This window comes from Methylobacterium sp. DB0501, from assembly GCF_011043735.1.
Classification (GTDB): domain Bacteria; phylum Pseudomonadota; class Alphaproteobacteria; order Rhizobiales; family Beijerinckiaceae; genus Methylobacterium; species Methylobacterium alsaeris.
Window position 1 is genome coordinate 114641 of sequence record NZ_JAAKGV010000005.1, and the last position, 115343, is coordinate 229983.

A 115343-nucleotide genomic window follows, 5' to 3' on the forward strand; every position below is an offset into this window, starting at 1 on the left:
AGGAGCACCACGCCGCTGTCGCGCAGGTAGGGGCTCGCCCCCGCCACCTCCGCGAGCCAGCCGCTGACGAGCGGCGCGTTGAGCACCGTGTGCGGCGCGAGGGTGCGGGCCGTCGAGGTGTTGCGGATCGACAGCGCCAGCTTCAGCGAGGGGGCCTCCGGCGCGGTGCGGTCGGCGAGGGTGCGGATCGAGGTCTGCGCGCCGTAGGCGTGCGGCGCGGGCCCGAGCGCCACGACGCGGCCGGCCCGCCGGTGCTCCTCGGTCGCGGCCTCGCCGATCCGGCGCCACTGCCAGGGATGGACCGGAAGCAGGACGAACTCCTCGGCCCGCCCGCCGAGCCGGGAGCGGAAGGCCGACAGCGTGGCCGGATCGAGGCTCTGCCCCAGGAGCCCGCCATCCTGCCGGCCGGGGGCCGCCAGGGAGCCCGCGGCCGCGATCGAGCCGTGGGCGGCGATCCAGACCGGGCGCAGGGCCCGCCCGAATTCCGGCCCGTAGGCGCGGTTGTCCTCCGGCGTGAAGCCGATGCGGGACTTGAAGCAGGGGTGGTAGCGATGCCCGTCCGGCAGCGCACCCTCCAGCTCATTGTAGCTCAGGCCGGACAGGCGCGTGGCGGCGCCGTGGGCGAGGGCCGCGGCGTGGTTGGCTTGCGTGCGCGCCAGCTCCTCCGCGAAGCGTCCGTGATCCGCCGTCGTGCCCGGCAGGTCGGGGAGGAGGTCGGCGAGGAGGCGGGAGGCGTCGTCGACCGGCTCGCCGTCGGCCGTCAGGCTGCCCGGGTCGATCAGGATGCGCTCGTACCCGACCATGCGCCGGGCCCGGGCACGGTAGGTCGTCCGGCCGCTCGACGGGGTGATCGCGACGGAGAGGTCCGCCCCGGGGCCGGCGAGGTCGACGAGGTGATCCGCCAGCAGGCCCTCGTGCAGGAGGGCGCCGAGGAGTTGCCCGGCGACGCGGGCTCCGGCCTCCCGCCAAGCCCGCGTGTCCGCCCCGGCCCGGGCGGCCTGCAGCGGGTTGGGAATCGCGACGTAGTCGGGGCGCTCGCCGCGTCCGGCGAGGCAGCTCGCGAGGTTGGCCTTGGCCGGCAGGGTCGGGGCCGCGAGGAGCCGCGCCACGAGGGCGGCGGTCCGCGAATCCTCGTCGGAGGCCGCGAGGGTATCGGCGACGACCCGCCAGAGCGGCGCCTCGGGACGCTCGGCCGCCCGTGCGAGGGTCGCGACGACGTGCGCGACCTGGTTGACGACGAGGTAGTAGAGCAGGCGCTGCCAGGCCTCCTCGGCGCCGTAGAGCACCGCCGCGTCGAGGGCGAGGGCCGGGGCGAGGGAGGCGAGGCGGTCGCGGTCGATGCTCACGCCCTCGAGGTCGCGCACCACGAGGCGGGCCGGCACGCCCCCGGAGAGGACGAGGAGGCTGTTCTGGGCATGGGCCTCGAGGCCGATCCCGGCGCGGGCGAACAGGCGCAGCGGCGGCAGGATCGCCGCCGCCGCGTAGGCGCGCAGCCACTCCTCCGCGCCCGCCGGGTCCTCGAGCGCCGCCCCCATCGCCGCCAGGATCGGCCGACCGTCCTGCGGCGAGGGTTCGAGCAGGCCCGCGACCACGCAGGCCGGGGCGGACGGTCCCTCGCGCACGAGCACGCCCGTCACCGCGTCGAGCTCGGCGTGATCGAGGCAGAGGGCGCCGGGCTCGCCGAGCACGTCGAGGCCGCACCCCGCCACCACCTCCCGCAGGGCGGCCAGCGCCCTCGCGGCGGCGACGCTGCGGGCGAGGTGCTCGCGGCTGTTCGTTCGGGCGAAGTTGGTGATCCGGGCCGCGATCGGCAGCTTGAGGAAGAGGTTCTCCCGGGCCGAAAAAACCGTGCGGACCGAGGAGGTCGGCGTCACGGGCTCGCCAGACGGCGGGGTGATCAGGAGCCGACCCTGCGCCACGAGGGCGGCGGCGGCCGGATCGGCCTCGAGCCGCGCGGCCTGCCAGGGATGGCTCGGGATCAGGATGCGACCCGCGACCCGCTCGGCGGGCAGGCCCGACAGGCGGGTGAGCGCCGCGGCGGTCCGGGGTCCGTCCTCCGGCATGCGCCACAGGCTCGCCACGAGATCGGGATCGACGACCAGCCAGCGCAGGCGGAACGCCGCCCCGCGCTCGGGCGCGTAGAGCGCCGCATCGTCCTCCGAGAAGCCGTCGACGCTCTTGGCGAGGGGGTGGAACGGGTGGCCGTGCCAGAGCCGCTTCTCCAGCCCCGCGGGCGTCGGGTCGAAGGGCCGGGCGGCGCAGGCGCGGGCATGGTCGCGGGAGCGGTGCAGGCCGTCGAGGAGGCGCCGCTTCATCGCCTCGCGCAGAGGCGTCGCCTCCGGCGCGGCGGCGTCGATCATCCGCCGGGCCAGCTCGGCGGGATCGTCGAGATCGACGATGCGGCCGTCGGCCCGGCGCAGGCGCAACGAGGCGCCCCAGGCGTGGAACCCGCCCGGCGAGGCGCGCCGACAGGGCGCCAGCAGGGTCTCAGGCCCGAGCGGGATCGCGCAGGTCTCGCCTTCGACGGGGACGAGGTCCGTCGCGCGCTCGCGCAGCCAGGTGTTGAGCAGCCGCTCCACGGCGAGGCCGGCCTGGACGGCATCGACGGCCTCGGGGACGGGCCGGGCGAGGGGGGAGGGCATCATGGGGCGCGGCTCCGGGTGCGGACGGGATCGGGTGCGAGGGAGGCGGTCTGGACGCGGGGAAGCAGGGACGGCGCGAGGGCGAGCGCGCCGGCGAGCGACAGGCCCGCCGCCACGAAGAGGGGGCCGGACGGACCGAGGGGGGCGAGGGCGAGGCCCGCCGCGACGGGGCCGAGGAGCTGGCCTACGGTCAGCCCGGCCCGGGCCCGGGCGAGGGCGGCGGCGCGGCTCCGACCCGCGCCTTCCGCCGCCGCGAACAGGGCCGGCGCCTGACCGGCATAGACCGCGCCCTGCACGAGGCGCAGGGCGACGATCCCGGCGAGCCCGAGGCCGAGTGGCACGAGGGCGTAGCCGAGGCCGCAGCCGACGAGCGACAGGCCGAGGGCGAGGACGGGCCGAACGCCGTCCAGGCCGCGGGCCCAGAGGGGCAGGACCAGCAGGGCCGCGACCCAGCTCAGGCTGTGCAGGAGGCCGATCAGGCCGGGCGTGTAGAGCGCCGCGTCGTGCGCGCTCGCCCAGGTCGGGAAGAACGCCACGAACGCGAAGGCGCCGGCGCTGCCGCAGGTCCCGGCGAGGAGCGGGGCCAGGGTCCGGGCGCCTGCCGAGGATCCTGCCTTCTCGGGTCCGGCCGTTGCGGGTCCGGCCGCGGCCTCCGGCTCGCTCGCCAGCGCCCTGGCGGCGTGGGCGGCCGCGAGGGCAAGGGCGAGGATCAGCCCGGCGCAGGCGAGCATCAGCCCGCCGATCCACCCCCGCTCGAAGGCCAGCCCCCCGGCGAGGGGACCGATCAGGCATCCGGCGGAGACCGCCTGCTGCATCAGCGAGAAGTCGCGCCCCGCACTCCGCCCCGCCGCCCGGAAGGCGAGGGCCAGCACGACGCCCCCGCCCGCGAGCCCCTGGACGAGGCGCCCGGCGAGAAGGAGCACCGGGTCGGCGGCCAGGGCGATCAGCCCGCAGCTCGCCGCGGACAGGAGGCCGGTCCAGACGACGAGCGCCGACAGGGACAGGCGCCGCGCCAGGGCGGGCCAGGCCGGGGTCATCGCCAGGGTCGTGACGGCAGGGGCCGCGAGCACCGCGGCGGTCCAGAAGGCGGGCGAGGCGCCGATCCGATCGACGTCCATCCGGGCGATCTGGAGGCCCAGGACCGGGAGCAGGGCGAGCGGCGCCGCGGTCACGGCGACCTGGAGCAGCACCAGGGCGGCGAGCCCGGCGGGGCCGACGGGCGGTCTCACGGGCGACCTCACGGGCGACCTCACGGGCGGTCTCACGGGAGCCGTCCGGCGTAGAGCGGGTTCGGGGCACGCCCGAGCCGGCTCGGCATCGAGGTCGAGAGCGTGGGCGCCGCCAGAAGCGGGGTCAGCACTTCCTTGAAGGGCGCCGTCTCGCGCTCAAGGATGCAGTCGGCCACGAGCGCCTTGCGCCCGGACGGCGCGTCGGCCTCGTCGAGCGTGCGCTCGACGGCGGCGACGAGGAGCCGCCGGGCCTGCGCCAGGGTGAAGCCGGTCCCGGCCGCCGCGAACGCCTCCGCCACCGCCCGCAGGGCGACGTCGATCGCGAGGGTCTGGGCGTAGGCGACGAGGTCGTCGGGCCGGCGCAGCAGCAGCGTGTTCCGGAGCGGATCGGTGACCAGGTAGGCGGGGACGGGCAGGCCGATCCCGGCGAGCCAGTCGGGCGCGGTGCGTACCGTGTCGTGATCGCGCAGGATCAGGCGGTGGGGCCGCCCGCCCGCGAACGCCACGAGGGCGTTCTGGCCGTGCAGCTCCGGCACGAAGCCGAGGCAGGCGCAGCGCAGGACGGTCCCGAGCACGAGCCCGGCGAGGTCCGAGAACAGGGCGGCGAGGTCCGGCGCGTCCCCGGCGACCGCCCGAACCGCTGTCGGCACGCCGCCCTGCGGCGCGACCGCCAGGCTCGCGAGCGGCACCGCGGGACCGCCCGGCGGCAGACGCCGCAAGGCGCAGCCGAGCAGGCCGGGGCGCTCGGCATAGAGGTCGCCATCGGCCTCCGCGAAGTGCCAGAATCCGGTCTCGTCGGCGATCTCGACCGACCGGCCGAGGACCGGATCGCGGGCGAGGGCCGCGGCGAGGAGGGCGGCCCCGTGCAGGCCGTTGTGGAGCGATTGCGGCGGCAGGAGGCGGCGGACCCCGAGCGTGCGCACGTCGAGGGGCAGCTTGAGGTGGAGGCCTGGGCGCGACGGCAGCGCCACCGTGCGCAGCGACGAGGTCGCCGCGACGAGGGGGCCGCGGAAGTCCAGGATCGCGAGCCGCCCGTCGCCGAGCTCCGGGGCGAAGCGCCCGGGCAGGACGTGCTCGGCCTGCCAGGGGTGGAGCGGAACGGCGACGTGTGACGCGCCGAGGCCGCGGGCTTCCATCTCGCGGGCGAGCAGGGCCTGCTGCGGGGGGTCGAGGAGGGCGGCGGCGGGTCCCGATTGTCCGGCGCCCGGCGAGCCGGCGAGCCGGTCGCGGGCGAGCGCGCACCAGGACAGGGCGAAGTACCGCCCGGCCTCGGCGCCGTAGGCGAGGCTCTGCGCGCGGTCGAGGCCGTGGCGCGCGCGGGCCAGCGGGTGGAACGGCCGGTCGCGCCAGGCCGCGAGCCGCTCCCAGGCGAGGGGCGCGGCGAACGGATCGTCCGCGAGGGCCTGCGTCGCCAGGGCATCGGTCGCCGCTTCCCGGTCGGGCAGGTCGTCGACGAGGCGCGCCATCTCGTCGAGGGTACGGCGACGCACGGCGGGCGCCAGCTCGGGCAGCGCGTCGAGCGCCATGGCGAGAAGCCCCGGCGCGTCGAGGTCGCGCCCATCGCGGGCGGCCTCGTAGCGGGCGGCCCCCGCGAGCCGCACGCCGTCCCGCCAGCCGTCCGGCCGCACGCGGGCGCGCAGATGGCCCGGCCCGAGCGCGAGGGCGTAGTCGCGCGTCCCGTCGCCGTCCGGGGGCCCGAGGACGCCCCGGCTGCGGAAGCCCGCGACGTCCTCGATCCAGAGCGAGTCGAACAGCTCGGCCAGCACCTCCCGGGCGAGGTCCGGGGCAAGATCCGGGGCAAGATTCGGGGCGTGCGGCGCGGCGGCGGTCGGTCCGGGCATCGGGCGCGCCCTCAGAAGAGCGGCAGCACGGTGCCGGCGCCCGCGGCCTCGGCGTGGCGCAGGACCGCGCGGGCGCAGGCGATGTCGTCGATCGCCATGCCCATCGGGTTGAGCAGGATGATCTCCTCGTCGCTCTCCCGCCCGGGCCGGCGCCCGACCACGATCTCGCCGAGCTCGGCGTGCAGCCGGTCACGGGAGAACTCGCCGGCTTCGACGAGCAGGTTGATGATCTTCTTCTCCCGGTTGCACTGGTCCCAGTCGTCCACGACGACCTTGTCGGCCTTCAGGAAGACCTCGCGCTCGACGTCCATGATCGAGACGTTGGCGAGCAGCGTGCCGGGGCTGAGCCAGCGGTAGGGCAGGTAGGGCGTGTCGGTGACGGTGCAGGTGACGACGACCGGGCAGTCGCGGACCGCCGCCTCGGCGCTCGGCGCGACGACGGTGCGCAGGCGCGGGAATCGGTCGCGCAGCGCGCCTGAGAGATCCTCGGCCGCCTCCCGGCGCAGGTCGAAGAGGCGCACCCGCTCCAGGCTGGGGAACTGCTCGGCGAGCGTCTGGGCCTGCCGGGCGGCGATCGGGCCGCAGCCGATCAGCGCGGCCTCCGCGAAGCCTCGCCGCGCGAGGTGGCGCACGGCCAGCCCGGTGACGGCGGCGGTGCGCATGGCGCTGATCAGGGCCGCTTCCATGACGGCGACCGGATGGTTGGTCTCGGGATCGTTGAGCACGATCACCGCGCTGGCGCGCTCGAGGCCCCGCGCCGACGGGTTGTCGTGCTTCGAGCCGATCCACTTGAGACCGGCCACCGGCTGCTCGCCGCCGATCCAGGCCGGCATCGCGATGATGCGGTCGGCGATGTGGGGCGCACGCGGGCTGCGCAGGTAGGGTTTCAGCGGCTGGACGAAATCGCGGGCCGCGTGGAGGCGAAAACCCTCCTCGATCGCCGCCATGTAGAGGTCGGAGCGGTCGCCCCCGATCCCGATGATGTCGGAGCGCGAGAGGTAGCGCAGGCTGGCAGAGGCCATCGCGGTGGTCCTTTCGTTGGTCGTGGGGAGAGGGGCGCGCCGCGCGGGGGTCAGGCGGCGGAGCGGGTCGCGAGGCGGCGGTAGGAGGCCTCGAAGGACTTGGTCAGGCGCCGCTCCGGTGCCGGCCAGTTCGGGTCGTAGACCGTGTCGAGGTAGCGCTCGCCCCGATCGGGCAGCAGCGTCACGATCCGCGCGCCGCGGCCGAGATGCGGGATCAGCTTCTGGATCGCCGCCACGACGGTGCCGGAGGAGCCGCCCGCCAGGATGCCCTGGCGCTCCACCAGACGGCGGCAGCCGAGGGTGGATTCCCAGTCGGTCGCGTGGATCACCGCGTCGACCTCGGGCAGCGAGAGCTGCTCGGGCACGCGGCTCGCGCCGATGCCCGGGATGTCGCGCCGCCCGCCCGGCCCGCCGAAGATGACCGATCCGTCGAGGTCGACGGCGACGACCTCGATCCGCGGCCAGCGCTCGCGCAGGCGGCGCGCCATGCCCATCAGGGTGCCGCAGGTCGAGACGGCGGCGACGAGGTGGGTCGGCTCCGCCGGCATCTCGCGCACGATCTCGGCGCCGATGCCGTGGTAATGGGCCCGCCAGTTGTCGGGATTGGCGTATTGGTTGAGCCAGACGGCGCCCGGGATGGTCCGCGACAGTTCCGCCACCCGCCGCACCCGGGTGTGCAGGTAGCCGCCGCCCTCGTCCTTCTCCCGCACCATGTCGACCCGGCCCCCGAAGGCCTCGATCAGGCGGCAATTGGTCGGCGCGATGTTCGGGTCGACGACGGCCGTGAACGGGATGCCGACGCGCTGGGCGATCATCGCGAGCGCGATGGCGAGGTTGCCCGACGAACTCTCGACGAGGTGGCTCCGCGCCGTCACCCGGCCGGCGGCCAGCGCCTGCGAGACCATGTAGTGGGCGGTGCGGTCCTTCACGCTGCCGCCGACGTTCAGCATCTCGAGCTTGGCGAAGACCGGGACGACCTCCGGCGGGAACAACCTGTCGAGAGCGACGAGCGGCGTGTCTCCGACACGGATCTCAAGCGCCGGCTTCATGGACAACTCCCCGTCTGGCGTTTGTTCGATATCGGGCATGACTTCGGCAGACGAAACCGGGTTTTTGCCCGTCCTCGTGAGAAGTCGCCCCGATGTGCGGCGTACATAGCCACGAAGATGCGTCATTCAAGAGATTTTTCAACGATCATTACAATCAATTCTTATTCTAGATTGCTATGATCGCGAGACGACGTCCGGATCGGAATTCGACAAATTCGATGGAGCGGGATTTCCCGATGCCCGCCAGGCGATTGCGATGCCCGGCCGGCGCTTGCCGGCACCGGGCCGATCCGCCCGCATCTCCGGATCGGTCACAATGCCGCAGGGGGAGAAGTGACGACACGTCCAACCACAGCAGCAACCATAAGACAGGCGCCCTGATGGAGGTCGCAGTTTAGAGGTATTATATTTTAAATATTGTGCTCGAACGGCCACAATCATGCGGATAACCGCGTCGATCGATCACGAAATCGTTGCGCGCCACGCGGAGATACCGAATAGCAAACTGCGCCGACGGCACGCCGGCGCTCGAACTACCATTTGCTGGATCATCATCGCATGCGGCACGCCCGACGCCCCCGTCCCCGGAACCGCCGCCTCGGAGCCGGCCTCGGTCTGGCCACGCTGGCGCTGCCGTGCCTCGTGCAGGGCGCGCTCGCCGAAGGCGACATCCGCCTCGACGAGATCACGGTGGCGGGCAGTGGCGGCGCCAAGCGCGCCGACCGGCCCGCCCCGCCGACCGGCGTGGTCGGGCCGCCGCCCCCGGCCTATGCGGGCGGCGACGTCGGCTCCGGGTCGCGCCTCGGGCTCCTCGGCAACCGCAACGTCTTCGACCAGCCCTTCAGCGCGACGAGCTACACGGAGAAGCTGATCCGCGACCAGCAGGCGCGCAGCGTCCAGGACGTGGTCAACAACGACCCGTCGATCCGCACCAACGTGCCGGCCTTCTCGGGCATTCTCGGCTTCTTCATCCGCGGCTTCCCGGTCTTCGCCCAGGACATGGCGTTCAACGGCCTGTTCGGCGTCGCCGATGCGTTCAACCCGGCGATCGAGCCGATCGAGCGCGTCGAGGTTCTGCGGGGTCCCTCGACGCTCCTCTCCGGCGTGCCGCCCTTCGGCAATATCGGCGGCAGCATCAACCTGATCCCGAAGCGGGCGGGAGACGATCCGCTCACCCGCGTCACGCTCGGCTACGGGTCCACCGCCCAGGTGTACAAGGCCGTCGACGTCAGCCGCCGGTTCGGCGACGCGAAGGAGTGGGGCCTGCGCTTCAACGGCGCCTTCAACAACGGCCACACACCGATCGACAACCAGAGCCTGCACTTCGGCGTCGCCGCGCTCGCCCTCGACTATCGCGGCGAGCGCCTGCGGGCGAGCCTCGATCTCGGCTATCAGGAGCTCGACTTCACGTCGCCGCTGCGCAACCGCAACGTGGCCGCGGGCGTGCGGATTCCCCGCGCGCCCGACCTGACCCTCAACCAGCAGCAGCCCTGGGAGTACCGCGACAGCGCCAACCAGCAGCTCGCCACCCGGGTCGAGTACGACCTGACCCCGGACCTGACGCTCTACGGCGCCTACGGCGTGTCGAACTTCCGCCAGGAATACTTCGGCGGCGTCCTGACGATCTTCAACGCGCGGGGCGACTACCGCGACCCGATCAGCTACCTGCCGTTCCACATCGTCAACCAGACGGCCGAGGCGGGCCTGCGCGGCACGGTCGAGACCGGGCCGGTCAAGCACAGCTTCGGGCTCGCCGCGGTCGGGTTCTGGCAGGACCTCGCCCAGCCCCCGGCCCAGACCGTCGGGCCGACGATCATCTCGAACCTCTACGATCCGACCTACGTCGCGCCGCGCTCCACCTTCGGTCTCTCGAACGCGACCCCGCGCACGTCGAGCCGGATCAACCGCAGCATCGCCGTCGCCGATACGCTGTCGATCCTCGACGACCGGGTGCTTCTCACCCTGGGTGGCCGCTGGCAGAGCCTCGACGTCAACTCCTACAATCCGGCCACCGGGTACCGGACCGGCTCGAGCGAGAGCGGTGCCTTCTCGCCGGGCGTCGGCCTCGTGGTGAAGCCCTGGGAGAAGCTGTCGCTCTATGCCAACTACATCGAGGGCCTGACCTCGCCGGCCGCGCCGGTCAACGCGGTCAATGCCTCCGCGGCCTTCCCGGCCTTCGTCTCGCGGCAGACCGAAATCGGCGCGAAGTACGATTTCGGGACCGTCGGCGTCGGCTTCGCCGCCTTCGAGATCGAGCAGCCCTTCGGCTTCCTCGATTCGCGCAGCCTGGTCTTCTCCGTCGACGGCCGCCAGCGCAACAGCGGCGTCGAGCTGACGGTGTTCGGCGAGCCGATGCCCGGGGTGCGGCTCCTCGGCGGCGTCACCCTGCTCGACGGGGTGCAGGTGCGCTCGCAGGATCCGCGCAATGTCGGCCGGACCGCGGTCGGCGTGCCGGATGTGCAGCTCAACCTCTACGGTGAATACGACCTGCCCGCGAGCCTCGTCCCCGGACTGACCCTCACCGGGCGGGTCATCTACACCTCGGCGCAGTACTACGACCTCGCCAACAGCCAGAAGATCCCCGACTGGGCGACGCTCGACCTCGGCCTGCGCTATAACACCGTGTTCCAGGATCGGCCGCTGACCCTGCGGGCGAACGTCGTCAACGTGACGGGCCACAACTACTGGGCTTCGACGGGCCGCGGCATTCTCAGCCAAGGGACCCCGCGAACGTTTCTGCTCTCCGCCTCTATGGATTTTTAGAATCCGGATAGATGCAATAAGTTCAGGGCTATCATACGATTTCCGACCGGTCGCATCGTGAGGGACGGGATCGTGCTCTGCGAGGTCGAGGTCTTGCCGCTCACCTCACCGAAGCAACGATCGGCCACGGCGGTGCGCGCCGCGGCCGATCGGGATTTCCAGCATTGGTTGTCCAAGGCCACACAGCGTTTCGAATTGGCGCAGGAGGCCGTCGATCGGGAATACGGCAAGGACGCCACGTTCGATCCGCACCGGACCACCGAACAATCCCCGGGGGCCCCGGCCGCAGTTGCCACGGTCTGACGATCCGCCTGCAGCACCTCGAGCCCCGCGAGTCTCGCGCTCGCTCATCCGGACCCATCCCATGGCGGACCTCCCGCGTTCCGCAGAACAGGGGAGTGTGCCATTCCCGCTTGGCTCAGGTGGGACATTCGAACTGCACGCCTACAAACATGATTCGCATAAGTAATATTATGGAACATAAACCTCGTTTTCCAGCGGTTCAGCGCGGCAGCTCGATCGTGACGCCGAGATCGATGCCGTCCAGCCGCGACTGAGCCCGATCGGTCGTGAATGCGGGGGCAGCGAGCTGACCCGCTACGGCCAGGCAGGCGCGATCGCCAAGCGACAGGTCAGTCGCCCGGGTGAGCGTCCGAAGGCCCGCGCAGCGTGCTGACGCAGGCCGTCGACCGGACCGTCTGCGCTACCAGCAACGCGGATTATTACGAGTTCGTCGGCAGAGCGCCTTGCACGGCGAACGACGCCCTCACCATCAGATACAACATCTATACCTCTCCGAATTACTTCGATACCCGCGCCCCGGGCACCGACGTCTCCAGGATCATGAAATATGCCATTCCCGAAGGCACCTTCGGCCTGTTCCCGAGCGGTCTGACGTTGTCGTCGGAGGTCGGGCATTATTTTCTTGGAATGTCGAACGCATCGTTCGGCCGGTTCAACCTGTCCAACTACACCTATGGAAATATCGGCATCTCATACACGGTAAAGTCTGTCACACTGGACTTGCGCTACCACGACGCTGACGAAGACGTAGTGCGGCACGATCACCGCGCAGCCGCGCGGCATCGCCAACGGGACGTTCCAGTCCGACTGGTGCGGTGCGGCCGTCATCGCGACCTTGTCCTTCGACGTGACGTCCAAGGATCCCGGGATCTTCGCCAGGGACGACGCGGCCGTTCCCGCGGTCCCGGCCCGGACGGGCGACGCCGAGAAGGCGGCGGCCCGGTAGCGTCACCTGCGGAGCGTCGCGAAGACCGGGCCGACGGGAAAGGACGGCAAGTGCCGGGGGATCACGCTGCGGGCGGGCGCCCGGGACCGACGATTCGCGCGAGCCGCGACAGGCTGCGGTCCGGCCGGACGCAGACCGACCAATCGGCGAAGGCGGACGACGTTCCCGGAGGCCCCGCACCGTCACGCGGATCGTCGGAGGGGTTGATGGCACAGAAGGCGGCGTCGAGGGCGAGCGCCAGCGTCCAGGCCCGCCCGGGATCCCCCGCGAGGATCCCGGCCCGAAGGGCGGGGCTCCCGATCCGGGCGCTGAGGGCGGCCTCGTCCTCGAACGGCATGAGGGTCACGACCGGGGCGAAGCCGTGCCCGCGCACGAGGGCCATGTCGTCCCGACAGAGATCGAGGACGAGCGGCCCCATCCCGGGGGCCCGGGTGGGGGTTGCCGGCCGGCCTTCCCCAAAGACCAGTTCCGCACCGGCCGCGAGGTCGGCGCGCAGGGCCGTCTCCAGCCCGGCGGCGTGGGCCGCGGAATGCGCCGGGCCGATCTGCGTGCCCGGATCCAGCGGGTCGCCGGCGCGCATCGCGGCGGCGGCGTCACGAAGGGCCTCGCGCAGGGCGCTCCGCATCTCGGCATGGACGTGGAGGCGGGTCTGGCTCGCGAAGGTCGAGCGCAGCCAGGTCCCGTGCCCGTGCAGGATCGCGGCGGCGGCCCGGTCGACGTCGGCGCCCGGCAGCACGATCGTGGCGGTCTTGGCCGCCCCGAGGCCGGCGCCCAGGTCGAGATCGAAGTCGAGATCGAGATCGTTCCGGGTCTCGCAGGGCTCGGACTGCAGGCCGGGATGGGCCCGCAGCAGGCGGGCGGTCTCGCGATCGCCGCGCAGCACGGTCAGCGTCCCCCGCGGCAGGCCCGCCCGGACGAAGAGCTCCGCGACGGCCGCGCTCGTCCGGGCGGCGCCCGGATCGGCGGCGTAGAGGACCGCATTGCCGCAGGCCAGGGCGGCCGCCTGCTCGCACAGGCCGAGGATCGCCGCGCTCCAATGCCCCGTCGCGGCGATGAGGCCGAGCGGCTCCCGGGTCCGGCGGCCGAGCCGCCCCTGCCCGAGCTCCACCTGGGTCGCCGCATTCCCCTCGGCAAGCCCGGCGGCGGAATCGAGCAGGCGGATCGCCCGCGGCAGGTCGATGCCCGCGATCTGGCGGACCGGGCGGCCCGTCTCGCGGGCCTCCAGGCGGGCGAGGTCCGGCCCTTCGGCCCGCAGGAGCTCGGCGCAAGCGGACAGGATCGGGGCGCGGCTCGGCCCACCCACCGACCGCCAGGCGCGAAAGCCGGCCCGGGCCGCGTCGACGGCCCCGCGGATCTCCGCCTCCCGGGCGGGAAGGAAGCGGGAGATTTCCTCGCCGGTGGCCGGGCTAAGATGCCGGATGGCCTCCGGCGCGGCGCCGGGCGCCGCCACGCGGATCGGCCGCACCCCGCCAGCCCCCGCTTCGCCAAGCCCGGGAGAGGCGCCGGCGTCCGGCCCCGCGAGCAGGCCGTCGATGAAGGCGTGCACGACCGCGCGGGCGGCCGCACCGCCGGCCCCGGCTTGCCCCGGCGTGGCGTTCGCCACGTGGGAGCGCAACCAGAGGCCGTCGATCATCGCGGCGATCATCGTGGCATCGAGTGCGACGCAATCGGCGGGCACCAGGCCCCGCAGGCCGTGGCGCAGGTTGGTGATCATCCGCCGCTGGTAGATCGCCTGGACGCGCTGGTAGCGCGGCGAATGGGCCATCTGGCCCCAGAAGGCGAGCCAGACGGCGCTCGTGCGCCGGTCGAACTCCTCGTCGGCCAGGGCGGCGTCGCAGACCGCAAAGAGCCGTTCCCGCCCAGTCCGGGACGCCGCCAGCCTGCGGGCGGTCGCCCCGGCGAGGCGGGCCGCCATGAAGCGCAGGGTGGCCTCGAGCAGCCCGTCCTTGTCGCCGAAATAGTGGGCGAACAGCCCGGCCGAAACGTTCGCGCGCCGGGCGATCTCGCTGAGCGAGGCGGCCTTGAAGCCCACCTCCGCGAGGGTCTCGATCGTCGCCTCGACGAGATGGCGGCGGCGCGCCGCCTCGAAGGTCTGCATCGGGCTGGTCTGGATGGGGTTCGGCCGGGTCATCGCCGTCCTTGTGCCGGAAAGTCCGGCCCGCTCGCGTCGCCGAGCCTCCGGAGGGAGATTGAACAGTCGTTCAATTCGATGCGCCGCGCAATGGCAGCCCCGAATCGGATCGCTCTACCGACCACCTGATACTCCTATCCCGTGAGAGTATTCATTTGCTGCTCCGCACAAAAATCCGGCATAAATGCTTGCATTGCGCCATCGATGACAGAAAAAAGTGCGTGACATCGCGGGTTGCGTTGGATTGAATGACCATTCAACGGGCCTGCCGCAACGGGATGGCGGGGCTCCGCGACAGGGGGTTGTCATGCGCCGTTTCGCAACCGGAGCCCTCCTCGGCACGGCACTGGGGATCTCGTCCTTCGTCACCGCGGCCGCGGCGGATCCCGCCTCCTGCAAGACCGTGCGGTTCGCCGATGTGGGCTGGACCGACATCACCGCCACCACGGCGCTCGCCTCCCGCGTCCTGGCCGGCCTCGGCTACGCCCCCAAGACCCAGACCCTGTCGGTCCCGGTCACCTACGCCTCGCTCAGGGCGAAAACCATCGACGTCTTCCTCGGCAACTGGATGCCCACCATGGCGGCCGACCGGAAGCCCTACCTCGAGTCCCATGCCATCGAGGTCCTCGGCCCGAACCTGACCGGGGCGAAATACACCCTCGCGGTACCGGACTATCTCTACGACGCCGGCCTCAAGAGCTTCGCCGACATCGCCAAGTTCCGTCGCCAGCTCAAGGGCAAGATCTACGGCATCGAGCCCGGCAACGACGGCAACCGGACGATCCTGACGATCATCAAGGACAACACCTACGGCCTCGGCACCTTCGACCTCGTCGAGTCGAGCGAGCAGGGCATGCTCGCCCAGGTGGACCGGGCGATCCGGCGCAAGGAGCCGATCCTGTTCCTCGGCTGGGAGCCCCATCCGATGAACACCAAGTTCGCGATCCGCCACCTCTCCGGGGGCGACGACACGTTCGGACCGAATTACGGCGGAGCCGAGGTCTTCACCAACCTGCGCGCCGGCTACGGTGCCGAATGTCCGAACCTCGGCCGGTTCTTCAAGAACCTGACCTTCGACCTGAAGACCGAGAACGCGGTGATGGGGTCGATCCTGTTCGACGGGCTCGATCCCGATAAGGCCGCCGACCAGTGGCTGAAGGCCGATCCGGAGGCCTGGACGCGCTGGCTGTCCGGCGTCGAGACCCTCGACGGAAAGCCCGGCCTGCCCGCCGTACGGGAGGCCCTCGGCGTCGAATAAGGCTTTCGACTTGTAACGCCTTCGACTTGGTCGCCGGCCATGCGCCGGCTTTCCTCCCCTTTCGTTACGCGGCGGATCGGCGCTCATGTACGACTGGATCGTCTCCCATAAGATCTCCCTCGGCATCTGGCTCAAGGACGGCGTCGACTTCCTGAACAGCCATGGGCAGGGCTTTTTCGACCTGATCTCCACGGTGCTCGGCGCGATGGTGCAGGGCCTGACCGACGGGCTGCTGGCGGTGCCGCCGCTCGCCCTGATCGGCCTGTTCTCGGCGGCGGCCTATCTCCTCCACCGCTCGGTGGGCCTGTCGGTGTTCATCGTCGCCTCCCTGCTGCTCGTGGTGAACCTCGGCTACTGGGAGGCCACGATGGAAACGCTGTCGCTGGTGATCTGGTCGACGGCGACCTGCGTGCTGATCGGCGTGCCGGTGGGGATCGTGGCGGCGCACCGGCCGCTCTTCTACGCGGCGATCCGCCCGTTCCTCGACCTGATGCAGACGATCCCGACCTTCGTCTACCTGATCCCGACCCTGGTGCTGTTCGGGCTCGGGACCGTGCCGGGCATCATCTCCACGGTGATCTTCGCCCTGCCGGCGCCGATCCGGCTGACGCAGCTCGGCATCGCCTCGGTTCCCCCGAGCCTGCGGGAGGCCGCCCTCGCCTACGGGGCGACGCGCTGGCAGATGCTGGTCAAGGTCGAGCTTCCGAGCGCGATGCCGACCATCCTGGCCGGCATCACCCAGTGCATCATGCTGAGCCTGTCGATGGTGGTGATCGCCGCGCTGGTCGGCGCCGACGGCCTCGGCAAGCCGGTCGTGCGCGCCCTCAACACCGTCAACATCGCCATGGGCTTCGAAGCGGGGCTCGCGATCGTGGTGCTGGCGATCATCCTCGATCGCGTGTGCAAGCGGCCCGCGCCGCGCAACGGGAGGAGCTCTCCATGAAGACCGGATCATGGAGGACCGGATCATGAGCATCGCCGACGCGACGTCCTTCGCCGCCGCAACCCCCGTCCTTGCGCAGGCCGGCGCCGCGCCGAACGCCGTCGAATTGCGCGACGTCGACATCGCGTTCGGGCGCAACGTCAAGGCCGCCCTGGCCCTGTCCGACCAGGGCGCCACCCGGGACGAGATCCGCCGCCGGACCGATACCCTGATGGGCACGTTCAAGGTCGATCTCGACGTCAAGCGGGGCGAGATCTGCGTGCTGATGGGCCTGTCCGGCTCGGGCAAGTCGACGATCCTGCGGGCGATCAACGGGCTCAACCGCGTGGCGCGCGGCCACGTCCTGGTCCAGCACCGCGGCGCGGCGGTGGACCTGACCCGATGCCGCGCTTCCGTGCTGCGGGACGTGCGGCTGAACACCGTCTCGATGGTGTTCCAACAATTCGGGCTGCTGCCCTGGCGCAGCGTGCGCGACAATGTCGGCTTCGGCCTCGAACTGCGCGGCATACCGGCCGCCGAGCGGCGGCGGGTCGTGGACGAGAAGCTCGAGATGGTCGGGCTGGCGAGTTGGGCGGACAAGGCGGTCCAGGAGCTCTCCGGCGGCATGCAGCAACGGGTCGGCCTCGCCCGCGCCTTCGCGACGGAGGCCGACATCCTGCTGATGGACGAGCCGTTCTCGGCTCTCGATCCGCTGATCCGCGACAAGCTGCAGGACGACCTCCTGGAGCTACAGCGCCGGCTCAACCGGACGATCGTGTTCGTCAGCCACGACCTCGGCGAGGCGCTCAAGCTCGGCAACCGCATCGCCATCATGGAGGGCGGCCACGTCGTCCAGTTCGGCACCCCGGCCGACATCGTGCTGAGGCCGGCCAACGCCTACGTGGCCGAATTCGTCAAGCACATGAACCCGCTCGAGGTGCTCGACAGCGGCACGGTGATGACGCCGGCCGCGGACCTGCGGCGGGAGGGCGACACGGTCCTCCTCGACCGCGGCGGCACCGTGCGCCTGCGCCTCGGCGCCGACGGGTGCCCGGTCATGGCGCAGGTCGGGAACCGTCAGGAGCCGCTGTCGCGCGTCGACCGGGCGGGGAGCTGCGGCGATGCCGGGGGGATCGTCGTCGCCCCGATGGCGCTGCCGCTGCGGGCGACGATCGACCTGCGCCTGCGCTCGCCCTACCCGATCGTGTTCGTGGACGAGCTCGGCCGCCTCGCCGGCCTGTGCGACCACGCCGAGATCTACCGCGGCCTCCTCCAGAACACCTGATCGCCAACCCCTCGTCGCCCCGTCCGCCCCCGCCCCGCGAGGATGCCGCCATGCCGCCGCCAGACATGCTCACGCCGGAGACCCGCCGCCCCTTCATCGACGGGCGCCCCGCCGCCGAGGCCGGGCGCCGCACCTTCCGGTCGATCAACCCGGCGACCGGGGAGGTCCTGGCCGAGGTCGAGCATTCCACCCGCGAGGACCTGGAGGCGGCGGTCGCGGCCGCCGCGCGGGGCCAGGCGGTGTGGGCCGCCTTGCCCGCCCGCGAGCGCGGCCGGGTGATGATGCGCGCCGTCGCGCTCCTGCGCGAGCGCAACGAGGCGCTCGCCCGCCTCGAAAGCCTCGACACCGGCAAGCCGATCGCCGAGACCCGGTCGGTCGACATCGCCACCGGCGCCGACGTGCTCGAATATTACGCAGGCCTCGCGGCCGCCATCGAGGGACGGCAGATCCCGCTGCGGGAGACCGCCTTCGCCTATACGCGCCGGGAGCCCCTCGGGATCGTCGCGGGGATCGGCGCCTGGAACTACCCGATCCAGATCGCACTCTGGAAATCCGCCCCCGCCCTCGCGGCGGGCAACGCCATGCTGTTCAAGCCGAGCGAGGTGACGCCGCTCAGCGCGCTGGCCCTCGCCGGGATCTACGCGGAGGCCGGGCTGCCCGACGGCGTCTTCAGCGTCCTGCCGGGGCTCGGCGGCGAGATCGGAGCCTGGCTCACCGGGCATCCGGCGGTGGCGAAGGTCTCGTTCACCGGCGGCACCGAGACCGGCGCCAAGGTGATGGCGGCGGCCGCCGGCTCGACCCTCAAGGAGGTGACGCTGGAACTCGGCGGCAAGTCGCCGCTCCTCGTCCTCGACGATGCCGACCTGGAGCGCGCCGCCGACATCGCGGTAGCGGCGAACTTCTTCAGCGCGGGGCAGGTCTGCACCAACGGGACGCGGGTCTTCGTCCCCCGCCCCCTGATGGCGGCGTTCGAGAGCTTGGTCCTGGCGCGGGTCGCCCGCATCCGGCTCGGCGACCCGCTCGACGAGACCACCAATTTCGGCCCGCTGGCGAGCCACGCCCACCGGGACAAGGTCCTGTCCTTCATCCGCTCCGGGGTGGAGCAAGGCGCCCGCCTCCTCGCCGGCGGCGAGGCGGTCGGCGGCCGTTTCGCGGCGGGGGCCTACGTCGCCCCGACGGTGTTCAGCGGGTGCCGCGACGACATGACGATCGTGCGCGAAGAAATCTTCGGCCCGGTGATGACCCTGCTGGCCTACGAGGACGAGGGCGAGGCCCTCGCGCGGGCCAACGCCACCCGCTACGGCCTCGCCGCGGGCGTTGTCACCCGCGACCTCGCCCGCGCCCACCGGATCGTCCACCGCCTCGAGGCCGGCATCTGCTGGATCAACACCTGGGGGGAATCGCCCCCCGAGATGCCGGTGGGCGGGTTCAAGCAATCGGGGCTCGGCCGGGAGAACGGCGTCGAGGCCCTCGACCGCTACACCCGCACCAAGTCGATCCAGGTCGAGCTGGGCGATTTTGCGCCGCTGTTCTGATCCTGGACGCCGCAGCCCGGACCCCGACATCGAGACGGATTCGAGACACCATGCCCGAGACGCGCGTCAGCGAGTACGACTTCATCATCGTCGGAGCGGGATCGGCCGGCAACGTGCTGGCGACGCGGCTCACCGAGGATCCCGAGACGAGCGTGCTGCTGCTGGAGGCCGGCGGGCCCGATCACCGGCTCGACTTCCGTACCCAGATGCCGGCAGCCCTCGCCTATCCGCTCCAGGGCCGGCGCTACAACTGGGGCTATCTCACCGATCCCGAGCCGCACATGAACGGGCGCCGGATGGAATGCGGGCGCGGCAAGGGGCTCGGCGGCTCCTCGCTCATCAACGGCATGTGCTACATCCGGGGCAACGCCCTCGACTACGACGGCTGGGCGCAGATGCCGGGCCTGGCCGGGTGGTCGTACCAGGATTGCCTGCCCTACTTCCGCAAGGCAGAGAGCCGCGACAGCGGCCCGGATCCGTATCACGGTGGCGACGGCCCCTTGAGCGTCACCACGGCGAAGCCCGGCCACAACGTCCTGTTCGAGGCGATGATCGAGGCCGGGGTGCAGGCGGGCTATCCCCGCACCCCCGACCTGAACGGCTACCGGCAGGAGGGCTTCGGCCCGATGGACCGGACCGTGACCCCGTCGGGACGCCGCTCCAGCACCGCCCGCGGCTATCTCGACCAGGCGCGGGGACGGCAAAACCTCACCATCGTCACCCACGCCCTGACCGAGCGGGTTCTGTTCGAGGGCAAGCGAGCCACGGGCGTCGCCTACCGGCGCCGGGGGAGCGGATTGGAGACGGCGCGGGCGCGCCGCGAGGTGCTGGTCTGCTCCGGGGCGATCGCCTCGCCGCAACTCCTGCAACGCTCCGGCATCGGCCCGGCCGATCTCCTGCGCGGCCTCGACATCCCGGTCGTGCAGGATCTTCCGGGCGTCGGCGAGAATCTCCAGGATCACCTGGAGATCTACGTCCAGTACGAATGCCTGAAGCCGGTCTCGCTGGCCCCGGCCCTGAAACTCCGCAACCAGCCTCTGATCGGGGCGCAATGGCTGTTCGCCGGCACCGGGATCGGAGCCAGCAACCAGTTCGAGGCGGGGGGCTTCATCCGGTCGAGTGAGGAGTTCGGCTGGCCGAACCTGCAATATCACTTCCTGCCGCTGGCCATCGATTACAACGGCAGCAACGCAATCGAGACGCACGGCTTCCAGGCCCATGTCGGCTCGATGCGCTCGCCGAGCCGCGGGCGGGTGCGGCTCGTCTCCCGTGATCCCGCCGACCATCCCAGCATCCTGTTCAACTACATGTCGACGGAGCAGGACCGGCGCGAATTCCGGGACGCGGTCCGCATCACCCGCGAGATCATGGCGCAGCCGGCGCTCGATCCCTATCGCGGCCGCGAGATCAGCCCGGGGCCGGGCGTGCGCAGCGACGCCGAGATCGACGCCTTCGTGCGCGCCCGCGGCGAGACCGCCTATCATCCCTCGGGCTCGTGCCGGATGGGCATGGATGCCATGGCGGTGGTGGATGCGGAGGGGCGGGTCCACGGCCTCGACGGATTGCGGGTCGTGGACGCCTCGATCATGCCGCTGATCGTGACCGGCAACCTCAATGCGCCGACCATCATGATCGCCGAGACGATCGCCGACCGGATCCGGGGCCGGGCGCGGCTGCCGCGCAGCGACGCGCCCTACCATGTGGCCGGCGATGCGCCGGTCCGCCGCCTGCCCGCCCGGGCCGCCTGACGGCCCGCATCGTCGCTCCGAGTTACGCAAAGTCCGTACCGACGATGCGTGTCATCGCACCGTAACAGCTTGATCCTATGGGGTCGTCATTCGAGATGTCGACAGGCGACATGCCTGGCGTGACCCGATTCTTGACGATCTCATCGCGCTGACGAACAGCGATAATCTGCCCATGCGCCCTACGATCCGGGCCGTCCGTCCAACCCAAGCGACCAGGAAGTCTCCCATGATACGCTCGCCCCGCTGGCTCCTCGGCCTCGCCTTCCTCGGACTGATCGGTCAGGCGGACGGGGCCGAGCTGACGCACTGGCCCCGGGAGGCCGCCGGCCGGCTCGACGCGATGATCGCCGCGAACGCCAACTCGGGCGCCTACGCGGTCTTCGACATGGACAACACCAGCTACCGCTACGACCTGACCGAGGCGCTTCTGCCGTTCCTCGAGATGAAGGGCGTGCTGACGCGCGAGACCCTCGACCCTTCGCTCAAGCTGATCCCGTTCAAGGACAAGGACGGTCAGCGGGAGAGCCTGAACAGCTACTACAACCGGCTGTGCGAGATCGACGACCTCGTCTGCTATCCCTGGATCGCCCAGTCGTTCTCCGGCCTCACCCTGGCGCAGCTCAAGGGCTACATCGACGAGCTGATGAGCTACGGCAAGCCGATCCCGACGACCTATTACGACGGCGACACCCTCAAGACCACCGAGATCAACCCGCCCAAAATCTATCGCGGCATCCAGGAACTCTTCGCCAAGTTGCGGGAGAACGGGATCGAGGTCTACATCATGACGGCGGCGCACGAGGAGCTGGTGCGCATGGTCGCCTCCGATCCGCGCTACGGCTACAACGTCAAGCCGGAGAACGTGATCGGCGTGACGACGCTCCTCAAGGACCGTGCCACCGGCGCGCTGACGACGGCCCGCAAGCAGATCGCCGAGGGTCATTACGACCCGAAGGCCAACCTGCCGCTCGAGATCACGCCCTATCTGTGGACGCCGGCGACCTGGTTCGCCGGCAAGTACGCGGCGATCCTCACCTACATCGCCCCGTGGAAGAAGGCCGTCCTGGTCGCGGGCGACACGCCGAAGAGCGACGGATACATGCTTCTCCACGGGGTCGATCCGTCGAGGGGCGGCCTGCGCCTGTGGGTCGACCGGAAGACCAAGTACCGCACCGAGATCGACGCGATGCAGAAGGCCGCCGCGGCGGCCCAGGCCAGCAACGGGCTGCCTGCGACGGCGGACAAGAACTGGATCGTGGTCAAGCCGGACGACATCCAGTAGCGCCGGCTGAACCGCGGCGCGTTGTCTCGAAGGCTGAGTGGGTCGGGTCAGGCGGCGGCGGTCCCGGTCGGATCTGCTCCTTGGCGCTGGCCCGACTTTGCCCCGACCACCACGGGTGAGGCATCGTCGCCGCAGCCCACCTGGAACGGTCAGGCGGATGCTGCCCGGGCATCCCGCTTTCGCAACCGGCGCCAGCCGACGACGATGCCGGACACGGACGTCACGAGGCCGAGCGCCGCGAGTGCCCAGACGGCGACATCCCAGGCCGGCCGGCGGCGGATCAGGAAGCCGTAATCCCAGCTGTGCAGGCCGTTGAACAGCCAGCGGTAGAGGCGGGCGCTGCGATCCGTGCGGTTCAGGACCTCCCCGGTTGCCGGATCGACGTGGAACCAGGTTCCGTCCGCGTCGGAGAAGACGGCCCGCAGGACCGGGAGCAGCACCGTCCGGTGATGCCCGTACCAGTAGGCGTCTTCCCGGGTGAGGAGCGTGATCCGGGCCGGTCCGGCCTCCGGCATCAGCTGGCCGATCGCGCCGGCCAAGCGCTGTCGGCTCAAGCCTTCCGCCTCGCAGCAGGTCACCGTCCTCCCGTCGCGGCAGGCCGCCTGGGCGAGCGGCAGCCCGCCCACGTGGCGGAAGCGAATCTCCACGGCGTCCGGGCAGACGCCGCCGCGAAGCTCCGACACGCCGAGGTCGAGGCGCGGCGCGGTGACGCCCGCATAGCGCTCCAGCGTCGCCTGGCTCGGCGCCGGCGAAGCGAACCAGCGATTGGGGTTCACCGACAGCCAGCCGCTCACGATGAAGGTGAGGAGCGTGACGCCACCGACCGTGCCGGCCAAGTGATGCCACGCCATCCAGCCGCGATAGGGCGTCGGGCGCCCGTCCCGGTAGCGCCGCCTCACGCGCACGCGCAGCAGGCCGATCCAGAAGCCGCTGACGGCCGCCGCGATGGAGACGCCCGACACCCACAGCACCACGTCGCGCCACAGCCCGGCCTGCGCCCGCAGGGGCGTCAGGTAGATCCAGTGCGGGATCGCTCCGACCCAGTTCCAGAACCGCTCGCGGCCGGTCGTGTCGAGGGCGATCTCGCCCGTCCGCGCGGAGACGTAGAGCCGTGTGCCCTCGGCATCGCCGAGGGCGACGAGGTGGAACGGCCGGAGCGGATCGTAGCGCGCCGTGACGCTCCACTGATCGCGCGCGACCGTGCCGAGATCGACCGGGCGAACCGCCCGCGGGTCGTGGCCGGCGACGGCTCGCGCCGTCCCGGCCTCGACCGTCGGGATCGCACCCCCATCGACCGCCGAGAGGGTCCGGCGGGATCCATTCCATCCGGTGATCCGGTAGACGGGGAGCCGGTCGAGCATCGCGAGGCGCAGGTCCTGCGGGAAGCGGGCTTCGCCGGCCGCGGCGAGCGCCTCGGCCGGGGACAGCCGGATGCGCGCCCAGTCGAGCGACGGCAGGGCGGGGCGGCGCTCGGCCTCCTCCAGGGTCGGGAACCCGACATACATCATCACGAGACCCGAAACGAACCAGGTCGCGAACAGCAGGCAGGTCACGATCCCGAGCCAGCGGTGGCCCAGGTAGAGCCACCGCTTCAGACGCTTGACGGTCACGTGCCGGATCTCACCAGGCCACCGTATAGGCGACCTCGACGGACAACGGACGCCCGAGCTGCCACTTGTTGCCGACCCCGTTCACCGCGTCGCCGCTGATCGCATAGACCTTGTCGAACAGGTTGTAGACGCGCATCGAGAGCCGGGAATCCGCGGTGACCTGATGGTCGAGGGCGAGGTTGACGAGGTTGTAGGCCGGTCGCCGGGCCGTGTTGCCGAAATCGCTGTAGGTCGTGCCGACGTTCTGCAAACCGATCCGGGCGGTCCAGTCGCGGAAGAGATCCCAGGTCAGCCAGAGGTTGGCGACGCGCTCGGGCACGTCGATCGGCTGGTTGCCCGCATAGGAGACCGTGGATCCGTTCACGGCCTGGTCGAACCGGTCGTACTGGGCGTGAAGCAGGGCGATGTTGCCGTCGATCCGCCAGCCCGGCGCGATCCGCCAGCCGAGGGCGAATTCGATGCCCTGCGAGGATTGCTGGCCGACCTGGGTCGCGACGTTCGGCTGACCGGGCACGGCCGAGACCAGGTTGTCCTTGACGATCCGGTATCCGGCGAGCGTCCACTCGATCCCGCCATCGAAGGCGAGTCCCTTGGCTCCGACTTCGACTTGCTGCCCGGTGGAGAGCTTGAAGCCGGCCAACGACTGGTTGAGGGTGATCAGGCTGTTCACCGGATCGGTGGCGGTGCTGTACTGGGCGTACAAAGCCGTGTCCGGGGTCGGATTGTAGACCAGGCCGAACCGGTAGCCGAGCGAACGGTAGGTGCGCTCGAACGGCACGCCGGAGCGCAGATCCTCGCGCTGGAGCGTCGGCAGGTCGAAGCGGACCCCCGTCAGGAAGGACAGACGATCGGTGAGCACCAGACGGTCCTCGGCGAAGACCGAGGCCTGCCGGGTCGACGTCTGGTAAGCCGGACTGGCGCGCCCGTCGGCCGGGAAATAGCCGGGATCGTACCTGACGAGGGGGACGCTGGACGTCTGCTCGTCGAAGGTGAAGTTGTTGGTGTGACGGAACCCGATGTGGTTGACGTCGAACCCGGCGACGAACTGGTTCGGCAATCCGAGCAGGTGACTTCTGAACGTGGCGTCCAGCCGGTTACCGATCTGCTCCTGGCTATGGTAGATCTCGGTGAAGGCCGAGCGATCGACGAGGCCGGTGCCGCGATTGAAGGCGTATTGCTCGACGTCGAGCCAGTGCCGGCTGGAGGTCAGCCGGTAGGCGGTGTTGCGCACCGTGATGTCGGCGGAGGGCGACCACTCGGTCTTCAGCTGCGTCCAGTTATCGGCCCAGGTGATCTTGGCGTCGCGGACATTGTAGTTGTTGAACCGGATCCGATCGAGGATGCGGCCCTCGACCAGCGGCGTGCCCCAGTAGCGCATCGGCTCCTGGTAGCCCAGATCGTGCGACAGCGTGACGGCGAGATCGGGGCTCGGCTGGAACAGCAGGGCTGCCGACACGGCGAGATTGCGAAAATCCCCGTCCGGACGGACCCAGCCGTCGGACCGGTTGCCGCTGACGTTGAGGCGGTAGGCGAAGGTGTTGCCGAACTCCGCCTGTCCGATCGGGCCGCCGGAATCGAAGGCGAGCCGCGCGGTCGCGTCGGTGCCGATGACGGCACGGGCGGCGTTGATCGGGACGAAGCTCGGCTTCTTCGGCACGATGTTGATCACGCCGCCGATGGCGCCATCGCCGTAGAGCACCGAGGACGGACCACGCAGCACCTCGATGCGCTCGACGTTCCAGGTATCGAACGGGAACGTGACCGTGTTGGCCCCGACGTAGAAGCGGGTACCGTCATAGAGTTGCTGGATCGAGTTCGGGCCCGCGAAGCCGCGGCTCGCGAAGGCGCCGTTGCCGTTGCCCGGTGCGGCGATCGTGGAGATGCCGGTCGCATCCTGCGTCACGGCTTCGGCGACCGTGTTCTGCCCGCGCAGGCGGGCGGTCTCGCCGGAGACGATGTCCACGCTGGCGGGCGTCTCGAGCGGCGTCAGGCCGAGCCGGCTCGCGGCCCGGTCGGGCGTGCGCAGATTCAGTCCGACCGGTGCGGCGCGAGTCAGGCCGACCCCGCCCTCCCCTGCGATCTCGATCTGATCGAGGGCCACGATATCCTGTGCGGCAGCGGTGCCGGCCAATCCGGTGCCGGAAAGGAGCGTCAGGGCGAGCGTACCGGACGGCACGACACGGGCGATGACCCGACGGTGGGTCTGGGAGGGAATGAAGGGCATCGGTCTCGCTTCGGCAGCCCCCGAAGCCTTCCGCTCTGGCGACATGGTCGTCCGACGGCCCGAGCGCGCGGACGGTCGAGGTCGGGCGTGACGATCCTCGAGCGGCGCGTGATCGTGTCGTAGAGCGGGACATGCGGAGCGAAGGTCGCGGGCGCGCTTGCAGTGGCACGTCACCGCGAACGAGGCCTCGGACCGTCCTCCCCCGGGAAGACGGCCTCCAGACACCCGTCAGAACACCCCGTCCGACGCGTTTCGCGTGTGACCACGGCTGACGGCAGGTCTCCTGGCTCGCGGGTCACTGCCACTCGTCGTCTTCCCAGGCGCGAGCCCAGTGACATGATGACGAGGAGGCTCGCCGCTTACAGTTGCGGGGGCAGCCGCGGCATTGGCCAGGGAGGAACCCCAACCTCACCGCGTTCCCATTTTGATTCCCGAGGGAAACCGTCACGGACCGTGATAGCCGAGCGGGCGGCGCGATCAATACGACGTTTCAGTCGGCCGGAAAGTGTGTCATGGAAACCACACCTACCGGACGCGGACGAATTGCAGATCGAAATGTCTGCCCTGCATGCCACTTGCATCTCGTCGTGAAAGAGGCGTCGAACCACAAGATTTGACGATCGATCTGCTCATTCCCCCAAATGACGCGCCGAGAGCGCTGTCATGGCGAGGAAAGACGGTGGCGGACACTGACCCGGGAGCCAGGAGACCTGCCGTCAGCCTGTGGGGCGATGGTTCGAGGCTCGTTCGCGGTGACGGGCCGCTGCCGTCTCCCAAGGCTGGAAGCCCGTTGCTCGTCCCATTCGCCCCACCCTCCGGCGCGTGCTCGCCCTCGCCCGGCAGCGCCGAGGAGGGCGAGCCCGTGTTCGGCTGGCGCCGACGCCTCCTGGATGCTGTCGACGGCCTCGCCCGGCATGCACCCTTGGCCGAGCATGAGGCCGTGCACGAAGGGAGACCCCATCCTGACGGACCGTCCGCTGCGTACCACCGACAAGGTGCGGTACGCCCACACGGATTGGCACGGACATGTCGATGCGGCAACGCGCAGGCACGAGCAGCCAAGCTTTTGCTCGGTATGGGTCCGGGCGACGCCGGTCGCACCGGCGCTCCTCGGCGCCGGGCGACCGCGTGGGGATCAGCGCCGCGGCAGGGTGTGCAGCGCCTTGAGGAACACGTCGACGTCCTCGCGGGTGTTGTAGAAGGCGAGCGAGGCCCGGATCGACTGGTCGATTCCGAAGCGGCGCAGGGCCGGCAAGGCGCAGTGGTGACCGGAACGCACCGCGATGCCGTGCCGGTCGAGGTGGTGGGCGACCGTCTCGTTCTCGTACCCGTCGATCACGAACGACATCACGCTCGCCTTCTCGCGCGCCGTCCCGATCAGCCGCAGCCCCTTCACCTCGGCCAGCCCCTCCTGCGCATAGTCCAAGAGGTCGTGCTCGTAGGCCGCGATGCCGGGAAGCCCGACGCCCTCCAGGTAGTCGAGGGCGGCCCCGAGACCCACCGCGCCGGCGATGTCCGGGGTGCCGGCCTCGAATTTCTCCGGCGCACCCTTGTAGACGGTCCGGGTGAAGGTGACGTCCTCGATCATGTGGCCGCCGCCCTGCCAGGGCGGCATCGCATCGAGCAGGTGGCTCTTGCCATAGAGCGCGCCGATGCCGGTCGGCCCGAACACCTTGTGGCCGGAAAAGACCAGGAAGTCGGCGTCGAGCGCCTGCACGTCGATGGGAATGTGCGGGGTCGATTGCGCGGCATCGACCAGCACCGGCACGCCGTAGGCGTGGGCGAGGGCGATGATCTCCCGAATCGGGTTCACCGTGCCGAGCGCGTTGGCGACGTGGGTCACCGAGACGATCTTCGTGCGGCCCGACAGCAGGGCGGCGTATTGCTCGAAGATGATCTCGCCCCGGTCGTTGACCGGGATCACCCGGAGCGTCGCGCCGGTCGCCTGCGCCAGCAATTGCCAGGGCACGATGTTGGCGTGGTGCTCGATCGTCGAGACGACGATCTCGTCGCCCGGACCGATATTCGCCCGGCCGTAGGAATTGGCGACGAGGTTGATGCCCTCGGTCGTGCCGCGCAGGAAGACGATGTCGTCCTTGCTCGGCGCGTTGAGGAAGCGGCGGGTCTTCTCGCGGCCGCCCTCGAACAGGTCGGTCGCGCGCGCGGCGAGCGTGTGGGCGGCCCGGTGGATGTTCGAGTTGTGGCGGCCGTAGAACTCAGCTGTCGCGTCGATGACGCTCTGAGGCTTGTGGGTGGTGGCGGCGTTGTCGAGCCAGACCAGCCGGTGGCCGTTCACGCTCTGGTGCAGGGCCGGGAAGTCCCGGCGCACGCGCTCGACGTCGAACGGCGCCGCGGCCGGGTTCGATCCGAGGGCGAGCGCCCGCGGGGCCGGACCGTCATGGCGCGCCGGCGCGACCCGCGGCCGGGCCGCCTGCCGGCCGCCGGGCGCCGGTTTGGGCGCGAGGAAGTAGTAATCGGCTTCGGCCGAGGGCACGGGAGGCACGACGTCCCCGCCGGCCCGCGCCGGATCGGCTGGGACCAGCCCCGGCGCCACCGCCTGCGCGAAGGCGTGGGCGCGCGGGTGGTCGGCGGCGATCTGCCGGTAGAGGCCGGCGCCGCCGGGCAGGCCGGCCGCGACCTCCTCTAAGCTCGGCACGGCGTATTCGGGCAGGCTCTTTGGGCGCAGCGGGTCGCTCAGCGGATGCACCGGCGCGATGGCGCCGAGATCGAGGACGTTCGCGCTTCCCGGCGCCGGGTCGGCGCCGTGCGGCTTGGCGGCGGCCGGGCCGCTCACACCCGGCAGGCCGACGGGCGGCGCCCCGAAGGAGCGCGCGCCGAGGGCGGAGAGGCCGGGCTCGGCCCCCGAGGGGGTGGCCCCGGCCGGAGCCGGGGGGAGCGCGTCGAGCGCCTGCGGGACCGGGGGACCCGCCGGCAGCGTCGGCGCGAAGGGGGCGCTCGCGGCCTGGCCCTGCCCGTAGATCTCGCGGGCGAGGCGCCCGACGAGATCCGCGTGGGCGAGCTCGGCCGGCGTCCCGAGGGGGAAGCCGGACGGCGCCTCAGGCGTAGTCATGGTAGTTGCCGAGCAGCACGTTATCGAGACGGGCGATCGCATCCTCGACCAGCACCGCGGCCGAGAAGTAGCGGGTCACGAGGTGCGAGGCGATCGAGTGGTCGTTGGTGCCCATGTAGCGCACCGACAAGCCGGGCTCGATCTCGCCGGTCACGCCCGACTTGTGCAGGCCGACCACGCCCTGCTCGCCCTCGCCGACGCGCAGGAGCAGGATCGAGGTGGTCTGGGCCCCGGTCACCGGATCGATGTCGATCGGCAGCTTGTCGCTGGGGACCAGCGGCACGCCGCGCCAGGTGATGAACGGCGCGCCGAACAGGTGCACCACCACCGGCGGCACGCCGCGACGGGTCGCCTCCCGGCCGAAGGCCGCGATGGCGCGGGGATGGGCGACGAAGAAGGCGGGCTTCTTCCACACCAGGGTCAGCAGCTCGTCGAGGTCGTCCGGGGTCGGCGGACCGCCGCGGGTCGGGATGCGCTGGCGCGGCGCCACCTCGTCGAGCAGGCCGAACTGCGAGTTGTTCAAAAGCTCCCACTCCTCGCGCTCCTTCACGGCATCGACCGTGAGGCGGATCTGCTCGCGCAGCTGGTCGATCTCGTTGGAGTAGAGGTCGGTGACGCGGGTATGGGTGTTGAGGATCGTCTGGATCGTCGAGAGGTGGTACTCGCGCGGATCGATCTCGTAATCGACGAAGGTGGTCGGCAGGCGCGGTTCGCCGGCATGGACCGCGAGCAGCTCGATGCCCTGCTCGCCGTAGGAGTTGGTGTGGCTCTTCAGCCGGTCGCGCTCCTCGCGGTGCTGGGCGATGCGCGAGGCGAGGGACTCGTCCTCGATCGCGGCCCGGTCGAGGGTCAGCAGCGTCACCGCCGACAGCGCCTTGACGGCCGGGGCGGGACCCGCCTCGCCGACGAGGGCGCCGTCCCCGAAATGGTCGCCGCGGGTGGCGAGCCCCTGGCGCAGGCGGCCCTTGTAGGGGCCCGACAGGGTCAGCTCAACGGTGCCGCCGGCGACCACGACGAGGCTGCGGCCGGTCGAGCCCTCCTCGGCGATGACCTCGCCGGCCTGGTGCCGGCTCTGCGTGAACTTGGCCGCCAGCGCCGCCAGTTCGGCATCGCCCAGCCGGCTGAACAGCGGCACGGCGCGCAAGGACCCGGCCTTGACCGTGCGGCTCTCGCCCTCGGTCGCGATGTCGATGCGGCCGGGCTTGGCCAGCACGACCGCGCGGCGGTTGACCCGGTAGACGCCGCCCGGGACGTCGACGAAGGGCAGGAGCCGCAGCAGGAAGCGCGGCGTGTTGGCCGCGTTCTGGACCGAGGTGACGGTCGCGGTGGCGAGATTGCGTGCGGCTGAGGCGCTGACGCTCAAACCCGGTCCGCTCATCGAGGTTCGTCTCCGTGTAGCCGGTGCGGGCCGGTCTCGGCCCGGTCATGACACGCATGACGCCAGGCACGACATCCCATCCGCTCGGGACGGCAAGTCGTGACCGATGATCGTGAGCCGACCATCTTGCTTGTTCTGGCGTCTCGATAGGCGCGGGAGCGGCAGCCATTTTGGAATACTGGCCGCCCTGCTATCCGCTTACGCAGCGATACCGGTATTTCATCGAGGGGGTCAATAGAATTTTGTTTCTAAAATCACCCCGATCGATGTAGAATATTTTTCCAAACAGGCAAAAAATAAAAACAAATCTAAATATTGCCGCCTTGAGAGATGAAATTTCTGCCGAACCGTGCCCCCGCGGGGGTCCGGCGATGAACCCTCGCCGAAACGGGTTTCCCGGCCATCAGATCCCGTCGCCGAAGAACTGGTCCATGGTCAGGGCCGGCTCCTCGTTGCGCGGAATGCGCGAGACCACCCGGGCCGGCACGCCCGCCACGGTGGTGTGGGGTGGCACCTCGTGCAGCACCACCGCGGCGGCGGCGACCTTGGCGCCCTCGCCGACCCGGATGTTGCCGAGCACCTTGGCGCCGACGCTGAGCAGTACCCCGCGCTCGATCTTGGGGTGCCGGTCGCCGCTCTCCTTGCCGTTGCCGCCGAGGGTCACCGATTGCAGGATCGACACGTCGTCGGCGACCACCGTGGTCTCGCCGATGACGACCCCGGTGGCGTGGTCGATGAACACGCCCGACCCGATCCGCGCCGCCGGGTGAATATCGCAGCCGAACACCTCCGAGATCCGACTCTGGACGTGGAGAGCCAGCGTCATCCGGCCCTGGTGCCAGAGCCAGTGCGCGACCCGGTAGCCTTCGAGGGCGGCGAATCCCTTGTAGAACAGGAACGGATCGAGGTAGCGCCGGCAGGTCGGGTCGCGCTCGCGGATCGCAATCAGGTCGCGCACCGCATGAGCGCTGGCAGGCGGATCGGCCTCGAAGGCAGCGAGGCACAGGTCACGCATCGCCAGCCGCGCGAGGTCGCCGTCGCCGAGCCGGTGGGCGAGGCGGTAGGCCAGCGCCTGGGCGAGACCCCGCTGGTCGAGGATCGTCGCCTGGATGATCCCGGCATAGAGCGGCTCCTCGATCAGGGCCGCCTCCGCCTCGGCGCGCAGTTCAGCCCAGACGTCCGCCTCCGCCGTGCAGTGGCTCGTCGTGCGCAGGGGAGGCCGGCGCAATGCGGAGGCGCTCGCCCGGAGGGCGAGCGGCAGGGCCGGATCCATGCCGAGGGAATCTCCGTGATGGACGAGTCACTGAACGCGCCGGAAGAGGTCCGGCAGGTAGCGCTGCAGGATCTCGTGGCCGTCGAACGCGACATCGATGGTCGGCGTGCGACCGTCCTGGCCGTGGATGCCGACGACCCGTCCCTTGGCGTTGCGCCAGATTCCCAACGCATCCGCGAGGTCGAGCCGATCGAACACCACCTCGTCGCCGCGGGTCATCGTCGCTGAAGCCATGACATGATCCTCCGATGGGACTCGCGAAGATGTCTCCCATGCGCCGCGGACCTTCGGGTGGGAAGAACCTCCCTCGTTTCCGGCCATGCCGGAGAAGGCCATGTTCACGAACAGCGCAGACAAGAGCATTATCTTCGATAAGCTATTGATTTCAATAGATAATCCACGAAACAGCCGCGTACCGCAAGCCTCGTTCCGCGCTTTTCCCCTCCGCTGCGGCAGGGGCTGCGCCGCAGGAGATCCGGTGCCGCCGCCCTCCTGGACATCGAGCCCGGCCACGCCTGCCCCCCCCGGAGCTGTGCCGCCGACCCCGGGAGGACGCTGGCGCAGGGGAAGGCCGGGGAGAGCGGCATGCTGACCTCCGGAGAAAGGCCTTCCGACTTGCGCGTCACGACCGGAGCACAGGAGGACGAATTTCTCATATGCGACGGCCCTGCGGGCCGGACGACGCCATCCGTGTTTCACAACGCGCAGCGTGCCTAAAATTTGGCCTTATCAGCTCCGTTTTGTCTGTACATATTACGCAGGTGAGCCGGGAGGATCGCCGACCATGAAGCCGATCTACATCGACTACCTCAACCGGCTCGACGTAGAGGAACTGGCGATGACGGACGCCGAGATCCTCTCCGCCATCGAGACCAGCCTCGCGACGCAGGGGCGCGGCGAGGCCGTGATCGAGCCGCGCGTCCATCTCGAGCCGCGGGTCGCCCACGGACATTTCAACGTGCTGCGCGGCGCCCTCAAGGCACCGATCGACAGCGCCGGCGTGAAGGTGGTCGGCGACTTCGTCGACAACTACAAGCTCGGCCTCCCCTCGGAACTCGCGACGCTGCTCCTCCTCGATCCGCGCACCGGGATTCCGAAAGCCTTCCTCGACGCCAGCGGCATCACCGACATGCGCACCGGCGCCGTCACGGCGATCGGCGCCAAGTATCTCGCCCGCAAGGACTCCAAGGTCCTCGGTCACATCGGTGCGCGCGGCACCGCGTACTGGAACGTGCGCCTTCTCGATCATCTCTTCGACTTCGACGAGATCCGGGTGCATTCCCGCCGCCCCGAGAGCCGCGAGGCCTTCGCCGAGCGCCTGGGCCGCGACCTCGGCAAGCGGGTGGTGGCGACCGAGGACTGGCAGGCTTGCGTCGAGGGGGCCGACATCGTCGTCGAGGCCTCACGGCTCTCCGCGCCGGAGCCGATGCTGCGGACGGAGTGGATCGCGAAGGGCGCCTTCGTGGTGCCCTACGGCACGATGAGCGCGATCGAGCTGAACCTCACCGACATCATGGACAAGCTGGTGGTCGACGACTGGGGACAGTGCAAGGGAGGCAAGTTCGGCAGCCTGCGGGCCCATGTCGAGGCCGGCAAGCTCTCCGAGACCACGCTGCACGCCGAACTCGGCCAGATCGTCGCCGGGCTGAAACCGGGCCGCGAGAGCCCGGAGGAGACGAACCTCCTCTGGCACCGGGGGCTGTCGCTGTCGGACATCGCGCTCGGGCACGCGATGCTGGAGAAGGCCCGCGCCCTGCAGATCGGACAGCGGCTGCGCTATGCGTGAGGGCACCGACCGCTCCGCCGCCCCGCCCCTCCCCCCGATCGGCGGCTGAACGATGCTGCGCTGGGTGCCGACCCATCTTCCGGAGATCGGCGAGGCCACGCTCCAGCACCTCGTCCTGGTCGTCGTCTCGGTCTCGATCGCCTTCGCGATCTCCCTCGTGCTCGGCATCTGGAGCGCGCGACGCCCCCGCCTCTACGCGGTGGTGATGATGATCTCGGGAACGCTGTTCGTGATCCCGAGCATCGCACTCTTCGCCCTCCTCATTCCCCTCCTCGGGCTGGGCGCGAAGCCGGCGATCGTCGGCCTCGTCTCCTATTGCCTGCTCGCGCTCATCCGCAACGTGGCGCTCGGCATCCGCTCGGTGCCGCCCGCGGTGCTCGATGCGGCGATCGGCATGGGCTACGGCCCTGTAGCCCGGCTCTGGCGCATCGAGCTGCCGCTGGCGCTGCCGCTGATCGTCTCGGGCGTGCGGATCGCGACCGTCACGATCATCGGCATCGCCACGGTGGCCGCCTACATCAATGCCGGCGGCCTCGGCACGATCATCTTCGCGGGCATCGACCAGCGCTTCCCGGAAAAGATCCTGACCGGGGCCCTGCTCGCCTCGGCGATGTCGGTCGCGGCCGATCTCGGGCTCAGCCGCCTCGAGAGCCGGTTGCGCGCCGGATGGAGGGCCTGAGATGGCGCTGATCACCGGCACCTTCGCGTGGATGGCGGCGAACTGGCAGACGATGGCGGAACTGCTCGAGCAGCACCTCGTGATGAGCGCCTGGGCGCTCGGCATCAGCCTGGCGATCGGCCTGCCGCTGGCCGTCGCGGTGCTGCCCAGCGCGCGCACCGCCGGCCTCGTGATCGCGCTGGTCAACGTGCTGCGGACCTTTCCGAGCCTCGCGATCCTGGCCTTCGCGCTGCCGCTGCTCGGGATCGGCCTCCTGCCTTCGGTCGTGGCCCTGGTCGTCCTGGCGCTGCCCCCGATCCTGCTCAACGCCTATGTGGGCTTGCGCGAGGTCGATCCCGATCTCGTCGACGCCGCCACCGGCCTCGGCATGACCGGAGGCCAGGTGCTGCGCAAGGTGCAGCTGCCGCTCGCCGCGCCGGCGATTTTCGGCGGCATCCGCAACGCCGCCGTGCAGATCGTCGCCGGGGCGGCGCTGGCGTCGTTCATCGGCGGCGGCAGCCTCGGCGACCTCATCACCGCGGGCATCGCCATCATGGACGTCCAGCGGCTGCTCGCCGGCGCCATCCCGATCGCCCTCCTGGCGCTGGCGGTCGAGTTCGGCCTCGGCTTCGTCGAGCGGCGCCTGTTCGGCACACGGCTGGAGGACGCCCGGTGATCCGCCTGGAAGCCATCACCAAGCTTTACGCGGGCGCGCCGCGGCCCGCCGTCGACCGCCTCGACATCGAGATGGCGGAGGGGACCACCACGGCCCTGATCGGCCCGTCCGGCTGCGGGAAGACGACGACGCTGCGGATGATCAACCGCATGATCGAGCCGAGCGACGGGCGCATCTTCATCGACGGCACGGACGTGACCGGGCTGGACCCCGTCATCCTGCGCCGGCGCATCGGCTACGTGATCCAGCAGATCGGGCTCTTTCCGCACCAGAGCGTCGCGGAGAACATCGCGACGGTGCCGCGGCTGCTCGGCTGGCCGGCGTCGCGGATCGCCGCCCGGGTCGAGGAGCTTCTCGCCCTCGTCGGGCTCGATCCGGCGCGCTTCCGGGACGCCATGCCCCACCGGCTCTCCGGCGGGCAGCGCCAGCGCGTCGGTGTCGCGCGGGCGCTCGCCGCCGATCCGCCGGTCATGCTGATGGACGAGCCCTTCGGCGCCATCGACCCGATCGCCCGGGAGAAGCTGCAGGACGAGTTCAAGGAGATCCTGCGGCGCGTGAGCAAGACCATCGTCATGGTCACGCACGATCTCGACGAGGCGATGAAGATGGGCGACCGCGTCGCGCTCCTGCGCGACGGGCGGCTCGTCCAGTACGGCTCGCCCGACGAGATCCTGTCCGAGCCGGCCGACGCCTTCGTGGAAGCCTTCGTCGGGCCGGATCGCGCCCTGAAGCGGTTGAGCCTGCGCCGGGTGGACGACCTTCTCGCGCCCGGCGAGGTGATCGGCGCCCCCGGCATCGCCTCGGGTGCGACCCAGCGCGAGGCGCTCGCCCGCCTGATCGACGGCGGCAGCGAGGTGCTGAACGTCCGCGACGCGGAGGGCCGGACGATCGGCCATGTCGGCCGCGAGGCCCTTCTTGCCCGTCCGGAGACGCGCCGGTGACCCTCGTCGCCAATGCCCGCATGTACGCGGTCACGCCCGACGCGGCGGCGGCCTGGCGCGACCTCTTCGGCTGGGTCGCGCGGGCGAGCGGCGTGGCTCTGGACGTGATCGACCATCCGCCCTCGCGCCCCATCGCGGAGCTCTGGGCGCAGGGCGGCCTCGGCAGCGTCTTCATGTGCGGGCGGCCCTGGCTGCGCGCCGATCCGCGCCCGATCCCGATCGCCTGCCCGGTCCCGTCGCCCGACCGCTACGGCGGGCGGCCGGTCTACAGGACGGACTTCGTGGTGCGCGCCGGGAGTCCGTTCACGGGCCTCGAGGAGACGTTCGGCCACCGCATCGGCTACACGCTCGAGGAGTCGCATTCCGGCTTCAACGCGCCGCGCCACCATCTGCTCGCCTTCCGCGGGGCCGGACGCCGGACACTCTACGCGGAGTCCGTCGGCCCGCTGCATACCCCGCGCGGCGTCGTCGCCGCCGTGCTCGACGGGCGCATCGACGTCGGCCCGCTCGATTCCTACGCCTTCGACCTGATGCGGACTCGGCCGGGGGACGCGGCCCACGGCCTGCGCCGCGTCGCGACGACGGAGGCGGCCCCGATCCCCCTGCTGGTCTCCTCGCCCGATTGCCCGATGGAGGCGGTCGCCGCGATGCGGCGCGGCTTCCTCGCGGCTTCCACGGACCCGGACCTCGCGCCGCTCCGCGCCCGCCTGCTGCTGAAGGGCTTCGCTCCCGTCGAGGAGGCCGCCTATGAGCGGCTGGCGGTCTGGGACGACGAGGCCCTGTCGGCCGGGTACGACCGGCCACAATGAGCGCGACATCGCTCCCCCGCCCCGGTCCCTCCCCCGAGCGGAGGACCGTGCCGATGCCCGACCAGGAGGCGGACCGCCCGTGACCACCCCCCTCGCCGCGCCTCCCTCCGTGACCCTGACCGGCGCGCCCGTCTCGATCGAGGAGATCGGCGCGATCACCCGGGGCGGCGCGACGATCGCCGTGGCAGAAAGCCTGCGGCAGCGGCTGCTCGCGGCACGCGCGATCGTCGAGCGCTATGCGCGCGAGGACCTGCCGGCCTACGGGCTGACCACCGGGCTCGGCGCCGGCGTCGACACGCGCCTGCCGGCCGAGGACCTCGTCGCCTTCCAGCACCGGGTGCCGCTGGCCCGCGCGGTCGGGGTCGGAGCGCCGCTGCCGCGCGAGAGCGTGCGCGCCCTGATGGCGGCGCGGCTCGCCAGCATGTCCGCCGGCGGCTCCGGCGTGTCTCCCGCCGTGTTCGACGCGCTGGTGGCGGCGCTCAACGCCGGCTTCCATCCGGTGGTGCCGGCTCTCGGCTCGATCGGAGCCGCGGACCTCGCGCCGCTCGCCCATGTGGGGCGCGCGCTCCTCGGCGAGGGCGAAGCCGAACTCGACGGCGAGATCCTGCCGGCGCGGGAGGCGCTGGCGCGCGCCGGGCTCGCGCCCGTCGCCCTGCAGCCGAAGGACGGCCACGCGATCGTGGTTGCCAACAGCCTGTCGACCGGGCAGGGCTGCCTCGGCGTGCTCGATATCGAGCGGCTGCTGGGTTGGTCGCTGCTGGCGGCGGCCCTGAACATCGAGGCCTTTCGCGCCAATGTCGGCACCTTCGATCCGCGGACGGCGGCGGCGCGCCCGGCCTTCGGCCAGCAGCGGATCGCCGCGCGCATGCAGGCGCTGATGGCCGGCAGCGGGCTCTTGGCGAAGGGCGCCGCGCGGCGCCTCCAGGATCCGCTGAGCTACCGCTGCGTGCCGCAGGTCATGGGCGCCGTGCAGCACGCCCTCGACGAGGCCCGGCAGGCGACCGAGATCGAGCTCGCCTCCTCGGGCGACAACCCCGTGGTCCTGGTCGACGACGACCTCATCCTGTCGAACGGCAACTTCGACGCCACCGCCTTCTCGCTGTCCTGGGAGCGCCTCGGCCAGGCGCTCGCCCATGGCGCCGCGGCGACGGCGCAGCGGACGATGAAGCTCATGTCGCCAGGCCTCTCGGACCTGCCGCGCTTCCTCACGCCCCGCGGCCAGAGCCGTACCGGATTCGCCACCGTCCAGAAGACCGTCTCGGCGCTGGAGGCCGAGATCCGCCATCTCGCGCTTCCCGTCTCGCTGTCGCCGCTGCCCGTGGCGGACGGGATCGAGGACCACGCCGCGATGGCGCCGGCCGTGCTCGCCAAGACCGGTGCCATCGTCGAGCGGCTGCGCTGGCTCGTCGCGATCGAGCTGGTGGCCGCAGCCCAGGCCGTCGAGCTGCGCGGCCCGGTCGACCCGCTCGGCGTCGGTCCGACGGCGGCCTACCGGTTCGTCCGCGGCCTCGCCGGCGCCCTCGACGAGGACCGGTCGCTCGGCGGCGACTTCATGCGCGTCGCCGCCGCGATGGCGGTCCGGGACGCGCCCGCCGGGCCGCGAGAGCATACCGGCACGCATCCGATGCCGTGACGCGGAACATGACGCAGAATCAGGGGAGACCGATCAAGATGTCGCCGTTCAAGCCATTCCTGTCGGTGGCGCTCGTCGTCGCCGGCACCGCTCCCGCCTGGGCGGCCGAGCCGATCAAGGTCGGAAGCAAGAACTTCACCGAGCAATACATCGTGGCCGAGATGTACGCTGCGGTTCTCAAGAATGCCGGCCTTCCCGTCGAGAAGAAGCTCAATCTCGGCGGGACCCTCATCGCCCATCAGGCGCTCACGAGCGGGCAGATCGACGTCTATCCGGAATATACGGGAACGGCCCTGAACTCGGTGGTCAAGGGGCCGATGTCGAACGACGCCGATGAGGTCTACCGAACGGTCAAGGCGTTCTACGAGAAGGAATTCAAGGTCACCTGGCTCAAGCCGAGCGGCATCAACAACGGCTACGTCATGATCGTCCGCAAGGGCACGGCCGACAAGTACGGGCTCAAGACCCTGTCCGATCTCGCCAAGGTCTCGAAGGAGCTGGTCATCGGCGCCGGGCCCGAATTCCCCGACCGTGCCGACGGCCTGCCCGGGCTGAAGCGCGTCTACGGGGCGGAGTTCAAGGCCTTCAAGCAGTTCGCCAAGCTGGGGCTGCGCTACGACGCGCTCGCCCAGGAGGGGGTCGACGTCGTCAACGGCGCCGCGACGGATTCCCAGCTCGCGTCCCCGAAGCTGGTGCCGCTCCGGGACGACAAGGGCCTGTTCCCGCCCTACTACCTGGCGCCGGTGGCCCGGACGGCGATGCTGGACGCGACCCCGAAGGCCGCCGCGCTGCTCGAAGCCGTCGGCGCGAAGCTCGACAACGCCGTGATGCGCGACCTCAACGCCAAGGTCGAGAACGATCGCGAGGAGCCTGCGGCGGTGGCCGCCGCCTATCTGAAGAAGGTCGGCCTTCTCCCCTGATGCCGCTCCGTCGCCGGGCACGACCTGCGGCGGGCGGACCGTATCGGTGGCGCGGATGGACAGGGGAGTCCACGATCTCCCCGTGCCAAACCCGCCCGGCACCGGAGGTCGTCTTCAGCGGCCTCCGGCAGCATACCAACGGCCTAGGATGCCGATGCGTCAGGCCGTTCATTCATCGCGAATTTCCGACACCAAGCCGGAGGCTTGGCGGAGTTTCGAGAACGCAACCAAAGGTCGTTTCCAACGACCGTCGGTCTTAGACCATCTGCGGCCCGAGGATCGCCGCCGCCTCGCGCAGGACGGGCAGGAAGCTCTCCAGCATCCGCTCTACCGCGACCCGGTCGACATTCGCCCCGGCATTCAGGGCACAGACGATCCGGCCGTCGTAGCGCCGCACCGGCACCGCGAGGGAGCGGTACCCCACCTCGGCCTCCTGGTCGACGAGCGAGTAGCCCCGCTCGCGGTCGCGGTGGATGGCGCCCCGCAGCGCCGTGCGGTCGACCAGGGTCTGCGGCGTCAGCGGCTCGGGCCGGATGCGCTCCAGGAACGCGGCGAGGTCCGCCTCGTCGAGACCGCCGAGGAGGACCCGCCCCATCGAGCTGCAATAGGCCGGGATCCGGTAGCCGACATCGACGCCGACGCCGAGCCGGCGGGTCGGCCCCGCGCGGGCGATGAACACGATGTCGTCCCCGTCCAGGATCGCCGCCGAGCAGGCCTCGTTGAGCTGCGCGGCGACCCGCTCCACGGCCTGCTGCAATGTGGCCGACAGGCTGTTGGAGGCCAGATAGGCCGTCGCGAGGGACAGGACCTTGGGCGTGAGCTGAAAGAGCCGGCCGTCCGACCGTACGTAGCCGAGGCGGTCGAGAGTGTAGAGCGCCCGCCGGACCGTGGCCCGCGGCAGGTCCACCTCCCGGGCAACGTCGGCCAAGGTCATCAAGGGCCGCTCCGCGCCGAAGGCCGCGATCACGCGCAACCCTCGCGCCAGGGCCTCGGAGAAGTCCGGGCCGTGCTCGTCGACGAGGCGCTGGTCTGTCTCGGAACGTCTGACGCGCGGCATGGAACGGTCTCTGGTGCAGCCCCCCGGAGCGATGAGCCGCCTTGCTGTGCGTGGCCACGCCCAGTCTGGCAAGGGCCGCGTCCGCCCGCCTTCCGCCGGCACGGCAATAGGCAGGGTCTGCCCACCGATCGTGCTTGCAGCTCCTCCAGACTGGCTTACAATCGAACATATGTTCGTTCAACGAACAAGCCTACCGGCCCGGGCTCGAGCGGGCGAATGCTCGAAAGGCTGCCGCCATGATGAGCCGTGAGCAGAACGACCACATCACCCGCAGCGGACCGGGAACGCCGCTCGGCACCCTGATGCGCCGCTACTGGCAGCCTGCCGCCCTCATGGACGAGTTGCAGGGCGAGCGGCCGGTGGTGCCGGTGCGGCTGCTCGGCGAGAACTTCGTGCTGTTCCGTGACGAAGCGGGGCGCTACGGACTCCTCGACCGCGACTGCCCGCATCGCGGCGCCGACCTCGCCTTCGGCCGGCTGGAGGACGGGGGCCTGCGCTGCGCCTTCCACGGCTGGCTGTTCGACGTCGAAGGGCGCTGCCTCGAGACGCCCGCCGAGCCGGCGGGCAGCAAGCTCTGCCAGAACGTCCGGCAGCGCGCCTATCCGGTGGTCGAGCGCAGCGGCATCCTGTTCGCGTATCTCGGCGAGGGCGAGCCGCCGGCCTTTCCCGAGCTCGACTGCTTCCTGGCTCCCGACGCCTACACCTTCGCGTTCAAGGGACTGTTCGAGTGCAACTGGCTCCAGGCGCTCGAGGTCGGGATCGACCCGGCGCACGCCTCGTTCCTGCACCGGTTCTTCGAGGACGAGGACACCGCCGCGTCCTACGGCAAGCAGTTCCGCGCCGCCTCGGCCGGCAGCGACCTGCCGATGACGAAGATCCTGCGCGAGTACGACCGGCCGATCATCAACGTCGAGCGCACCGAATACGGCATGCGGCTGATCGCTCTGCGCGAGATCGACGACGCGCGCACTCATGTGCGCGTGACGAACCAGGTCTTTCCGCACGCCTTCGTCATCCCGATGTCGGCGGACATGACCATCACGCAGTGGCACGTGCCCGTCGACGACGAGCATTGCTACTGGTACGCGATCTTCACGAGCTACGCGGCGCCCGTCGACAAGCAGCGGATGCGCGACCAGCGCCTGGAACTGTATGAACTGCCGGACTACCGCTCGCGGAAGAACCGGACGAACGATTACGGGTTCGATCCGCACGAGCAGGCCCACACGACCTATACGGGGATGGGGCTCGACATCAACGTCCACGACCAATGGGCCGTCGAATCGATGGGGCCGATCCAGGACCGGACGCGCGAGCATCTCGGGCAGTCGGACAAGGCCATCATCCTCTACCGCCGGATCCTGCGCGAGCAGATCGAGAAGGCCGCGACCGGCGACGCCCCGCTGATGGTGCTCGACGCGCGGCACGCGAAAAGCATCCAGGGACCCGCGACGATGGACGGGATCGGCCCGTCGAAGGGATGGGAGACCTACTGGATGGAAGTCGACGTGCGCCGCCGCCGCGGGGCCCCGTGGATGCCCGCCCTCCCCTCCGATGCCGCACCGGTACCGGTGGTCTCCCCCGACGCCGCGCGCCGCGACGCGGCCGAATAGGGCGGCGTATCGATCTCTTGCCGAGGATCTCTTGCCGAGGATCCCCTGCCGAGCCGGAGGACGACGGCCGTGCCATTCGTACAGGACCATGGATTGTGGAGTGCCGCGCAGGCCGACGCGGCCCGCGAGGTGCGCGAGCGCTGCGACCCGGACCGGATCGACACCGTGCGCCTGTCCTTCCCGGACCAGCACGGGATCCTGCGGGGCAAGACCCTCGTCGCGGCCGAGGCGCTCAAGGCGCTCGATGGCGGCTGCACGATCACCACGACGATGCTGGCCAAGGACACCTCGCACCGCACCGTGTTTCCGGTCTTCAGCGCCGGCGGCGGCTTCGGGATGCGGGAGATGGAGGGGGCCGCCGACGTCATCATGGTGCCCGACCCGACGACGTTCCGGACGCTGCCCTGGGCGCCGCGGACGGGATGGCTGCTCTGCGACCTCCATTTCCGGGACGGCCGCCCCGTGCCCTTCGCCACAAGGGGCCTCTACCGCTCCGTGCTGGACAGACTGGCCGAGCGATCGCTCGACTACGTCGCGGGGCTCGAGGTCGAGTTCCACGTCTTCAAGCTCGACGATCCCCGCATGGCGCCGACGGATGCCGGGCAGCCCGGGACGCCGCCGGACGTCAGCCTGATCTCGCACGGTTACCAGTACCTGACCGAACAGCGCTACGACCAGGTCGAGCCGGTGCTGGAGATCCTGCGCAAGGACATCCTCGCCCTCGGCCTGCCGCTACGCTCGATCGAGGTCGAGTACGGGCCGAGCCAGTGCGAGTTCACCTTCCAGCCCACGACCGGCGCGGTGCCCGCCGACCTGATGGTGCTGTTTCGCAGCGCGGTGAAGCAGATCTGCCGCCGCCACGGCTACCACGCCACCTTCATGTGCCGGCCCCGCATCCCGAACGTGGTCTCGTCGGGCTGGCACCTGCACCAGTCGCTGCGCGACGCGCGGACCGGGGCGAACGCCTTCGCCCCGACCGAGGGGTCCGGGCCGCTCTCGGCCTTCGGGATGGGGTTCCTGGGCGGGCTTCTCACCCATGCGCGGGCCTCGAGCGTCTTCACGACGCCGACCATCAACGGCTACAAGCGTTACCGCTCCTACTCGCTGGCGCCCGACCGCGCGATCTGGGGATGCGACAACCGCGGGGTGATGATCCGGGTGCTCGGCGGCCCGGGCGATCCGGCGACGCGGCTGGAGAACCGGGTCGGCGAGCCGGCGGCGAACCCCTACCTCTACATGGCGGCGCAGATCCTCGCCGGGCTCGACGGCGCCGACCGGGGCCTCGATCCCGGGCCGAGCGCCGACACGCCCTACGAGGCCGAGGCGCCGCTGCTGCCGAAATCGCTGCGGGAGGCGGTCTTCGCCCTGCACGAGGATCCGTTCTTTCGCAATGCGCTCGGCGAGTCGTTCGTCGACTACTACACGCACATCAAGAACGCGGAGATCGAGCGCTTCCAGGCGGAGGTCACCGAATGGGAGCAGCGCGAGTATTTCGAGATCTTCTGATCGAGCCGGGCGGGGAGCCATAAGAGATGAAGCCTGATCGCAATTTACGGTTCGCTTTTTTCCTCGCCCTGGCCTGCGCCGGATGGTCCGCCCCCGGCCGGGCGCTCGATCAGCCGATCCGCATCGGGGTCCTGAGCGACATGAGCGGACCGTTCTCGGATCAGGTCGGCGCCGGCTCCGTCGCCGCCGCGCGCCTCGCGCTCGAGGATTTCGCGCGCGAGAGCGGCGGCCTGAAGGTCGAGCTCCTCTCCGCCGACCACCAGAACAAGCCCGATATCGGCCTCGGCATCGCCCGGCGCTGGCTCGACCAGGAGAACGTCGCGGCGATCGTCGACCTGCCGAATTCCGGCGTCGCCCTCGCGGTCGCCAACCTGATGCGCGACCGCAACCGGGTCGCGCTGGCGTCGAGCGCGATGACCTCCGACCTGACGGGGAAGTTCTGCGCGCCGACCACCGTGCAATGGGTGTCGGACACCTGGGCGCAGGGCTCGGCCACCGCGCGGGCGCTGGCCGAGCGCGGTGCGAGGCAATGGTACTTCCTCACCGTCGACTACGCCCTCGGCCACGCCCTGGAGCGCGATGCCACCCGGGCCCTCGTCGAGGCGGGGGGACGGTCCACCGGCGGGTCGCGGCTTCCCCTCGGCACCGGCGACTTCTCCTCGGCGCTGCTCATGGCGCAGGGCTCGGGCGCACAGGTCCTGGCGCTCGCCAATACCGGCGCCGACATGATCAATGCGATCAAGCAGGCCGGCGAGTTCGGGCTGACGCCCAAGATGAAGGTCGCCGCCTTGTTCATCCAGCTGTCCGACACCCATTCCCTGGGCCTCGCGACGGCGCAGGGCCTGCAACTCGTCTCCGCGTTCTACTGGGACCGCGACGAGCGCACGCGCGCCTTCGGCGAACGCTTCGCCGCCCTGATGAACGGCCGGCGCCCGACGGAGGACCATGCGGGGGTATACTCGGCGACGCTCGCCTATCTCCGCGCCGTGCGCGCCGCCGACACGGTCGAGGGCGACCGGGTCGTCGCGGCGATGCGCAAGGCCCCGATCGAGGATTCCCTCTTCGGCACGGTGACGATCCGGCCGGACGGACGCGCCGTGCACGACATGTACCTCTACGAGGTGAAGGCGCCCTCCGAGAGCAAGAAGCCGTATGATTACTACAAGCACGTGGCCACCATCGCCGGCGACCAGGCCTTTCGCCCGCTGAAGGACGGCGGGTGCCAGATGAAAGATTGAGCGGACCGGCGTCGACGGGCGACCCGGGGCCCTGTCTCCTCGTCAACAGCACCCGAGGCGGCGGTAAGAGTCGGCCACGGCCGCCTCGAAGCCCGGCATCGCCCGCCACAGGCCCGCGCGCCCGGGCATCGCCGCCCGGCAGGCCTCGCGCAGCGCCCGATGCGCCGCGTCGAGGTCGATGCCGAGCACCACCCCGTCCCGCACGACCGTGCGCCCGGCGACGATCAGCTCCCGGACGTGGCGTTTCGTGGCGCGGGCGAAGAGCAGGTCGAGGGGATCGACCTCCGCCAGCGCATCCTCGTCGAGCGCCGCGCGGTCGAGGACCAGGAGGTCGGCGGGGGCCCCCATGGCGATCCGCCCGCCCTCCGGCGCGCCGACCGCGACGCGGCCGGTCTCGAGCGCCATCGCCAGGGCTTGGCGCGGGGAGATTTCGGCGTCGAAGCCCCAGCCGCCATGCAGCGACCACAGCAGGCGCAGTTCCCGCAAGGCGTCGTCGTCCTCGTCGAAGGCCTGCCCGTCGATGCCGAGCGCGACCCGGCAGCCGTGGCGTACCATCTCGGCCACCGGCGCGATGCCCGAGCGTAGGGCGAGGTTGGACGAGGTGTTGACGGCAACGACGCAGCCGGCCTCGGCGATCATCTCGAGTTCGTCCGGCCGCGCATGGACGCAATGGGCGAGGGTCAGCCGCGGCGAGAGCAGCCCGATCTCGCGCCAGCGCCGCACGAGGCCGTCCGGATAGGTCCGGTCGGCCCAGTCGCGCTGGTACTTGGTCTCGAAGAGATGCGTCGTCACCCGGCGCCCGGTGCGGGCGGAGGCCTCGGCGACCGCCTCCCATAATGCGTCCGAGCCCCATTGGGGGCCGTTCGGGGCGTATTGCACGTCGACCATCGGCCCGCCGACCGCCTCCGCGACGGCGTCGACGCGGGCGAGCTGCTCGGCGAGGGGCGGCATGGGGGAGAGGAAGCGCGCCTCGATCTCGGCCCGCGCCTCGGGGTCGAGGGCGTCGAGCACCGGGCCGTGGTCGCCGTAGACCAGGGGATTGCGGTCGCGCAGGCCGATGCCGAGGGCGATGCGCACCCCCACGTCGCGGGCGGCGCGGGCCATCGCCGCCGCCTCGGTGGTATAGTCGGTCAGCCCCATCGGCCGGACGTGATGGATCATCACCGCGCCCTGGCCGCCGAGCGCCGCCCGCGCCAAGGGGGCGAGCGTCGCCAGGTAGGGATCGACCGGCGCGAGGAGCGCGAGGCGGTGCAGCCAGGTCTCCAGCGGCTTGTTGAAGCCGCCGACCGAACTCGGCCGCAGCGGCCTGGCATGGTCGTGGGCATTGGCGAGCGCCGGCAGCACCACGACATCCTCGGTCGCCGCCGCGGATCCGAGCGCGGCGATCCGCCCGTCCCCGATCGTCAGAGCGAGGTCCCGGAACGCGCCCTGCGCGTCGAAACCGTGTCGGGCCGCGAGAATGCGCACGGGCTTCGATCTCCTCAGCTCTTCGGAGCCGCCAGGATACGCTCGGCCCGCGGCGGCAGGAAAGCGCGGCTGAACACCTCCTCGACCGCGGGCACCCGCGTCAGGCCATAGGCCTCGCCGATCTGGCCGATGGCCGTGCGCATCCGCTCGTCGGAGACGTCGCCGGCGCCGAGCCGCTCGGTCTCGGGCGTGACCATGTGCGTCCGGTAGGTGTAGCGGATCCGCTGCGCCTCGCGGTCGGCGTCGAGGGTCGGCTCGACGCGGTTCATCACCCGCCCACCCTCGGCGGGATCCGCCGTCAGTTCCAGCATGGCGCGGTTGATCGCCCGCACGAGGCCCACTACCGCCTTCGGGTTCTCCCTGAGGAGCTTCTGCGAGACCATGACGCCGTTCGAATAGGCCGCGATGCCGTGGTCGGAAAACAGCGTGAAGCGGTAATCCCGGTCGGGGTCCTGCCGCATCCCGACGAGGTTCATGTAGGAGGTGACGGTGAACACGAAGCCGCCATCGGCCTGGTCCCGCACCAGCATCATCTCCTGGACCGAGGGCGAGACGTTCACGACCTCGACCTTGCCGGCATCGATGCCGTTGAGCTTGGCGAAGATCGGGAACAGCCGGTGGGTCGCCGAGCCGGCGGGCGAGGTCAGCCGCTTGCCTTCCAGATCCTTCAGTGAGCCGGCCGCACCCGCCTTCTGGACGATCGCGAAGGGCGCCTTGTTGTAGATCATATAGACCAAGACCGGCGCCTCGCCGGGCTTGACCGCTGCCTGCTGGATGATCGCATTCATGTCGCCGAATCCGGCATCGTAGGCGCCGCCCATGATGCGGGTGACGGTCGCGGCCGAGCCCTCGCCCTGGTCGATGGTCACGTCCAGCCCCTCGGCGGCGAAGTAACCCTTGTCCCGGGCCTGGAAATACCAGGAATGGATGCCCTGAACCTTCCAGTCGAGGGTGAAGCGGATCTTCGTCGGCGGGGTCTTCGTCGCAGTCTCGGCCAGGGCGGGGCCTATCCCGAGCGCGGCAAGACAGGCCGCCGCGGCGGCCTTGAGGAAGAGGCGGCGCATTGTCGGTCTCCTGATGGAACGGGATCAGCCGGCGGCGAGGTCGGACCGGCGCGTCGCCCAGCCCGTCACGCGATATTCGATGAGCGAGAACACGAGGTAGAGGGCAACGCCGAGGCCCGCGAGGACGAACAATCCGGCGAAGACGAGCGGCACGTTGAAGCTCGACGAGGCGATCATCATCATGTTGCCGATGCCGCGATTCGACGCCACCGTCTCGGCGACGACCGATCCGACGAAGGCGAGCGTGATCGCGACCTTCAGGGCGGCGAAGAAGTAGGGCATCGCCCGCGGCAGGCTGACGGTCCAGAGGATGTCCCAGCGCGACGCCTTCAGCGTGCGCATCACGTCCTCCAGCTCGGGCTCGACGGTGGCGATCCCGGTCGCGACGTTCACGACGATCGGGAAGATGCAGATGATCATCGCCGTCAGGATCGCCGGCACGGTGCCGGCGCCGTACCAGAGCACGAAGATCGGCACGACCGCGACCTTCGGGATCGACGAGAAGCCGACGAGCAGCGGATAGGCCGTCCGGAAGGCGAGCCGGGACGAGCCGATCAGGATGCCGAGGAGAAGCCCGATCACGACGCCGAGGCCGAAGCCGACGAGGGTCGTATAAAGGGTCTGCCAAGTGTGCGGCCAGATCGCCGGCCAGTACTTCACCAGGGCGGCGACGATCTGGCTCGGGCGCGGCAGCAGGATGTCCGAGATGCCGAAGACGAGGCAGGCCAGCTCCCACACGGCGAACACGCCGGCGATCAGCGCCACGGGGGCGGCGTTGTCGCGCAAGGTTTCCTTCAGGTGGTCCACGGCGCTCTCCCTCAACGGTGACCGGACACGATGCCGGTGCCGCCCCGGGCGCCGACGATCAGGGCGCGCAGGCGCTGGTTGAGGGCGACGAAGTCCGGCGCGAAGGTCATCTCGATCGTGCGCGGGCGCGCCAGCGCGACGGGGGAATCGTCGAGGATGCGGCCGGGCCGGGCGCTCATCACGCAGATGCGGTTGGCGAGGTAGGCGGCCTCCTTGAGGTCGTGGGTGACCAGCAGCACGGTCAGGCGCTTCGACAGCCAGAGGTCCTGCATGATCGCCCACAGCTCTTCGCGGGTGAACTGGTCGAGCGCCCCGAACGGCTCGTCGAGGAGGAGCAGGTCGGGGTCGTGGATGAGCGCCCGGCACAGGTTGGCGCGCTGCATCATCCCGCCCGAGAGCTGCCAGGGATACTTGTCGCCGAAGCCGCCGAGCCCGACCTGGGCCAGCAATGCCTCGACCCGGTCGCGGAACTCGCCCCGGCGCTTCGCCCGAAACTGCTGCCGGAACGGCGGGACGATCTTGAGCGGCAGCATGACGTTGTCGCGCACGGTCAGCCAGGGCAGCAAGGTCGGGTTCTGGTAGGCCATGCCGATGCGGATCGGGGTGGCGCCGATCTCGCGGCCGGCGACGAAGACGTGGCCGCTCGTCGGCGCCAGCAGTTCGCCGACCATCTTGAGGATCGTCGACTTGCCGCAGCCCGAGGGGCCGACGAGCGCGACGAAATCGCCCTCCGCGATCTTGAGCGAGGTCGGGGCCAGCGCCTGCACCGCCTTGTCGCCGCGCCCGTAGGTGATGGCGGCGTCCTCGAAGGCGATGAAGGCCGGGCGGCCCGGATGGTCGGGTGCTGGCCCGGCGACGATCGGGTGGGGAGCGGAATGCGCGTTCATCTCAGGCCCCTCCCCTGCGCAAGGCAGGCTGCCAGCGTGCTGTCCTGGTTGCGCGGTTGCGCCGGTGGCATCCGCTGGATCGCCGTGACCTGGCGGCCCCAGCCGCTCGTCTCAGGCACGAGCCGGCGGTCGCGCTGCACGAAGCGCCCGCGCACGAGCGTGTGAACGGGCACGCCGGTGACGGTGACGCCCTCGAACGGCGTGATCCTGCCGCGCGAATGCAGGGCCTCGGCCCGGATGGTCTCGCTGCGGTCCATGTCGACGACGGCGATGTCGGCCTCCGCCCCCGCCTCGAGGCGGCCCTTGGCGGGCCAGAGGCCGAAGGCGCGGGCCGGATTCTCGGCCGAGATGCGCACGTAATGCTCCAGGCTCATGCGTCCTTTCGCGACCTCGTTCAGCATCAGGGGCATTTGCGTCTCGACGCCCGGGAAGCCGCAATCCGCCTCCCAGATCACGGCCTTGCGCTTCTCCTCCGGTGTGTGCGGCGCGTGGTCGGTGGCGATCATGTCGATCACCCCGGACAGCAGGGCGGCGCGGATCGCCTCGGCATCGGCGGCCTCGCGCACCGGCGGGTTGACCCGGATCACCGAGCCGAGGCGCTCGTAGTCGCCCGTGTCGAGGAGGAGGTAGCAGGGGCAGGTCTCGCCGGTGATGTCGACGCCCCGCGCCTTGGCCTCGGCCAGCGGCCGCAGTTCGGCGGCCGACGAGATATGCAGCACGTGGACCCGCGCGCCGGTCCAGCCGGCGAGTTCGGCTGCCCGCGCCACCGCCTCGACGGCGACGATCGCCGGGCGTGCCGCCACATGGGCGAGCGGATCGTTGCGGCCGGCGGCCACCAGGCGCGCCTGGCGCCAAGCCATGATCGAGGCGGTCTCGGCATGGAGCGAGATGCGCAGGCCCGACGGCGCGATGATCTCGAAGCCCTCCAGCATCGCCCCCGTCGAGGGTGACGGCAGGTTGCCGAAGGTGTTGCCCATGAAGCACTTGAAGGCGTTGACGCCGCCCTCGATCAGGCCCGGCAGCTCGTCGATGTTGTCCTCGGCCAGCAGCCCGTAGAGCCCGTAATCGACGTGGGATTTCTCCGCCGCCGCCTGCTTCCGGCGCAGCTCCGTCACCGAGCGGGTCGGCGGGTGGGTGTTGGGCATCTCGAAGACGGTGGTGGTGCCGCCCATCGCCGCCGCCGCGCTGCCAGTGCGCCAGTCTTCCTTGTGGGTGTAGCCGGGCTCGCGGAAATGGACGTGGACGTCGATCGCCCCGGGCAGGAGATACCGGCCGGAGACGTCCACGGCCTCGCGGGCCGCCGGCAGCGTGCCGGGCGCACCGACCGCGGCGATCAGCCCGTCCCTGATCGCGACGTCGGCGCGAAAGCGGGTGGTGCCGGTCACCACCGTGCCGCCGGCCAACACGAGGTCGGCGACGATTCCGGATTCGGACATGCGAGTTTCGGTCATGACGGTGCTCACAGCATCGCCCAGCCGCCGTCGACCGGCAGGTCGATTCCGGTGATCTGGCGGGAGACTTCGGAGGCGAGGAACAGGCAGGCATTCGCCACGTCCGCATCGGTCGAGACGCGCCTGAGCGCGTAATCGGCGGCGTGGCGGGCGACGGCCTCGTCCTCGCTGATCGTCAGGCGCCGCGCCATCTCGGGCACGACCTTCTGGCGGAAGCGCGGCCCGTCGACCATGCCGGGCGCGACGCAATTGACGTTGATGCCGTAGGGCCCGGCTTCGAGGGCGAAGCTCTTGGTGATGCCGCGCAGGCCCCATTTCGAGGCGGAATAGGCCATGCGGCCGGCCCGTCCGCGCATGCCGAAGGTGCCGCCGACATTGACGATCCGCCCCTCGCCCTGGTCGATCATGGTCGGCAGGCAGGCCCGCATGGTGTTGAAGCAGCCGCGCATGTTGAGATCGACGATCTCGTCGAACTCGGCCTCGGTCGTCTCCCAGCCGGTCTTGCCGATCGGCCCCGAGCCGCCGGCGACGTTGACCAGGATGTCGATGCGCCCGAAGGCGTCGCGCGTCGCAGCAATCGCGCGGTCGCAGGCGGTGCCGTCGGTGATGTCGCAGTCGAGCACGAGCGCCTTTGTGCCCCCGGTACGCACCTCCGCCGCCACCGGCTCGATCGCCGCCACGTCGCGGCCGAGAAGCGCCAGCCGGCAGCCCTCGGCCGCGAAGGCGCGGGTGACCGCCGCGCCCATTCCCTTGGCGGGGCCGGTGATGACCGCGACCCGGCCGCTCAGGTTCAGATCCATGTCCGTCGTCCTTGATTGTCGTCGGCCATTCGCTCAGCCGAGCGTGGTGACCCGCTCTGCCAATGGCGGCAGGAAGGCGCGGCTGAAGACCTCCTCGGGCGCCGGCATCCGCGGCAGGCTCTCCGCCTCGGCGACGATCGCGATCGATCTGGCGAAGCGCGCATCGTCGACGTCGCCGATGCCGATCCGGCGGCCCTCCGGGTGGCTCATCTCGGCCTTCAGCGTCGCGATGAGCCGGTCCTTCTCGACGCCCCGGTCGATCAGGGGCTCGCGCCGGGCCACCGCCTCGACCGCCGCGTCGGGGTCCTTCAGCGTTTCCGTGATGCCGCGGTTGAAGGCACGCAGCAGGCGGCGCAACGCCTCCGGCTTCCCGGCGACGAGGCGGCGCGAGGCGATCACGGCATTGGAATACAGATCCATGCCGGCATCGGCGTAATCGATGAAGCGCAGGCTCCTGTCCGGATCGAGACCGATCAGCTTCGCCGAGAAGCGGATGGTGTTGACGAAGCCGAACACGCCGTCGACCTGGCCGCGCTGGAGCATCTGCTCGCGCAGGGCCGGCTGCATGTTGACCACGGTGACGCCGGCGGGGTCGATGCCCGCCATCCTGGCGAAGGCGGGAAACAGCTTCAGGGCGCTGTCGTTGGCCGGCCCGCCGACGGTGCGTCCCTTGAGATCCTGCGGGGTTCGGATCGGACCGTCGGCCCGGACCGCGATGGTGAAGGGCGGACGGTTGTAGAGCGCCGCGACGGCGAGCGGGCCGACCGTGCCGGGAGATGCGCGGCCGACCAGCGAGACCAGGGCGTTGATGTCCCCGAAGCCGAGATCGTAGGAACCCGACCCCACCGCGCCGACCGCGGCGCCGGATCCGTTGCCCTGGTCCATCACCAGGTCGATCCCCTCCTCGCGCAGGAAGCCGCGATCCTCCGCCAGGAAGAAGAAGCCCTGCGGGCCCTGGTAGCGCCAGTTCAGCACCATCCGGAGCCTGACCGGCGTCTGCGCGAGTGCCGGGCGGGGCAGACAGGCGGCGAGGCAGGCGGTGCCCGCGGCCACTCCGAAACGGCGCCGGCTCAACGGTGACGACATCGCGGGATCCTCGAGGGCGGGATCGCTCTCCCGCGCCGCCGAGTAGAACCGGCTTGACCGATGCCGTCTTGTGCTGACTTCTGTGCGGGCCTGTTCGAAAAATGCAGCGGTCGGCGATGAGGCATCTGCGGGTTCTGCGCTACCTCGACGAGGTCGCCCGGACGGGCTCGATCCGGAAGGCGGCCGAGCGGCTCAACATCACCGCCTCGGCGCTCAACCGGCGGATCCAGGACCTCGAGGCCGAGCTCGGCACCCCGATCTTCGAGCGCCTGCCCCGCGGCGTGCGCCTCAACGCGGCCGGCGAATTGCTGATCCGGCACGCCCGCGGCCAGATCGCCGAGATGGGGCGGGTCCGCTCGCAGATCGAGGACCTGTCGGGCTTTCGCCGTGGCACGGTGTCGATAGCCTGCAGCCACGCCCTGGCGCACGATTTCCTGCCGACCGAGGTCGCGGCCTACCGGCGCGCCTTCCCGCTGGTGGAGTTCGACGTGCGGGTGATGAGCCACGCCCAGGCCCTGCGCGCCCTCGACGATTACGCGGTCGACCTGGCGTTGATCTTCCGGACGACGGCCACGACGGGATTGCGCATCCTCGCCTCCGCCGAGCAGCGGCTGATGGCGCTCATGCGGGCGGGCCATCCGCTCGCGGGCACGGGCAGCCTGCGCTTACGCGACTGCACGGCCTATCCCCTCGCCCTGCCCGACCGCAGCTATGGCGGCCGCGAGTTGCTGGAGCGCGCCGTGGCGCACGGCTCGGTCCGCCTCGCGCCGGTCGTCGAGTCGAACTCGTTCGAGTTCCTGCGCGCTTACGTCCGCCTCGACGACGCGATCACGTTCCAGATCGAGATCGGGGCGCCCGCGAGCCTGTGCGCCCGCGACGGCCTGGTCGCCCGGCCGGTCGATGCCCGCGACGTGCCGCCCGCCCGCGTCGCCATGGGGCAATTGCCCGGGCGCGCCCTCTCGGTGGCGGCGGCGAAATTCGCCGAGCAGCTCTCGGCCCGGCTCGAGTCCGGATCGGCGGCCCTCGACGCGCCGTCGGCGCCGGGCGATGCTGCCGCCTCCCGCCCGCCAATCCCGGATCCCCAGCCATGACGCATCGCCTGACCGCCTCGCCCGAGACCTGCCGCTGGGGCTACCTTGATGCGACCGTCCCGCCGGTCCTCACGGTTCGCAGCGGCGAGCGCGTCACGATCGAGACGGTCTCGGGCGGCCCCGACGCCCTGCCGCCCGAGGGGTTCCACGTGCCGCCGGAGCTGCGGGTGATCCATGCCGCCGAGGCCGGCCTCCCGTTCGGCCCCCACATCCTGACCGGTCCGGTGGCGATCGAGGGCGCGCAGGCGGGCGACGTGCTGGAGGTGCGCATCCTCGACGTCGCGTTGCGCCAGGACTGGGGCTTCAACCGCCATCGGCCGCTCGCCGGCACCCTGCCGGACGACTTTCCGGACTTCCATCACATGAACATCCCCCTCGACGGGGAGCGCCGGACCGCCCGGATGCCCTGGGGACTCGAGATCCCGCTGGCGCCGTTCTTCGGCGTGATGGCGGTGGCCCCGCCGCCGGAATGGGGCCGCTGCACCTCGATCATCCCGCGCGCCTTCGGCGGCAACCTCGACAACAAGGAACTCGTCGCCGGCACCACGCTCTTCCTGCCGGTCTTCGCGGAGGGCGCCTTGTTCTCCTGCGGCGACGGCCACGGGGCGCAGGGCGACGGCGAGGTCAACGTCACGGCGATCGAGACCGCGCTGTCCGGCACCTTCGAGTTCGTGCTGCGGACGGACCTGCGGCTCACCTACCCCCGGGCCGAGACGCCCACCCACGTGATCACGATGGGGCTCGACCCCGACCTCGACCGCTGCGCCGAGCGGGCCTTGCGCGAGATGATCGACCTCGTGGTCGCCCGCACCGGCATCACCCGCGACGAGGCCTACGCCCTGTGCAGCATCGCCGCCGACCTGCGGGTGACGCAGACGGTCAACCAGCACAAGGGCGTGCACTGCATGCTGCGCAAGGAGTACCTGGTCCGCTGAGGCACTGCGGTCGTCGATCGGGCTGCTTCGATGTGAATCGGCACCCGCCGCGCCGTTCCGGCGCGGCGCACGCAGAGCCCGAGATCCGGACGCACGGGCGGCGCCGAGCGAGGCGGAACGCCGTTCGCCTCGTTCCGCATCACCGCGACCGCGATCCCGAGCCCGCCTCAGCCGCCCAAGGAGAGCGTGGCTCTCACGCCCGAGCCCGGTCGGTGAGCCAGGCCCAGGTGTCCTCGAGCGCCAGGGCAAAGCGCGCGACGACCTCGTCGACCTCGTCCTCGGTGATGATCATCGGCGGGCAGAAGGCGATCGTGTCCTGGATCGCCCGGACGATCAGGCCGTGCTCCTGGGCGCGCTCGAACAGGTGGAAGGCGACCCGGCCGGGCGGGTCGAACTTGCGCTTCGTCGCCTTGTCGGCGACGAGTTCGACCGCCGCGATCAGCCCGACGCCGCGGACCTCGCCGACGAGCGGGTGGTCGGCGAAGGGCGCGAGCCGCTCCTGGAGCCGGGAGCCGGAGCGGGCGGCGTTGGCGACGAGGCCGCGCTCCTCGATGATCGCCAGGTTCTCGAGCGCCACCGCGGTCGCCACCGGGTGGCCGCTGCCGGTGAAGCCGTGGCCGAAATTGCCCAGAGCCTCGGTGTGGTCGGCGAGCCCCTGGTAGAGCGCGTCGCTGAATAGAACCGCGGCGAGGGGCTGGTAGGACGACGTGATCTGCTTCGAGACCACCAGGAGGTCGGGGCGGATGCCGTAATGCTCGCAGGCGAACAGCGTGCCGAGCCGCCCGAAGCCGTTGATGACCTCGTCGGCGACCACCAGCACGTCGTGCCGCCGGCACACCGCCTGCACCTTCTCCCAGTAGGTGCGGGGCGGCGGCAGCACGCCGCCGGCGCCCATCAGCGGCTCGCCGATGAAGGCCGCCACCGTCTCCGGCCCCTCCTCGAGGATCACCGCCTCGAGTTCCGCCGCCAGCCGGTCGGCAAAGGCCTCCTCCGTCTCGCCGGGCAGCGCGTTGCGGTAATGGTGCGGGCAGGTCACATGGCGCACGAAGGGCAGCGGCAGGTCGAAGCCGCGCTGGTTGGTCGGCAGTCCCGTCAGGCTCGCCGCCGCGATGGTGATGCCGTGATAGCCGCCCTGGCGGGCGATGAACTTCTTCTTCTCCGGCCGTCCGCGCCCGTTGTTGAAGTACCAGACGAGCTTCACCACCGTATCGTTGGCCTCCGACCCCGAATTTGTGAAGAACACGTGGTCGAGGCCGGCCGGCGACATCTGGACGAGCTTCTCGGCGAGGAGGATCGCCGGCTCGTTCGCCTTGTGGGTGAAGGTGTGGTAATACGGCAGCCGGCTCATCTGGCGAGCCGCGGCCTCCACCAGTCGGGGCTCGCCGAACCCGACCCCGACGCTCCACAGCCCCGCCATCGCCTCGATATAGCCGCGGCCCTGGTCGTCGTAGACGTGGATGCCCTCGCCGCGCTCGATGATCATCGGCCCGACCTGCTCGTGCCGGCGGGCATTGGTGTAGGGGTGGAAGTGATAGGCGACATCGCGCGCCTGAAGGGAGTTCGGCAGCAGGGTCATCGGGATCACCTTGTCCGAGGAGCGTGGGGGGCGGCCGTCAGCCCGCCGCGTAGACGGTGCGGGCCTGCTCGGGCGTGATGAACCCGTCGAGGAGGTCGTCGCGGACGCGGGTCCTGTCGCGGGCCTCCGGCGGCCCCCAGCCGCCGCCGGCCGGGGAGCTGATGCGGATGCGGTCGCCGGGGGCGATCGGCACGTTGGCGAACTTGCTCGGCGAGACCTTGCCGAAAGCCTGCGCCACGGTGAGCCACTCCCCGCTCCCCGCCCGCATCATCAGGAGTTCCGCCTTCGCGCCTTCGTGCCCGCCATGGAGGCCCCAGGGACTGACCTTCTGGCGGTCGCTCATGTAGCTGAACGTCATCGGCGTGCCGGTGCTGCGCACCGTCTTCGAGAGGGCGAGGCCGCCGCGGAAGGTGCCCGGCCCGCCTGAGCCGTCGACGAGGCGAAACTCCTCGACGTGCCAGGGGAAGCGGTACTCGAACACCTCGACCGGGATGTGCGGGCAATTGCCGTTGATGCCGCCGACCGCGTCGTTGCCGTCGGCGAAGCTGCGTCCGCCCCAGCCGACCGGGGTGAGATCGTAGCAGCAGAAGAACTCGCCGGTCGCCGGGTCGGTGCCGCCGAACAGGAAATTGCTGTGCGTCGCCCCGTCGGTCGCCGCCGAGCGCTCCTTGAGGCCGGGCGCCAGGGCGCCCATCACGCAATTGGCGATCCGGCAATGGGTCTCGGTGTTGCCGCCGACCGAGGGGCCGGGGAAGTTCACGTTCACCACCGTGCCGGGCGGAGCGAGCACCCGGATCGGCCGGAAGCAGCCGGAATTCTTCGGGATCGTCGCATCGGTGAGCTGGAGGACCGCGTTGTAGGCCGCCCCGTAGGCGACCCCGAGGGTGCCGTTGATCGGCCCCCTCGCCTGGGGCGAGGAGCCGTGATAATCGACCACGAGGTCGGAGCCCGCCACCGTCACCTCGGCCCGGATGGTGAAGGCCCGATCCTCGATGCCGTCATCCTCCATGCAATCCTCGAAGACGTAGCGGCCGTCCGGGATTTTTTGGATCTCCGCCCGCATCCGGCGCTCGGAATAGTCCATCAGCGCCGCGACGTGCTCGCGGAAGGCCGCGACCCCGTGCTTGCGCACAAGATCGGCCATGCGCCGCTCGCCGAGATCGGTGGCGGCGATGAGGGCGCGGAAGTCGCCGTAATTGTAGCGCGGGGTGCGGACATTCGCGAGCATCAGGCGCCAGACGTCGTCGACGTCGCGGCCGGCCCGCTTGATCTTCACCGGCGGCACCCGCAATCCCTCGTGGAAGACTTCTGTCGCCTCGCCGGCGAAGCCCGCCGGCGCCATGCCGCCGACCTCGCAGACATGGCCGATCGCGACCGAGAACCCGATCAGGCTGCCCTCGACGAAGACCGGCTTGAAGAAGGTGTGCTCCGGCGTGTGCAGGCCGCCCCGGTAGGGGTCGTTGTGGACGAGGACGTCGCCCTCCTCCAGCTCTGACAGGGCGATCTCCTGAACGCAGGAGCGCAGCAGCAGCGGCATGCCGCCGATCATCGAGGGGCAGAAATCGCCGGTGGCGACCAGCTCGCCGGTCGGCAGGGCAAGGCCGCACGTGAAGTCGAGGGACTCCGAAAAAATCGTCGAGTAGGAGGTGCGCATCAGCGTCACCCCCATGTCGCGGCAGATCGAGACCAGGATGCCGCCGACGATGTTGAGCGAGACCATGTCCATGGCGGTGGGCTCCCCGGGCTTCAGGCGGTGATCAGCAGGTTGCCGGTGCGGTCGACCCTCAGGCTCTTGCCGGGATCGAGCACCGTGACCGAGGCCGCCTCCTCGACGAGGGCCGGCCCGGTGAGCGCGTGGCCGGCCCGCAGGTCGTCGCGGGCGTAGACCGGGGTGTCGATGAAGCCGTCGCCGAACCAGACCGGGCGCCGCCCGCGCGGCACGGCCGGGCCGTCGGCCTCCGGGATCGCCGGGAAATCGAGGTCGCCGGTGCGGGCAGTGCCGGTGACCAGGAAGTTGACCATCTCCATCGGGTCGTCGAGGCGGAAGCCGAACCGGGCCTCGTGCTGGGCGTGGAAGGTCGCGAGCAGCGCAGCGATCTCGTCCTCGGTGAAGGATTCGGCCTCGGTCGGGATCTCCAGCTCGTAGTTCTGGCCGAGATAGCGCATCTCGACGCTGCGCCGGATCGCAACCGCGTGGTGCCCTTGCGCCGCGAGTTCGGCGCGGCACTCGGCGACGAGGTCGCCCATCGCCGCAGCGGCGCGGGCGCGGTCGAAGGCCCGGGAGGTGAGTTGCACCGTACGGGCGCGGTCGACCCGCGCATCCGCCATGGTGAAGCCGAAGGCGGAGAACTGGCCCGGGAAGTTCGGCACCAGGCCGCGGGGAATCGCGGCCTCGCTCATCAGGTCGCCGATATGGGGCGGGCCGGCGCCGCCGAAGGCGACGAGGACGAAGTCGCGCGGGTCGAGGCCCTGCTCGGTCAGCACCGTGTGCAAAGCTCCCACCATGTTGTTGTTGGCGATCCGCACGATGGCGAGCGCCGCCTGCTCGACCGAGAGGCCGAGGGCCTGCCCGATCGGGCTGATCGCCGCGCGGGCGGCCTGCGCGTCGAGCGCCATGGCGCCGCCGAGGAAGTTGCCGGCGCCGATGCGGCCGAGCACCACGTTGGCATCGGTGACGGTCGGCCGGGTGCCGCCGCTTCCGTAGCAGGCCGGGCCGGGATCGGCCCCGGCGCTCTCGGGGCCGACCACCAGCATGCCGCCGGCATCGATCCGGGCGATCGAGCCGCCGCCGGCCCCGATGGTGCGGATGTCGATCATCGGGACCTGGATCGGCCGGCCCCAGGAGATCTCGAAATCGGTGGTGAACTTCTCCTGGCCGTCCACCACCGTCGAGACGTCGGTCGAGGTGCCGCCCATGTCGAGGGTGACGAGGTTCGGCAGGCCGAGATGCGCGGCGACCCGCTTGGCGGCGATGACCCCGCCGGTGGGGCCGGAGACGGCGATCTGGACCGGCTGCGCGACCGCGGCGTCCAGGCTCATCTCGCCGCCATTCGAGCGCATCACCACGATGCCGGCCGCGACGCCCTGCTCGTCGAGCTGCCGGCGCATCGCCCCGAGCTGGCGGCCGACCACCGGCTTGATGAAGGCGTCGCAGATCGTGGTCGAGGCGCGGAAATGCTCCTTCCACTTCGGCAGCACCTCGTAGGAGATCGAGACCGGCAGGCCGGGCAGGCGCTCGGCGAAGATCGCCTTGATCCGCCGCTCGTGCCCGGGCGCGAGATAGGAGTGGAGCAGCACCACCGCGACCGCCTCGACCGCGCCCTCGGCCTTCAGCCGGTCGGCGAGCTCGATCACCGCCGCCTCGTCGAGGGGCTGGAGCACCGCCCCGTCGGCGCCGACCCGCTCGTCGACCTCGTGGGCATCGCGCCGCATCACGAACGGCTTCGGCTTGACCCAGGCGAGGTCGTAATGGTGGCGCCGGTTGCCGCGGCCGATGAACGGCACGTCGCGAAAGCCGCGGGTCGTCACGTAGGCGACCCGGGCGCCCTTGCCTTCGAGCAGGGCGTTCGTCGCCACCGTGGTGCCGAGCCGGATCGCCCGGATCGCCGGGATGTCGCCGAAGGCGCGCAAGCCCGTCATGATGCCCTGGATCGGGTCCTGGGGCGTCGAGAGGTTCTTCCACGCCCGGAGCGCCCGGCCGGATTCGTCGTAGGCGACGAAATCCGTGAAGGTGCCGCCGATGTCGATGCCGAGCCGATAGGCCATGGGGCGTCCTCCCTTCGTCAGGCGTGGATCGAGGAATAGTCGACCGGGGTGGCGTGCCAGCCTTGGGCACGCTTCTCCCAGAAGGCGTCGTGCAGGCGCCGGAAGACCGGGCCGGGCCGGTCGTTGCCCATGATCCGCCCGTCGATGCGCGAGGCCGGCATGATCCCGCCTGCGGTCGTCACTAGCAGGATCTCGTCGGCGTCGCGCAGCTCCGCCACGGTCACCGGCCGGACCGCGACGGCGAGGTCCATCTCGCGGGCGAGTTCGATCACCGATTGGCGGGTCAGCCCTTCGAGCACGCCGGCATCCGGGGTCGCGAGCCGTCCGTCGGCGACGACGAACAGGTTGAAGCCCGGGCCCTCCGTCACGTGGCCGTCCTCGTCGAGGAGGACGCAGAAATCGGCGCCGCGGTCATGGGCCTCGAACTGGCCGCGGGTCAGGTCGGCCCAGTGGAAGTTCTTCGCCCGCGGATCGACCGAGCGGGCCGGGATGCGCAGGGTCTCGGCCACCACCAGATGGGCGCCGCGCGCCATCACGTCGGGCCGCACCAGGGAGATCCACGGCAGGGCGAAGGCCGCGAGGTAGTTGCGGGCATGGGCCGGGTGGTAGGGCTGCCCGGCGGGCGGGCGCCCGCGCAGGCAATCCATCGCCACGTAGGCGTCGCGCAGGCCCGCGAGCGCGACGCAGCGGTGCAGCACCCGCGCGATCGCCGCGTCGTCTTCCGGGGGGTTGAGCCGGAAGGTCTCCATCGAGGCGCGGAAGCGCCGGAGATGGTCGCCGAGCCGGAAGAAGGCGCCGTCGCGCACCCCGACCACGTCGTAGGTGACGTCGGAGCGGCGGTAGCCCCAGTCGGTGATCGGGATCGCGGCTTGAGCGATCGGCATGAAGCGGCCGTCGATGTAGGCGGCGCCGGCCGTCCAGGGAATCGGGGTCTCCGTGGAAGGCATCTCGGTCACGGGCATCCTCCGGGCTGTCACGACGCCGCCTTGGGCCGGGGGCTGATTCGCGCCGGGGCGGCGAAGCCGAACCGGCGCGAGGGCAGGACGAGTTCGCGCCCGCGGCTGAGGCCGTTCGGGCGGAAGATCAGGATCAGCGCCATGACGAGGCCGAGCCCGATCTCCTGGCTGCCGGCGGGCAGCGCCAGGGCGGTCCCGCCGAGGGTGATCCCGCGTTCGAGGAGGCGCAGCACCTCGACGACGGCCGTCACCGCGACGACCCCGGTGACGGCGCCGGTGAGGCTCGCCTGGCCGCCGACCACCAGCATGGCGATCGTGATGAAGGACAGGCTGAGGTAGAACGGATCGACCGTCAGGATGCCGAGGAACTGGGCGTAGAGCCCGCCGCCCATGCCGGTGATCGCGGCGCTGAGCACGAAGGCGATCAGGCGCATCCGCACCACCTTCACGGCGCAGGCGCGCGCCGCGACCTCGTCGTCGCGGGAGGCCCGCAGCATCAGGCCGACGCGCGAGACCTGGAACCCGTAGGCCGCCAGGATCGCCAGGCCCGAAAAGCCGTAGGCGGTCCAGGGGCCGACCACCGTCGGGATGCCGACGATCGAGCTGACCCCGGCGGTCACCGAATCCCAGTTGGCGTAGACGCTGTTGACGATGATGAGGAAGGCGAAGGTGGCGATCGAGGCCGCCGTCCCCGACAGCCGCATGATCGCCAGCCCGAGCCCGAAGGCGACGAGGGCCGGCAGCAGAACCGCGCCCAGGATCGCGACCCAGAACGGCAGCTGGTTCTCCTGGAGCACTACCGGCAGGCCCTGGAGCATGATCTGCTTGAACGACGGCTCGGCGGTGGCCCAGGCCGCCGCATAGGCGCCGATGCACATGAAGCCGACCTGGCCGAAGGAGATGATGCCGGAATTGCCGATGAAGACGAACAGCCCGACCACGACGACGACCCGGATGAACATCTCGGTCAGCGTCACCTGCACGGAATCGCCGCCGAGGAGACCGAGGACGGCGATCAGCCCGAGGAGCAGGATCAGCAGCAGGGGCGTCTGATGGCGGGCGAGGAGGCGCATCGCAGTCCCCATCAGACGCGCTCGATCGTGCTGCGGGCCGGCACGAGCCCGCTCGGGCGCACCAGCAGGACCAGGATCACGAAGGCGAAGGCGTCGCGGAAGGCGCGCAGGTCCGGCGGCAGGTAGGCCTGGAGCATCGTGACGATGAGCCCGATGGTGAAGCCGCCGACCACCGCCCCGACGAGGCTGCCCATGCCGCCGACCACCACCGCCACGAAGGCGAACAGCGCCAGCGGCACGCCCATTGTGTGGCTGAGCGAGCCGGATTGCGTCGTGGTGAGGAGCGAGACCACCCCGGCGAGGATGCCGCTGATCGCGAAGGCGAGGCCGATCACGAGGTTGCCGCGCACGCCGAGATACTGCGCCATGCGGAAATCCTCGGCGGCCGCCCGCATCTGGATGCCGTACGGCGTCTTCTTGAGGAACAGCGTCAGGCCGCCCATCAGCACGAGGGTCACCACCAGGGTGACGAGCTGGAGCATCGGCACCCGGAGCTCGCCGATCAGGATCTGGCTGTTGGCGCCGCTCCACAGGTCCACGGCCTTCGGCCGCGCGCCGTAGGCCATCAGCACGCCGTTCTGGATGATGTAGCTCACCGCGAAGGAGGCGATCATCAGGGTCGGCGAGGAGGCGCGGCGCAGGGGCCGGAACACCAGGGCGTCGGTGAGGAGCGCCGCCACGATCACGATGAGGCAGATCGTCGGGATCATCACCGGCCAGGGCCAGCCGCCGATGAGGAGGCGGGCGGTCACGTCGGCCGAGGGCACGATCAGCGCGTAGGCGCCCACCGTGATGAAATCGCCGTGGGCGAAGTTGATGAGCCGCAGGATGCCGAAGAGAAGCCCGATGCCGAGCGCCACCAGGGCGTAGATGCTGCCCAGGCTCACCGCATCGACGAGGTTCTGCAGGAACGGGATCACGCGCTCGCCTCCGCCGGTTGGGCCGCCCGCTCGCCGAAGCCGAAATAGGCTTGCCGGATCGCCTCGCCGTCCTTGAGGTCGGCCGCCCGGCCCTCGAGCTGGATGCGCCCGCCCCGCAGGACCGAGATGCGGTCGGCGTGCTTGAGGATGCGGGTCGAGCTCTGCTCGTTGATGAGCAGGGTCAGGGAGGCCTGGCGGCGCAGATCGAGCAGGATCTCGTAGATCTGGTCGATGATCTTTGGAGCCAGACCGAGCGACGGCTCGTCGACGAGGAGGAGGCGCGGCCGGGTCATCACCGCGCGGGCCACCGCCAGCATCTGCTGCTCGCCGCCCGACAGGCGCCCGGCCGGGCTGTTCAGCCGCTCGCCGAGGCGCGGCAGCAGCGACAGGATCCGCTCGCGGTCGGCCCGCGCCGCGGCCCGGTCGCCCCGGAGCTGGCCGCCGACGGCGAGGTTCTCGTCCACCGTGAGCGTGCCGAAGACGTGGCGGCCCTCCGGCACCAGGGACACGCCGAGCCGGGCGATCCTTTCGGGCCGCTCGCCCCGGATGCTGGCGCCGTTCAGCCGGATATCGCCGGCATGGGGGACCACGCCGCCGGCGATGGCGGCCATCGTCGTCGACTTGCCGGCCCCGTTCGGCCCGATGATGCAGACGACCTCGCCCTCGGCGACCGACAGCGAGACGCCGCGCAGCGCGACGAGATCGCCGTAGCGGACCTGGATGTTCTCGACCGAGAGGAGCGGCGCCATCCTCAAGCCTCCATGCCCAGATAGGCGGCTATTACCGCCTCGTGACGCTGGATCTCGCCGGGCGTGCCCTCCGCCAGGGTGCGGCCGCCGTCGAGGACGTGGATGCGCTGGCTGATGCCCATCACCACCCGCATGTTGTGCTCGATCAGGAGGACGCCGCAGGTGAAGGTCGACGGGATCGAGGCGACGAGGTCCATCAGTTCCTCGCACTCGGCGTCCGACATGCCGGCGGCCGGCTCGTCGAGGAGCACGAAGGCCGGCGACAGGATCAGGGCGCGGGCGATGCCGAGGCGGCGCTGGTCGGTATAGGCCAGCGCGCCGGCCGGCAGGCCGGCCTTGTCGGAAAGCCCGATCCAGTCGAGCATCGCCCTGGCGTGCTCGCGGGCGGCGCGGAGCGACAGGCCGAGCCCCGCCCCCGTCACCTCGACGTTCTCGATCACGCTCATGTCGCGAAACAGCCGGCCGGCCTGGAAGGTGCGGGCGACGCCGCGGGCGCGGAACTCCGCGGCGCTCCAGCCCGCCGTGTCGGCCTCCCCGAGCAGCACCCTCCCCTCGGTCGGGCGCTGGAAGCCGGTGAGGCAGTTGACCAGGGTGGTCTTGCCGGCGCCGTTCGGGCCGATCAGCCCGAACACCTCGTGGCGATGCAGGGTCAGGCTGACGCCCGAGATCGCCGCGAGGCCCTGGAAGCGCACCGCGAGCCCGTCGGCGGACAGGTCCGAGGCGTTGGTCAGGGCGCGGTCGACGCCCCGGGCCGCCGGTTCGACGTAGGCGTGCTGCATGGGAGGTCCGTCCCTGCGTCCGAGGAGCCGGCTACTTCTTCAGCCGATACAGGACGGCGTCCGGAATGGTGTCCTTGATGGTCCATTCCTCGACCGGGCTCTCCTTGCCGTCGGCATAGGAGACGACGATCATCGGCATCTTGGTCTGGATGTGGAGCTTCGGCGTGAAGGTGCGGGGGCCGAGGATGGTCGGGGCGTTGTCGTCCTTGTTCAGCTCGGCCACCACCTTGGCGGCATCGGTGGTGCCGGTGCTGGTCACCGCCTTGGCCCACAATTCCAGGAAGGCGTAGATCGGGTAGGCGTACTGGGTCGTCGGCGGCTTGCCGTACTTCTTGGCGTAGGCGGCGGTCAGCTCGTTCACCGGGGGCCGCGGGTCATCGACCGTGAGGGCCTGGACCGGCAGGTAGAAGTCCTTCAGGCCCGGCGTCGAGTTGAGCCAGTAGGTGCCGTCCATCGCGGTGGCGCTGAACACCGGCAGGTTGACGCCGGCGGCGCGCAGCTGGCGCACCGCGCTCGCCGCGCCCGGATTTGTCGAGCACAGCATCACGTGGTCGACGCCGCCGGTCCGGATCGCGTCGTTGAGGCGCGTGATCTGCGAGTTGATGGTGGGATCGAGCCCCTTGAAGGTGTCCTGGCCGACGACCTTGCCGCCGACGGTCGGGAAGTTCCACTCGTAGCCGGCGCAGACCGACTTGTTGTACTCGATGGTCTCGTCGACCAGCATGTAGCCCTTGCGCACGCCTTTCTTGGCGTAGCCCCAGCCGGCCATCACGGCGCCTTCGAGCTGGCCGGCATTGTTGGCGGTGAAGGAATAGGGCCCGACGCCGATCACGCCGGCCTTCGGGTCCGAGGCGCCCATGAAGACCGAGACCACCCCGGCCTTCTGGGCCTGGAGCGCGGCCGGGGCGCCGTAATCGTAATCGGCCGAGACCAGGAGCAGGTTGGAGCCCTGGTCGATCAGCTGCTTGCCGACCTTGGCACCCTCGACCCGGTCGGTCTTGGTGTCGGCGGTGACGACCTTGATCGGCTTGCCGAGGAGGCCGCCCTTCTGGTTCGTCTGCTCGATCCAGAGCTGGGCCATCTTGGCGGCCTCGCCGTCATAGGCCTCCATCCAGCCCGAGAAGGCCACCGCGAGCCCGATGGTGATGCCGTCGGCGGCCACCGCCGGCCGCACCCCGAGGGCGAGGGCCGTGGCCAGCACCGCGCCGATGATCCGCTTGCCCGTCATCGTTGGTCCTCCTGCATCGTGGGTCTCGTGCCGAAGGCCGGGGGCGCCGGCCGCTTCCGGTCTGATTGCGCAGACCGGGGCGGGTCCTGGGCAGCCGCGGCCGTTCGCGGTCCGGAGGGCCGCGTCGGCTGTCTCGTTTCGGTAGCCGAACCGGTTTCCAACGGGTCCGCGTCAGGACAGGCAGGCGCGGGATCCCTTCTCCCGTGTGGGCTGGCGGATTCACACAATGCTTCCGAAGCCCAACCCATTGTGACATCAGGCGCTTTTCCATCCCCCTCGTGGGGAGGGGTCAGGGGTGGGGGTGGTGCCGCGTGAAGCGGCGCGGTGCCTCTTGCCCCCCACCTCCAGCTCCTCCCCACAAGGGGGAGGAGGCACGCTATTTTCAAAGGTGAGAACGATCAGACCGACATGTGTGAATACGATAGTCTGAGTATGAGAGGGTAAGTGTCAGGGCGGTGCGGATTCGAATTCGACACTAAGTAGTAAGCTGAAGGAAAAACATTTAGAAATTTACAATCTTGTTTCATATCTGAAAATGATGACGAATGTTTCGCTAAGTCCCCGCCTCAGCCGCCCCCCGCCGCCGCTCCTCCCGCTCCGCCTCCCAATCGACGCACCAGGCGGAGCAGTAGATCCGGCTGTTCGCCCGCACCGTCTCCGGTACCTCGTTGGCCGGGTTCTCGTAGAGGAGGATGCCGCAATTCGGGCACTTGGCGTAGCTCTCGACGTAGAGCCGGTTCGGCGCGAACTTCATCCCCGTGTCCTCTGCGTCAGGTGCGGTGCATCGTCGGCATTCACCAGCGGCTCGCCGCGGCCGCTCCGTCCGTACATCCGGTGGACGAAGGCCCAGGTCGTCTCGAGATGATGCTGCATCGCCGCGACCGAGCGCTCGACGTCGCCGGAGGCCAGCGCCTCGACGATCGGCAAGTGGGCCAGCGCCGATTGCAGGGGCGGCTCGCGCTCGAGATCGACGTAGGCGATGAGCATCTGCACCTCGGTGTCGATGCCCTCATGCGCCCGCAGGGTCTGGCGGTTGCCCGACAATTCGCAGATTCGCCGGTGCAGGGCCATGTCGGCTTGGTTCAGCTCCGCGAGGCGCCCTGCCCGGGCCGCGGCGACCATGCGCTCGACGAGGTGCGCGAGGTCGTCGTGGTCGCCCGGCCGCATCCGCGGCAGGGCCTGCCGGATCGCGAAGGATTCGACGCAGATCCGGAACGAGAACACGTCGTCGACGTCCTGCGGCGTGAACCGGCGCAGGAAATGGCCGCGCCGCGGCGCCGAGACCAGGAAGCCGCGCTGGGCGAGGCCCGAGACCGCCTCCCGCACCGGGTTGCGGCTGATGCCGAGCGTGCGGGCGAGTTCCGCCTCGTTGATGCGGTCGCCCGGGCGCAGACGCCCGGTGGTCAGCGCATCCAGCAAGTAGCGCCGCACCTGATCGGACAAGCTCAGCGTGTCGATCAGCTTCTGCACGGCGCTCGTCTCCGGCAATCGGGACATGGACGGTCTTCCTCCTGCGAGCGGCGGGGCCGGGGCGGATCGAAAACCAGCTGTCTGCTTTCGAATACATGAATTGCAGACAGTGGACAGTTTATGAGACTACTATCAACTGTCAACGTGAGCCATTGCAGGAATGTTGAGCGGCGCCTGCCCGCTTCATGGGCAGGCGCCGACCGGGGCTCAGGCGTCGCGCCACCCGGCGGCCGAGCGCTTGGCGAATTGCTCGCGGAACTGCGCGGTCGAGCGCGGCAGAAGGGTCCCCTTGTCCCAGTCGAGGAGCACGCCGTAGCGGCGCACCACGTCGAGGGTGTCGAGGCGCCCGGCCCGGTATTCCTGCGCCACGTGCTCCGGATCGGTCGCGAGCCAGCCGCGGCGCTGCCCGCGGATCTCGGCCCGCAGGGCCTCGGTCGCCGCTTCATCGACCTCGTAGTGGCAGAGTTCGGCGTCGATCACCCGGATCACCACGCCGTAATCCTTGGCCGCGCGGGCCACCGAGACGTAGTCGTCGGCGACGTCCTCGACGACCCTGGCGGGATCGCGCTCCAGGGGATCGCCGAAGCCGCCTCCTCCCGCGGTCGGGCGGCTGAACGTGTCGCCGGGGCCGATCGGCACGTCGGAGAAGACCGAGCCGAGCCATTCCGGCGCCTGCCCCGCCCGGGTGAGGGAGAGCCCGTGCGGCATGGAGGGCAGCCCGCCCTCGATGCCCCAGACCACCGCCCGCTCGCGGTCGCAGATGTAGGAGATGACGCTGCCCTCGGCCTCCAGCATCACCGAGGTCTTGCGAACCCCGGCGCCGCCGCGCCAGCGCCCCGGCCCGGCGGAATCGGTCAGGATCTCGTACTCGGTGGTCAGGATCGGGTTCGCCCGCTCCTGGCCCTCGACCGGCTGCGACATCAGCCCGGTGCCGAAGCAGGCAGTGGTGACGTTGCTGCCGTCCTTGCCGTTGCGCCCGCCCCAGCCGCCGGGCAGCCAGTCGTAGAACATGTAGATCGGCTTGTCGGCCCGGCGCCCGTCGCGGCCGCCGGTCAGCAGGTATTCGAGATTGAACGCGCAGGCGATGGCCCGTTCGGGCATGATCCGCGACCACATCTCGTAGATCGCGTTCATGATCTTCTCGAACGGCATCAGGAAGCCGGTGACGGCGACCGGCCACCTGGCGTCGACGATCGAGCCTTCCGGCGCGACGATCGAGAAGGCGCGGTAGAAGCCGCTGTTGAGCGGCAGGTCGGGGAAGAAGGTCTTCATGCCCGCCGCCACCGCCGAGAAGGTGGCGCCGAAGGCCGAGTTGTAGATCGACCCGATGGTCGGGTGGCTTCCTGTGAAGTCGTAGGTGACGGTGTCGCCGCGGATCGTCATCTTGATCCGGATCGGGATCATGCCCTCCGGCCCGCTCGGGTCGCGGTCGATGAAGTCCACCGTCTCCCACTCGCCGTCGGGGAGCGCCGCGAGGCGCTGGCGCACCGCGCGCTCGACGTAGTCCTGGACGGCGGCGAGGCCCGTCTCGACGGTCTCGCGGCCGTACTTCTCAACGAGGCGCAGGATCTCGCGCTCGCAGACCTGGGTCGCCTCGGCCTGGGCCTGGATGTCGCCGATGATCGAGGCCGGGTCGCGGGTATTGGCGGCGATCAGGCAGGCGACGTCGGCACAGAACCGGCCCTTCGAGAACAGCCGCACCGGGGTGATGCGCAGGCCCTCGCGGAACATGTCGCGGGCGGTGACGTCGAACGAGCCCGGCACGCTGCCGCCGACATCGGACCAGTGGCCGTTCGACTGGCTGAAGGCGATGATCTTGCCGTCGGCGAAGATCGGCCGGATCAGCCGCACGTCGCAGAAATGAGTGCCGCCGGCATACGGGTCGTTGATGGCGAAGACGTCGCCGGGATGCATGTCGCCGGCAAAGGCCCGCATCACGTCCTGGCAGGTGAAGTGCAGCGTGCCGACATGGACCGCGATGTCCTGGTTGCCCTGCGCCGCCGAGTGCCCGTGGGCGTCGTGCAGCGCGCTCGAGAAGTCGCGGTTGTAGATCACGAACGAGTAGCAGGTCCGCAGGATCTGCTCGCCCATCTGGTCGACGCTAGTGATGAAGGCGTTCTTCAGCACCTCGAAGGTGACGGGGTCGAGGGTCTCGGCCATGGCGCTCACTCCTTCACCCGGATCAGGATGTTCAGGTAGCGGTCGACCTCCGCATTGGTGCCGGGCGGGACCAGGACGGTGGAATCGACCTGCTCGACCACCGCCGGGCCGGTCAGGCGGAAGCCCGCCGGCAGGGTCGTGCGGTCGTAGACGGGAGTGTCGTGGTCGGTGCCGTCGAACCAGACCGGGCGCCGGCTCACCGGGTCCGGCGTGACGCCGGTGGGCGCGTGGGTGGCCAGCGCCGCCTTCGGCACCAGGCCGACCGCCTTGAGGTTGAGGCGGAAGAAGCCGACCGGCGCGTCGTCGCGGCGGAAATTGTATTCCCGCTCATGGTGGCGGTGGAACGCCTCGGTGAGATCGGCAATCGCCCCGATCGGCCGCGGCGCCGGCACGGCGAGCGAGCGCCACTGGCCCTGGTACATCATGTCGATGCTGCGCTGGAGCGCGATGTCGGCTTCCGCGACGCCCTCATGGGCGAGGCGGGCGAGCGCCTCCGCCTCGAGCCGGTCGAACTCGGCCTCGATCGCCGCCGGATCGGCCTCGGCGGCGCCGACGAGGTAGCTCTCGGAAAAATCGTGCTGGATGTCGACGAGGAGGCAGCCGAGCGCCGAGGTGACGCCGGGATTGGGCGGCACGATCACCACCGGAATCGCAAGCTCGCGGGCGATGTCGACCCCGTGCAGGGCGCCGGCGCCCCCGAAGGCCACGAGGGCGAAGTCGCGCGGGTCGTAGCCGCGGCTGATCGAGATCAGCCGCACGGCGTCCGACATGTTGGCGTTGGCGACCCGCAGGATCGCGTCGGCGGCCTCCGGCAGGGAGAGGCCGAACGGCTCGGCCACGCCCTCGCGCACGGCCTCCGCCGCCAGACCCTGATCCAGGGTGATCTTGCCGCCGGCGAGACTCGTGCCGAGGCGGCCCAGGACCACGTTGGCGTCGCTGTTGGTCGGCTGGCGGTTGCCGTTGCCGTAGCAGGCCGGTCCCGGAAAGGCGCCCGCCGATTGCGGCCCGTTGCGCAGGGACCCCGCCTCGTCGGTCCAGGCCAGCGAGCCGCCACCGGCCCCGATGGTCAGCACCTCGATCGACGCGAAGCGGATCGGATAGCCGAACTCGATGTGCCAGTCCTTGGTCACCCGCGACTGGCCCTCATAGGCCAGTGACACGTCGGTCGAGGTGCCGCCCATGTCGAGGCCGATCGAGTTGGCGTAGCCGCACAGGCCGGCGATGTGGCGGCTGGCGATGGCGCCCGCCGCGATGCCGGAGCCTGCGAGCCGCGCCGCGAAGTCCTTGACGCTGCCCGGCGTCATCACCCCGCCGCCGGTGTGCAGCAGGAGCAGGTCGCGGGCGTAGCCGCCCTCGCGCAGGCGCTCGCCGAGGCGGGTGGTGTAATCGACGACGACGGGGCTGAGCGCCGCGTTGACCACGGTGGTCGAGAAGCGTTCGTGCTCGAAGATCTCCGGCAGCACGCCGGACGAGATCGAGACCGGGATGCCGGGCAGCTCCTCCTCCAGGATCGCCTTCATCCGGCGCTCGTTGGTGCCGTTGACGTAGGCGTTCATGAAGCAGACCGCGACCGCCGCGACCTCGCGGCGGCGCAAGATGCGGGCGACCCGGCGCGCCTCCTCGTCGTCGAGGGGCGTGACGATCGTCCCTTGCGCGTCGATCCGCTCCGGCACGGTGAGGCGGTCGCGCCGCGGCACGTAGGGGCGCACCACGTCCTTGTAGGTATCCCAAAGGTCTTCCTTGTTGGCGCGCCGGATCTCGATCACGTCGCGAAACCCCGCGGTGCAGACCATGGCGGTGCGCGGCAGGCGCCGGGTGATGAGGGCGTTCGTCGCCACGGTGGTCCCGTGGGAGAACAAGGCCACCCGCGTCAGGTCGATGCCGGCCTTGCCGACGCCGGCCAGGATGCCGTCGATCGGGTCGCGCGACGAGGCAGTCTTCTCGATCCGGATCAGCCCGGTCGCCTCGTCCATGATGCAGATGTCGGTGAAGGTGCCGCCGACATCGACGGCCACGCGCAGGTTCTGCACGATGGAGCCTCCTGGTTGCGGAAATATCTTTCGACAGACGATCGTGAATCGCCGTCCATGACTTGTACTTCTCGTCATTCCGGGGCTCGCCGCTGGCGAGAGCCCGGGACGACCCGGAGGATGAGAGACGCGGGCGGTGCGACGAGGACGGCCTCTCCCTCACCCCCGCGCCGCCGCCCGTGCCTCCCGCGGGGTGCAGCCGAACTCCGCCCGGTACTGGCGGCTGAACTGGGGCTGGTCGCCGAAGCCCCAGCGATAGGCGATCTCGGAGAGGGAACTCCGGCAGGCCGGGTCGCGCAGGGACTCGTCGCACATCGCCAGCCGCTGGCGGCGGATGAAGCCGCAGACGCTGATCCCCTGCGTCTCGAACAGCTGATGCAGGTAGCGCACCGACAGGCCGCAGGCCTCGGCGATGCCCTGCGGCCCCAGATCGGCGCGGGCGAGGTTGGCGCGGATGTAGCGCTCGACCCGGTGCAGGTGCGCGCCCTGGACCGAGGAGGCCTGGCTGCCGAGCGTCCGCGGATCGGCTTCGACCGCGAGCGCCAGGAGATCGACCAGGTGGCGCCCGGCCACGGCCCGGGCCGCCTCGTCCAGCTCCTCGACCCGGGGCGCGGTCAGGCGCAGCATGTCGACGAACAGGGCGCCGACGCCTTGCGTGGCATCGAAGCTCAAGGTGGCGAGGCGCTCGGGCGCCCCGATCCGGCCGCGCAGGACGGGACTCGGTACCTTGAGCACCCAGAGGGAATTCGGCTCGACATGGGCGAACTCGTAGGGGAGGTGGCTGCGCTCGATCAGGAAGGCGCCCGGCCGGCAGCGCACGTCCTTGCCGTCCTGGCGAAAGCTGACCTCCGCCCGCTCCGGCACGGTGATGAGGAAGCTCTCGTCGTGGGCCTGGAGCAGGTGGCGGGCGTGGCGGCGATAGACGAGGCCGTCCGAGACGTTGCGGGAGATCGCGAGGTCGCCGAGGCTCCAGACCTCGAGGGCGCCGGAGAAGGCCGGGCCGGGGCGAAAACCGAGTTCGAGCGGGAAGTAGGCCCGGCTGACCGCCTCGCTCCAGGCGCGCTTGCGCTCCGCCGGCTCGGCGTGCGCGGTCGAGAACGCGGTTCGCATCACCCGATCCTCCTGCTACTGACACGGTCCGGCGCGTCGCCCCGGGCCGGCTTGCCGGCTCAAGCCAGCACAGTAGACGGCGTTCCGGCGCCCCGCTCTTGCACCTGAGTGCGCGAAGACTTGCTCCTCAGCGCGGTGATCTTCACGCGAACGTGCACAACGGCAAAGCCCCGGAGACCGGGTCTCCGGGTTGCTTGACGCGTCTCGACCGCCCGCTCACGCGAGAGCGTCCCGGATCCGGGCGAGCCGCCCGGCATTCTCGGTCCGCGCCGCGAGCGCCCCCGCCATGTCGGTGCGGGCGAAGCGCACCGGCTGGTGCGGCTGGAGCTGCCCGATCAGGTCCATGTCCGCTGCAATCACCGTGCCGATCATGAAGTAGCCGCCGCCCGACACCGCGTCGCGGTGCAGGACGATCGGCTCGGTGCCGCCCGGCACCTGGATCGAGCCGTAGGGATAGCAGCTGTCGACGATGTTCGACGGGTCGGAGCCGGCGCCGAAGGGCGGCTCGCGAGGCACGAAGTCGAGGGCGTGCCCGCCGCGGAAGCGGTAGCCGATCCGGTCGGCTTCGGGCGCCACCTTCCAGGTATCCGCCAGGAAACGCTCGGTCGCGTCCCTGGTGATCCGGTGGTCGTAGAGACCGGGCAGCATCCGCAGCACCGGCTCGGCCGTGCGGCGCAAGGCCGCCGGAAGGCTGCGCCCCTCCCCTGCCGGGCGTCCGGCCCCGATTCCGAGGCGGTCGCCGGCCTTCAGCGCCCGTCCCTCGTGGCCGCCGAGCGCGCCCAGGGCGTAGGTCGCCCGGGAGCCGAGAACCGCCGGCACGTCGATGCCGCCCGAGACGGCGATGTAGGCGCGGGCCCCGGCCTTGAGGAAACCGAAGGACAGGACCTGCCCGGCCCGGACCGGCAGGGCGGTCCAGCCCGGCTGCTCGACCCCGTCGAGCTTCGGCGGCATCTCGGCACCCGTGACCGCCACGATGGCGTCGGCGGTGAAGCGGATCTCCGGTCCGAGGAAGACCGCCTCGAGCCCGGCCGCGTCCTCGTCGTTGCCGACGAGGAGGTTGGCGGCGATCAGGGATTCCCGGTCCATCGCCCCGGAGAGCGGGATGCCGAGATGGTAGTAGCCGGGCCGGCCGAGGTCCTGCACCGTGGTCGACAGGCCGGGCTTGACGATCTCGATCATGGATGCGGCCTCAGCCATGGAGCACCCCCAGGAGCGCGGCGTTGGTGCCGGTGGGATCGGCCTGGAAGGCGGCGAGCGAGAAATCGACCTCCCGGATCAGCGGGCTGAACCGCCCGGCCTCGACCTCCTCCACCGCGGCGTCGTACTCGTCCCGCCCGACGGGCCGGAACTTCACGATATCGCCCGGCCGGAACAGGATCATGAAGTCGCGCAGGTAGCTGATCTTCTGCGTCGGATCGTAGATCGGCATCGGGGTGATGCCGAACATCTGGTAGCCGCCGGCGCCCCGGACCGAATAGATCGCCCCGAAGCAGCCGCCATGGCCGACGGTGAGCTTCGGGGTGTCGGTGCGTGGACGCAGGTACTTCGGCGCCTGGATCTGCTTGTCGCGCTCGACCATCTGGTACAGGAACGGCAGGCCCGCGACGAAGCCGACCATCGAGACGAACCACGGCGAGCCCGCATGCGCCGCGACCAGGGACGGCACGTCCGGATAGCCGTTGATCCGCGCGGTGTATTCGAGATCGGTGGCGCCCGGATCCTGGTGGCGCTCGCGGAAGCGCATCAGGGTCTCGCGGGTCCAGGGATCGTCGTAGAAGACCGGCATCTCGAGGATCCGGGTCTTCAGTTCGGCCCCGCCGGAGCCGGCGCCCTCGAGGCTCTTCAGCTCGCGGAGCAGGTCGTCGGGGGCGATGACGTCCGGATCGAACTTGATCTGGAACGAGGCGTTGGCCGGGCAGATCTCGGTGACGCCGCGGATGCGGCTTTCGCGCACCGCATTGGTGATCGAGAGGCTGCGGGAGAAGGCTTCGAGGGACATCGCCTCGTCGACCTCGACGAAGACGTGCTCGTCGCCACCGAACGTGTAGCGCATGGTCGCGAGGCTTCCTTCTCAGGGAGTGAGCGGATTGGATTCGAGCCAGGCTTCGAGCCATCTCGTGTGAACGTCGCCCACCCGTACGGCCGGATCGGCGACGAGCGCCCGGTGCAGGGCGGCGGTGGTCGGCAGGCCTTCCACGGCGAGTTCGCCGAGCGCCCGGCCGAGGCGGGCGAGCGCCGCCTCCCGGGTCTCGTCGTGGACGACGAGCTTGGCCAGCAGCGAATCGTAGAAGGGCGGGACCGCGTAGCCGGGATAGAGCATCGTGTCGACGCGCACGCCGGGCCCGCCGGGAAGGCTCAAGCCCGTGATCGTGCCGGGCGCCGGCTGGAAGCCGCGGGCCGAATCCTCGGCGTTGATCCTCACCTCGATCGCATGGCCCCGCGGCCGCACGTCGGCTTGCGACAGGCGCAGGGACTCGCCCCCGGCGATCCGGATCATCTCGCGCACGAGATCGATGCCGGTGATCATCTCGGTGACAGGGTGCTCGACTTGTATGCGCGTGTTCATCTCGATGAAGAAGAACGCGCCGGTCGCGGCATCGTACAGGTATTCGAGGGTGCCGGCGCCCCGATAGCCGACGGCCTTCGCCAGCCAGACCGCGGAGGTGCAGAGCGCCTCGCGCGCCTCCGGCGACAGGCAGGCGGCGGGCGCCTCCTCCCACACCTTCTGGCGCCGGCGCTGGAGCGAGCATTCGCGCTCATGGAGATGAATCGCATCCCGCCCGTCGCCCAGCACCTGCACCTCGACGTGGCGGGCCTTGGCGACGAAGCGCTCGAGGTAGAGGCCGCCGTCGCCGAAGGCGGCCTTGGCCTCGGCGGTCGCCTGCGGGATCAGGGCCGCGAGGTCGTCCGGATCCCGCGCCACCCGGATGCCGCGCCCGCCGCCGCCGGCCGCCGCCTTGATCATTACGGGAAAGCCGATCGCGTCCGCGGCGGCGCGGGCCGCCTCCAGCCCCTCGACCCGGCCCTCGCTGCCCGGCACGGTCGGCACGCCGGCGGCGGCGGCGATCGATCGGGCGGTCGCCTTGTCGCCCATCCGGCGGATCGTCTCGGGCGCCGGGCCGACGAAGACGAGGCCCGCCTCCTCGACCATCTGGGCGAAGTCGGCATTCTCCGACAGGAAGCCGTAGCCCGGATGGACCGCGTCGCAGCCGCTCTCGATCGCGGCGCGCAGCACCGCCTCCTTGTTCAGGTAGGACTTGCCCGCATGCGCCGGGCCGATCTCCGCGACGGCGTCGGCGAGGCGGGCGGGGAGCATCTCCCGGTCGGCGGCGCTCACCGCCTGGACGGTGGCGATGCCGAGCTCGCGGGCGGCGCGGACGATGCGCAGGGCGATCTCGCCCCGGTTGGCAACGAAGATCCGGCGGATCGCCATGGCGCTCACGCCTCGAGGTCGTAGAGCGGCTGGCCGGCCATCACTGCGTCCTCGTTCTCGATGTGGAAGGCCTTCAAGGTCCCGGCCTCCTCGGCGGTGACCGGCGTGAAGGTCTTCATCACCTCGATCAGCCCGATCGTGTCGCCGACCGCGACCGCGTCGCCCTCCGCCTTGAACGGCGGGTCGCCCGGATTGGCCGCGCGGTAGAAGGTACCCGGGATCGGGGCCTGGATGGTCTTGAGCGCCATGGATGGTCCTGTGGGGGTTGGTCAGGCCGCGTGCTCCAGCCCTTCCCGGCGGAGGGCCTGGCGCAGGGTGCGGGCGAGGTCGGCCGCCCCCGGCGTGTCGGAATGGATGCAGATGCTCTCGCAGCCGACCGGGACGTCCCGCCCGCCCACCGTCGCCACCACGCCCTCGCGAAGGGCGCGCAGGCAGCGGGCGGTGCCGGCCTCCGCCTCGACCGGCGGGTGTTCGCGGGTGATGATCAGGCTGCCGTCGTCGGCGTAGTCGAGATCGGCGTAGAACTCCGCCACCATCGCGTGGCCGCGCGCCGGATAGACGCTCTCGTGCAGCGTGCCGCGCATGCCGAGGATCGGCACCCGGAAGATGTCGGCGGCGTCGCAGATAGCCTCGGCGATGTCGGGCTGGCGCGCCGCCATGCCGTAGAGCGAGCCGTGCGGCTTGATGTGGTTGAGGACCAGCCCCTCCGCATCGAGGAAGCCTTTCAGCGCACCGATCTGGTAGATCAGGCAGTTCGTCAGTTCCTCGCGGCCGATCTTCATCTCGCGCCGGCCGAAGCCCTGGAGATCGGGCAGGGACGGGTGGGCGCCGACCGCGACCCCGTGGGCCTTGGCCAGCCGTACCGTCGCCCGCATGTGATTGAAGTCGGAGCCGTGGAAGCCGCAGGCGACGTTGGCGATGTGGATGTGGGGCATCAGCGCGGCGTCGTCGCCGAGGCGCCAGATGCCGAAGCCCTCGCCCATGTCGCAGTTGATCGAGACCATCGGGTTGCCTCCGGCTGGATCGCGGCCCGGAGAGTTGCAAGCGCCCGCTCCATTGTAAAATCGGGAATCTGCGTGCCGGGTTTCGAAAAATCCGATACCTCCTCCCGGTCGGGGGCCGGGCATGTCGATCTCTCTCAAGCAGATCCGCTACTTCATCGCAGCCGCGGAATCCGGCCGCATCTCGCAGGCGGCGGTGGAGCTGAACGTGTCGCAATCCGCCGTGACGGCGGCCGTGCAGCAGCTCGAGGGAACCCTTGGCGTGCGCTTGTTCGAGCGGCATGCGGCCGGCGTCGCCCTGACGCGAGAGGGCAACCGCTTCCTGCTCCACGGGCGCAACATCATGGCGGCGGTGGCCGAGGCGGTGCGCGAGCCGCGGGCGGCGGGCGCCGCCGTCACCGGCACGGTCCGGGTCGGGGTGACCTACACGGTGGCGGGCTACTTCCTGCCGCGCCACCACGCCCGCTTCGCCTCGAGCTTCCCGGGCGTGACGCTGACCCTGTTCGAGGCGCCGCGCGACGTCATCGAGCGGGCGCTCATCGACGGCGCGCTCGACATCGCGGTCATGCTTGTCTCGAACCTCCAAGCGCGCGACGCCCTCGCCTCCGAGACCCTGATCCGCTCGCGGCGCCGGCTCTGGCTGCCCGCCGAGCACCCGCTCCTGCGCCAGGGTCGGGTGGGCCTGAGCGACGTCGCCCGCCACCCCTACATCATGCTCACGGTCGACGAGGCCGGCCACACCTCGGGCCGTTACTGGGCCCTGACCCCGTTCCGCCCCGAGGTGATCTTCAAGACGTCGTCCGTCGAATCGGTGCGCAGCATGGTGGCGGCCGGGATGGGGGTCACGATCCTCTCCGACCTCGTCTATCGGCCCTGGTCCCTGGAGGGCCAGCGCCTGGAGCGGCGCCAGGTCGAGGACGACATCCCGACCATGGATGTCGGCCTCGCCTGGCGGGCCGACACGGACCTCTCCCCCGCCGCCCGGACGTTTCGCGAGTTCGTGAACCTCGCCTGCGCGGGCCAGGGCTGAGCCGCCCGGCACCGTCCGTCGAGCGGAGCATCTTCGACCAAAGGTCGTTGGAAACGACTTCTGGTTGCGTTCTCGAGGTTTCGCCGGGCACAAGGTCCCGGATTTCTGGAGCTTGGCGTCGAAAATTCGTGATGGGTCGACGGCCCCGTCGCTCTCGGGCTTGCCCAAGATCGACGTCGATGCGTCGGCCTCGTGGAGTGTCCATATTACGAAATCCGATCGATTGCTTCGCGATGCAGATTCCGCTTTCGCTCGGGCCCCACGCGGACGTCCTCACCCGCGCTGCCGACAAGGTGCGGTTCGCCGATCCGCCCTCCATCAGAGATCCGGCTGACTCACCTGCTGACCCACCGCGGCTCCTGCTTCACGGCTGATGCTTTCGAAGTGGCTTGCCGGCGCTACGAGATCGAGCACCGCAAGACCAGACCCTGCACCCCGAAAACCAACGGCATGGTCGAGCGCTCCAAGGGTTGGGTGCAGCGCGAGGTGCTCGGTATTGCGATCACTGCCACCAGGATTTGGAGTTCCTGCTGGCGGGCTTCCGCGTGATCTGCAATGCTCGCGGATACCGTGTCCTGGAAGGTCTCTCGCCCGTGTTGGTCCTGCTCCAACATCCGGAGGATAAACCGGGCCTGGCTCGCGCAGCAGCCAGGAAGACCGATCCCGCCACTCCGTATCCGACGCTCGAGGTCGTTGCCGACGCCAAAGAGGTCTCGCAACCAGACATGGAGCCTGGAGATTTTTCTCAAACGGCCAGTGGTCATGCTGTGATAGTAGCCTGGAAAACCAAACGGCTGCAATGAATACATTCTTTAGCGGCGATATGTTATGTGCTAGGAAATCCACCTAGCTGATTCCGCGTCTAATGTAAATATTCCTATCAAGGACAATTTATGATAAAATCGATGACACCAATGTTTTTTTATCTCATCAGGGATATCGTCGAAAATGATGCCTCGCTTTCGTCTAAGTATTATTTAAGAAAAGATTTGCACGATCAATACGGTTTTTCTAGCGCAAATTCATATTTTCAGTTTATTATGGAATTTATCATTGCACGGCAGGCTAATATGCCGCGCCCACCGGTTATACCTGACAAGTTTTTTGCTCACATTTCAAGAAAAAACTCTTCAGAAGAAATAAATTTTCTTGATCTCGTAGCAGACAATATTTATAAAACTTACAATGGGGCCGATCGGCAAGCAAGATCGAACATATCTATTTCTCATTTGATGAATCTTCGGTCGATCCAATCCTCCCGTTGGCTGAATAAACATGATACCAGTCAATCGCAAGCCTTTGCTCGGTATATCCAAAATCTGAGCACCGAAAAATTCAAAAATCAAATTTCCGACGGCAATTTTTGTAGCGTTTGCATCGCCGGATTTCACAGATCTGTATTAGGTCTCGGTGAGGATGCTAGACGACTTGCAGATGTATTATTAGCGTTGAATTACAGAGTTGAGTTAATTGATTTTTCTAGCAATCTTTTTCCCGTTTCCGACGAGGCGGATATATATGAGGCTTTTCGAGTTAACCGCCCGACGGCTCCAATCATAATATTTTGCATGCCTCTCGCCGAGATTGCTCGATTATGGGCGTTTACCTACCCAAATATTTCCGCCGGACGCTACGTAATTGCTTACTCTCCATGGGAATTATCAGAACTGCCATTAGGAAGCCATTTTATCCTCAAGCATTGCGATGAGGTGTGGTGCTCAACTCAATATCAGTATGATATGTACGCAGCGATTTGCAAAGAAAAAGCCTATTTGGTTCCACTTTACGTCAGATCTGCAGATCCTCAATGTTCAGACTTTATAAAAAATTTATTATCTGATAAGTTCAATTTTTTATTTGCTTTCGACTTTAACTCACGTATTGAGCGAAAAAATCCGCTTGGGCTTGTATGGGCATTTCGATGCGCATTTCCGCAAAATAATCGTGATGTCCAACTAGTTCTAAAAACAATCAACGCGACCAGCAATCTACGAGCCCTGGAGGATTTAAATCATGCAATCGGAAACGACGATCGAATTATTATAATAGATCGTGATTTAACATCTTTTGAAATGGCCTATTTAATCAGAGAATCGGATGTTTTTGTATCCTTGCATCGCGCTGAAGGTTTCGGTCGATTGCTGGCGGAAGCAATGCTTTTGCGCACTCTTGTAATTTGCACAGACTACTCTGGATCAAAGGATTACGCAGTGCCCGACACAGCTGTCTTAACCCGATACTGGCTAAAATCTGTAGAGCCACATGAATACCCTTCTGCCATTGGTGAATGGGCAGAGCCTGATTTACATCACGCAGCATTTCTGATGAATAAGACATACAGCAATCCAAAAATCCATGCAGACAAAATAGACGCTGCCCATCGCTTAGTATTTGATAAATTTGGCATTAAAACTGTGGCCAATATAGTTAAGCATCGACTAGATACTATTTATGATCAAAAGAATTATACGAAAGATAAATAATGTGATATTACAGAATGTTATTATCTTTGTTATTTGTGGTACATTCATATACTTATTTTTGAATCAATTAGATCTTGACATGAGCAGGATCGATCAAATGTAATCTGTCGATGTATTAAATCCGAATGTTAATTTGGGTGCTGTGGGTAAGGGAGAGACCGAGAGCCACCGGCTGCGCCAATGGATCGCTTTTGCTTTGAACAAGCCGTTGATCGTCTCCGCCGGGGCGGTGCGGGGGCGTCCCACATTCGCAGGCAGAGCACGATCGTGTCCCAGAGCGTGGTGTATCTGAGGCTGGTCCACCACTATGACCGGCTGGGCCGGACTGGTCAGACTGCGAGGTTTGGCAGGCTGACGAGAGGATCATCGCCGATCGGGGCGATGCTTTCCAGGGTCATGGTGCGACAACGTTGCACGGCCCATTCATCGTTATGCTCCAGCAGGATCGCGTCAACCAGCCTGCGGATCTAGGGCTCGTTGGGGAAGATGCCGACGACCTCGGTGCGGCGCTTGATCTCGCCGTTGAGGCGCTCCAACGGGTTGGTCGAGTGCAGCTTGGCACGATGGGCGGTTGGGAGGCTCATGTAGGCCAGGACGTCGGCCTCGGCCGCGTCCATCAGGGCAGCCAGCTTCGGCACCTTGGGCCAGAGTTGATCGGCCACCTGCCGCCAACTGCTGGCGAGCGGCCTCAGCGTTCTCCTGCGCGAAGGCGGTAGCGATGAAGGCGGAGACGTCGCGCAGGGCCGAGTGGCCGGCATGGGCCAGGACGTTGCGCATGAAGTGGACCCGGCACCGCTGCCAGGACGCGGTCATCACCTTGGCGACGGACGCCTTGATGCCCTCGTGCGCGTCCGAGATCACCAGCTTGACCCCACGCAGGCCGCGCCGGGCCAGCTTGCGCAGGAACTCCGTCCAGAAGGTTTCGGCTTCGGACGAGCCGATGTCGAGGCCCAGCACTTCGCGCCGCCCATCCGTGTTGACGCCGACCGCCACGATCACCGCGGTCAGCGCCTTCTCGGTCATCCGGCGCGGCTCGAGGAAGCTCGGGAAGTAGCTGCCCATTCTCAGCTTCGGGATATGCGGCTCGACCGTCCCGGCCCGCGTCTGCCAGTCCCGGTCACGGTACCCGTTGCGCTGGGCCAGCCGCTCCGGATCCATCTCGCCGTCGGCCGCGCCGGTCAGGCCGGCCACTTCCAGTTCCATCAGACGCTCATCTCGCGCAGCACGTCCGCGTCCGCGCTTTTCTCAGCCAGCGCTCGCAGGCTCGTCATGGCATCGATCATCGGGAGTCTCCCGAGTTCGGGGTTGGTGCTCACAACCCGATCCTAACCCGTCACCGCCGATGGCCACGCCCGCGGGAGAACCCGTCTGCTACAGCGCTGTGGAGGCCGAGCAGGCAGGCCCTCCCGCTTTCGCTCAGCGACACCACTCCAAGGAACACGGTCTTAAAGTGCCAAATTGGTGTTGGGACGCCTATGGTGCAGGGGCGGCCAAAGAAACTCCCTAACGAAATTAAATGCAATTTTTTGTTACTAAGGCTCATATTTCTTAAATCGCGGAAAACATACATTGTGCGTCACTGCTTGATTCACTGTTATTTGCATTTACTGCATAGATGATCGCATCGTTATATATAATTTATATTCCTAGTAAATATGAATTGCTTTGACTTTATTTTTTATTGGTATAAAGTAATCGACGTAGATTTCTTTACCAAAATGCAATATATCCCAGTCCGAGGCATTTACTTTTTCTTTTATGCTCGTCCAAATCGAGCCATCAGCACAAAGACCTGCCGTCTCGCTCGTTGTAAAATAGTAATCCGGCTCAGGAAGATTAATTTTTTTGATGATATTTTCCATCAAAATTTTATCGTATGCACATTCGGCCACTAGTATGATTTTCCTATGATTTGATGCAATCTTGTATATTTCTTTAAATCTAGGATCTTCATTGAAAATATCGATAATATACTTAGACTCTCTATTCAGTATATTTTTTTCCTTTAAATTTAGCTGCACCGATATTATGTCCACGATTTCCTGTAAATCGGCATTGCCTGCATGTCTGCGATCGAATCGTGATTGCAGCTCCAGCAATCTCCTAAGAGAAACATAATCGTTTTTTGATATGTTGTCGCCATTTTTTGTTAGATCTCTTAACACGTTTTGCAGTGCGAGATATTCTATGTTTTGCCTTCCTGATGCACAAAGAGAAAATATGTCAAACGATATAAACTTCGAATTCGAAATATTTTTAGCAATATTTTCAACCGAGATATTTGGATCGGACATATAATTTTTATTTTCGATTGGTCTATACAAATCAAGATCTGTTGCGTATTCGTATTGGCTGTAACCATTCTCTAAAGTGACAACACTTACAAGACGTTCGATGGCATGTTGCATAGTGCCATCTAGTTGCATTTCCTCTTGGGGAAACATATCGTAGCCCCATGGATGTTTAAGCAATTGATCGATGGCAATAGGCCTGACCCAGAACATTCCTCCGACCGGATAACGGATGGGGCCATTTGCGATCTTTATATTATATTGGCCTGCCCAACTTTGGGCGATGCCGTGATTTCCGAGCCAATGCTCGCTCCAAAATGGCAGCGGCGTATATTTTTTAGGGTATGCAAGTCCGCATTTTTTGTTTTCGTCAAACAGGCGAATAGTTTTTTCCCATATATCTGAATTGCCAATAGTATTTTTTATTAGGTATTCACCCCATCCTCGCAAAAAATCTCCCCTATCCAGAGACTTCTTCGTGTGGACGTGACACAGCAAATCATATTTACGCAATTCTTCTCTTAATTCTACCAAAAATTGACCGAAATTTCTACCTTTATTCTGACCAATTATTATATTGCATGTATTGGGCATAGATATTTCATCTAATTTTTTCTTCAAATCTTCTGCAATAGAGACATCTCCTATTGTAATAAATATATCGAAATCTTTTTGTAGATTTGATAACAAGTTGATGATTTCAATTGATAAATCAAGATAGTAACAATGAACAACCACAGCAATTTTCATCATTATCTCCGCGGTGAGAGAGGATAACATGTGGGTTATGCTGAAAAAATCTTGAGACAATTTACATAATATAATCCTTTATCTTAAACTAATTGTTGCTCACTAGTCCGAGTCATCTAAAATTGTCATTGAAATAAATGCAAGGTGCGTCACACGCATCGCATTGAAGGCCAATAAAAAATACCACATACTATTAATAAACAATCCAAATATTGAAAATTGCATAACGTTGTCATCTCAAGTCTTTGGTTTAATAATTTTGAACTCTCTATGTGCCCATATAGATGCATATTAAGGGTTTTTCTGGTGTGATGCTTGTGGACGACGCCTCAAAATTTCAAACATGTCTTCATAATTTTTTGCTTCGTGAAGCTGGCGTTTGACAGGATTGTGTGCATCGGCCTGGACCGCTCATCCGAAAGCGAATTGCATGGACTCTTCATTAACTACCCCAGAGTGCCAATGAAGCGCAACGGTGCGGGGCATGTGTACCACGGCAATCGGGTGAAGGGATGATATGACGAGGGCGCCGAGTTCTGAATCGGTCGTCACCCGTGTAGAGGCTTGTGGGGGCGGGCAACGGGCGCGGTCAGTGAGCGGAAGCGGCAGTGATCAAGGCGACAGTGTTCCTTGATCACGCCGCGGACCTGTGAACCACTTCGGGTTTGTCGGAGGCTGGTTGGCTTGGGTCATGCGACCGGGGCCTGGTCGCCAAGGTCGGCATGATAGCGCGCTTCGGCTTCGGCGGGAGGGACGTGGCCGATCGGGGAGGATAGGCGGCGGTGATTGTACCAGTCGATCCACTCCAGGATGGCGTATAGTCGACCGCCTCGACGGAACGCTGCGGCCCTCGTCGGTGGATGACCTCCGCCTTGAACAGGCGGTTAATCGTCTCCGCCAGGGCGCTATCGTAGCTGCCGACCGACGGCTCGTTGCCCGCTCCAGCCAGGCGCTCAGTGTGAGCGTAGAGCCAAGTATTGCTTGTGTCAGTCGACGGGCATGGGTGATGTACGGTGCTTGGCCGCGATCGATGCACTGACACGTTCTTTACGAAAACCGCTTATGCGAAGGAAAACGGCTCGTGTCGTTCGGTGCCCGGCCGAGTCGCCTCCGCTCGCTCACCCCGGCAGCCGATATCCCGGAACCTCCCCGATCCGCTCCGCCACCATCGCCTGCACCCGGTCGAGCCCCTCCTCCGGCAGCGATGCGCTGGCGGCGAGGCAGTAGACTTCCCAGCCGACCGAGATGAAGCCGAGGCCGAACCGCTCCGCCGCCGCACGCGCGCCCAGGCCCGCATCGGCGGCGCCGGAAGCGATCACCGCCGCCACCGCCTGGTGGGTGAATTCTTCCAGGCCGTAGCCGACGATCTCGTCGGGCGACGTCCCGGTCTCGGCCAGAAGCCGGTCGAACCAGGCCCGGGTGCCCGACCCCTTCTGCCGGTTGACGAAGCGGGCCTTCGTGACGCGCAGGTCCTCGGGGGTCGAGAGCCGGAGCGGGTTGCCGGAGGCGACGAGCAGCCCCTGCTCGCGCTCGAACAGCGGCAGAACCCGGAAGGCCGGGTCGGCGACGAGGTCGGAGAAGGGCGGCCCGGCCGCTGCCGGCCCGATCGCCCCGCAATGAAAGCCGGCGGCATCGGCGCGGCCGTCCAGGAGCCGGACCACCGCGTCGCGGCTGCCCATCACCGCGAGGTCGGCCCCGTCCCAGGCGCCGAGCACGTCCATCAGCAGGGGGTCGTGGCTTGCCGCCAGGGTGAGGCGACGGGGGGCGGCGAGCAGGACGGCGAGGCGGGCCTGCATCGCCCGGGCCTCGCGGGCGAGCGGCAGGGCCAGGCTCTCGGCCGCGCCCGCCAGGGCGTCGTGCAGGGCGGCCCCGGTCTCGGTGAGCGTCGTGCCGTGGCCGCGGGTCTTGCGCACGAGCTGGTGGCCGACATCGGCTTCGAGCGCCCGGACGCGCTCCCAGGCGGCGCGGTAGGACAGGCCGATCTCGGTGGCCGCCCCCTGCACCGAGCGGGTCTGGGCGATGGCCCCCAGCAGCGCGAGGGCGTCGGCGACGGCGATGCGCGCCCGCCCGATCCGCAGCGAGCCGCCGAGCCCGAGTTCGACCTCGGGAAGCTCATTGGGGGGTGCCGTCATCCTGAGCCCACCGTCACGCCCTCGCCGCAACCGTCCCCTGGCCGACCGGGCTCGTCCCCCGTCCCGCACGGCGCACCGGCGCGTACGGCTTAGCATGAAATCGGGAATGGCCCGCTCGAGCCTCGTCCGCGATGCTCGAGCGGGCGGGAAGCCGCGTTACGCGGTTCGCCGGGCCTCACGCCGGACAGGCCGCAGGGCGCCGCGACGGGCTCGGGGATGACACGGCCGTCCGGCTGGCGGCCGGAAATCCGGGCGGAACCGCTTTCCCGGGTTCGCCGTTGCTGGCCGTCATTGCCTGCGGGCAGACATGGAGACCCCCATGCGCACGATCGTTGCCCTCTGCTTCGCCGCCACCGCCCTGGCCGGAATAGCCGCTCCGGCCAAGGCCGAGGAGACCACCGTCATCCGCCGCGACAGCGCCCCGGGCGTCTCCGTCGAGCGGCGCGAGGGTGTCGTCGAGCGCCGCGAGATCACCACCGGGAGCGTCGATTGCGGCTCGAAGACCGTCCACAAGGAGGACGGCTTCGGCAACTCCAAGACGGTTCACAAGGAAGGCTGCAACTGAGGCGTCCGCGACGCCTTCGACCTGAACCCGTGCCGACTGAATCCTAGCCCCAACCCCCGGGAGACGAGATCATGACCAGCAAGCTTCTGCTCGTACTGGCGACCGCCGGCATGGTCGCCCTGCCGATGGCCGCCCAGGCCCAGGGCACCCTGCGCGACGCCGCCGAGGGCGCGGAGGCCGGGGCGGACGCGGCCGGGCCGGTCGGCGCCGTCGTCGGCGGCGCGGTCGGCGCGGCCACCGGCACGGTCGGAGGCATCCTCGGCATCGACGACCGCCCGCGCTTTCGCTCCTATGTCCGCGAGCGCGGGGTGAACTCCTACCGCTGGGGCGGCCCGGTGCAAGTCGGCACCGTCCTGCCGGACGACGGGGTCACCTATTACGACGTGCCCACCGAGTATCGGGTGCGGCCCGGATACCGCTACACGATCGTGAACGAGCAGCCGGTGCTGGTCGACCGCGGTCGCCGCATCGTCGAGGTCATCGACTGACGCGACGCCCCCCGGCCCGACCGGCGGCCGAGCCGACGAAGCCCGCCCGGCGGCACCGCCGAGGCGGGCTTTCCCTGCCCGCCGGCACCCAGGTCCGCGAAATTTTCGACGAACCCTAGACGACCGGTCTAATCAGGTCTATATCGGCGTCATGGCACAGGCGAACGGCACCACCGACACCCGGCAGGGCATCCTCGACACCGCCCACGCGATCGTGGGCGCAAAGGGATTCTCGGGCGTCGGCCTCAACGAGATCCTGGCCGCAGCCGGTGTCCCGAAGGGATCCTTCTACCACTATTTCGGCTCGAAGGAGGCCTTCGGCGAGGCCCTGCTGGCCGACTACTTCGAGGGGTACCTAGCCGACATCGATGCCACCCTGGCGGCGCCTGGCCTCAGCCATGCCGAGCGCCTGATGAACTACTGGCGCAAGTGGCAGACGACGCAGGGCAGCATCGAGGAGCGGCGCAAGTGCCTCGCGGTGAAGCTCGCGGCGGAAGTCTCCGACCTGTCCGAGCCCATGCGCCGCGCGCTCAAGCGCGGCACGGCCGGGATCATCGACCGGGTGACGGAGGCCATCGAGGCGAGCCTGGCCGAGGGGTCGCTGAAGGTCGAGCGCGAGCCGCGTGCGACCGCCGAGATGCTCTATCACGTGTGGCTCGGCGCGAGCCTCATGGCGAAGATCGACCGGTCCGACGTGCCGTTCGAGGCCGCGATGGCCACGACACGGCACGTCCTCAACCCACAACCGGCCTGACCGCGAGGGTGGCAGGCCCACCATGGTGCGCCGCCTTTCAAGACGACCGGTCTACTGAAAAACGCATCGGCAAGGAGCAGGACCATGACCATCCAACCCGCGCACGGCATCATGCCCTATCTCCTGCTCGCCGAGCTTGGAGCCACCCTGTTCGGCGGCTCCGCCGCTTCGGCGGAGGAGCGCATCACCCTGGAGATCATCGGCGCCGTCCGCATGGCCGGTTCCGCGGACAGTCGGCGGGCCGAGGCATCGCCCCGGCGAACCGGATCGATGCCGGCCCGCGACACGGCGGCCGAGCGCGCCGATGCCGAACCGGCAGCCCGCCGGCACTGACCGGCCCGCGAAGCGCGGCGCGCATCTCCTCGCGCCTCGCCCTCTCACCTTTCCCTCTCACCTCGCCCTCTGAGCACGGAGAACGACGATGAAGATCCTGATGGTGCTGACCTCCCACGACCGGCTCGGCGACACCGGCCGGAAGACCGGATTCTGGCTGGAGGAACTCGCCGCGCCCTACTACGCGTTCAAGGACGCGGGTGCCGAGATCGTCCTGGCGTCCCCCGCGGGCGGCCGGCCGCCCCTCGATCCCAAGAGCGGCGAGCCGGGATCCCAGACCGACCTGACCCGGCGCTTCGAGGCCGACGCCGAGGCCGATGCGGCCCTGGCGAACACGGTCCGGCTCGATGGGATCACCCATGACGGCTTCGACGCCGTGTTCTATCCCGGCGGTCACGGCCCCCTGTGGGACCTTGCCGAGGACCCCGCCTCGATCCGGCTGATCGAGACGACGCTTCGGGCCGGCAAGCCCGTGACCCTGGTCTGCCACGCCCCCGGCGTGCTGCGTCACGCAAAGACGCCCGACGGTAAGCCCCTCGTCGAGGGAAAGGACGTCACCGGCTTCACCAACACGGAGGAGGAGGCCGTGGGCCTCACCGAAATCGTCCCGTTCCTCGTCGAGGATGAGCTCAAGCGGAACGGCGGCAGGTTCGCCAGGGGCGGCGATTGGGCGCCGTACGTGGTCGCCGACGGCCTGCTGATCACCGGCCAGAACCCGGCCTCGTCCGGACCCGCGGCCGAGCGGCTTCTCGGCCTTCTCGCGAGCGCCTGACGCCCGCGGCACGGCACATCGGAGAGAATGCGAGGCGCGTTCGGCTGCCGGCCGGGCGCGCCTCCCGGTTCATCCCGGCAGCAGACCCGCGGCGCGGTAGCTCTCGATCAAGCTGTCGAACTGCGAGACGTCCGAGCGGCTCCTCGCGTAGAGCTGGGCGCCGGACACCGCCGCGAAGACGGCCCGGGCCCGCGCTTCGCCGTCCGTGGGCTCCACCACCCCCGCCATGACGAGCACCTTGGCGAGCCAGGCGACGTTGACGTCGGCGAAGGCCCGCGCCTCGCGCTGCACGATCTCCGGCAGGTCGGCGTACTCGGCCGACATGAAGCTGCACAGGCAGAGCCTGTTCCCGTCCTCGAGCGACCGGCGGAAGGTGCCGGGGTAGAGCCTCAGGCAGCGGAGCGGGTCCGAGGTCTCGGCCAGCATCGCATCGAGCTCGGCCGCGGTATCCTCCCAGTAGCGTCGCGCCACCGCCGCGCCGAGATCGGCCTTGCTGGCGAAGTGGTGGTAGATGCTCGCCGCCTTGATTCCCACCTCGGCGGCGAGGTCGCGGTAGCTCAGGCCGCCGTAGCCGTGCGCCTGCGCGGTCTTCCTGGCGGCGGCCAGGATCGTCTCCTTCGCGCTCGAACTCACCCCTGCCTCCAAGCCTGCAAAAAAAACTAACGATCGTTAGTTAGGGATTGACGCCGCAAAAATCCACGCCTAAATTTCACCTACCTAACGACAGGTAGGGAAACGATCATGACCCAGGACATCATCTTCTCGGACGCCACCGGCCTCGCCGAGCTGATCCGCACCAAGCAGCTCTCGCCCGTCGAGGTCGTGCGGGCCCATCTCGACCGCATCGACGCCGTGGATCCGAAGGTCAACGCCATCGTCACGGTCGTGGAAGGCGCGCTCGCCGCTGCGAGGGACGCCGAGGCGGCGGTCATGGCGGGCGGTGAACTCGGGCCCCTGCACGGCGTGCCCTTCACGGTGAAGGACTCGATCGACACCGCCGGGGTTCTCACACAGCGCGGGTCGCCCATCTTCGAGGGCCGCAAGCCCGAAGCCGACGCCACCAGCGTCGCCCGCCTGAAGCGGGCCGGCGGCATCCTGCTCGCCAAGACGAACCTCCCGGAATTCTCCTACTGGATCGAGAGCGACAACCTGCTCTCCGGCCGCTCGAACAACCCGTGGGACCTCGACCGGACGCCCGGCGGTTCGAGCGGCGGCGAATCGGCGGCCATCGCGGCGGGCATGTCGCCGCTGGGCCTGGGCACGGACCTCGCCATCTCGGTGCGCGGCCCGGCGGCCCAGACCGGCATCGTCTCGCTGAAGGCCACCCACGGGCGCGTGCCGATGACCGGCATCTGGCCGCGCGCGCCGCGCCGCTTCTGGCATGTCGGTCCGATGGCGCGCTCGATCCGCGACCTCTCGCTCGCCTTCTCGCAGCTCGCCGGTCCCGACGGCGAGGACGCCTTCGCGACGAGCGCCGTCCCGTTCGACGCCGGCGCCGCGCCGGACCGCCAGCTCCGCGTCGGATGGATGGTCGGGCCGGGCTTCGGGCCCATCGACACCGAGGTGGCGGCGACCGTGAGGGCGGCGGCCGACGCCCTCGCGGGCGAGGGCCACCACGTGGAGGAAGTGCGCATCCCGGCGCTCGCGCGCGACTTCGCCCTCGACGTGTTCAACAAGCTCCACGTCATGGAGATGAAGCCGGCGTTCCGGGAGGCGACCGCCGGCCGCCGCGCCGACGAGATCTACACGATGGCCCGGACGATGCTGTCCCTGCCGGAGACGTCGATCGAGGATTACGTCGCGGCCGAGCAGGCGGCGGAGCGGCTCCGGGACGGCTATGCCGCCTACTTCCGGCACTACGACGTCCTCCTGACCCCCGTGCTGCCGGTCCCGGCGCACAAGCACGGCATCCGGGAACTCGTCGTCAACGGGGAGACCGTCGACCTGACCTACCTCCAGGGTGCGACGGTGCCGCTGAACGTGACCGGCCTGCCTGGGGTGTCGATGCGGTTCGGCACGAGCCGCGAAGGTCTGCCGATCAACGTGCAGCTGGTGGGAAGCTGGCAGGCGGAGACCACGATCCTGCACGCCGCCTCGGTGCTGGAGGGCGTGAGCCCGGTCCGCGGCCTGCGCCCAAGCCTGTAGCCGGTGGATGGGGCCACGGCGATCCCGTCGCTCGAACACATCGTGCCCCGGCCGGGCCGCACCCCGCCGTGCCGGAGGCCGCCTGTTCGGATGCCCGCGAACGGTCGCCGCGGGGCGGTGTTCGCGCCGCGTGGATCCGGGGGCGAGCCCGCTCATACGACTTCCGATCGATTGCTCGGCGATCGCTGCGCAATCGCGTTCGCAACGCGGGAGTCGGCTTCGCTCAAGCGTGGGGAGCCTCCGGCTCCACCGCGCGGTCTGATACGATTTCCAGAGGTCATCTTCCGGAAGTCGTATCAGACCGCGCAATAGCGCGCCTGGATCTCCGGATCGTCCCGCAGCTCGGCCGCGGGGGCGTGGTAGACGACCGCGCCGCCATCGACGATGTAGACCCGGTCCGAGACGTCGAGGGCGAGCTCGACGTTCTGCTCGACGAGCAGGATGGTGGTGCCCGCCCGCTTCATCGCCACGAACTGCTCGAACATCTCCTCGACCAGGATCGGCATGATGCCCTCGGAGGGTTCGTCGAGGAGCACCATCACCGGCTCGGCCATCAGCGCGCGGGCGATGGCGAGCATCTGCTGCTCGCCGCCCGACATCGTGATCGCCTCCTGCTTCAGCCGCTGCTTGAGGCGCGGAAAGGTCTCGGCGATGACCTCGATGCGCCGCGCCTCGTCGCGGCGCGAGGCCCGCCCGCCCCTGCCCGGCCCACCCCTGGCTGCCAGGATGCCGAGGCGCAGGTTCTCCTCCACCGTCAGCCCGGGCACGATGCGCCGCTCCTCCGGCACGTAGGCGAGGCCGCGATGGAAGCGCTCGTGGGCCGGCCGGTCGAGGATGTCCTGTCCGGCGAAGGTCACGCGGCCCTCGCGCTTCGGCACCAGGCCCATGATCGATTTCAGCGTCGTCGTCTTGCCGGCGCCGTTGCGGCCGACCAGCGTCACGATCTCGCCGGCCCGGACCTGGAGCGAGACGCCCTGCAGGATGTGCGAGTGGCCGTACCACGCCCTCAGGTTCTCGACCGCCAGCAGCGGCGCGGGAGCGGCGGTCGTCATGCGGTCTTGCCCAGGTAGACGCGGCGCACCTCGGGATGGGCGCGGATGTCGTCGGGGCCGCCCTCGGCGAGGAGCTGGCCCTGGTGGAGGACGACGAGGCGGCGGCACAGGCCCATGACGAGCTTCATCTTGTGCTCGACGAGGATGAGCGTGCGGGTCTCGGCGAGGCGCTGCACGAGGTCCATCATCTCGCGGGTCTCCTCGGGGCTCATGCCGGCGGTCGGCTCGTCGAGGAGGAGGAGCGCCGGCTCGGCGGCGAGCGCCACCGCGATCTCGAGCGCCCGCTGCTCGCCATGGGCCAGCTCGCGGGCGAGCCGGTCCATCCGGGCCCCGAGCCCGACCTCGCCGAGCAAAATCTCGGCCCGCTCGGCAAGCTCAGGATAGGCCGAGCGGTCGCGGAAGAACCCGAAGCGGACCCGGCGCGCCTGGGCGGCCACCCGCACGTTCTCGCGCACGGTGAGGTGCGGGAAGACGTTGGTGATCTGGAACGACTTGGCGATGCCCATCCGGGCGAAATGGTGCGGGGCCGCCCCGGTGATGTCGCGCCCGCGAAACAGCACCCGGCCCTCGCTCGGCCGGAAGGCGCCCGAGATCAGGTTGAAGAAGGTCGACTTGCCCGCGCCGTTCGGCCCGATGATCGCCGTGATGCCGCCTTCCGGGAACGCGACGCTGACGCCCGACAGGGCCCGGAAATGCCCGAACCGCTTGCCCAGCCCTTCCGTGGCGAGGATCGGCGGGGCGGTGGGGGCTGCCGCGCTCACCATCCGGCCCTCCTCAGGCGCGCCAGCACCTCGCCCCAGATGCCGAGCGGCAGGAACAGCACGAAGGCGATGAAGATCGCGCCGACGAAGAGCTGCCAGTGGCTGGTCAGGGTGGAGAGCCCGTCCTGGAGCAGCGAGAAGGTGGCGGCCCCGATGAACGGCCCGAAGAACGTGCCCATGCCGCCGAGCAGCGCCATCATCACCGCCTGGCCCGAGGTCGCGTAGTGCATCGTCTCGATCGGCACGATCGAGAGGTGGATCGCCTGAAGTGCGCCGGCGAGCCCGCAGAGCGCGCCGGAGATCACGAAAGCGACGAGCTTCATGCGGCGCACGTCGTAGCCGCAGGCCTGGGCCCGGCCCTCGTTCTCGCGGATCGCCTTGAGGGCGGCGCCGAAGGGAGAGGACAGGAGGCGCGAGAACAGCCAGACGGCCCCCCCGACCACCGCGAGGACCGCGTAGTACTTCACCACCGGGTCGAGGAGATCGAGGAGGAATCCCGGCAGGGTCAGGACCGGCACGTTGATGCCGCGCAGGCCGTTCTCGCCGCCGGTGAAGGCCTCCGCCCGGTAGAAGGCGTAGTAGACGCACATCGACAGGGCCAGCGTCGTCATGGCGAAGTAGATGCCGCGGGTGCGGATCGCCAGGACGCCCATCGCGGCGGCGATGAACGTGGCGAGCAGCGTGCCGGCGACGAGCGCCAGCACCGGGTGCAGCCCGTAATGGACGATGGCGATGCCGCACCCGTAGGCCCCGCCGCCGAGGAACGCCGCGTGGCCGAAGGACAGGAGCCCGGTATAGCCGAACAGCAGGTTGAACCCCAGGGCGTAGAGCCCGAGCACCAGGATGTTCACGGCGAGCGCCTGGTAGGGCGCGACCCACGGGAAGACGACCAGGAAGGCGAGGGTCAGGGCGACGCGGTGGCGCGAGGCGAGCGCCAGCCAGCGCCCGGTGCGGCCCGAGCCCGGCCGGGGTGCGGCGAGCGGCGTGCCCTGCGCCAGGGCGTGTCCGGGGACGGGCGCGCTCATCCGAGCGCTCCCGCCCGGCCGAGGAGTCCGCGGGGCCGCACGAGCAGCACCAGGGCCATCAGGGCGAAGATCGCCATCTTGGTCATGTCGGGCGCCACCAGCGAGGTCATCGCCACGACGATTCCGACGAGGAGCCCGGCGAGCACGGCGCCGGCCAGCGACCCCATGCCGCCGACCACCGTCACCACGAAGGCCTCGGCGAGGACCGGGATGCCCATCTCCGGCGTCACGCCCTGGAGCGGCGCGGCGAGGATGCCGGCGAGGCCCGCGAGCGCGCAGCCGAGGCCGAACACTGCGAGCCAGACCTTCGAGATCTCGATGCCGAGCACCTGCACGATCTGCGGATCGCGGGCGCCGGCCCGGATGACGAGGCCGAACGAGGTGCGCTCGATGAACAGCCACAGCGCGCCGACGACCGTCAGCGAGAAGGCGATCAGGAACAGCCGGTAGAGCGGGAAGTAGCCGATGCCGAGATCGACCGCGCCGCGCAAGTCGGGCGGCGCCCCGAAAGGCAGCCCGGTGAGCCCGAAGGCGATGCGCACGCTCTCGACCATGCAGTAGGACAGGCCGAAGGTGAGGAGCAGGGGATCGTCGATGCCCCGCCCGTAGAGCGGGCGGACGAGCACCCGCTCGACGGCGAGGCCGAGGAGCCCCATCGCCAGCGGGGCGGCGACCAGGCTCAGCCAGAAGCTGCCGGTATAGCCGTAGAGGAACACCCCGACATAGGCGCCGACCATGAAGAAGGCGCCGTGGGCGAAGTTGACGACGTTCATCAGCCCGAAGATCAGCGACAGGCCGATGCCGACGAGGACGTAGATCGCCCCGAGCGCGATGCCGGTCACGAGCTGCAGCGCGAGGAGGTCGAGGGGGAAGCCGCCGAGGCTGAGGTCGGTCACGACGGCGCCCTCCCGGCGGCGGAAGCGGGAACCCGTCTCATGCCTTGTGGCCGAGTTCGTCGCAGCCGCGCAGGAAGCGCTCGTCGGGCCCCTCGGTGCCGAGGATCGTGAAGACGTCGTCGGGGGTCTTCATGCCCTTCGACTTCGATTCGACGATCAGCACGGACTGGACCAGCTGGTGGTCGCATTTCCGGAAGCTCTGCGGCCCCTTGTAGAAATCGGCCTTGAGCCCTTCCATCGCGGCGACGACCCTGTCGGTCTCGACCGATCCGGCTGCCTTCACGCCCTCCAGCACCGAGCGGACGCCGGCATAGCCGAGCGCGCCGTAATCGGAGGGTACGGCGCCGTTATAGGCGGCGCGGAACTTGTCGTTGAATGCCTTGGCACTCGGCACGGTGTCCTCCAGGCGCCAGTAATACGAGGTCCCGCCGATCACGCCGTCGAAGGCCTCGCCGCCGGCCTTGCGCGAGGTGAAGAGGAGGACCGGCGCCACGAGCTTGGTGTTGCGCTTCAGGCCGAACTCGGTCGCCTGCTGGATCGACACCACCTGATCGCGGCCGAAGTTGCACAGGCAGAGCACGTCGGGCTTGAGCGCGGCGATCCGGGGTAGGAAGGCCGAGTAGTCCGAGGCGCCGATCGGGTGGCGGATATCGGCCACGACCTCGATGCCCGAGGCCTCGCCGGCGCGCTTGAAGCCGCGCATCATCTCGTGGCCGTAGGCGTAGTCGGCGCTCAGGAAAGCGACCCGCTTGCCGCTCTTCGGGAAGACGTAGCGGCCGACCGCGCCCGCCGTCATGTGCGGGTTCAACGCCTCGTGGAAGGTGAAGCGGCCGAAATCCTTGGCCTCGTTGATCGCGTCCGACTGGCTGATCGAGTTGTAGATGACCCCGCGCTCGCGGGCGACGTTGTTGATCGAGAGCGTCACCGCCGCCGAGAGGCCGCCGACGAGGAAGTTGACCTTGTCCTTCTCGATCAGCTCGAGGGTCCGGCTGGCGGCCTCGCCGGGATTGATCTTGTCGTCGCGCACCAGCAGCTCGGCCTGGCGGCCCTGGAAGCCGCCGGCCTCGTTGAACTCCCTGACGGCGAGCTGGGCGGCGCGGACCTGGTCGTTCGCCTCGGCCCCGAAGGCGCCGGTCAGCGGCACCGGGAAGCCGATCTTGATCGGGCCCCCCTGCGCGGCGGCGGAGCGCACGAGGGCCGGGGCGGCGAGCGCCAGTGCGGATGCGGCGGCGCTGCCCTGAAGCAGCCGGCGCCTGTCGAAGCCCGTCGTCATCCTGTCGTCCCTCCGCGGAAGTGGCGTCGTCCTCGCCGGGACCGGTCTCGTTGGGGCGGACCGGTTCCCGGGTGTCGTTCAGATCAGGCCCAGGGCCTCCAGCACCACCTCGGGCGTCACCGGCTGGCGCGCGACCCGGGCCCCGAAGGGCCGGAGCGCGTCGTTGATGGCGTTGACCACCGCCGCTGGCGCGCCGGCGGTGCCGGCCTCGCCCGCGCCCTTGGCGCCGATCTCCGAGGAGGCCGTCGCCGAGACGACGTGGGCGACCGCGATGTCGGGCATCTCGCAGGCCATCGGCACGAGGTAATCGGCCATCGAGCCGTTCTGGAGCTGGCCGTCCGCGTCGTAGAGGCAGTGCTCGAACAGCGCCCCGCCGATCCCCTGGACGATGCCGCCGCGGATCTGCTCGTCGACGAGGAGCGGGTTGAGCACGGTGCCGCAATCCTCGACGCACCAATGCTTGAGGAGCCGCACGAACCCGGTCTGCATGTCGACCTCGACGTAGGAGGCCTGGACGCCGTTGGTGAAGGCGAAGGGGTAGTCCTTCGGCACGTAGTGCCGGGTCGCGACGAATTCCGGCTGCACGCCCGGCGGCAGGGTGTCGGGCCGGAAGTAGACGATGCGGCCGAGCTCCGCGAGGGTCATGCGCTCGGCCCCCGTCGCGGCATCGACCACGGCGCCGTCGCGGACGTCGAGGCTTCCCGGGTCGGCCTGCAGGATCGCGCCCGCCACCGACACGACGTTCCCGCGCAGGGCCTTGCCGGCCTGCCAGGCGGCCTCGCCGCCGATGCCGGCCCCGCGCGAGGCCCAGGTGCCGCCGCCATAGGGGGTCGTCTGGGTGTCGCCGGAGACGACCCGCACCTTGTCCATCGGCACGCCCGTGGCGGTGGCGACGATCTGGGCGATGATGCCCTCGGTGCCCTGGCCCTGCTCGGTCACGCTCACCGCGGCGACCACGCCGCCCTGCGGGTCGAGCCGGAGGGTGCAGCCGTCCTGCGAGGAGATGCGCGCCCCCCCGACCCCGTAGAAGGCCGCCGACGGGTTGGTGATCTCGATGAAGGCGGCGAGCCCGATGCCGCGGTGGATGCCCTGCCGGCGCAAGGCCGCCTGCTCGGCCCGCAGGTGCTCGTAGCCCATCATCGCCTTCAGCTTGGCGAGGGCCGCCTGGTGCGACAGCTTCTCGAGCCTGATGCCCGACACCCCGGCGCACGGATAGGCGTCGTCCGGGATGACGTTGCGCTCGCGAACGCTGAGCGGATCGAGCCCGAGCCGGGCGGCGCCGAGATCGACCAGCCCCTCGGCCACCATGGTGGCGATCGGGTGGCCCACCGCCCGGTACTGGCAGGTCGGCGCCTTGTTCTGGAGCACCACCCGGGCCCGGGCGCGGTAATGTCGGTGGCGGTAGGGACCGCCGGTCAGGTTGACGACCTGGTTGGCCTCGACCGCGCTGGTGCGCGGATAGACCGAATAGGGCCCGATGCCCGTCAGGTCGTCCATGTCGATCGCCAGGATGTCGCCCTCGGCGGAGAAGGCCATGCGGGCGGTGACCCGGTGGTCGCGGGCGTGGATGTCGCTCTGGAAGCTCTCGAGCCGGTCGGCGACGAACTTGACCGGGCGCTTGAGCATCAGCGCCAGCGCGCAGGTCGCCATCTCGTCGGGATAGATGTGGACCTTGATCCCGAACGAGCCGCCGACATCCCGGCAGATCACCCGCACCGCCCCCTCGGGTAAGGAGAGGTGCTTGCACAGGATGTCCTGCATCATGTGCGGCGCCTGGAACGAGTGGTGGACGGTGAGCATCCCGTCCGCCGGGGCCCAGTCGGCCAGGATCGCCCGGGGCTCCAGGCACACGCCGGTATGGCGGCCGAAGTGAAACGTCTCCTCGACGACGACCTCCGCGTCGCGGAACGTCGCATCGACCTCGCCGACGTCGAGGACGCGCTCGAAGGCGAGGTTGTCGCCGAGTTCGGGGTGGATCGCCGGCGTCCCGGGATCGAGGGCCGTTTCCATCTCGACCACGGCGGGGAGCGGCTCGAACTCGACCTCGACCAGGGCCAGCGCATCCTCGGCCTCGGCGCGGCTGTGGGCGACGACCGCGCAGAGCGGCTCCCCGACCCAGGTCGCCCGGTCGATCGCCAGGGCGTGCTGGGGCGCCGAGCGCAGGCCCTTGAAGTGGCCGAGCACCCCGATCCAGGGGGTGCAGACCTGCGCCAGCTCCGCCCCGGTCACGACCGCGATCACCCCCGGCATCGCCCGGGCGGCCTGCGTGCCGACCGACAGGATGCGGGCATGGGCATGCGGGCTGCGCAGGAAGGCGACGTGGGCGAGGCGGGCCATCGCCACGTCGTCGACGTAGACGCCGCGGCCCTCCAGCAGGCGCCGGGCGTTCGGCCGCGGGACCGAGCGGCCGATATAGCTGTTCGGCCGGTCGAGGAAGGTGAGGCCGGTCGCGTCGGTGCTCATTCAACGGCCTCCCGGCGGGCATCGCGGCGGGCCTCCGCCGTCGTCGCGATGGCGTCCACGATGGCGTGGTAGCCGGTGCAGCGGCAGTAATTGCCGGAGATCGCCGCGCGGATCTCCTCGCGCGAGGATGCGGCGGCCTCGTCGGCCAGAAGCTCGGCGGCGGTCACCAGCATCCCGGGCGTGCAGTAGCCGCATTGCAGGGCGTTGCGGGCATGGAAGGCGTCCTGCAGGTCGCGGATGAGCCCGCTCTCGGTCAGTCCCTCGACGGTCTCGATCACGGCGCCGTCGGCCTGGACACCGAGCATCAGGCAGGCGCGCACCGCCCGCCCGTCGACCAGGATCGTGCATGCGCCGCAGACGCCGTGCTCGCAGCCGAGATGCACTCCGGTCAGGCCGAAGGTGCCCCGCAGGAGGTCGCCGAGATGCATCCTCGCCGGCACCCGGGCGCGCACGGCCTCGCCGTTGAGGGTGAAGGCGACCGCGTGCTCGCGGTCCGGGTTCTCAGACGCCATTGCGGCCTCCCTCCGTCACGGTATCCCCGCGCAGCCGGCCGGCCACGCGGCCGAGGAGGACGCGGGCGAGGTGCAGCCGCGTCGCGGCCCTGGTGGCGGGATCGTCCGGCGGGTCGAGCTCGCCGGCGAGCGCGGCCTGCGCCCCCGCGATGTCGCCGGCCTCGACCGCCGCGGCGGCGTCCCGCGCCAGGACCGGCCGGTCGGCGACGCCGAAGAAGGCGAGGCGCAGGTCGGCGAGACCTCCGCCGGCCCGCCGCCCGGTCGCGGCGAGCCCGACGAGGGCGTAGTCGCCGTGGCGCCGCGCCAGTTCGTCGAAGCCCCAGACCGCGTCCTGGCCCGGCACCGGCACCTCGATCGCGGTGACGATCTCGCCGGGCCGCAACGCCGTCGCGTAGAGGCCGAGGAAGAAGTCCCCGGCCGCGATGCGCCGCTCGCCCTCGCGCCCGAGGACCACGATGGTGGCGCCGGCAGCAAGGCAGCAGGCGGGCCATTCGGTGGCGGGGTCGGCCAGCGCCACCGAGCCGCCGATCGTGCCGCGGTTGCGGATCGCCGGATGGGCGATGTGGGGCAGGGCCGCGGCGAAGAGCGGCAGGCGCTCGCGCACGATCGCCGCGGTGCCGACGTCCCGGTGGCGCGTCATGGCGCCGATCCGCACGATGCTGCCCTCCTCCGAGACGCCGGCGAGACCGGGAATCGCGTTCAGGTCGACGAGCAGGCGGGGCGCGGCGAGCCGCATGTTCAGCGCCGTGACGAGGCTCTGGCCGCCCGCGAGGGGGGCCGCCTCCTCGCCGTGCTCGGCGAGCAGCGCCAGGGCCGCGTCGAGCGAGGCGGGGCGGGCATAGGCGAAGTCGGGCGCCTTCACGCGCGGGTCCTCCTCCGGACGGGCTTGCCCACGGAGGACTTGCCCAAGGTGGGCTTGCTCATGACCGCCCCGATGGGACAGGCTGGAAGCCATTATTGATCGTTCGCTCAATAGAAGGCCAAACCGCGATGGCGTCAAGCAGGCCCGAGGGCCGCAAGGCGGGGGACGGGACGGGCGGCACCCCGACCGGGCGGCGGCTGACGGCGGAGAGCCGCGAGCGCCAGATCGTCGAGGGGGCGATCGCCTACTTCGCCGAGGTCGGCCTCGACGGGCATACCCGCGAGCTCGCCCGCCGCCTCGGCATCACCCAGCCGCTCCTGTTCCGTTACTTCCCCACCAAGGCGGCGCTGATCGAGCGCATCTACCAGGAGGTCTATCTCCGGCGCTGGAAGCCCGACTGGGAGGAGACGGTGCGCGACACCGCCCTGCCCTGCCTGGAGCGGTTCCGGCGCTTCGAGATCGATTACCAGCGCACGATCGACGACTATGCCTGGCTGCGGATCTTCGTCTCGGCCGGGCTCAAGGGCTTCGACCTCCCGAGCCGCTATCTCGGCATGGTGCGCGAGCGCATCTTCGCGCCGCTCCTGGCCGACATGCGGGCGGAATCGCACCTGCCGGACCCGCAGGCCCAGCCCCTCGCAGCGGAGGAGTTCGAGCTGCTCTTCGGCATCCACGGCGCCCTGGTCTATGTGGGCCTGCGCTCGCGGGTCTACGGGATGGACGGCACCGCCGACCGCGACGCCGTGCGCGCCGCGATGCTGGACGCCGCCCTGCCGGGCCTGCTCGCGACCCATCGCCGGGTGGTGACCCGGGCGAGACCGTCGGAGCCGGGCGGCGGGTGAACGGGCGGTGCCCGGCCCGAGGCCGGCGAACGGGCCGGCCGGAATGAATCCGGCCCTCCCCGGGTTCCGGCCCGCCCGGACCCGCCGCCACAGCGGATTCCGACCCGCCGCGCCTTTACAGAGGCTCTCACATCATCGAAGATCAATGAAAGAGTATTTCACAGAATGAAATAGACATGAAGGAAACGCCTGCACGCGTGCGCCGCCCCGGCGACGGGCGGACCTGCACGGCCTGCCGGCCCCCGAGGCTGCGGCAGGGCTGGCGCCGCCCCGGCTCCGCTCCGCCCCGACCGGCCGCCCTCCGATGACGCGGCCCGAGAGCGCGCGGCGCGCGCCCTATTCGCGGGCGGAGATGAGGCGGCTCGTGGCGCCGGAGAGCGTTGCCGTCGTCGGCGTGTCCGAGCGGCCGAACGCCTTCGGCAGCCGCACGGTCGCCAACCTGCGGACCTTCGACGGCCGCCTCTACCCGATCAACGCCCGGCATGCCGAGATCGCCGGCCGGCCGTGCTACCCGGACCTCGCGGCCCTGCCCGAGATCCCGGATTGCGTCGTGATCGCGACCCCGCGCGAGGCGGTCGAGCCGGTCGTGCGCGACTGCGCGGCGCGGGGCGTCGGCGCCGTCCTGGTGCTCGCGGCCGGGTTCGCGGAGACCGGCAAGCCGGAGCACGCCGCGCTCCAGCAGCGCCTCGTGGAGATCGCGCGGGGCGCGGACATGCGCCTCGTCGGGCCGAACACGATCGGCCTCGTCAACTACGCGCGAGGGGCCGGCCTCACCTTCTCGGCCATGCCCGAGCGCCGGCCGCTCCGGCCGCACGCGATCGGGATCGTGAGCCAGTCGGGCTCCCTCGGCTTCTCCCTGGCGCAGGGGATCGAGCGCGGCGTCTCGGTCAGCCACGTCCTCACCGCCGGCAATTCCTGCGACGTCGACGTCGCCGACCACGTCGCCTACCTGGCGCAGGATCCGCAGTGCCGGGCGATCGCCTGCCTGTTCGAGGGCATGGCCGATCCGGGCCGGATGCTCCGGGCCGCGGCGCTTGCCTGGGAGGCCGACAAGCCGCTCGTCCTCTACAAGATCGCCACCGGCCAGGAGGGCGCCCGGGCGGCTCTCTCGCATACGGGCTCGCTCGCCGGATCCGACGCGGCCTATGCCGCCGGCCTCGCCCGCGCCGGCGTGATCCAGGTCGACACGCTCGAGGCGCTGGTCGAAGCGGCGGCCTTCTTCGCCAAGGCCGGCGCCCCGCGGGCGAAGGGCGTCGCCGTGATCGCGACCTCCGGCGGCGCGACCATCATCGCCGCCGACAAGGCGGAGGCGCACGGCGTCTGCCTGCCGCAGCCCGGCCCCGAGGCGGCCGCCGTGCTCGCGGCGCAGGTGCCGGAATACGGCTCGACCCGCAACCCGTGCGACGTGACCGCCCAGGTCATCGGCTCGGCCGACAGCCTCGCGGCCTGCGCCGGGGCGCTGCTGGCCGATCCGCTCTACGGCATCATGGTGACCTCGCACGCCTACGCCTACGAGTCGGCCACGGCCCGGCTGCCGGTGTTCAGCCGGGCCGCGGCGGCTCACGCCAAGATCGTCTGCAACGTCTGGGCGCCGGAATGGCTCGGGGGCCCGGGTGCGCGCGAGACCGAGAGCGATCCGCATCTCGCGCTGTTCCATTCGATGGACCGCTGCTTTGCCGCGATCAAGGCCTGGCACCGGCGGGCCGCCCTGCGGCAGGCCGGCCGAAGCGACGAGGGCCGGATCTCGGACCCGGCCGCCCGGGACCGGCTGGCGGCGCTCATCGGGCAGACGGCCGGGTCCACGCTGACCGAGCGGGAGGCGAAGGGCGTGATCGCCCTCTACGGCATCCCGGTCGTCGAGGACCGATTGGTCGGGTCCGCGGCGGAGGCCCGCGCGGCGGCGGAGGCGATCGGATTCCCCGTGGTGCTCAAGGGCGAGAGCCCGGACATCCTGCACAAGACCGAGGCGGGGCTGGTCAAGCTCGGCCTCGGGAGCGCGGCCGAGGTCGAGCGCGCCCATGCGGAGATCCTGGCGGCGGTCGAGGCCCACGCGCCCCGGGCGGATTTCCGGGGCGTCGTCGTCCAGCCGATGATCCCGCGAGGCGTCGAGGTCATGGTCGGCGCCCGGCACGACCCGCAATTCGGCCCGCTCGTCGTCGTCGGGCTCGGCGGCATCCTGGTGGAAATCCTGCGCGACACCGCGCTCTCCCTCGCACCGGTCGGCCGCGCGGAGGCCGAGGCGATGGTGCGCGGCCTGAAGGGGGCGGCCCTGCTCGACGGCTTTCGCGGTGCGCCGGCGGTGGATGTCGGGCGGCTCGCCGAGATCGTGTCCCGCTTCTCCGAACTCGCGGCGGATGCGGGCGGGGCCATCGCCGAGATGGAGATCAACCCGCTCATCTGCGCCGGCGACCGGATCGTCGCCGCCGATGCGCTGATCGTGAAGGGGAGCCTGCCCCGACATGGCTGAGGCGCCCGCGACCGGCGGACCGGCCCTGGTCCCGGTGCTGCCGAACCACCGTTTCGACGAGGCGGCGTTGAGGCGCTACCTCGCCCCGCTGCTGCCGGGCGTGGCGGACGGGCTCACGGTGCGCCAGTTCCAGGGCGGGCAGTCCAACCCGACCTTCCACCTCGCCACGCCCGTCGCGGCCTACGTGCTGCGCAAGAAGCCCGGCGGGGCGCTCCTGCCCTCCGCCCATGCGGTGGACCGCGAGTACCGGGTGCTCGGCGCGCTGAGCCGCACCGACGTGCCGGTCCCCCGGGTCCGGCTCTATTGCGACGATTCGAGCGTCGTCGGCACCCCGTTCTACGTGATGGACTACCTCGAAGGCCGGGTCTTCGCCGAGCGCGACATGCCGGGCGTCGATCCCGACCACCGCCGGGCGGCCTTCCTCGACGCGGCGCGGGTGCTCGGGCGCCTGCACCGCCTCGACCCCGCCGGCGTGGGTCTCGGCGATTACGGCCGCCCCGGCCATTATGTCGGGCGCCAGGTCGCGCGCTGGACGAAGCAGTACCGGGCCGCCGCCCTCGCGCCGGAGCCGGCGATGGACCGGCTGATCGCCTGGCTCGAGGCCCACGCCGACATCCCCGACGAGACCGCCATCGTCCACGGCGATTACCGCCTCGGCAACCTGATGCTGCACCCGGCGGAGCCGCGGGTGATCGCGGTCCTCGACTGGGAGCTCTCGACGCTGGGCCATCCGCTCGCCGACCTCGCCTATTGCCTGCTGCCCTGGCGCACGACGCCCGCCGAGCAGGGGCTCGTCGGGCGCGACGTGGCCGGTCTCCCGGCCGAGGCGGAGTTCGTCGCCGCCTACGCCGCGGCGGCCGGGCGCCCGGTGCCGGCCGATCTCGACGTCTTCGTGGTGTTCTCGCTGTTTCGCTGGGCGGCGATCGTCGCCGGCGTCTATCGCCGCGCCCTCGACGGCAACGCCTCCGACGCCCGGGCCGTCGACGTCGCGGGCGAGAAATTCCGCCGGCTCGCCCGCCGCGGGGAGGAGATCGCCCATGGCCGCTGACACGAGCCCCGAAATCCTGTCCGACCTCGACGACGGAATCCTGACGATCACCCTCAACCGGCCGGACAAGCTGAACGCCTTCACGGCGACCATGCGGGAAGGCATGGTCGCCTGCCTCGACCGGGCCGACCGGGACGACGCCGTGCGGGCCGTGATCGTGACCGGACACGGCCGCGGATTCTGCGCCGGCGCCGACATGTCGGCCGGCGCCTCCCGCTTCGACGTCGCCGGCCGGGCCGAGGCGGCCGCCGACGAGGAGGCCCTGCGCGATTCGGGCGGGCGGCTGGCGTTGCGCCTGTTCGAGAGCACGAAGCCCGTCATCGCGGCGGTGAACGGGGCGGCGGTCGGGGTCGGCGCCACGATGCTGCTGCCGATGGATATCCGTCTCGCCGCGACGAGCGCGCGCTTCGCCTTCCCGTTCACCCGGCGCGGGCTCGTGCCGGAGGCGTGCTCGTCGTGGTTCCTGCCCCGCGCGGTGGGCATGCAGCGGGCGATGGAATGGGTCGCGACCGGTCGGCTGATCCCGGCCGAGGAGGCGCTGGCGAGCGGCCTCGTGCGCAGCCTGCACGCCCCCGAGGACCTCCTGCCGGCCGCCCGTGCGCTGGCGCGCGAGATCGCGGAGGCCGCCGCGCCGGTCTCGGTCGCGCTCGCCCGGCAGATGCTGTGGCGGATGCTCGGGGCCGACCACCCGATGGAGGCGCACCGGATCGAGAGCCGGCTGCTGGCCGAGCGCGGCCGCAGCCCCGACGTCAAGGAGGGCGTGACCTCGTTCTTCGAGAAGCGGGCGCCGGCCTTCTCGGGACGGGTCTCGGCCGACATGCCCGAAGCCTATCCGTGGTGGCGCGAGCGTCCCTACCGCGAGGGTTGAACGGACCGCGCGGCCAAGACCGATGGGAGGAACCGAGATGACCGACATCACCGTGCTGGCGACGGGCCTGCGCTTCCCCGAGGGGCCGGTCGTCCTGGCGGACGGGACCATCGCCCTCGTCGAGATCGCCCGCGGGACGGTCTCGCGGGTCGCCCTCGACGGGACGGTCTCGGTCATCGCCGAACCGGGCGGCGGGCCGAACGGCCTCGCGCTCGGGCCGGACGGGATGCTCTACGTCTGCAACAACGGGGGCTTCGCCTGGCACGAGGAGCCGGGGATGATCCGGCCCGTCGGCACCCCGGACGACTATTCCGGCGGCCGGATCGAGCGGGTCGATCCGCGCACCGGCGCCTGCACGGTGCTCTACGACCGATGCGGCGACACGCGGCTGAAAGGGCCCAACGACATCGTCTTCGACCGCGCGGGCGGCTTCTACTTCACCGATCTCGGCAAGGCGCGCCACCGCGACCGCGACCAGGGCAGCGTCTACTACGCCAAGGCCGACGGCTCGTTCATCACCGAGGTGGTGCACCCGATCCTGACCCCGAACGGCATCGGGCTCTCGCCGGACGAGACGGTCCTCTACGTCGCCGAGACCGAGGGCGGGCGGCTCTGGGGGTTCGACCTCGCCGAGCCGGGCCGGATCCGGCGCCGCCCCTTCCCGTCGCCGCATGGCGGCCGCTTCCTGTTCAACCAGGCGGGCTACGAGCGCTACGACAGCCTCGCGGTCGAGGCCTCCGGCAACATCTGCGTGGCGACCCTGATGACCGGGGCGATCACCGTGATCTCGCCGGAGGGGGATCTGGTGGAGAGTATTTCGATGCCGGACGTCTACACCACCAACCTCTGTTTCGGTGGGCCGGATTTACGGAAAGCCTACGTGACGCTGTCGGGCACCGGGCAACTGGTGCGGGTGCCGTGGCGGCGGCCGGGCTTGAGGCTCAACTTCGCGCCGTGAGCTGCACGGCCCTTTGGAGAATCCGCAGGATTTCACACCCTCGGCGTCAGCCCGGGTTCCGCTTTCGCAGCCCCGGGATGACCCTGAGGGTTTGACCTCGGTCGGGAGAACCGAGCATCACCCGCCCCGCATCGCCGTGAGCGCATCCGCGATCTCGGCCGCCGCCGCCCGCAGCGGCGCGACGAAGCGGGCGACCACCTCGGCCTCGGTGAGCGAGTTGCGCAGGTACATCAGGTTGAGGCTTCCGACCGCGACCCCGCCGATCAGCACCGGCACGCCGATCGCCGAGGCGACGCCGTTATAGGAGGTGCGCGAGTAATCCTCGTTCATGCCGGCATAGCCGTTGTCCCGCACGCGCGCGAGCCGCCGCTCGAGCGAAGCGGGATCGCCGATGACGGCGTTCCACGGATCGTCCGAGCCGGCGAGCGCCGCCAGCGCCCGGGCGCGGGTCTCCGGGTCGCAGAAGGCCAGGAACGCCAGGCCCAGCGAGGTGCCGAGCAGCGGCGCCCGGTAGCCGGGCCGGCGGTTGAAGTGCAGCACGCCCTCGCTGCGGCTGGTGCGCGCCACCACCATCGCGTCGCCGTCGAAGACCGAGACATCGGAGGGCCATTGCAGGGCCGCGTGCAGCCGCGCCAGGATCGGGGCGGCGGCGAATGCCATCTCCTCGTGCTTCCGGTAGCCGCTGCTGAGTTCGAGCGTGCGCCCGGTGACGACGTAGACCGGCCGTGCGGGATGGCGTGCCACCAGCCCGGCATGGATCAGCGTCTCCAGCATCCTGACGATGGTCGGGCGGTTGAGCCCGGTCTCGCGAAAGAGGTCGCCGACGCCCGCCTCCTTGAGGCGGTTGAGCGCGGCCAGGACCTCCAGCACCCGCAGGGCCGCCGTGACGGGCTCGAAGGACGGCATCAGGACATCTCGCGATCGATGCGGCGGGACACGACGGCGCCGTTGCATCCGCCACCGATCCGTCTACACTGTTTTGAACGATCATTTCAACTAATGAAATATAACAGATCGTCAGCGGGAGGAGCGTGGCATTGGCGGGCGCGGAGCAGGCAGGTGCGGCGGCCGGACCGGCGCCGAAGGCGCAGGAGCCGAAGGGCCCGCTGCACGGGCTGACGGTCCTCGACCTCTCCCGCGTGCTCGCAGGACCCTGGGCGTCGCAGGTTCTCGGCGATCTCGGCGCCGAGATCTGGAAGATCGAGCGGCCGGAGACCGGCGACGACACCCGCCTCTGGGGACCGCCCTTCATGCAGGGGCCGGACGGTCCGTCCGACGCCGCCTATTATCTCTGCGCCAACCGCAACAAGCGCAGCGTCGCGATCGATTTCGGCACGCCGGAGGGCGCGGCGCTCGTGCGTCGCCTGGCCGAGCGGGCCGACATCCTGGTCGAGAACTTCAAGACCGGGGCGCTCGCCCGCTACGGCCTCGACTATGCGTCGCTCTCGGCCGCCAATCCGGGCCTGATCTACTGCTCGGTGACCGGCTTCGGTCAGACCGGGCCCTACGCCTCGCGGGGGGGCTACGACTTCCTGATCCAGGGCATGAGCGGCCTGATGAGCGTCACCGGCCGGCCGGACGACGAGCCGGGCGCCGGCCCGATCAAGGTCGGGCTGCCGGTGAGCGACCTGTTCACCGGCCTCTACGCCGCGACCTCGATCCTCGCCGCCCTCCACCACCGCACCGCCACCAGCGAGGGCCAGCACATCGACTGCGCCCTCCTCGACAGCCAGGTCGCGGTGCTGGTCAACCAGGGCATGAACCACATCGTCGGCGGGCAGATTCCCGGCCGGCTCGGCAATTCGCACCCGAACGTGGTGCCCTACCGCGAGTTCCAGACGGCGGACGGCCACGTGCTGGTCGCCTGCGGCAATGACGGACAGTTCCGCAGCCTGTGCGGGCTCCTGAACCTCCCCGAACTCGCCGCCGACCCGCGCTTCTCCGACAATGTCGGGCGCCTGCGCGACCGCAAGGAGCTGGAGGCGACGTTGGGCGCCGCGATCCGGCAATGGACCTCCGCCGACTTCTTCGCCGCCATGGAGGCGGGGGGCGTGCCGGGCGGGCCGATCAACCGCATCGACCAGATCCTCGCCGACCCGCAGGTCGCGGCCCGCGGCCTGCTCAAGCGGATGGAGCGCAGCGACGGCACGCCGGTCACGGTGATCGGCTATCCGGGCCGGCTGTCGCGCACGCCCGCCACCTACCGCATCGCCCCCCAGACGCTGGGCGAGGCCACCGCCGAGGTGCTGGCTTCGCTTGGAGTGGACGAGGCGGAGCGGGCGAGCTTGCGGGAGAAGGGGGTGATCCGTGACGGACGCTGATCCCCTCCCCCGCCGCGAGCCCCCACCGGTGCGCTCAGGCCGGCAGCACCCGCCGCTCCTGCAGATCCGCCAGCCACCAGGCCAGGGACGCCTCGGTGTCGATGCACTCGCTGAACCCCGCCTGCCGGATCTTGATCGTGCTGAGCAGCGACGCGGTCGAGTGGGTGCGCGAGAAGGCGAAATCGGCGAATTGCCAGGAGGCGCCGACCAGCCGGTCGAGGGACAGGGGCCTCAGGCCGTGGCGGGCGACGATTGCCTGCCAGGTGGCGGCCCGGCCCGGCATGATGCGCGACAGCGGCATCGGATGCGGCAACCCGACCTCCATGCGGAAGGCCCGGGCGATCACCGGCCACAGGTTCTCCCAGGTGAGGACGTCGCCGTTGGTGACGTTGAAGGTCTGGTTCGCGGCAGCCTCGCTGCGCCCCGCCCAGGCGATGGCGCGGGCGAGCAGGCGGGCATCCGTCGCCTCGGTGACGCGGGTGCCGGTGCCCGGATAGACGAGCGGCAGGCCGAGTTCCCGGCTGATCGCCGCGTAGGCGCCCGCCGCCGCGATCATGTTCATGGCGCTGCCCTCCGCGAAGCCGAACACCACCTGCGGCCGAAAGATCGTCCAGTTCCAGGCTTGTCCGGCCTGTCGCTCCGCCAGAAAGTCCTCCTGCGCCCAGTAGAAGTTCGGGTGGATGTGGCGGGGCGCGCTCTCGCGGGCCGGGACCGGGATCTGGCCGAGATGGACCCCGTAGGCCTTGGCGCCCTGGAGCAGGGCGACGTGGCAAAGCCCCGGATTCTGCGGCTCCACCGCGTCGAGGAGGTTGGCCAGCATCGCCCGGTTGGTGGCGATCTGGTCGTCGTCGAGCCAGCCGCCGGTCAGGTCCGGCTTCTCGTAGAGCGCCGCGTAGACGACGTGCGTGAGGCTGCGGACCTCCGACAGCCGCGCCCGGGTTTGCGCGGCGTCCTGGAGATCGACCGCCAGATGCGCCGCGCCCGTCGCCGGCTCGGGCGGGCGACGCGACAGGGCGATCACCTCCCAGCCCGCGCCCAAGTAATGATCGATCACCGCCCGTCCGACCAGCCCGCCGGCACCGGCTACCAGCACAGTTCCTTTTCGGTTCATCGCGCCCTCCGCGTTGCGAATGCCACGATATACAGATAGACGACACATAAAGACAATGCTATGACTAGCAAAACGAGCAAATAATGCCAAAATAGATTTGCTCAAATGTGGGAGGAGCGGACGTGCCATCGAGACGCAGCGTTCTGGCCGGGCTCGCCGCGGCCCCGCTCGTGCCGGCCCTCGCGCGGGCGGCGGAGCCGATCAAGGTCGGGCTCATCATCCCGCTCAGCGGCGGTGCCGGCCGGCAGGGGCAGGACGTCACCCACGCGGTGCAGGGCATGGCGGCGCTCATCAACGAGGGCGGCGGCGTGCTCGGCCGGCCGGTCGAGATCCTGGTGCGCGACGACGAGAGCACCCCGGCGATCGGCGTCGCCAAGGCGAACGAGCTGGCGGCGGCCGGCGTCGCGGTGGTGCTGGAGGGCTGGAACAGCCCGGTGACGCTCGCGATGCAGTCGGTCCTGGCGCGGGCCGGCATCCTCGACATCACGATGATCTCGAAGGCCGACGCGATCCTGGCCAGCGCCTCGAACCCCCTGGCGATCCGCCTCAACAGCGCCAACGTGCAGGACGCGGCCATCATCGCCCGGTATCTCGGCAGTAAAACGAAGACGGCGCGCATCGTCTTCGTCACCGAGAACGACGCCTACGGCAACGGCGCCCAGCAGGGCATCGAGGCGGAGTTCAAGAAGGCTAACCTCGACTACACCATCGCCCAGACGCTGAAGTTTCCGTTCCCGCAGACCGACTTCCGGGTCGAGGTCACCAGCATCCGGGACGCGAAACCCGATTACGTCATCAGCATCAACGCCAACGAGGGCGCCGGGCTGCCGGCCTTCCTGCAGCAATACGCGCAAGGGCAGGTCGGCGCGCCGGTGATCTGCACCGTCGGCACCGTCGGCCCGAGCGTGATCGAGACCACCGGCAAGGCGGCGAACGGGCTGCACAGCGCCGACATCTACTTTCCGCAGACCGAGCCCTTCGCCAGCAACCCCGAGAACAAGCGCTTCGTCGCGCAGATGCAGAAGCAGTTCAAGACCGAGCCCGACAAGTTCATGGCGCTCGGCGCCGCCTCGCTCCAGGTCTGGGCCAAGGCGGTGGAGAAGGCCGGCAGCCTCGACCGCAAGGCGGTCGCGGGCGCGATCCGCGGCCAGGAGATCCCCGGCACGATCTTCGGCACCGTCCGCTTCGAGCCCAACGGCCAGATGCAGCACCGGCACTTCGTGTTCACGGTCAAGGATGGCAAGATTGTCGTCGAGAGCTGAGCCTCCGCCGGTCCTCGAAGTCCGCGACCTGTCGGTCCGCTTCGGCGGGTTCCAGGCGTTGACGGAGATGTCGTGGTCCGTCGCCGCCGGGCGGATCCTCGGCATCATCGGGCCGAACGGGGCGGGCAAGAGCACCTGCTTCATGGCCGCCACCAACATGGTGTCGCATGGCGGCACCATCCGGCTCGACGGGGCGGACGTGACGGGCAGGCCGGCTCACGCCCTGGCGCGGTCGGGCCTGCGCCGCACCTTCCAGCAGAACGCGTTCTTCGGCGGCATGACGGTCGCGGAGAACATGGCGGCGGCCCTGATGGAGAGCCGCCCGAGCCCGCTCGCGCAATCGGTGTTCGTGCCCTGGATCGAGGCGCGCCGCCGGCGCGCGATCGACGCGGAGGCGCGGGCCCACCTCCTCGCCTACCACGTGCCCGAGAGCGCCCACGGGCGGCTGCCGGGCGAACTCTCCTACGGCACGCAGCGCATGCTCTCGATCGCGCTCGCCGCCGCCCCCGGTGCCCGCGTCGTTCTCCTCGACGAGCCGGCGGCGGGGTTGGGCGGCCCCGACATGATCGCGCTGCGCAACGTACTCGAACGCATGCGCGACTCAGGCCTCGCCGTGGTCTTGATCGAGCATCACATGGACCTCGTGATGGCCGTCGCCGACGAGGTCGTGGTCCTCGAACTCGGCCGGATGATCGCCGCGGGCCGGCCCGCCGCCATCCAGGCCGATCCGCGCGTGCTGGAAGCCTATCTCGGGAGGGCGGCGTGAGCGCGCGGCTCGAGATCGCCGGCTTGCACGTCGCCTACGGCCAGGCCGAGGCGGTCGCGGTCGAGCGTCTCGTCGTCGAGCCCGGCACCCTCGCCGGGGTGATCGGCGCCAACGGCGCCGGCAAGTCGACGCTCATCAATGCGGTCGCCAACTGGTCGCGGGCCGAGCCGCGGATCACCGGCTCGGTCCGGCTCGACGGGGAGGAACTGACCGGCCTCTCGGCCGAGGAGCACGTGCGCCGCGGCGTCCAGCTCGTGCCGGAGGGGCGCGGCGTGTTCCTGGGCCTCTCCGTCGAGGAGAACCTGAAGGCGGTGGCCCGGCCGGGCGGCCATCATGGCGGCCGCTCCTGCGCGGTCGACGACGTCTACGCCCTCTTCCCGCGCCTGCGCGAGCGCCGGGCGAACCTCGCCGGTTCGCTCTCGGGCGGCGAGCGCCAGATGCTGGCGGTCGGCCGGGCCCTGCGCATGGCCCCGAAACTCCTCCTCCTCGACGAGCCCTCGATCGGGCTCGCCCCGCGGCTCGTCTCGGCGCTGCTCGCCACCATCCGCGAACTGGTCGAGGGCGGGCTGACGGTGCTCCTCGTCGAGCAGAACGTCCACGCGGCGGCCGAGGTCACCGACGTGCTGCACCTCCTGGAGCGCGGCCGCGTGGTCGCCGCCGGCCCGGTGGCCGAGATGCGGAACGACCCGCGCATCGTCGAGGCCTATCTCGGAGCGAGTCACGGATGAACGTCGCCCAGCAACTCGTCAACGGCGTCATCATCGGCCACGCCTACGCGCTCGTCGCGGTCGGCTGGACGCTGCTCCTCGGCGCCGCGCGGCTCGTGAATTTCGGCCACGGCCAGATGTACATGATCGGCGCCTTCGTGGCCTGGTGGGTCATGGCGGCGACCGGCCTGCCCTACCCGGCCGCGGTCGTGGCGGCGGTTCTCCTCGGCGCCGTCCTCGGCGCGGTGATGCAGCGCCTGTTCCTCCGGCTCACGCTCTCGCAGGACCTCGTCAGCCTGATGATCGTGACGCTGGGCTTCGGCCAGGCGCTCGAGGGTGCGGCCGGCCTCGCCTTCGGGCCGAAGCCCCAGACCCTGGCGAGCCCGTTCCAGGCGATGAGCGTCCATCTCGGACCGGTCTGGTTCACCGTGCAGGACGCGATCCTGGTGGTTGCGACGATCCTGGTCTTCGCCGGCCTCTCCCTGGCGCTCCACCGCTCCTGGCTCGGCGCCGCGGTCCGGATGGTGGCCGAGGACCCGCGGCTGACGGCTTTGGGGGGCCTGCGGGTCTCGCGCATCTACATGGGCATCTTCGCCTTCGAGGGCGCGGCGGTCGCCTTCGCGGCGGCGCTCGTCGCGCCGCGCACGCCGATCCTGACCTCGATGGGCTTCGACCAGGTGGTGATGACCTTCGTGGTCGTGGTGCTCGGCGGCATCGGCAGCGTGCTCGGCAGCTACGTCGCCGGGCTCGGCATCGGCCTGTTCACCGCCTTGTTCGGCGCCCTCGTCTCGCCGGCCTACACCACGGCGGCGGTCTTCGCGCTCCTCATCGCCGCGATGGTGCTGCGGCCCGGCGCGCTCGCGGCCTCGGGGAGCTTTGCCCGATGACCCATCCCCTCGCCCGCCTCGTCCTCGCGGCCCTGCTCGCCGCCGCAGGATTCCTCCTCCCGGTGCTGCTCGGGGGCTCGACGCTCGTCTACGATACCCTCGTGGCGATCGCGATCTTTGCCGCGATGTCCTACGGCCTCGACGTGATCCTGTCGGATCTCGGCGAGATCAGCCTCGTCCACACCGCCTTCTTCGCCACCGGCGCCTATGCGGCGGCGATCCTGACCGTCACCTACGGGTTCGGCGCCTGGACGGCGCTCGCCGGCGCGGTGCTGGCGGCCCTCGCCCTCGCCCTGGTGCTCGGGGCGATCACCCTGCGCACGCGGGAATTCGCCTTCTCGCTCGTCACCTACGCGGCGGCGGTGGTGTGCATGAACGTGGCGTCGAACTGGGACTTCCTCGGCGGCTCGGACGGCATCGTCGGCATCCCGCCCCTCGACCTGTCGGTCGGCCCGGTCGAGCTGACGGCCGGGCGCAGCCCCGAATTCTGGCCCTTCGCCTACGCGCTGCTGCTCGTCACCCTCTACGTCGTCCACCGCTTCCGGCGCTCGCGCCTCGGCCAGGCGGCGCTGATGGTGCACATGAACCCGCGGCTCGCCACGATGTGCGGCCTCGACGGCAACCGCATCCGTCTTCAGGTCTTCTTGCTCTCGGCGGTGATCAGCGCCGCGGCCGGCTGGCTCTACGCGTTCCAGCGCGCCTATGTCGGCACCGACCTGTTCGACACCTACTTCCTCGTCCTGATGCTGACCGGGGTGATCCTCGCCGGTCGACGCATCCTGCTCGGGCCACTCCTCGGCACGGCCCTGCTCCTGTTCCAGAAGAGCTTCGCCTCGCTCGGCGCCTACGGCGACAAGCTGGTGCTCGGAGTGGTCCTCGTCGCCGTGCTCTGCCTGTGCCCGCGGGGCCTGGCGAGCCTGTGGCCGCGGCGGCGCTCGGCGCCGGCGGCGACCGGCACCGCGACGGGCGAGATCGGAGCCGCGAGCACCCGCCACGCCTGACATCCCGACGGACGCTCCACCATGCCCTTCACCTACGATTCGCTGATGAACCACCGCATCCCCGAGATGCGCCAGCGCCTCACGCCGCGCGACAGCGTGCTCTACGGGCTCTCGGTCGGGTTCGGTCAGGACCCGCTCGACATCCGCCAGCTCGACTTCGTCGACGCTCACCGGTCGCTCAAGGCGGTGCCGACGATGCCGGTGGTGCTCGCCCATCCGGGCTTCTGGATGGCCGATCCGGCGACCGGCATCGATGCGGTCCGGGTCGTCCACGGCGAGCAGCGCATCGCCCTGCACCGGCCGCTCCCGGTCGAGGGCGAGGTGGTCGGCACCACCCGCATCACCGGGCTCGTCGACAAGGGTGAGGGACGGGGCGCCCTCGTCTACTCGGAGAAGGAGGTGCGGGACGGATCCGGCACGCTGCTCGCGACGACGCGGAGCACCACGTTCCTGCGCGGCGACGGCGGCTTCGGCGGGCCCTCCGGTCCGGTGGCGGAACCGCACCGCCTGCCCGAGACCCCGCCCGACCACGTGGTCGCAATGCCGACCCGGCCCGAGCAGGCACTCTATTACCGCCTCAACGGCGACGACAACCCGCTCCACGCCGATCCGGCCGTGGCGGCGCGGGCCGGGTTCCCGCGCCCGATCCTGCACGGGCTCTGCACGCTCGGCACCGTCGGCCACGCCCTCCTGCGGGTGCTCGGGGATTACGAGCCCGGCCGCTTCCGGGAACTGGGCTTACGCTTCTCCGCGCCGGTCTATCCGGGCGAGACGATCCGGGTGGAGATCTGGCGGGACGGCTCGTTCCGGGCGCTGGTGCCGGAGCGCGACGTGGTGGTCGTCAATCACGGGCGCGCGGTGTTCGCGGCGCCCGAGGACGGAGTGGCGCGATGAGCGGGACGAACCCTTCCGACGAGGCCGTGCTGCTGGAGCGCCGCGACGGCGCGGTCGCGGTCCTGACGCTCAACGAGCCGGGGAAGCGCAACGCGCTGACCCCGGCGATCCGGGTGGCGCTGGCCGAGGCGATCGAGCGCATCGAGCGCGACACCGCGATCCGGGCGGTGGTCGTCACCGGCGGGACGCAGGTCTTCAGCGCCGGCGGCGACCTGACGGCGATGCAGGCCGACGGGCTCGCCGGCGGGCGCGACCGGTTCCGGCTGCTCCACGCCATCGTCCGGGCGATCGTGAAGTCGGGCAAGCCCTACATCGCCGCCGTCGAGGGCTGGGCCGCCGGTGCCGGCTTCAGCGTCGCCCTCCTGTGCGACACGATCGTGGCGGCCGAGGGCGCGCGCTTCGTCGCCTCGTTCCCGAAGGTCGGGCTCGTGGCCGATGCCGGCCTGCTCCACACCCTGCCGGCCCGGGTCGGCCACGGCCGCGCCCGCCAGATCCTGCTCCGGGCCAGCCCCGTCGGCGCCCGGGACGGCCTCGCTATCGGCCTCGTGGACGAGGTCGTACCGGATGGGAGCGCCCTCGACCGGGCGCTCGCGCTCGCCCGCGCCTATGACGGGCTGGCGCCGCTCTCGACCGCGCTGACCAAGGAGTGGCTGGCGCGCGGAATCGACGAGGTCCTCGACTGGGAGCGCAGCGCCCAGGCCGCCCTGTTCCAGACCGCCGACCACCACGAGGGCAAGACCGCCTTCCTCGAGAAGCGCCGGCCCGCCTTCCAGGGACGCTGACATGACAAACTCCCAAGCCGACGCCCGATCGGACCCCCAGGCGGACGATGCCGGCGCGATGCTGCGCGAGACCGCCGACCGCCTGCTCGCCGATCGCCTGACCCCGCAGATCCGCGCTCGAGGAGCCGCGGGCGAGTGGCCCGGGGACCTGTGGGCGGCCCTCGACGAGCTCGGCCTGCCGGCCGCGATCCTGCCGGAGGCGGCCGGCGGGTTCGGGGTGCCGGTCGCCGACGCCCTGTCGCTCCTGACGGTTGCTGGCCGCCACGCCCTGCCGCTGCCGCTCGCCGACACGATGCTGGCCGGCCTCGCTCTGGCCCGTGCCGGCATCGCGATTCCGCCCGGGCCGCTCGCCGTGGCGCAGGGGTCGGAGGTCCGGCTCGATGCCGCCGGCCGCGCGACCGGGCAGGCCTGGGGCGTTTCGTTCGGCCGCCACGCCCGGGCGGTCGTCGTCCTTGCCGACGGCCCCGATGGGCCGGTCCTCGTCGCGCTGCCGCGGGACGCGCTCGCGATCGAGCCCGGCTTAGACATCGCCGGCGATCCGTGCGACGCCGTGCGCGTCGAGGCCGTGCCGGCGCCGAGCGCCCCGGCGCCGTTCGGTGCGGCCGAGTTGCGGGCGGCGGGCGCCGCCACCCGCGCCCTGATGATGGCGGGCGCGC

General features: G+C 69.8%; 95 protein-coding genes, 2 pseudogenes and 1 riboswitch (2 of these 98 running past the window's edge). Of the genes and pseudogenes, 42 read left to right on the forward strand and 55 right to left on the reverse strand.

Translation table 11 applies throughout. The features are described from left to right. The 5 genes in view from G4G93_RS09385 to sbnA are tightly spaced (at most 50 nt apart) and all read right to left on the reverse strand, a layout consistent with a single transcriptional unit that may run on beyond the window. A protein-coding gene (locus G4G93_RS09385) for an IucA/IucC family siderophore biosynthesis protein (RefSeq protein ID WP_165083425.1) crosses the window boundary here: on the reverse strand, positions 1-2645 show its 5' portion. It extends 760 nt beyond the left edge of the window; the window shows 2645 of its 3405 coding nt (coding positions 1-2645); it begins with the start codon at positions 2643-2645; the stop codon falls past the left edge of the window. After that, the gene (locus G4G93_RS09390; protein ID WP_165083427.1) at positions 2642-3871 is read right to left on the reverse strand and encodes an MFS transporter; all 1230 of its coding nucleotides are present in this window, start codon (positions 3869-3871) and stop codon (positions 2642-2644) included. The genes G4G93_RS09385 and G4G93_RS09390 overlap by 4 nt, the downstream gene beginning before the upstream one ends. A 32-nt stretch (positions 3872-3903) precedes the next feature. Then, positions 3904-5712, reverse strand: a complete 1809-nt coding sequence (locus G4G93_RS09395; RefSeq protein ID WP_165083429.1) for an IucA/IucC family protein — start codon at positions 5710-5712, stop codon at positions 3904-3906. Between the two features lie 11 nt (positions 5713-5723). After that, positions 5724-6734, reverse strand: coding sequence for a 2,3-diaminopropionate biosynthesis protein SbnB (sbnB, locus tag G4G93_RS09400; protein ID WP_165083431.1), 1011 nt, complete (start codon positions 6732-6734; stop codon positions 5724-5726). 50 nt (positions 6735-6784) lie between these two features. Beyond that, entirely contained in the window at positions 6785-7783 is a 999-nt protein-coding gene (gene sbnA / locus G4G93_RS09405) for a 2,3-diaminopropionate biosynthesis protein SbnA (RefSeq protein ID WP_165083434.1), read from the reverse strand. Between the two features lie 558 nt (positions 7784-8341). On the opposite strand from sbnA, the gene G4G93_RS09410 reads away from it, so the two are divergent. Then, positions 8342-10546: a TonB-dependent receptor gene (locus G4G93_RS09410; RefSeq protein ID WP_206289650.1), complete on the forward strand. Its 2205-nt coding sequence runs from the start codon at positions 8342-8344 to the stop codon at positions 10544-10546. A gap of 72 nt (positions 10547-10618) precedes the next feature. Next, positions 10619-10849: a hypothetical protein gene (locus G4G93_RS09415; RefSeq protein WP_165083436.1), complete on the forward strand. Its 231-nt coding sequence runs from the start codon at positions 10619-10621 to the stop codon at positions 10847-10849. Between the two features lie 690 nt (positions 10850-11539). Here the strand turns inward: G4G93_RS09415 and G4G93_RS09420 are convergent. Further along, the gene (locus G4G93_RS09420; RefSeq protein WP_165083438.1) at positions 11540-11707 is read right to left on the reverse strand and encodes a hypothetical protein; all 168 of its coding nucleotides are present in this window, start codon (positions 11705-11707) and stop codon (positions 11540-11542) included. Between the two features lie 149 nt (positions 11708-11856). After that, positions 11857-13926 carry a transcriptional regulator BetI gene (gene betI, locus G4G93_RS09425; protein ID WP_246736640.1) on the reverse strand — a complete coding sequence of 690 codons (2070 nt, stop codon included), beginning with the start codon at positions 13924-13926 and terminating at the stop codon, positions 11857-11859. A 307-nt stretch (positions 13927-14233) separates the two neighbouring features. On the opposite strand from betI, the gene G4G93_RS09430 reads away from it, so the two are divergent. The 6 genes from G4G93_RS09430 to G4G93_RS09455 all read left to right on the forward strand — a co-directional run bounded on the left by G4G93_RS09430 (position 14234) and on the right by G4G93_RS09455 (position 21956). After that, complete coding sequence (locus tag G4G93_RS09430; protein ID WP_165083440.1) at positions 14234-15184, forward strand: choline ABC transporter substrate-binding protein; 951 nt, start codon at positions 14234-14236, stop codon at positions 15182-15184. 85 nt (positions 15185-15269) lie between these two features. Then, positions 15270-16127, forward strand: a complete 858-nt coding sequence (gene choW, locus G4G93_RS09435; RefSeq protein WP_165083443.1) for a choline ABC transporter permease subunit — start codon at positions 15270-15272, stop codon at positions 16125-16127. Between the two features lie 25 nt (positions 16128-16152). Next, positions 16153-17391: a choline ABC transporter ATP-binding protein gene (choV, locus tag G4G93_RS09440; RefSeq protein ID WP_165083445.1), complete on the forward strand. Its 1239-nt coding sequence runs from the start codon at positions 16153-16155 to the stop codon at positions 17389-17391. Positions 17392-17441: 50 nt separating this feature from the next. Continuing rightward, the gene (gene betB / locus G4G93_RS09445) at positions 17442-18926 is read left to right on the forward strand and encodes a betaine-aldehyde dehydrogenase (protein ID WP_246736641.1); all 1485 of its coding nucleotides are present in this window, start codon (positions 17442-17444) and stop codon (positions 18924-18926) included. A gap of 50 nt (positions 18927-18976) precedes the next feature. Then, positions 18977-20674: a choline dehydrogenase gene (gene betA / locus G4G93_RS09450; protein WP_165083447.1), complete on the forward strand. Its 1698-nt coding sequence runs from the start codon at positions 18977-18979 to the stop codon at positions 20672-20674. Between the two features lie 226 nt (positions 20675-20900). Next, positions 20901-21956: a haloacid dehalogenase-like hydrolase gene (locus G4G93_RS09455; RefSeq protein ID WP_165083449.1), complete on the forward strand. Its 1056-nt coding sequence runs from the start codon at positions 20901-20903 to the stop codon at positions 21954-21956. 149 nt (positions 21957-22105) lie between these two features. Here the strand turns inward: G4G93_RS09455 and G4G93_RS09460 are convergent, their stop codons facing one another. The 6 genes from G4G93_RS09460 to G4G93_RS09485 all read right to left on the reverse strand — a co-directional run bounded on the left by G4G93_RS09460 (position 22106) and on the right by G4G93_RS09485 (position 31745). After that, complete coding sequence (locus G4G93_RS09460; RefSeq protein WP_165083734.1) at positions 22106-23575, reverse strand: PepSY-associated TM helix domain-containing protein; 1470 nt, start codon at positions 23573-23575, stop codon at positions 22106-22108. A gap of 1 nt (position 23576) precedes the next feature. After that, positions 23577-25790, reverse strand: coding sequence for a TonB-dependent siderophore receptor (locus tag G4G93_RS09465; protein WP_165083451.1), 2214 nt, complete (start codon positions 25788-25790; stop codon positions 23577-23579). A gap of 255 nt (positions 25791-26045) precedes the next feature. Further along, a riboswitch (cobalamin riboswitch) is annotated at positions 26046-26251 on the reverse strand. Positions 26252-26925: 674 nt separating this feature from the next. Next, positions 26926-28860 carry a family 2A encapsulin nanocompartment cargo protein cysteine desulfurase gene (locus G4G93_RS09470; protein WP_165083453.1) on the reverse strand — a complete coding sequence of 645 codons (1935 nt, stop codon included), beginning with the start codon at positions 28858-28860 and terminating at the stop codon, positions 26926-26928. Then, positions 28847-30238, reverse strand: a complete 1392-nt coding sequence (locus tag G4G93_RS36405) for a family 2B encapsulin nanocompartment shell protein (RefSeq protein WP_165083455.1) — start codon at positions 30236-30238, stop codon at positions 28847-28849. The genes G4G93_RS09470 and G4G93_RS36405 overlap by 14 nt, the downstream gene beginning before the upstream one ends. A 403-nt stretch (positions 30239-30641) precedes the next feature. Then, complete coding sequence (gene cysE, locus G4G93_RS09480) at positions 30642-31511, reverse strand: serine O-acetyltransferase (RefSeq protein WP_165083457.1); 870 nt, start codon at positions 31509-31511, stop codon at positions 30642-30644. A 27-nt stretch (positions 31512-31538) separates the two neighbouring features. Then, positions 31539-31745, reverse strand: coding sequence for a hypothetical protein (locus G4G93_RS09485; protein WP_093571020.1), 207 nt, complete (start codon positions 31743-31745; stop codon positions 31539-31541). Between the two features lie 550 nt (positions 31746-32295). Between G4G93_RS09485 and G4G93_RS09490 the strand changes: the two genes are divergently transcribed. The 7 genes from G4G93_RS09490 (at position 32296) to G4G93_RS09520 (ending at position 38934) form a co-directional block, all read left to right on the forward strand. Continuing rightward, positions 32296-33297: an ornithine cyclodeaminase family protein gene (locus G4G93_RS09490; RefSeq protein WP_165083459.1), complete on the forward strand. Its 1002-nt coding sequence runs from the start codon at positions 32296-32298 to the stop codon at positions 33295-33297. Positions 33298-33352: 55 nt separating this feature from the next. Then, the gene (locus tag G4G93_RS09495; RefSeq protein ID WP_165083736.1) at positions 33353-33976 is read left to right on the forward strand and encodes an ABC transporter permease; all 624 of its coding nucleotides are present in this window, start codon (positions 33353-33355) and stop codon (positions 33974-33976) included. A 1-nt stretch (position 33977) separates the two neighbouring features. Further along, complete coding sequence (locus G4G93_RS09500; RefSeq protein WP_246736642.1) at positions 33978-34631, forward strand: ABC transporter permease; 654 nt, start codon at positions 33978-33980, stop codon at positions 34629-34631. Beyond that, positions 34628-35572, forward strand: coding sequence for an ABC transporter ATP-binding protein (locus tag G4G93_RS09505; RefSeq protein ID WP_165083461.1), 945 nt, complete (start codon positions 34628-34630; stop codon positions 35570-35572). Before G4G93_RS09500 ends, G4G93_RS09505 begins: the two co-directional genes overlap by 4 nt. Continuing rightward, positions 35569-36381 (forward strand): phosphate/phosphite/phosphonate ABC transporter substrate-binding protein, encoded by an 813-nt coding sequence (locus G4G93_RS09510; RefSeq protein WP_206289651.1) that lies wholly within the window; start codon positions 35569-35571, stop codon positions 36379-36381. Before G4G93_RS09505 ends, G4G93_RS09510 begins: the two co-directional genes overlap by 4 nt. Positions 36382-36460: 79 nt before the next feature. Continuing rightward, the gene (gene hutH, locus G4G93_RS09515) at positions 36461-38014 is read left to right on the forward strand and encodes a histidine ammonia-lyase (RefSeq protein WP_312891845.1); all 1554 of its coding nucleotides are present in this window, start codon (positions 36461-36463) and stop codon (positions 38012-38014) included. A 38-nt stretch (positions 38015-38052) separates the two neighbouring features. Continuing rightward, positions 38053-38934, forward strand: a complete 882-nt coding sequence (locus G4G93_RS09520; protein WP_165083465.1) for a glycine betaine ABC transporter substrate-binding protein — start codon at positions 38053-38055, stop codon at positions 38932-38934. Between the two features lie 256 nt (positions 38935-39190). Here G4G93_RS09520 and G4G93_RS09525 read toward each other — a convergent pair whose 3' ends face one another. Beyond that, positions 39191-39991 (reverse strand): IclR family transcriptional regulator C-terminal domain-containing protein, encoded by an 801-nt coding sequence (locus tag G4G93_RS09525; protein ID WP_165083467.1) that lies wholly within the window; start codon positions 39989-39991, stop codon positions 39191-39193. A gap of 236 nt (positions 39992-40227) precedes the next feature. On the opposite strand from G4G93_RS09525, the gene G4G93_RS09530 reads away from it, so the two are divergent. From G4G93_RS09530 to G4G93_RS09540, 3 genes are all read left to right on the forward strand, one after another. After that, complete coding sequence (locus G4G93_RS09530) at positions 40228-41604, forward strand: aromatic ring-hydroxylating dioxygenase subunit alpha (protein ID WP_165083469.1); 1377 nt, start codon at positions 40228-40230, stop codon at positions 41602-41604. Between the two features lie 69 nt (positions 41605-41673). After that, a complete protein-coding gene (locus tag G4G93_RS09535) occupies positions 41674-43110 on the forward strand; it encodes a glutamine synthetase family protein (RefSeq protein ID WP_165083471.1) in 1437 nt (478 codons plus the stop codon). A 26-nt stretch (positions 43111-43136) separates the two neighbouring features. Further along, positions 43137-44348 (forward strand): ABC transporter substrate-binding protein, encoded by a 1212-nt coding sequence (locus G4G93_RS09540; RefSeq protein ID WP_165083473.1) that lies wholly within the window; start codon positions 43137-43139, stop codon positions 44346-44348. Positions 44349-44390: 42 nt separating this feature from the next. On the opposite strand, the gene G4G93_RS09545 is transcribed toward G4G93_RS09540, so the two are convergent. From G4G93_RS09545 to G4G93_RS09575, 7 genes are read right to left on the reverse strand one after another with little or no spacing between them, the layout of a single operon-like run. After that, complete coding sequence (locus G4G93_RS09545) at positions 44391-45815, reverse strand: amidohydrolase family protein (RefSeq protein WP_165083475.1); 1425 nt, start codon at positions 45813-45815, stop codon at positions 44391-44393. A gap of 14 nt (positions 45816-45829) precedes the next feature. Then, a complete protein-coding gene (locus G4G93_RS09550; protein ID WP_165083477.1) occupies positions 45830-46879 on the reverse strand; it encodes an ABC transporter substrate-binding protein in 1050 nt (349 codons plus the stop codon). 24 nt (positions 46880-46903) lie between these two features. Next, positions 46904-47677 carry an ABC transporter permease gene (locus tag G4G93_RS09555; RefSeq protein WP_165083742.1) on the reverse strand — a complete coding sequence of 258 codons (774 nt, stop codon included), beginning with the start codon at positions 47675-47677 and terminating at the stop codon, positions 46904-46906. A gap of 20 nt (positions 47678-47697) precedes the next feature. Beyond that, positions 47698-48573: an ABC transporter ATP-binding protein gene (locus G4G93_RS09560; protein WP_165083479.1), complete on the reverse strand. Its 876-nt coding sequence runs from the start codon at positions 48571-48573 to the stop codon at positions 47698-47700. Then, a complete protein-coding gene (gene allB, locus G4G93_RS09565) occupies positions 48570-50009 on the reverse strand; it encodes an allantoinase AllB (RefSeq protein WP_165083481.1) in 1440 nt (479 codons plus the stop codon). The genes G4G93_RS09560 and allB overlap by 4 nt, the downstream gene beginning before the upstream one ends. A gap of 23 nt (positions 50010-50032) precedes the next feature. Beyond that, positions 50033-50824, reverse strand: coding sequence for an SDR family NAD(P)-dependent oxidoreductase (locus G4G93_RS09570; protein WP_165083483.1), 792 nt, complete (start codon positions 50822-50824; stop codon positions 50033-50035). Positions 50825-50857: 33 nt separating this feature from the next. After that, on the reverse strand, positions 50858-51910 hold the full coding sequence (locus G4G93_RS09575; RefSeq protein WP_165083485.1) for an ABC transporter substrate-binding protein: 1053 nt from the start codon (positions 51908-51910) through the stop codon (positions 50858-50860). 116 nt (positions 51911-52026) lie between these two features. Here G4G93_RS09575 and G4G93_RS09580 point away from each other — a divergent pair, with 116 nt between their 5' ends. Both G4G93_RS09580 and G4G93_RS09585 read left to right on the forward strand, forming a co-directional pair. Then, a complete protein-coding gene (locus tag G4G93_RS09580; RefSeq protein ID WP_165083487.1) occupies positions 52027-53001 on the forward strand; it encodes a LysR family transcriptional regulator in 975 nt (324 codons plus the stop codon). Then, the gene (locus tag G4G93_RS09585; RefSeq protein ID WP_165083489.1) at positions 52998-53936 is read left to right on the forward strand and encodes an acetamidase/formamidase family protein; all 939 of its coding nucleotides are present in this window, start codon (positions 52998-53000) and stop codon (positions 53934-53936) included. Before G4G93_RS09580 ends, G4G93_RS09585 begins: the two co-directional genes overlap by 4 nt. Before the next feature lie 193 nt (positions 53937-54129). Here G4G93_RS09585 and G4G93_RS09590 read toward each other — a convergent pair whose 3' ends face one another. The 19 genes from G4G93_RS09590 to pxpA all read right to left on the reverse strand — a co-directional run bounded on the left by G4G93_RS09590 (position 54130) and on the right by pxpA (position 76189). Beyond that, entirely contained in the window at positions 54130-55512 is a 1383-nt protein-coding gene (locus G4G93_RS09590) for an aspartate aminotransferase family protein (protein ID WP_206289652.1), read from the reverse strand. A 37-nt stretch (positions 55513-55549) separates the two neighbouring features. After that, positions 55550-57238: a hydantoinase B/oxoprolinase family protein gene (locus G4G93_RS09595; RefSeq protein WP_165083491.1), complete on the reverse strand. Its 1689-nt coding sequence runs from the start codon at positions 57236-57238 to the stop codon at positions 55550-55552. A gap of 20 nt (positions 57239-57258) precedes the next feature. Then, on the reverse strand, positions 57259-59277 hold the full coding sequence (locus G4G93_RS09600; RefSeq protein WP_165083493.1) for a hydantoinase/oxoprolinase family protein: 2019 nt from the start codon (positions 59275-59277) through the stop codon (positions 57259-57261). A 17-nt stretch (positions 59278-59294) separates the two neighbouring features. Continuing rightward, positions 59295-60224: an aminotransferase class IV gene (locus tag G4G93_RS09605; RefSeq protein WP_165083746.1), complete on the reverse strand. Its 930-nt coding sequence runs from the start codon at positions 60222-60224 to the stop codon at positions 59295-59297. 26 nt (positions 60225-60250) lie between these two features. After that, entirely contained in the window at positions 60251-61318 is a 1068-nt protein-coding gene (locus G4G93_RS09610; RefSeq protein ID WP_165083495.1) for a branched-chain amino acid ABC transporter permease, read from the reverse strand. Next, positions 61318-62226, reverse strand: coding sequence for a branched-chain amino acid ABC transporter permease (locus tag G4G93_RS09615; RefSeq protein WP_165083497.1), 909 nt, complete (start codon positions 62224-62226; stop codon positions 61318-61320). Before G4G93_RS09615 ends, G4G93_RS09610 begins: the two co-directional genes overlap by 1 nt. Then, positions 62223-62975 carry an ABC transporter ATP-binding protein gene (locus G4G93_RS09620; RefSeq protein ID WP_165083499.1) on the reverse strand — a complete coding sequence of 251 codons (753 nt, stop codon included), beginning with the start codon at positions 62973-62975 and terminating at the stop codon, positions 62223-62225. The genes G4G93_RS09615 and G4G93_RS09620 overlap by 4 nt, the downstream gene beginning before the upstream one ends. Positions 62976-62977: 2 nt before the next feature. Beyond that, positions 62978-63754 carry an ABC transporter ATP-binding protein gene (locus G4G93_RS09625; protein WP_165083501.1) on the reverse strand — a complete coding sequence of 259 codons (777 nt, stop codon included), beginning with the start codon at positions 63752-63754 and terminating at the stop codon, positions 62978-62980. A 31-nt stretch (positions 63755-63785) separates the two neighbouring features. Then, positions 63786-64982 carry an ABC transporter substrate-binding protein gene (locus G4G93_RS09630; protein ID WP_165083503.1) on the reverse strand — a complete coding sequence of 399 codons (1197 nt, stop codon included), beginning with the start codon at positions 64980-64982 and terminating at the stop codon, positions 63786-63788. 553 nt (positions 64983-65535) lie between these two features. Then, positions 65536-65736: a hypothetical protein gene (locus G4G93_RS09635; RefSeq protein WP_165083505.1), complete on the reverse strand. Its 201-nt coding sequence runs from the start codon at positions 65734-65736 to the stop codon at positions 65536-65538. Continuing rightward, a complete protein-coding gene (locus tag G4G93_RS09640; protein WP_165083507.1) occupies positions 65733-66479 on the reverse strand; it encodes a GntR family transcriptional regulator in 747 nt (248 codons plus the stop codon). Before G4G93_RS09640 ends, G4G93_RS09635 begins: the two co-directional genes overlap by 4 nt. 180 nt (positions 66480-66659) lie before the next feature. After that, positions 66660-68612 (reverse strand): hydantoinase B/oxoprolinase family protein, encoded by a 1953-nt coding sequence (locus tag G4G93_RS09645; RefSeq protein WP_165083509.1) that lies wholly within the window; start codon positions 68610-68612, stop codon positions 66660-66662. Positions 68613-68617: 5 nt separating this feature from the next. Next, positions 68618-70642: a hydantoinase/oxoprolinase family protein gene (locus G4G93_RS09650; protein ID WP_165083511.1), complete on the reverse strand. Its 2025-nt coding sequence runs from the start codon at positions 70640-70642 to the stop codon at positions 68618-68620. A gap of 159 nt (positions 70643-70801) precedes the next feature. Further along, positions 70802-71752, reverse strand: coding sequence for a helix-turn-helix domain-containing protein (locus G4G93_RS09655; RefSeq protein WP_165083513.1), 951 nt, complete (start codon positions 71750-71752; stop codon positions 70802-70804). Positions 71753-71968: 216 nt separating this feature from the next. Further along, entirely contained in the window at positions 71969-72931 is a 963-nt protein-coding gene (locus G4G93_RS09660; protein WP_165083515.1) for a biotin-dependent carboxyltransferase family protein, read from the reverse strand. 10 nt (positions 72932-72941) lie between these two features. Next, on the reverse strand, positions 72942-73805 hold the full coding sequence (locus G4G93_RS09665) for a 5-oxoprolinase subunit B family protein (RefSeq protein ID WP_165083517.1): 864 nt from the start codon (positions 73803-73805) through the stop codon (positions 72942-72944). Positions 73806-73823: 18 nt separating this feature from the next. Further along, positions 73824-75185, reverse strand: coding sequence for an acetyl-CoA carboxylase biotin carboxylase subunit (locus G4G93_RS09670; protein ID WP_165083748.1), 1362 nt, complete (start codon positions 75183-75185; stop codon positions 73824-73826). A 5-nt stretch (positions 75186-75190) separates the two neighbouring features. Continuing rightward, on the reverse strand, positions 75191-75433 hold the full coding sequence (locus tag G4G93_RS09675) for an acetyl-CoA carboxylase (protein WP_165083519.1): 243 nt from the start codon (positions 75431-75433) through the stop codon (positions 75191-75193). A gap of 21 nt (positions 75434-75454) precedes the next feature. Beyond that, entirely contained in the window at positions 75455-76189 is a 735-nt protein-coding gene (gene pxpA, locus G4G93_RS09680) for a 5-oxoprolinase subunit PxpA (protein ID WP_165083521.1), read from the reverse strand. 121 nt (positions 76190-76310) lie between these two features. On the opposite strand from pxpA, the gene G4G93_RS09685 reads away from it, so the two are divergent. Together G4G93_RS09685 and G4G93_RS09695 are read left to right on the forward strand one after the other, a co-directional pair. Then, positions 76311-77216 carry a LysR family transcriptional regulator gene (locus G4G93_RS09685; RefSeq protein WP_165083523.1) on the forward strand — a complete coding sequence of 302 codons (906 nt, stop codon included), beginning with the start codon at positions 76311-76313 and terminating at the stop codon, positions 77214-77216. Positions 77217-78121: 905 nt separating this feature from the next. Continuing rightward, positions 78122-79699, forward strand: coding sequence for a glycosyltransferase (locus G4G93_RS09695; RefSeq protein ID WP_165083527.1), 1578 nt, complete (start codon positions 78122-78124; stop codon positions 79697-79699). 329 nt (positions 79700-80028) lie between these two features. Here the strand turns inward: G4G93_RS09695 and G4G93_RS09700 are convergent. The 4 genes and pseudogenes from G4G93_RS09700 to G4G93_RS09715 all read right to left on the reverse strand — a co-directional run bounded on the left by G4G93_RS09700 (position 80029) and on the right by G4G93_RS09715 (position 84872). After that, positions 80029-80982 (reverse strand): annotated as a pseudogene (locus tag G4G93_RS09700) (IS256 family transposase). Positions 80983-81345: 363 nt separating this feature from the next. After that, positions 81346-82740 carry a rhamnan synthesis F family protein gene (locus G4G93_RS09705; protein WP_165083529.1) on the reverse strand — a complete coding sequence of 465 codons (1395 nt, stop codon included), beginning with the start codon at positions 82738-82740 and terminating at the stop codon, positions 81346-81348. Positions 82741-83429: 689 nt separating this feature from the next. Next, positions 83430-83701: pseudogene (locus tag G4G93_RS09710) on the reverse strand (integrase core domain-containing protein); the annotation flags it as partial. A gap of 157 nt (positions 83702-83858) precedes the next feature. Continuing rightward, positions 83859-84872 carry a substrate-binding domain-containing protein gene (locus tag G4G93_RS09715; protein WP_165083531.1) on the reverse strand — a complete coding sequence of 338 codons (1014 nt, stop codon included), beginning with the start codon at positions 84870-84872 and terminating at the stop codon, positions 83859-83861. A 319-nt stretch (positions 84873-85191) separates the two neighbouring features. Here G4G93_RS09715 and G4G93_RS09720 point away from each other — a divergent pair, with 319 nt between their 5' ends. The 5 genes from G4G93_RS09720 to G4G93_RS09740 all read left to right on the forward strand — a co-directional run bounded on the left by G4G93_RS09720 (position 85192) and on the right by G4G93_RS09740 (position 87784). Beyond that, a complete protein-coding gene (locus G4G93_RS09720) occupies positions 85192-85437 on the forward strand; it encodes a hypothetical protein (RefSeq protein ID WP_165083533.1) in 246 nt (81 codons plus the stop codon). A gap of 71 nt (positions 85438-85508) precedes the next feature. Then, entirely contained in the window at positions 85509-85925 is a 417-nt protein-coding gene (locus G4G93_RS09725) for a DUF1236 domain-containing protein (RefSeq protein WP_165083535.1), read from the forward strand. Positions 85926-86076: 151 nt separating this feature from the next. Further along, positions 86077-86679 (forward strand): TetR/AcrR family transcriptional regulator, encoded by a 603-nt coding sequence (locus G4G93_RS09730; protein WP_165083537.1) that lies wholly within the window; start codon positions 86077-86079, stop codon positions 86677-86679. A gap of 84 nt (positions 86680-86763) precedes the next feature. Next, the gene (locus tag G4G93_RS09735; RefSeq protein ID WP_165083539.1) at positions 86764-87012 is read left to right on the forward strand and encodes a hypothetical protein; all 249 of its coding nucleotides are present in this window, start codon (positions 86764-86766) and stop codon (positions 87010-87012) included. Positions 87013-87100: 88 nt separating this feature from the next. Then, positions 87101-87784, forward strand: coding sequence for a type 1 glutamine amidotransferase domain-containing protein (locus G4G93_RS09740; RefSeq protein WP_165083542.1), 684 nt, complete (start codon positions 87101-87103; stop codon positions 87782-87784). A 69-nt stretch (positions 87785-87853) separates the two neighbouring features. On the opposite strand, the gene G4G93_RS09745 is transcribed toward G4G93_RS09740, so the two are convergent. Then, entirely contained in the window at positions 87854-88417 is a 564-nt protein-coding gene (locus G4G93_RS09745) for a TetR/AcrR family transcriptional regulator (RefSeq protein WP_165083544.1), read from the reverse strand. A gap of 108 nt (positions 88418-88525) precedes the next feature. On the opposite strand from G4G93_RS09745, the gene G4G93_RS09750 reads away from it, so the two are divergent. Beyond that, the gene (locus G4G93_RS09750) at positions 88526-89929 is read left to right on the forward strand and encodes an amidase (protein WP_165083546.1); all 1404 of its coding nucleotides are present in this window, start codon (positions 88526-88528) and stop codon (positions 89927-89929) included. Positions 89930-90225: 296 nt separating this feature from the next. On the opposite strand, the gene G4G93_RS09755 is transcribed toward G4G93_RS09750, so the two are convergent. The 8 genes from G4G93_RS09755 to G4G93_RS09790 all read right to left on the reverse strand — a co-directional run bounded on the left by G4G93_RS09755 (position 90226) and on the right by G4G93_RS09790 (position 98773). Next, positions 90226-90981: an ABC transporter ATP-binding protein gene (locus G4G93_RS09755; RefSeq protein WP_246736643.1), complete on the reverse strand. Its 756-nt coding sequence runs from the start codon at positions 90979-90981 to the stop codon at positions 90226-90228. Further along, positions 90978-91745, reverse strand: a complete 768-nt coding sequence (locus tag G4G93_RS09760; protein ID WP_165083548.1) for an ABC transporter ATP-binding protein — start codon at positions 91743-91745, stop codon at positions 90978-90980. The genes G4G93_RS09755 and G4G93_RS09760 overlap by 4 nt, the downstream gene beginning before the upstream one ends. Continuing rightward, positions 91739-92767: a branched-chain amino acid ABC transporter permease gene (locus G4G93_RS09765; RefSeq protein ID WP_165083550.1), complete on the reverse strand. Its 1029-nt coding sequence runs from the start codon at positions 92765-92767 to the stop codon at positions 91739-91741. The genes G4G93_RS09760 and G4G93_RS09765 overlap by 7 nt, the downstream gene beginning before the upstream one ends. After that, positions 92764-93663 (reverse strand): branched-chain amino acid ABC transporter permease, encoded by a 900-nt coding sequence (locus tag G4G93_RS09770; protein ID WP_165083552.1) that lies wholly within the window; start codon positions 93661-93663, stop codon positions 92764-92766. The genes G4G93_RS09765 and G4G93_RS09770 overlap by 4 nt, the downstream gene beginning before the upstream one ends. A gap of 37 nt (positions 93664-93700) precedes the next feature. Further along, positions 93701-94936 (reverse strand): ABC transporter substrate-binding protein, encoded by a 1236-nt coding sequence (locus tag G4G93_RS09775; protein ID WP_165083554.1) that lies wholly within the window; start codon positions 94934-94936, stop codon positions 93701-93703. Between the two features lie 78 nt (positions 94937-95014). Further along, positions 95015-97399 (reverse strand): xanthine dehydrogenase family protein molybdopterin-binding subunit, encoded by a 2385-nt coding sequence (locus G4G93_RS09780; RefSeq protein ID WP_165083556.1) that lies wholly within the window; start codon positions 97397-97399, stop codon positions 95015-95017. Then, positions 97396-97911, reverse strand: a complete 516-nt coding sequence (locus G4G93_RS09785) for a (2Fe-2S)-binding protein (protein WP_165083558.1) — start codon at positions 97909-97911, stop codon at positions 97396-97398. The genes G4G93_RS09780 and G4G93_RS09785 overlap by 4 nt, the downstream gene beginning before the upstream one ends. Continuing rightward, a complete protein-coding gene (locus G4G93_RS09790) occupies positions 97901-98773 on the reverse strand; it encodes a xanthine dehydrogenase family protein subunit M (protein WP_165083560.1) in 873 nt (290 codons plus the stop codon). Before G4G93_RS09790 ends, G4G93_RS09785 begins: the two co-directional genes overlap by 11 nt. Positions 98774-98901: 128 nt before the next feature. On the opposite strand from G4G93_RS09790, the gene G4G93_RS09795 reads away from it, so the two are divergent. The 5 genes from G4G93_RS09795 (at position 98902) to G4G93_RS09815 (ending at position 104956) form a co-directional block, all read left to right on the forward strand. Then, complete coding sequence (locus G4G93_RS09795) at positions 98902-99615, forward strand: TetR/AcrR family transcriptional regulator (protein ID WP_165083562.1); 714 nt, start codon at positions 98902-98904, stop codon at positions 99613-99615. Between the two features lie 364 nt (positions 99616-99979). After that, positions 99980-102082, forward strand: coding sequence for an acetate--CoA ligase family protein (locus G4G93_RS09800; protein ID WP_206289658.1), 2103 nt, complete (start codon positions 99980-99982; stop codon positions 102080-102082). Further along, on the forward strand, positions 102075-103130 hold the full coding sequence (locus tag G4G93_RS09805; RefSeq protein ID WP_165083566.1) for a phosphotransferase: 1056 nt from the start codon (positions 102075-102077) through the stop codon (positions 103128-103130). Before G4G93_RS09800 ends, G4G93_RS09805 begins: the two co-directional genes overlap by 8 nt. Beyond that, the gene (locus G4G93_RS09810) at positions 103120-103998 is read left to right on the forward strand and encodes a crotonase/enoyl-CoA hydratase family protein (RefSeq protein WP_165083568.1); all 879 of its coding nucleotides are present in this window, start codon (positions 103120-103122) and stop codon (positions 103996-103998) included. The genes G4G93_RS09805 and G4G93_RS09810 overlap by 11 nt, the downstream gene beginning before the upstream one ends. Before the next feature lie 37 nt (positions 103999-104035). After that, positions 104036-104956 (forward strand): SMP-30/gluconolactonase/LRE family protein, encoded by a 921-nt coding sequence (locus G4G93_RS09815; RefSeq protein WP_165083570.1) that lies wholly within the window; start codon positions 104036-104038, stop codon positions 104954-104956. A 117-nt stretch (positions 104957-105073) separates the two neighbouring features. Here G4G93_RS09815 and G4G93_RS09820 read toward each other — a convergent pair whose 3' ends face one another. Beyond that, positions 105074-105862, reverse strand: a complete 789-nt coding sequence (locus tag G4G93_RS09820; RefSeq protein WP_165083572.1) for an IclR family transcriptional regulator C-terminal domain-containing protein — start codon at positions 105860-105862, stop codon at positions 105074-105076. A gap of 131 nt (positions 105863-105993) precedes the next feature. Between G4G93_RS09820 and G4G93_RS09825 the strand changes: the two genes are divergently transcribed. Next, positions 105994-107277, forward strand: coding sequence for a CaiB/BaiF CoA-transferase family protein (locus G4G93_RS09825; protein ID WP_206289659.1), 1284 nt, complete (start codon positions 105994-105996; stop codon positions 107275-107277). Positions 107278-107311: 34 nt separating this feature from the next. On the opposite strand, the gene G4G93_RS09830 is transcribed toward G4G93_RS09825, so the two are convergent. Beyond that, on the reverse strand, positions 107312-108388 hold the full coding sequence (locus G4G93_RS09830) for an SDR family oxidoreductase (protein WP_165083574.1): 1077 nt from the start codon (positions 108386-108388) through the stop codon (positions 107312-107314). A gap of 122 nt (positions 108389-108510) precedes the next feature. On the opposite strand from G4G93_RS09830, the gene G4G93_RS09835 reads away from it, so the two are divergent. The 8 genes in view from G4G93_RS09835 to G4G93_RS09870 are tightly spaced (at most 21 nt apart) and all read left to right on the forward strand, a layout consistent with a single transcriptional unit that may run on beyond the window. After that, positions 108511-109650 carry an ABC transporter substrate-binding protein gene (locus G4G93_RS09835; RefSeq protein WP_165083576.1) on the forward strand — a complete coding sequence of 380 codons (1140 nt, stop codon included), beginning with the start codon at positions 108511-108513 and terminating at the stop codon, positions 109648-109650. Beyond that, positions 109634-110416, forward strand: a complete 783-nt coding sequence (locus G4G93_RS09840; RefSeq protein WP_246736645.1) for an ABC transporter ATP-binding protein — start codon at positions 109634-109636, stop codon at positions 110414-110416. The genes G4G93_RS09835 and G4G93_RS09840 overlap by 17 nt, the downstream gene beginning before the upstream one ends. Beyond that, complete coding sequence (locus G4G93_RS09845; RefSeq protein WP_165083581.1) at positions 110413-111144, forward strand: ABC transporter ATP-binding protein; 732 nt, start codon at positions 110413-110415, stop codon at positions 111142-111144. Before G4G93_RS09840 ends, G4G93_RS09845 begins: the two co-directional genes overlap by 4 nt. Further along, entirely contained in the window at positions 111141-112010 is an 870-nt protein-coding gene (locus G4G93_RS09850) for a branched-chain amino acid ABC transporter permease (protein ID WP_165083583.1), read from the forward strand. The genes G4G93_RS09845 and G4G93_RS09850 overlap by 4 nt, the downstream gene beginning before the upstream one ends. Beyond that, a complete protein-coding gene (locus tag G4G93_RS09855; RefSeq protein ID WP_165083585.1) occupies positions 112007-113011 on the forward strand; it encodes a branched-chain amino acid ABC transporter permease in 1005 nt (334 codons plus the stop codon). Before G4G93_RS09850 ends, G4G93_RS09855 begins: the two co-directional genes overlap by 4 nt. 21 nt (positions 113012-113032) lie before the next feature. Further along, the gene (locus G4G93_RS09860; RefSeq protein WP_165083587.1) at positions 113033-113905 is read left to right on the forward strand and encodes a MaoC/PaaZ C-terminal domain-containing protein; all 873 of its coding nucleotides are present in this window, start codon (positions 113033-113035) and stop codon (positions 113903-113905) included. Then, positions 113902-114687 (forward strand): enoyl-CoA hydratase/isomerase family protein, encoded by a 786-nt coding sequence (locus G4G93_RS09865; RefSeq protein WP_165083589.1) that lies wholly within the window; start codon positions 113902-113904, stop codon positions 114685-114687. The genes G4G93_RS09860 and G4G93_RS09865 overlap by 4 nt, the downstream gene beginning before the upstream one ends. Before the next feature lies 1 nt (position 114688). After that, positions 114689-115343 carry the 5' portion of an acyl-CoA dehydrogenase family protein gene (locus G4G93_RS09870; RefSeq protein ID WP_165083591.1) on the forward strand. 434 nt of this gene lie beyond the right edge of the window, so 655 of the gene's 1089 nt are visible here — the first part of the coding sequence; its start codon is at positions 114689-114691; its stop codon lies beyond the right edge, outside the window.

Bases quoted from the DNA above. Each gene is read 5' to 3' on its own strand.
- G4G93_RS09395 (WP_165083429.1), bottom strand. From the start codon at position 5,712: ATGCCCGGACCGACCGCCGCCGCGCCGCACGCCCCGAATCTTGCCCCG.
- sbnB (WP_165083431.1), bottom strand. From the start codon at position 6,734: ATGGCCTCTGCCAGCCTGCGCTACCTCTCGCGCTCCGACATCATCGGG.
- sbnA (WP_165083434.1), bottom strand. From the start codon at position 7,783: ATGAAGCCGGCGCTTGAGATCCGTGTCGGAGACACGCCGCTCGTCGCT.
- G4G93_RS09410 (WP_206289650.1), top strand. From the start codon at position 8,342: ATGCGGCACGCCCGACGCCCCCGTCCCCGGAACCGCCGCCTCGGAGCC.
- betI (WP_246736640.1), bottom strand. From the start codon at position 13,926: ATGACCCGGCCGAACCCCATCCAGACCAGCCCGATGCAGACCTTCGAG.
- G4G93_RS09430 (WP_165083440.1), top strand. From the start codon at position 14,234: ATGCGCCGTTTCGCAACCGGAGCCCTCCTCGGCACGGCACTGGGGATC.
- choW (WP_165083443.1), top strand. From the start codon at position 15,270: ATGTACGACTGGATCGTCTCCCATAAGATCTCCCTCGGCATCTGGCTC.
- choV (WP_165083445.1), top strand. From the start codon at position 16,153: ATGAGCATCGCCGACGCGACGTCCTTCGCCGCCGCAACCCCCGTCCTT.
- betB (WP_246736641.1), top strand. From the start codon at position 17,442: ATGCCGCCGCCAGACATGCTCACGCCGGAGACCCGCCGCCCCTTCATC.
- betA (WP_165083447.1), top strand. From the start codon at position 18,977: ATGCCCGAGACGCGCGTCAGCGAGTACGACTTCATCATCGTCGGAGCG.
- G4G93_RS09455 (WP_165083449.1), top strand. From the start codon at position 20,901: ATGATACGCTCGCCCCGCTGGCTCCTCGGCCTCGCCTTCCTCGGACTG.
- G4G93_RS09465 (WP_165083451.1), bottom strand. From the start codon at position 25,790: ATGCCCTTCATTCCCTCCCAGACCCACCGTCGGGTCATCGCCCGTGTC.
- G4G93_RS09470 (WP_165083453.1), bottom strand. From the start codon at position 28,860: ATGACTACGCCTGAGGCGCCGTCCGGCTTCCCCCTCGGGACGCCGGCC.
- G4G93_RS36405 (WP_165083455.1), bottom strand. From the start codon at position 30,238: ATGAGCGGACCGGGTTTGAGCGTCAGCGCCTCAGCCGCACGCAATCTC.
- cysE (WP_165083457.1), bottom strand. From the start codon at position 31,511: ATGGATCCGGCCCTGCCGCTCGCCCTCCGGGCGAGCGCCTCCGCATTG.
- G4G93_RS09485 (WP_093571020.1), bottom strand. From the start codon at position 31,745: ATGGCTTCAGCGACGATGACCCGCGGCGACGAGGTGGTGTTCGATCGG.
- G4G93_RS09490 (WP_165083459.1), top strand. From the start codon at position 32,296: ATGAAGCCGATCTACATCGACTACCTCAACCGGCTCGACGTAGAGGAA.
- G4G93_RS09500 (WP_246736642.1), top strand. From the start codon at position 33,978: ATGGCGCTGATCACCGGCACCTTCGCGTGGATGGCGGCGAACTGGCAG.
- G4G93_RS09520 (WP_165083465.1), top strand. From the start codon at position 38,053: ATGTCGCCGTTCAAGCCATTCCTGTCGGTGGCGCTCGTCGTCGCCGGC.
- G4G93_RS09525 (WP_165083467.1), bottom strand. From the start codon at position 39,991: ATGCCGCGCGTCAGACGTTCCGAGACAGACCAGCGCCTCGTCGACGAG.
- G4G93_RS09530 (WP_165083469.1), top strand. From the start codon at position 40,228: ATGATGAGCCGTGAGCAGAACGACCACATCACCCGCAGCGGACCGGGA.
- G4G93_RS09540 (WP_165083473.1), top strand. From the start codon at position 43,137: ATGAAGCCTGATCGCAATTTACGGTTCGCTTTTTTCCTCGCCCTGGCC.
- G4G93_RS09550 (WP_165083477.1), bottom strand. From the start codon at position 46,879: ATGCGCCGCCTCTTCCTCAAGGCCGCCGCGGCGGCCTGTCTTGCCGCG.
- G4G93_RS09560 (WP_165083479.1), bottom strand. From the start codon at position 48,573: ATGAACGCGCATTCCGCTCCCCACCCGATCGTCGCCGGGCCAGCACCC.
- allB (WP_165083481.1), bottom strand. From the start codon at position 50,009: ATGTCCGAATCCGGAATCGTCGCCGACCTCGTGTTGGCCGGCGGCACG.
- G4G93_RS09570 (WP_165083483.1), bottom strand. From the start codon at position 50,824: ATGGATCTGAACCTGAGCGGCCGGGTCGCGGTCATCACCGGCCCCGCC.
- G4G93_RS09575 (WP_165083485.1), bottom strand. From the start codon at position 51,910: ATGTCGTCACCGTTGAGCCGGCGCCGTTTCGGAGTGGCCGCGGGCACC.
- G4G93_RS09580 (WP_165083487.1), top strand. From the start codon at position 52,027: ATGAGGCATCTGCGGGTTCTGCGCTACCTCGACGAGGTCGCCCGGACG.
- G4G93_RS09585 (WP_165083489.1), top strand. From the start codon at position 52,998: ATGACGCATCGCCTGACCGCCTCGCCCGAGACCTGCCGCTGGGGCTAC.
- G4G93_RS09590 (WP_206289652.1), bottom strand. From the start codon at position 55,512: ATGACCCTGCTGCCGAACTCCCTTCAGGCGCGCGATGTCGCCTATCAC.
- G4G93_RS09595 (WP_165083491.1), bottom strand. From the start codon at position 57,238: ATGGACATGGTCTCGCTCAACATCGTCGGCGGCATCCTGGTCTCGATC.
- G4G93_RS09600 (WP_165083493.1), bottom strand. From the start codon at position 59,277: ATGGCCTATCGGCTCGGCATCGACATCGGCGGCACCTTCACGGATTTC.
- G4G93_RS09605 (WP_165083746.1), bottom strand. From the start codon at position 60,224: ATGCCTTCCACGGAGACCCCGATTCCCTGGACGGCCGGCGCCGCCTAC.
- G4G93_RS09610 (WP_165083495.1), bottom strand. From the start codon at position 61,318: ATGGGGACTGCGATGCGCCTCCTCGCCCGCCATCAGACGCCCCTGCTG.
- G4G93_RS09620 (WP_165083499.1), bottom strand. From the start codon at position 62,975: ATGGCGCCGCTCCTCTCGGTCGAGAACATCCAGGTCCGCTACGGCGAT.
- G4G93_RS09625 (WP_165083501.1), bottom strand. From the start codon at position 63,754: ATGCAGCACGCCTACGTCGAACCGGCGGCCCGGGGCGTCGACCGCGCC.
- G4G93_RS09630 (WP_165083503.1), bottom strand. From the start codon at position 64,982: ATGACGGGCAAGCGGATCATCGGCGCGGTGCTGGCCACGGCCCTCGCC.
- G4G93_RS09635 (WP_165083505.1), bottom strand. From the start codon at position 65,736: ATGAAGTTCGCGCCGAACCGGCTCTACGTCGAGAGCTACGCCAAGTGC.
- G4G93_RS09640 (WP_165083507.1), bottom strand. From the start codon at position 66,479: ATGTCCCGATTGCCGGAGACGAGCGCCGTGCAGAAGCTGATCGACACG.
- G4G93_RS09645 (WP_165083509.1), bottom strand. From the start codon at position 68,612: ATGGCCGAGACCCTCGACCCCGTCACCTTCGAGGTGCTGAAGAACGCC.
- G4G93_RS09655 (WP_165083513.1), bottom strand. From the start codon at position 71,752: ATGCGAACCGCGTTCTCGACCGCGCACGCCGAGCCGGCGGAGCGCAAG.
- G4G93_RS09660 (WP_165083515.1), bottom strand. From the start codon at position 72,931: ATGATCGAGATCGTCAAGCCCGGCCTGTCGACCACGGTGCAGGACCTC.
- G4G93_RS09665 (WP_165083517.1), bottom strand. From the start codon at position 73,805: ATGCGCTACACGTTCGGTGGCGACGAGCACGTCTTCGTCGAGGTCGAC.
- G4G93_RS09670 (WP_165083748.1), bottom strand. From the start codon at position 75,185: ATGGCGATCCGCCGGATCTTCGTTGCCAACCGGGGCGAGATCGCCCTG.
- G4G93_RS09675 (WP_165083519.1), bottom strand. From the start codon at position 75,433: ATGGCGCTCAAGACCATCCAGGCCCCGATCCCGGGTACCTTCTACCGC.
- pxpA (WP_165083521.1), bottom strand. From the start codon at position 76,189: ATGGTCTCGATCAACTGCGACATGGGCGAGGGCTTCGGCATCTGGCGC.
- G4G93_RS09685 (WP_165083523.1), top strand. From the start codon at position 76,311: ATGTCGATCTCTCTCAAGCAGATCCGCTACTTCATCGCAGCCGCGGAA.
- G4G93_RS09695 (WP_165083527.1), top strand. From the start codon at position 78,122: ATGACACCAATGTTTTTTTATCTCATCAGGGATATCGTCGAAAATGAT.
- G4G93_RS09705 (WP_165083529.1), bottom strand. From the start codon at position 82,740: ATGAAAATTGCTGTGGTTGTTCATTGTTACTATCTTGATTTATCAATT.
- G4G93_RS09715 (WP_165083531.1), bottom strand. From the start codon at position 84,872: ATGACGGCACCCCCCAATGAGCTTCCCGAGGTCGAACTCGGGCTCGGC.
- G4G93_RS09720 (WP_165083533.1), top strand. From the start codon at position 85,192: ATGCGCACGATCGTTGCCCTCTGCTTCGCCGCCACCGCCCTGGCCGGA.
- G4G93_RS09725 (WP_165083535.1), top strand. From the start codon at position 85,509: ATGACCAGCAAGCTTCTGCTCGTACTGGCGACCGCCGGCATGGTCGCC.
- G4G93_RS09730 (WP_165083537.1), top strand. From the start codon at position 86,077: ATGGCACAGGCGAACGGCACCACCGACACCCGGCAGGGCATCCTCGAC.
- G4G93_RS09735 (WP_165083539.1), top strand. From the start codon at position 86,764: ATGACCATCCAACCCGCGCACGGCATCATGCCCTATCTCCTGCTCGCC.
- G4G93_RS09740 (WP_165083542.1), top strand. From the start codon at position 87,101: ATGAAGATCCTGATGGTGCTGACCTCCCACGACCGGCTCGGCGACACC.
- G4G93_RS09750 (WP_165083546.1), top strand. From the start codon at position 88,526: ATGACCCAGGACATCATCTTCTCGGACGCCACCGGCCTCGCCGAGCTG.
- G4G93_RS09755 (WP_246736643.1), bottom strand. From the start codon at position 90,981: ATGACGACCGCCGCTCCCGCGCCGCTGCTGGCGGTCGAGAACCTGAGG.
- G4G93_RS09760 (WP_165083548.1), bottom strand. From the start codon at position 91,745: ATGGTGAGCGCGGCAGCCCCCACCGCCCCGCCGATCCTCGCCACGGAA.
- G4G93_RS09765 (WP_165083550.1), bottom strand. From the start codon at position 92,767: ATGAGCGCGCCCGTCCCCGGACACGCCCTGGCGCAGGGCACGCCGCTC.
- G4G93_RS09775 (WP_165083554.1), bottom strand. From the start codon at position 94,936: ATGACGACGGGCTTCGACAGGCGCCGGCTGCTTCAGGGCAGCGCCGCC.
- G4G93_RS09780 (WP_165083556.1), bottom strand. From the start codon at position 97,399: ATGAGCACCGACGCGACCGGCCTCACCTTCCTCGACCGGCCGAACAGC.
- G4G93_RS09785 (WP_165083558.1), bottom strand. From the start codon at position 97,911: ATGGCGTCTGAGAACCCGGACCGCGAGCACGCGGTCGCCTTCACCCTC.
- G4G93_RS09795 (WP_165083562.1), top strand. From the start codon at position 98,902: ATGGCGTCAAGCAGGCCCGAGGGCCGCAAGGCGGGGGACGGGACGGGC.
- G4G93_RS09805 (WP_165083566.1), top strand. From the start codon at position 102,075: ATGGCTGAGGCGCCCGCGACCGGCGGACCGGCCCTGGTCCCGGTGCTG.
- G4G93_RS09810 (WP_165083568.1), top strand. From the start codon at position 103,120: ATGGCCGCTGACACGAGCCCCGAAATCCTGTCCGACCTCGACGACGGA.
- G4G93_RS09815 (WP_165083570.1), top strand. From the start codon at position 104,036: ATGACCGACATCACCGTGCTGGCGACGGGCCTGCGCTTCCCCGAGGGG.
- G4G93_RS09820 (WP_165083572.1), bottom strand. From the start codon at position 105,862: ATGCCGTCCTTCGAGCCCGTCACGGCGGCCCTGCGGGTGCTGGAGGTC.
- G4G93_RS09830 (WP_165083574.1), bottom strand. From the start codon at position 108,388: ATGAACCGAAAAGGAACTGTGCTGGTAGCCGGTGCCGGCGGGCTGGTC.
- G4G93_RS09850 (WP_165083583.1), top strand. From the start codon at position 111,141: ATGAACGTCGCCCAGCAACTCGTCAACGGCGTCATCATCGGCCACGCC.
- G4G93_RS09855 (WP_165083585.1), top strand. From the start codon at position 112,007: ATGACCCATCCCCTCGCCCGCCTCGTCCTCGCGGCCCTGCTCGCCGCC.
- G4G93_RS09860 (WP_165083587.1), top strand. From the start codon at position 113,033: ATGCCCTTCACCTACGATTCGCTGATGAACCACCGCATCCCCGAGATG.
- G4G93_RS09865 (WP_165083589.1), top strand. From the start codon at position 113,902: ATGAGCGGGACGAACCCTTCCGACGAGGCCGTGCTGCTGGAGCGCCGC.